Origin of the sequence: Mycolicibacterium peregrinum, assembly GCF_001665625.1 — a bacterium.
Classification (GTDB): domain Bacteria; phylum Actinomycetota; class Actinomycetes; order Mycobacteriales; family Mycobacteriaceae; genus Mycobacterium; species Mycobacterium peregrinum_B.
In genome coordinates this window covers 1-86,000 of the sequence record NZ_LZSY01000020.1, presented here as the reverse complement: position 1 = coordinate 86,000, position 86,000 = coordinate 1, and the positions used below count along the sequence as shown (strand labels likewise).

Here is an 86,000-nt window from a genome sequence, read left to right as displayed (position 1 = left end):
ATCAGGAGTCAGCCTAGTCGGCGGGCGGGCTAGCGTGGCGCCCGTGCGAGTCCCAGCCTGCGTGCGTGTCGGCACCGCCATGGTCAGCAGCGTCATCATCGCTGCGACCGCATCGGCGGTCGTCGACGCTCCCCACGCCTCCGCAGCCCCCTCGAACATCGCCGGCATGATCGTCTTCCTCGATCCCGGCCACAACGGCGCCAACGACGCGTCGATCAGCCGCCAGGTGCCGACACGCACGCAGGCTGGGACTCGCACGGGCGCCACGCTAGCCCGCCCGCCGACTAGGCTGACAGTCCGAATCGCCGCCGACAGGCGAGAGCAACCAAGTCGAGACCAAGACGCAATCAACACGGCAAGGGGACCCAGTCATGCAACCCGGAGGCACACCCGACATGTCGGCCCTGCTTGCGCAGGCGCAGCAGGTACAGCAGCAGCTCATGGAGGCGCAGGAGGCGCTGGCCAATTCCGAGGTGCACGGCCAGGCCGGCGGCGGCTTGGTGCAGGTCACGGTCAAGGGCAGCGGTGAGGTGGTCGCGGTGGCCATCGACCCCAAGGTGATCGATCCCGCCGACCCCGAGACCCTGCAGGACCTCATCGTCGGCGCCCTCGCCGATGCCTCCAACCAGGTGAACACCCTCGCCCAGAGCCGGTTGGGTCCGCTGGCCGGCGGTCTGGGCGGGTTCGGACTTCCGGGGCTGTAAGTGTTCGAAGGCCCAGTACAGGATCTGATCGACGAGCTGGGCAAACTGCCCGGCATCGGGCCCAAGAGCGCGCAGCGGATCGCGTTTCACCTGCTGAGCGTCGAGCCTCCGGACATCGATCGGCTGACCGCGGTGCTGGGCCGCATCCGGGACGGTGTCACGTTCTGTGCGGTGTGCGGCAACGTCTCCGACGAGGAACGCTGCCGGATCTGCAAAGACCCCCGCCGCGACGCCTCACTGGTGTGTGTCGTCGAGGAGCCCAAGGACGTCCAGGCTGTCGAGCGCACCCGCGAATTCCGCGGCCGCTACCACGTGCTGGGCGGCGCGCTGGATCCGTTGTCGGGCGTCGGGCCCGACCAGTTGCGCATCCGGGAACTGCTCAATCGGATCGGTGAACGCGTCGACGGCGTCGACGTAGCCGAGGTGATCATCGCCACCGACCCCAACACCGAGGGTGAGGCCACTGCGACCTATCTGGTCCGGATGCTGCGCGACATCCCCGGTCTGACCGTCACCCGCATCGCCTCGGGCCTGCCGATGGGCGGTGACCTGGAGTTCGCCGACGAGCTCACGCTGGGCCGCGCGCTGGCGGGCCGTCGCGCGATGGCCTGATCACGGACCACTCCTCCGCCGAAACGGCATTCCAGCAGGGCCTTACTCGCACTTCTCCTGCCGGAATGCCATTTCGGCGGGCTTGTCGGACCCGAGGGCAAGCATCTGCCCATGGGGGAGATATTGATCGGCACCGAGGCGATTGCCAGTGGTGTCGTCACACGACATGAATTGCAGCGCTGGTATCGGCCGATCTTTCGGAACGTGCATGTGCCGAAGGGGCAAGCGTTGTCGCTGCGGGACCACATCACCGCGGCCTGGATGTGGACACAGCGGAACGGCATTGTGACCGGAGTCGCGGCCTCGGCGTTGCACGGCGCGGAGTGGGTGGACGACGATGTCGCCGTTGAACTCATCTGGGACTACATCCGGTCGCCGCGTGGCATCGTCATCCGGCACGAGCGCATCGCGGACGACGAGATCACCTGTGTCGCAGGCATGCCGGTGACAACACCCGCGCGTACGGCATTCGACCTCGGGCGCTTCCTGCCACGCAAGAAGGCACTCGAGCGGTTGGACGCGCTCATGCATGTATGCCCGTTCTCCGCCGAGGATGTCCTCATGCTGACCAAGCGATACCGAGGTGCACGTGGGGTTGCGAAGCTCAAGGCAGTGCTCCCGTTGGTCGACGGCGGCGCGGCGTCACCGCCGGAGACTCGGCTGCGGCTCCTTTACATCGATGCCGGGCTGCCGCGGCCGACAACGCAGATCGCCATCGCCGACCAGTGGGGGCGGGTGATCCGCACCGTGGATATGGGCTGGGAGGACTTCCAGGTTGCCTCGGAATACGACGGTGGCCAGCACCAGACCGACCGTGCTCAGTACGTCAAGGATCTGAAGGCGTTGCCGAAGCTTCGCCGACTTGGTTGGGACGTCATGCAGGTGATCAAAGAGGACCGGGAACACGAGGTCGTCCAGCGTGCCTACTCTGCTTTGAAGGCACGTGGCTGGGACGGCACCCTTCGCTCCACACCCCGCGAAACCGCATTCCAGCAGAAGAAGTGCGGGTAGCAGCCTTCTGGAATGCGGTTTCGGCGGGCGACGGTAGCGTCGGACCCATGCCCGACCTACTCCAGATGGCGGAATCGCTGTACCGGCTGCGGATTCCCGGCGGCCAGGCCCACCTGCTCAACAGCTACCTGTGGACCGAACCTGACGGCGTGACGTTGATCGACACCGGGTGGTCGGACAGTGCCGAACTGATCGCCGACGCGCTCACCGAGCTGGGGCGGCGACGGATCCACGTCAAGCGCATCGTGCTCACCCATTTTCACGAGGACCATTGCGGTGCGGCCGCCGAGGTTGCCGGCTGGTCCGATGTGGAGGTCATCGCAGGCAAAGGTGACGCCGACTTCGTCCGGGGCGACGAACCCGGACCGCTGCCGGCACTGACCGACTCGGAGCGGAAGCTCCGCCCGGATTTCGACGCCGCACCGCACGGCCCGGCGTGCCGGGTGGACCTGGTGGTAGGCGACGGTGATGTATTGGACTTCGCCGGCGGGGCGCGCGTGATCGGCGTGCCCGGCCACACCCCGGGCGGCATCGCGCTCTATCTGCCGGAGGCTGATGCGCTGCTCACCGGAGATGTGGTTGCCGAGTTCAACGGTCAGGTGATCTTGGGTGTCTTCAACACCGACCGTGCTTCCCTCGCCGACTCCGTGGCCAAGCTTGCTGCCACGGGCGCACAGCGTGCCGGGTTCGGCCACGGCGAGCCGATTCTTGAGGACGCCGCGGCCCGAATTGCCTCGGCGGTCGACGTTTTCGCGGCCTGACCCCGCCGAAATCGCATTCCGGCAGAGGAAGTGCGAGTAGAAGCCTGCTGGAATGCCGTTTCGGCGAAAGGGGGCACCCCTACACCCGCCGAGGCGCAGCCAACCGTTCGCGGCGCAGCAGGTCGACCTCCGGCAGCTCCAGGGGCGGCAGCTCACCGACCACCTGTGAGAGCAGATGGTCGGCCAGTTGCGGATTGCGCGCCAGGCACGGCCCGTGCAGATAGGTGGCTACGACGCTGCCTTGCACGGCACCGTCGTAGCCGTCGCCCAGACGGTTGCCCGCACCTTTGGTGACCGCGGCCAGCGGCCTGGCGTCGGGTCCCAGAACCGTTCCGCCACGGTGGTTTTCGAAGCCCGTCAACGGCTGCGACAGCCCATCCAGCAGTGGTCGCGAGGCCACCTCGCCGATGGTGCGGGCTTCCTGCGGCGACGTGGTGACATCGAGCAGCCCGACGCCTTCCACCCGCTCACCCGCCGAGGTTTCATACCAATGACCCAACACCTGGATCGCCGCGCAGATCGCCAGGACCGGTGCCCCGCGCGAAACCGCCTGCTGCAGACCGGGATACCGGATCAGGTGCTTGGTGGCCAGCCGCTGGGCGTAGTCCTCGGCTCCGCCGAGGGTGTACAGATCCAGGGAGTCGGGCACGGGATCATCCAGCGTGATCTCCACGATCTCGGCGTCGATACCACGCAGCCGCAACCGTTGCCGCAGCACCACCGCATTGCCGCTGTCGCCGTAGGTGCCCATCACGTCGGGCAGCACCAGCCCGATCCTCACCGTCATGAGATCCGCCGATTCAGTTGCAGGAACGCGGTGTAGTTGGCGATCACCTCGACATGCCCGGGCGGGCAGGAGTCGATCGCGGCGACGGTGTCGTGCACCAGTGAGTGTTCGACGCCGGCGTACCCGAGCCGCACGGCCAGGTCGGTGCCGCGCTCACCGGCGGCCACCACGACGGTGTCCTCAAAGTGTTCGAACCGGACGTCCCACAGCCACGAGAGGTCCTCCCCGTCGGGCACCTGTCCGTTGACGGAGATGACGACCCCGGCCGCATGCTTGTCCACCATCGACAGCGCCTCCTGCCACCCGGCCGGGTTCTTGGCCAGCAGGATCCGGGCGGTGTGCGAGCCGACCTGCACGGTGCGGTACCGCCCGGCGACCTCGTCGACGCCCGAGACCGCGGCCACCGCGGCTGCCGGGTCCGCACCGAGGGCCACGGCGGCCGCGACGGCCTGGGTGGCGTTACCGCGGTTGACGGCGCCGGGAAGGGCCAGCGTCATCGGGAGGACGAGGCCGTCCGGGCCATAGATGTGGGTGTCGTCGAACCACCACTGCGGGCTGGGGCGTTTGAAGTCGGTTCCCGTCGAGCGCCAGTCCCGCCCGTCACGCACGATGATCTCGCCGGACCGCGGGCAGCTCACCGAGTCACCGGACCAACTGCCGCCGGCGGCCACCCACACCACGTTGGGGCTGTCGTAGGCCGCGGAGGTCATCAGAACGTCGTCGCAGTTGGCGACGATCACCGCGTCGCGGTGCCGCGCCAGGCCGCCGCGCAGGGTGCGTTCGATGTGGTTGATCTCACCGACCCGGTCGAGCTGGTCCCGGGACAGATTCAGCAGAACGATCACCGAGGGGTCCACGGCATCGGACACGTGCGGGACGTGCATCTCGTCGACTTCCAGGGCGGCCAGCTCGGCGTCGCGTGCCGAGGCCAGCGCCGCCACCAGGCCGGCGTCCATGTTGGCGCCCTCGGAGTTACTGGCCACGGGTCCGAGCGTCGCCAGGGCGGCCGCGGTCATCCGGGTGGTGGTCGATTTGCCGTTCGTGCCGGTCACGACGACGCTGCGGCGGCCCTGGCCGAGCTGGCTCAGGATCGAACGGTCCAGTGTCATGGCGACCAGTCCGCCGATCATCGCGCCTGCACCGCGGCCGGTGACCCGCGACGCCCAGCGTGCGGTTGCTCCGGCGGCCAGAGCGGCGCGCCCACGGATGGTCAGCATTCCGGCGATTTTAGGGGCACGACACGCTGCCGCGCCGCCCGACTCTGTCGGGCCTGCGTGCCATCCTGGCGAATATGAGCAGCGCGTGGGGCAGGCCGGCGGAGGAGCCGGGAGCGGGCTGGGCGGTCGTCGACGTGGAGACCACCGGGTTCCGGCCCGGGCAGGCGCGCATCGTCAGCGTCGCCGCACTGGCGGTCGGGGACGACGGAAATGTCGAGCGCAGTGTCGCGTCCCTGCTGAATCCGGGGGTGGATCCCGGGCCCACCCATGTGCACGGGCTGACCTCCGAGATGCTGGAGGGCCAACCCACCTTCGGTGACGTCGTCGACGAACTCAGTGATGTCCTGCGGGGACGCACGCTGGTGGCGCACAACGTGGGCTTCGACTACAGCTTCCTGACGGCCGAGGCCGAGCTGGTCGGGGCTGAGCTACCGGTCGACAGCGTGATGTGCACGGTCGAACTGGCGCGTCGGCTGGCGTTGGGTACCGAGAATCTGCGGTTGGAGACGTTGGCGGCACACTGGGGCGTGAGCCAGATGCGGCCGCATGACGCGCTGGACGACGCGTTGGTGCTGGCACAGATCCTCAAACCGACGCTCGCGCGGGCGCGCGACCGCAAGGTCTGGCTGCCGCTCCGGGAGGTGAGTCGACGCCGCTGGCCCAACGGCCACGTCACCCACGAAGAACTGCGGCCGTTGAAGATGCTGGCCTCGCGGCTGCCGTGCGAGTACGCCAACCCAGGTGTCTTCGTGCCGGGGCGGCCGCTCGTGCAGGGCATGCGGGTGGCGCTGTCGGCGGAAGTGGTGCGCACCCACGAGGAGCTCGTCGAGCGCATCCTGCACGCCGGGCTGTCCTACACCGACCTGGTGGATCAGCAGACCTCACTGGTGATCTGCAACGAGACCGCACCCAGCCAGGGCAAGGGGTACCAGGCTGTCGAGCTGGGGGTGCCGCTACTCGACGACGAGACGTTCATGGGCCTGCTGACCCATGTCGTCGGTGGCGCCGATATCGAGGAATTCTGCGACACCCCCGCAGAGAGCGATCAGTACACGCTGTTCTGACTCAGCTCGGATTTCAGCTCAGTGCCTTGGCCTTCAGTCCGTCGAACTCCGCCTGGGTGATCGTGCCGGAATCCAGCAGAGCCTTAGCGTCGGCGATCTCTTGCGCAGGCGACCGGCCTGCCGCCTGCTTGATGTAGGCGTCGGTCTCCTGCTTGGCCGCCAGCGCGGCCGCCTGGGCGCGTTCCGACATGCCCTTGCCGCGGGCGATCAGGTAGATCAGCGCCGTGAGCCACGGGAACACGATCAGGAAGACCACCCACACGGCCTTCACCCAGCCGGAGGTCTTGTGATCACGCCAGAACAGGTCCGTGAGGATCTGGAACAGGACCAGCAGGTACGCGATCCAGGCGAAGATGATCAGGAAATGCCACAGGAAATCCCACGTTGAGCCCCAGTCCATGGAGCGCTCCTTGCCTTCGACGTCAGGCGTAGTGATCTACGCCGACGTCAGCTAAGCACGCGCGGCGCGGTTGACAGCAGACACAACTGCTCGAAGTGATGCAGTTGTGATCGAAGTCGCGATGCCGACGCCCCAGACGGTCCTGCCGCCGATCGACGCCTCGACATAGGCCGCGGCCTGGGCCTCTTCGCCGGACGACATGGCGTGCTCGGAGTAGTCCAGCACGTTGATGTCGTAGCCGATGGCGCCGAGGGCGTCGACGAACGCCGCCAACGGCCCGTTGCCGGCACCGACGATCTCGCGCTCGACGCCGTCGATCTTGACGATCGCGGTGATGGTGTCGGTACCACCGTCCACCTCGGAGGCCACCACCTTCTGGCGGATGCGCTCCAACGGGGTGATCGGGGCCAGGTACTCCTCGGAGAATGCGTCCCAGATCGCCTTGGGCGAGACCTCGCCACCCTCACCGTCGGTGATCTGCTGGATGGCCTTCGAGAACTCCATCTGCAGCCGCCGGGGCAGGGCCAGGCCGTGGTCGGCCTTCATGATGTAGGCCACGCCGCCCTTGCCGGACTGCGAGTTCACCCGGATCACGGCCTCGTAGGTGCGGCCGACGTCCTTGGGGTCGATCGGCAGGTAGGGGACCTGCCACAGCAGATCATCAACATCGACGTCAGCCTTGTCGGCATCGAACTTCATCTGGTCCAGGCCCTTGTTGATGGCGTCCTGGTGGCTGCCGGAGAAGGCGGTGTAGACCAGGTCACCGCCGTAGGGGTGACGCTCGTGCACGGGCAGCTGGTTGCAGTACTCGACCGTGCGCCGGATCTCGTCGATGTTGGAGAAGTCGATCTGCGGGTCGACCCCGCGGCTGAACATATTCAGCCCCAGCGTCACCAGGCAGACATTGCCGGTGCGCTCACCGTTGCCGAACAGGCAGCCCTCGATCCGGTCGGCACCGGCCTGGTAGCCCAATTCGGCTGCGGCAACACCGGTTCCGCGATCGTTGTGCGGGTGCAGGCTCAGGATGATCGAGTCGCGCGGGGTCAGGTGCCTGCTCATCCACTCGATCGAGTCGGCGTAGACGTTCGGGGTGGCCATCTCGACGGTGGCGGGCAGGTTGACGATCAGCGGCCACTCGGGGGTGGGCTTGACGATGTCTGCGACGGCGTTGCACACCTCGACGGCGTACTCCAGCTCGGTGCCGGTGTAGGACTCGGGGGAGTACTCGAAGCGCCACCGGGTCTGCGGGTACTTCTTGGCTTCCTCGACGCACATCTGCGCGCCGTCGGTGGCGATCTTCTTCACGGCCTCGCGGTCGGCCCGGAACACCACGCGGCGCTGCAGGATGGACGTCGAGTTGTAGAAGTGCACGATCGCCTGGGGAGCTCCCGCGCAGGCCTCGAACGTCCGCTCGATCAGCTCGGGCCGGCACTGGGTCAGCACCTGGATGGTGACGTCGTCCGGGATGGCGCCGTCCTCGATGATCTCGCGGACGAAGTCGTAGTCGGTCTGGCTGGCCGAGGGGAAGCCGACCTCGATCTCCTTGTAGCCCATCCGTACCAGCAGGTCGAACATGCGGCGCTTGCGCGCGGGGCTCATGGGGTCGATCAGGGCCTGGTTACCGTCGCGCAGGTCGACCGCGCACCACTGAGGCGCGGTGTCGATGACGCGGTCCGGCCAGGTGCGGTCGAACGGAACGCCTTGGCCGAACGCCGGGCTGCCGCCCGGCACCTCGTCGGCGAAGCTGCGATAGCGGCTGACCGGCATGGCGGAGCCGCGCTGGGTGTTCCAGACGGGCTGATCGGGGTTGCCGGGGCCGGACGGTGTGGTGATGGTGCGGGCGGACGTGTAGGCGTCTGGGCTGGTCATGATGTTTGCTCCGGGAGATCAGGGGGACTCGACCGGCGCATCGCAAAAAACCCGCGACGGGAAGCCGGTCTGGTCAGACCCCGTCGCGGCGTCCGAGAAGGAGCACCCGCTGCACGTCGTTCACTGTACGCCCGGGGGCCTGGTTGGCCAAAATGTCGCTAGAAGCCGGTCCGTGGCGTCAGCGCGCACCGCCGGAACGGCCGTTGCCGATCTTCACCGTGGGTTTGGCGGTGCCGGCGCCGCGCCGGGACCCGCTCGTCGCGCTCGTGTTGGCGGATCCCTTGCTCGTCACCGATGAGCCCGACCGGGGTGTCGATGAACCGGTGTCGCGGCCATCGTCTCGGCGCGCGGTCTTGTCCGGCGTGGCGGTGGCGGTTTCAGTCGAGCCGCCAGCCGATGCAGCGGTGCCGTCGACCGCGCGAACGGCGACGCTCGGCGAACGCGGCGCGGTGAGCGGCGGGAGGTTCACCGGAGCCACGCCGGCGGCGTAGGCCGCCGCCCAGCCCAGCACGTTGGCGACGTAGGGCATCGAGTGGTTGTAGCGCAGCACCGCGCTTGTCAGCTGCGTCTGGTTGCGCAGGTCCGCACCGTCGCTGCAGAGGTAGCGGGCCGCGGCCAGGGTGGCATCGAAGAGGTTGTGCGGATCGGCCCGGCCGTCGCCGTCGCCGTCGGCCCCGTGCAGCAGCCACGTGCTCGGCAGGAACTGCATGGGCCCCAGCGCGCGGGCGTAGCGCGTGCCGCCGCCAAAGCTGCCGGCGACGATGATCTCGTTGCCCGGCAGTGAGCCGTCGAGGGCGGGGCCATAGATGGGACTGACGGGGTCACCGCGTTCGTCGGCGGCGCCGCCGAACGCATGCGTGGACTCGACGTACCCGATCCCGGCGAGCAGGTTCCAGGTCACACCGCAGTCGGGTTGGCTTTGCGCCATCATGGCGTCTGCGTTCTGGTAGGCCGCCAGTGCGATCGCGGGGATGTGCACCCCGCCCGGTGCCTGAACCTCCTGGGGTGGCGGTGACCCCGTCGTGGCCGGCGCCGCGGGAGTTGGACGCGCAGACGGCAGCGCCGCCCAGGGTTGGCCGGCGAGGTCGGGCAACGGTAGGACCGCGGCCACCGGCCGTACCCGGTTCTCCTGTATCAGGCCGGCCAGGCTGGGCGCGACGGCGATCGCGCTGGTCAACGCCATCCGAACGATCACGGCGAGGCAGGTGGATGCGTCGCGGACCGCTTGACGGGCACGGTGGCGCATGGAACCACAGTGACACCCGCGTGGCTGCCTGCCAACTCCGACACGTCCCCCGATCGGGGGAACGCATCTTCACCAGGTCGATCGCCTGATTGCCGGACAGACCAGGGGCCGTCCGGATCGCATTCTTGTCTCAGAGGCCGAACAGGCCGAAGAAGAAACCGAAACACTCACTGAGACAGAAGGATTCACGATCATGACGAAGTTCACCAAGGCTCTGGCACTGCCCATCCTGTCCGCTGGCGTCTTCGGCGCCGTCGCGCTCGGTCTGGCCGGTACTGCCGCTGCGCAGACGCCGCAGGGCTCGGGCAACCTGTACAGCCCGGACACCTACGCCACCCCGGCCCCCGGCATGAAGCCCGGCTGGCACAACCACCACGGCCCGCAGCGGATCACCAGCATCTACGAGTGAGCGGGGGATGACTCACACCTGCGAATCGGGGAAGGCGATCACCGACAGGAACCGGATCGGCAGTTCGATCAGGTCAACCGGTCCGTGAGCGCCTTCCCCGTCGATCTGCAGGGAGTCGCCCGGCTGCAGCCGGTAGACCGAGCGGCTGTGGCTGTAGTCCATGACGCCTTCGAGCATGTAGATGAACTCGGTGCCGGGATGCTGGAACAGTGGGTAGGTCTGGCTCTTCTCGGTCAGCGTGACGTGCAGGCATTCCAACCGCTTGTGCTCCCCGCGTAGCGAGCTGAGTAGTTGATATTCGTGACCCTGTTTGGTGCCGTTGCGCACGATCTCCGGCCCCGTGCCCGCTTTGACGAAAGCCGCCGGGCGTTCGACGTCGGCCCCGCGGAACAGGCTGGTCACCGGAACGTCGAGGCCCTTGGCCAACAGCGCCAGGGTGGACAGGCTGCAGGAGGTCTGGGCGTTCTCGATCTTGGACAGCATCGCTTTGGAGATACCCACTCGCGCGGCCATGTCGGCGACGGTGAGTCCGTGTTGCTGCCGGAGTTGCCGCACGTTGCGCCCGATCGCCGCCTCGAACTCGAGCTCTTCGACCGGCGCGTGGGGATCGCGTTCGCGGGCCGTGCCGGCGTTACGGAGCAGGTCGCTCACTGCACTCCCGTCTAACGCATCTCCCCGGCACCGACGTACGGATACCGGCTCTTGAGCAAATTGTCCTCTGCGAACCGGGTGAGCCGGAAATCCGACTCGGGTATCCGCGGGTCGCAGCTGTGCCCCTCGGTCACCAGATCGGCGACCAGCTTGCCGACCGCCGGTGCGATCTTGAAGCCGTGCCCGCTGAATCCGGCCGCCACCAGCAGGCCGTCGATTCCGCTCGGGGAGATGACCGGGTTCCAGTCCGGGGTGACGTCGTAGCAGCCGGCGTAGCTACCGCTGATCGCCGCGTCTCCGAAGCCCGGGAACCGGGTGCCGACCTTGTCGACGGTCAGGTCGACGAAATCGTCAGTGGCCCGGTTCAGGTAACCGTCCGGGTCGGCGGGTTCCAGTTCGGCCAGATCGGAGTTTCCAAACAGCAACTCGCCGTTGGGCTCGGGCCGGATGTATTGCAGCGAGACCAGGTCGGAGAAGACGGGCACGGGGCCGGTGTCCACCCCGGGTTTGATCATCACGATCTGTTCGCGGTGCACGCGGATCGGCACGTCGACGCCATAGGGCGCCAGGAACCGCCTGGTCCACACGCCGGTGGCGACGACGACGGTGCCCGCCGTAACCCGGGTTCCGTCGGCCAGTTCGACGCCGGTGATCCTCCCACCGTCGATCACCAGCGCGGTCACGTTGGCGCCCTGCATGATTCGCACCCCGGCGGCCCTGGCTGACACCGCAAACGCCTGCGCGGTCTGGTAGGCGTCGCCGTACCCGCCGCGAGCCTCCCAGCCGAAGGCCGCGAACGGTTCCAGATCGGCCCACGGCCACAGCTTGGCCACCTCGGCGGCGCCGATCTCCTCGGTCTGCACCCCGACCTCACGTTGGGCGGCCAGACTCTTGCGCAGGTTGTCGACGTTGGGTTCACCGACACCGACGACATAGCCGGTCTGCCGGAACCCGATGTCGGTGCCGAAGATCTGCTCGGCGTTCTCGAACACCTCGAGACCGACGGTCGCCATCGCGGCCAGCGAGCTGACCCCGTAGTGGCAGCGCACGATCCCGCTGGATTTACCGGTCATCCCGGAGCCGACGGTATTGCGCTCCAGCACAGTCACATCGGTGACGCCGCGCTGACTCAGGGCCCATGCGGCCGCGGCCCCTTCCAGTCCGCCGCCGACGATGACGACATCGGTGTTCACGAGCCCGGAATCCAGTTCGTGCCGGCCAGCGGCACCCTGGCCATGGCCGCCGCCTCGATGGTGACCGCGACCAGGTCCTCGGGTTCCAGATGACACACGTGGGCCTTGCCGCAGGCCCGGGCGATGGTCTGGGCCTCCATGGTCAGCACGCGCAGGTAGTTGGCCAGCCGGCGGCCGCCCTCGATGGGATCGAACCGGGCCGCCAGCTCCGGGTCCTGAGTCGTGATGCCGGCCGGATCACGTCCGTCCTGAAAGTCGTCGTAGTAACCGGCCGCGCTGCCGAGCTTCTCGTACTCGGCGGCGTAGCGGGGGTGATTGTCGCCGAGTGCGATCAACGCGGCGGTGCCGATTGCGACGGCATCGGCACCCAGCGCGAGGGCTTTGGCCACGTCGGCGCCCGAGCGGATGCCGCCACTCACGATCAGTTGCACTTGCCTGTGGACGCCGAGCTCCTGCAGTGCCTGAACGGCTTGCGGCACTGCGGCCAAAGTCGGGATACCCACGTGCTCGATGAACACCTCCTGGGTGGCGGCCGTGCCGCCCTGCATCCCGTCGACCACCACCACGTCGGCCCCGGCGTGCACCGCGAGCTTCACGTCGTAATAGGTGCGGGTGGCCCCGACCTTGACGTAGATCGGTTTCTCCCAGTCGGTGATCTCCCGCAGCTCGTTGATCTTGATGGTCAGGTCGTCCGGTCCGGTCCAGTCCGGGTGCCGGCAGGCGCTGCGCTGGTCGATACCCTCGGGCAGGGTGCGCATCTGGGCCACCCGCGGGGAGATCTTCTGCCCCAACAGCATTCCGCCGCCGCCGGGCTTGGCGCCCTGGCCGAGCACGACCTCGATGGCATCGGCCTTGCGCAGGTCGTCGGGGTTCATCCCGTAGCGCGAGGGCAGGTACTGGTACACCAGGTGCTTGCTCTGCCCGCGCTCCTCGGGTGTCAGGCCGCCGTCGCCGGTGGTGGTCGAGGTGCCGGCCTCACTGGCCCCGCGGCCCAGGGCCTCCTTGGCCGGGCCAGACAGTGCGCCGAAGCTCATGCCTGCGATGGTGACCGGGATATCCAGGTGCAGTGGGTGTTTGGCGTGCCGGTCACCGAGCACCACGTCCGTGCCGCAGCGTTCCCGGTAGCCCTCTAGCGGGTAGCGCGACATGGATGCGCCCAGGAACAGCAGGTCGTCGAAGTGGGGCAGGCGGCGTTTGGCGCCCCAGCCGCGGATGTCGTAGATCCCGGTTTCGGCGGCTCGCTGGATGTCGGCGATGGTGGATCGATCGAAGGTGGCGGATTCGCGCATCAGTACTCACTCGAATTGTCGACGTGGAAGTGGTAGAGGTTTCGGGCGGAGCCGTAGCGGGTGTAGGTCGCGGTGTCGTCATTGCTGAAGCCACTGGCGGCCAACAACTCTGCGAGCTCGGCGTGGTGCTCGGGCCGCATCGGTTTGGCCACGCAGTCCGCGCCCAGCGAGGCCACTTCGCCGCGGACGTAGATGCGGGCCTCGTAGATGGAGTCGCCCAGCGCCTCCCCGGCGTCGCCGCGTACGACCAGGCGTCCGGCCTGGGCCATGAACGCGCTCATGTGCCCGATGCTGCCGCCCACCACGATGTCGACGCCCTTCATCGAGATGCCGCACCGTGCGGCTGCGTCTCCCTCGATGACCAGCAGGCCGCCGTGTGCCGTGGCACCCGCGGACTGTGAGGCGTTTCCGGTGACCCGCACGGTGCCGCTCATCATGTTCTCGGCGACGCCGGTCCCCGCGTTGCCGTTGATGGTGACCTCGGCGAGTTGGTTCATCCCGGCGGCGTAGTAGCCGACGTGGCCTTCGACGGTCACCCGCACCGGCGCGTTGAGGCCGACGGCGACGTTGTGGGCACCGTCGGGATGCGCGATGACGTGGTCACCTTCGACATCCGGCTGATGCAGTGCGGCATTCACCTCACGCAACGGCGTTGTGCGCAGGTCATATCCAACTAGCGTCTCCATGCGTAGACCACCTCCGGTTCCGGTTCCCAAATACGTGCCTGCTCGACGCCGGGCAGCCCGGCCAGCGCCCGGTACTCACTGGCCATGGCCACCCAGTCGGCTGTCTCGGCGATCACCGCGGGCTTGCAGGCGATGGCGTCGCGCACCACCGCGAACGAGTCGTGATCGGAGACAAGCAGGGTGTAGAAGCCATCAAATGTGGCGCAGAGCTCCTTGAGCGCGGTGGCCACGTCGCGGCCCGCGGCCAGCTGTTCGGCCACGAACCGGGCGCCCACCTCGGTGTCGTTCTCGCTGTCGAACATCACCCCCGCCTGGCGCAGCTCGCGGCGGATGGTGGCGTGATTGGCGAAAGATCCGTTGTGCACCAGGCACTGGCCGGGGCCGACCGTGTAGGGATGGCAGCCCGACGGTGTCACCGCCGACTCGGTGGCCATCCGCGTGTGCCCGACGCCCTGCCAACCTTGGGCCTTGGCCAAGCCCCAGGCATCGGTGAGCGCGCGGGGATGGCCGACCCCTTTGAGGACCGCCAGATCGGCGCCGAACCCCGAGATCAGTGCAGTCGGGTAGGCCGTCCGCACGAGGTCCAGCAGCTCTTCGGAATCCATGTCGGCCGACAGCAGGTACGTCGAATCCACCTGCACCACATCGACATCCGGACCCAGATCGGGCCGCTCCACGACATCGGTCACCGACACGCAGCCCTGCCCGTACGGCGACCACTCCGGGTCCCCGTAGACCGCGATCCCCGCCGAGTCGGCACCGCGGTCCGACATCTCGCCGAGCATGGCGGCGAGCAGCTCACCCAGCCTCGGATACAGCTCCGGTGTGCGTAGGTGTAGCCCCACGATCCCGCACATGTGTTGTCTCCCTTTCTAGAAGGCCGTCAGGTATTGGTCGATCTCCCACGGTGTGACGGTGCCGTGGTAGGCGAAGAACTCCTCGCGTTTGACGTCGGCGAAGTAGGAAGCGACGCCGTCGCCCGCGACGTCGAGCACCCCGGTGACGATCGGATCGGTCTCAAGTGATTCGACCGCGTGCAGCAGCGTGGGCGGCAGTGCGGCCGGTCCCTGGGCGCCCACGGCTCCTGGATCGAGGCTGCGTTTGACGCCGTCGAGCCCGGCGCCCAGTGCCGCGGCGATCGCGAGGTACGGATTGGCCGAGCCGTCGCCACCGCGCAACTCGATGCGCTGACTGTCGGGTACCCGGATGTAGTGGGTGCGGTCGTTGCCGCCGTAGCTGGGTTTGCGCGGGGCCCACGAGGCACCCGACGCGGTCGAGGACGCGCCGGTCCGCTTGTAGGAGTTGACCGTTGGGGCGACGACGGACTGCAGCGCGCAGGCGTGGTCGAGGATGCCGCCGATGAATGCGTACGCCGTCTCGGACAGACCCAGGCCCCGCTCGTCGGCGTCGGCTGGGAAGACCGGGGTACCGCCGCTGGTCAGCGACAGGTGCAGATGCAGGCCGCTGCCGGTGCGGTCGCTGAACGGCTTGGGCATGAAGGTGGCCACCATGTCGCGTTCGGCGGCGATCATCGACAGCAGGTAGCGCAGCGTGATCACCCGGTCGGCGGTGGTCAGCGCGTCGGAGAACTCGAAGTTCTGCTCGAACTGCCCGTTGCCGTCCTCGTGGTCGTTGGCGTAGTTGGACCAGCCGAGGGTGTTCATCGCCGTCGAGATGGAAGTGAGGTGCTCGTACATGCGGGTGACGCCACGCGCGTCGTAACAGGGCTGGGCGGCGGTGTCGGCGGCGTCAGCGGTGGCCAGGACGCCATCGGCATTGCGCCGCAACAGGAAGTACTCGACCTCGGCGCCCACCCAGGGTTCGAACCCGGCGTCGGCGGCACGCTGGATCAGGCCCTTCAGGATCACCCGCGGTGCATACGGCCACGGTGCACCCCCGACGTGAGGGTCGCAGTGCACGAGAGCCAGGCCCTCCTTGATGAACGGGATCGGGGTGAAGGAGGCTGGGTCGGGGATGGCCACGAGGTCCGGGTCCTTGGGTTCCTGGCCCATCGCGCCGACGGCATAGCCGGCGAAGCCGACGCCGTCGGTGGCCAGAAGCTCGACCGATTCGACGGGAACCAGTTTGGCGCAGGGCTTTCCGCGAAGGTCTACGAACAGCGCGAGGATGAACTTGGTGCCGGATTGTTCGGCGAGGGTGGCGAGATCGGAGGGCATAGCACCAACACTTTCGTCTCTTGTTGAGAATCAAAGTATCACGGTAGGAAACTTCTGCAAGTCGAGGAAACCCCGGTCACCGGCTGCCGCGGATGCGGGTCCTCGGCAGCCGGGCCGGGGATCATCTTCTCTGTCAGGCGAATTCGAGCTCGTAGGCCGAATCCCGGTGGAATGTGGTGTCGATACCCTTCTCCTCTTCCTCGGACGAGATGCGGATTCCGATGGTCTTCTTCAGGACGAACGCGATGGCGAAGGCAACCGCGAACGAGTAGGCCATCACCGCACCGGCCGCAACCGCCTGCTTCCAGAGCTGGTCGAATCCGCCGCCGTAGAACAGGCCGTTGGTGGCATTGGGCATGCCCTCGCTGGCGAAGAAGCCGATCAGCAGAGTGCCGACCACGCCGCCGACCAGGTGCACGCCGACCACGTCGAGCGAGTCGTCGTAGCCCAGCTTCTCCTTGAAGCCGACGGCGTAGACGCAGATCGCCCCGGCGATGCCGCCGACGAAGATCGCACCGATCGGGGTGACCGCACCGCAGGCCGGGGTGATGGCCACCAGGCCGGTGATCGCGCCCGAGGCGGCGCCCACGCCGGTGACGTGGCCGTCCTTGAGTTTCTCGACGCCGATCCAGGCCAACACGGCCGCGCAGGTGGCGACGAAAGTGGTCACCATGACGATTGCCGCGGAATTGCCTGCGGCCAGGGCGGATCCGCCGTTGAAGGCATACCAGCCGGCCCACAGCATGCCCGCGCCGAGCAGGGTCAGCGGAACGTTGTGCGGCTTGCGCAGCTGGCCGAACATGGCTGACTTGCCGAGCACGATGGCCACGGCCAGGGCGGCCGCGCCGGCGTTGATGTGGACGGCGGTGCCACCGGCGAAGTCGATGGCGTGCAGCTTGTTGGCGATCCAGCCGCCGACCGAGTTCTCGGTGACGACACCGTCGAAGGCGAAAACCCAGTGTGCGACCGGGAAGTACACCAGCACCGCCCAGGCGGCGGCGAAGATCATCCAGGCGCCGAACTTCATCCGATCGGCGACCGCACCCGAGATCAGCGCCACGGTGATGGCCGCGAACAGGGCCTGGAAGATGGAGAACAAGCTGACCGGGAGCCCCGCGACCGTGGTCATCGGCTCCATGAGGTCCTTCATGCCGGCGAATTCGGTGAAGCTGCCGACGAATCCGCCGTAGGACGTCCCGAAGACCATCGAGAATCCGAACAGCACCCACAGCACGCCCACGAGGGCGACTGCGCCGAACGTCATCATCATCATGTTGGTCGAGCTCTTCACCGAGACCATGCCGCCGTAGAACAGGGCAAGGCCGGGGATCATCAGCGTGAGGCCGATGATGCAACACAGCATGAACGCCGTGGTTCCTGTATCCATCAACATCTCCTGGGGGTGGCGGCCCGGTCGGGCCGATCACTGGGAGTTGACGACGTTTCTGTTACGTGGACCGACTTGTTGTGTTGCGACGACGTAAAGCTGAGTACCGGACGGCCGTGAGGACCTCGTTACGGAACGTTCATCGACAGAAATGCCAGGGAAACCCGTATACCCGACGGTATACAGCCATGGATACAGCGCTCGCCGAACAGCATTCGGCGCTTGGTGAGGAGTACGAGAACCAGCCCGTCCCACTGACCGCCCGCAAGTCACTGTTCGCGGTGTCCGCGGTGTGGGTCGGCTTCCCGATGATCATGACCTCGGCTGTCTTCGCGGGCATCGTCGTCTACAACCTCGGCTTCGTCATGGGCATGGGCGCCATCGTGGTCGGTGACCTGATCCTGATGGGCTATGTCGGCACGCTGAGCTACCTGGCCGGCCGATCCGGCAAGAATTTCGCGCTCACCGCAGCGGACACCTTCGGGGCCAAGGGTTTCCGCATTGTCTCGGCCTTCCTGTCGGCATTGGTGATCGGCTGGTTCGCCTTCCAGACCGGCATGGTCGGATCCACGCTCAACCTCTCGATGGGATGGAGCGCGCCGTGGATCACCCTGTTGGCCGGGGTGCTGTTCGTCGCGTTGACCTTCGTCGGGATCCGGGCGATCTCCTGGATCGGGGTGGTGGCGTCGGTCCTGTTCATCCCGCTCGGAGTGGTGGCCGTGGTGTTGGCGGCGGCCGATCACGGTATCGGCTCCGCGTTGTCCTACGGCGGCGGCGCCGGCGTGAGCGCCTTCGGCTTCGGCGTCGCGGTGACCATGGTGTTCGCCTGCTTCGCCGACTCGGGGACCATGACCGCTGACTTCACCCGGTGGGCCCGCAACGGCAGAGAAGGCGCGTTGGCGGCATTCTCCGCGTTTCCGGTCGCCTATCTCATCGCTCAGCTGGCCGGCGCGCTCGTGGTCGCACTGGGCGCCGCTGCCGCACCCGGTACGGCGGGCGGTGACTTCCTGCATGTCCTGGTCGGCGCCGGGGGAGTCCTGGTGCCGTTGGCGATCGTCTTCGTCTTCGTCAACCTCGGCAGCGTGTGTGCGCACTGCCTCTACAACGGTGCGGTCGGGTTCGGCAACATCACCGGAAAGACCATGCGTCAGTTGACGATCGTGCTGGGTGTGGTGGGAACCGTCGCAGCCGTCGCAGGCATCTGGTCATACTTCGCGACGTGGCTGAACATCCTCGGGGTGCTGGTGCCCCCGATAGGCATCGTGTTGATCCTCGACCAGCTGGTGTTCGCCCGCCGTCGAGCCACGGCAGCGATTGCCTGGAAACCGTTCGCGGCGTGGGGAATCGGAGCCGGAGGCGCGCTGCTGACGCACTTCTACGCCCCGCAACTGTCCGACGCGGTGGTGGCGATGGTGGTCGGTGGACTGGCCTTCACCGCGTTGGCGTACCTGCCGGTCCGCGCTGTGCAACCGGCCCTCGTGGGAGAAAACGCATGATCACGATCGAGGCCAACCCCTACGTCTGGCCGTATGACGGTGACGTCCCCGCCGGCCGCACCGCGTTGATCAACATCGACTGGCAGGTCGACTTCTGCGGTGAGGGCGGCTACGTCGACAGCATGGGCTATGACCTCTCTCTGGTCCGTACCCCGCTCGGTCCTGCGCAGGAGGTGCTCGCCGCGGCCCGGGCGGCCGGATTGTTCATCGTTCACACCCGCGAGGGCCACCGCCCAGACCTGTCGGACCTGCCCGCCAACAAACGGTGGCGGTCGGCGCAGATCGGCGCCGAGATCGGATCGACCGGACCGTGCGGACGGATCCTCACCCGAGGCGAGCCGGGTTGGCGGTTGGTACCCGAGATGGCTGCTCTGCCAGGAGAACCCGTCATCGACAAGCCTGGCAAGGGGAGCTTCTACGCGACCGACCTCGACCTGGTGCTGCACAGCCGTGGCATCACACACATCATCTTCACCGGGATCACCACCGACGTATGCGTGCACACCACCATGCGCGACGCCAACGACCGGGGCTACGAGTGCCTGGTCGTCTCGGATGCCACCGGTGCCACCGACTACGCCAATCACGTTGCGGCGCTGAACATGATCACCATGCAGGGCGGGGTGTTCGGGGCGCATGCCGCCAGCATTGACGTGGTGGCCGCGCTCAAGGAGCTGCATTGACCGGCATCCGGGTCGAGCAGCCGGTATCGCTGCGTGACCGGGTCTATGTGGACCTGGGTAAGAAGCTCATGGTCGGCGAGATCGATCACCGCACCCGGCTCGTCGAGACCCAACTGTGCGAGGCGCTCGACGTCAGCCGGACCCCGCTGAGAGAGGCGCTGGTCCGGCTGCACGCCGACGGCCTGCTTGAGCGGCGCTCGGACGGGTACTACCCGGTGGCCCTCGACATCGCCGGTGTCCGGGACCTCTACGAGCTGCGCGTCACGATCGAACTGCGCGGCATCGCACGAATTCTGGAAACCGACGAACTGCAGTACGACAAAGACCGGCTGGCCGCACTACGTGCCGAATGGGCAGAACTGAAAGCCAGCCCGCCCCCGCCGGAGGCGGACATGGTGCTGCTGGACGAGGGGTTCCACATCGCGTTGTGCACCGCGTCGGGCAACGCGGCGATGGTGGCTGCGCTCGACAACGTCAACCGGCGGATCCGGCTGATCCGGATGTACGACTTCGTCACCGAGGAGCGGGTGACCGCGACCATCACCGAGCACCTGCAGATCGTCGACCTGCTGCTCGACGACGAGCTCGACGCCGGCCGCAGCGCGCTACACGAACACGTGGGTGCGAGTTTCGAGGTCGTCGAACGGCGTGCGCTGCGGGCGTTGAGTGCCCGGGCCCTCGGCCAGTCGGTGACGTCGCTGGAGGCGCTCTGGAAGTAGTGGCCGGCTACTTCTCGCCTGTTCCGGGCAGGGTCCTTTCCCGTACATTCGGGGTGCCCAGCCGCCAGGCCATCCAGGGCAGTGCTGCGTCGAATGCCGCACTGGCCGCCTGGAAATCGTGTCCACCCTTGTAGCCCACCACCGAGCATTCGACGTTGTAACCGCTCAGCAGGGCGCACAGCTTGTTGGCGTTGGAGGCGTGCTCTTCGGAGAACGTGTCCCAGCCGGCTATCGCCTCTTCGGATGGGGGCGTGGTGGTGCCGTCACGGTGGACGGTCGGCGTGCTTTCGCCGACACCGAGCCATGCCGCCATGGCGTCGTACGGGCCGTGCCGGGTGACCACGGTCTTGGGGTCGAATGCCTCCCAGGCCGCTCGGTCGCCACCGAAGAGCCGTGCGATGGTCTGGTCCTTGGTGCCCGCATTCGGGCCGAGTGTGCCGTCCAGCCAGACGAAGGCGCTGAACATCTCGGGATTGCGCACCGCGGTGTTCAGGGCGCACGTCGCGCCCGAAGACCACCCGGCCAGTCCCCAGTTCTGCGCCTTCGGGCTGACGCCGAAACGTGAAATCAGGTAGGGCACGAGATCTTTCGTCAGGTGGGAGGCGGCGTTGCCACGGGTGCCGTCGACGCATTCGGTGTCGTTGCTGAACTTGCCTGCGATGTCGGGGAATACGAAGACCGGAGCATTGCCGTGGTGCAGCGCGGCAAAGTCGTCGAGGGCCTGCAAGGCGCCGGTCGATTGCAGCCAGTCGTTGGGATGGTTGAATTCGCCGCCCATCATGATGACCGCGGGTAGTTGCGGCGGCGGGTTGGTGGCGAACCAGGCCGGCGGGAGGTAGACCACCTCGGTCCGGTGCGCGAAACCCGATGCGTCGGACGGGATGTCCACGCGTACCACCGTGCCGCGCGTAGGTATCTCACCGGACTCTCGAAGCGCGGCGAGCTGGGATTCGTCGATCCACTGTTCGGGCTCTGTGTGCGTCACCCGGAGCCAGGCCGCGCGGACCGTGGGGAAATAGCCGGTGGCGGTGTTGAGTGCGGCCAGACCACACACCACCGTCAACACCACCGACAGCACCGATACGATTCGGCGCCACCACGCACTGCCCCGCCAACCGGTGACGAGAACCGTCGCGGCGAATCCGAACATCGCCGTCCAGAAAATGGTGCCGAACGAGATGGCATCGGCGGACCAGCCCTGGTGCCGCACGAACAGCCGTGCGGCACCAGCCAGGCCGACGCCGACCAACACTGCCGCGAGCAGCCATCGCCTCATCCACTCCCGTGGCCGGCCGCGACCGATCGCGACCACGATCGCGACAAGTGCGAGCAGTTGCAGCGTTATCGGGATCAGGCCATTGGTCAGCGACAGGTTCATGTGGACCGGCCCTCTCCGATGTCCTGCGAAAGCTTGTGCAGCAGCGGTCCCTCCAACTCGTCGGCCAATTGCCGCAGCACGGGGCCGTATTCGGGATGGGCCAGCGCGAACGCGAACTGGGCGACCAGATAGTCGGGGGGATTGCCGGTGTCATACCAGTGGCCCTGTATCACCTGGCCGTAGACAGCGTGGTCCTTGGCGTGGGCGTTGATCGCGTCGGTCAGGTAGATCTCGCCGGGCTGGGTCTGCTGGTACCAGCGGTTGGTCTGCTCACGCAACTCGTCGATGATGCCGGGTGTGACGACGTAGCCGCCGATCGCGGCGTAGTCGGAGCGGGCCTCATGTGGCTGCGGCTTCTCGACGATTCCACTGATCCTCAGAAGCCCGCCGTCCAACTCCTCGTCGATGATCGGCACGCCGTATCGACGCGAATTCTCCGGAGCCATCGGCATCAACGCCAGCACAGGGGCTGAGGTCTGTTCGTAGGCCCGGATCAGTTGTTGGGCGCGCGGCACCTCGGCGACGAATACGTCGTCGGGCCACAACACCAGGACCGGCTCGTCACCGAACGAGCGTGAGGCATTGAGCACCGGCGTGCCGTTGCCATACGGACCGTGCTGATGGAGATAGGTGATGTGGCCCCGCGCGGACAGCTCGCCGACCTCCGCGACGGCGTCGGCGTAGGCGTCCTTGCCGTCCGCACGCAGCTGATCCACCAGCGTCGTATTGGGCCGAAAATGCTCCTCTATCAAGTTCTTTCCACCGGAGACGACGATCGTGATGTCGGTGATCCCGGAGTTGACCAGCTCGCGCACCGTGTGCTCGATGACCGGCTTGTCGCCGACTGGGAGCATCTCCTTGGGAATGGCCTTGGTCAGCGGCAGGAGACGCGAACCTATTCCCGCGGCGGGGATGACGGCTTTGCGGATGGCCTGTCGTGCCATGTGTTCCTCTCCCGGTGCTCCACCAAAACTAGCCGGTGAGGCCTTCAGCCGAGCGGAATTCCCCAGCGACCACCAAATGCGATCTGGTTCAAAGGCAGCCGTTCCCGGGGCCGACCGTCGCGCTCGGCAATTTCCTCACCCATTTCGGAGTAGTCCCCGAGCGTGCCGACGGCCACCGCCGCGATGGGCCGCACCCCGTCCGGAATCTCGAACGCTGCCTGAGCCCCGTCCACGTCGAAGCCGGCCATCGGATGGGCGATCAGCCCGCGGGACACCGCCTCGACGGTGAGCTGTGCGATCGCCGCTCCGGCGTCGACGCAGGCATACCGTGCGGTCCTCTCGTCTTCTCCTTCATCTGCGCACACCAGGATCAGCGCGGAGGCGGCCTGGGCATAGCTGTTGCCGCGTTTGAGCAGGCCGGCCAGTGTGGCGAATGTCTCGTCGCCTCTGATCCCGACCACGAATCGCACCGGTTGACGGTGGCCCCAGCTGGCGGCCCAGCGCGCGGCCTCCAGCAGTGCGGTGAGCTGGTCAGCGGCGATGGCGGCGTCGGGGTCGAAGGCCCGGGGGCTCCAGCGGGCTGCGAGATCGGGGTGGATCGGCACGCTGGTGCTGGCCAGGCGGCCGTTCGGCGTGGCAGGCACGTCAGCCAAGCTACCGGCGGGGAAAACCGCGTGCGCGTCTCCCTTATCCTGTGTGGGACTCAATCCAGCGTTCTGAAGGGTTAGATAGTGGCGCTCGTCGTACAGAAGTACGGCGGATCCTCGGTATCGGATGCCGATCGGATCCGTCGCGTGGCCGAGCGCATCGTCGAGACGAAGAAGGCCGGCAACGACGTCGTCGTCGTGGTCTCCGCGATGGGCGATACCACCGACGACCTCCTTGACCTGGCCCGCCAGGTCTCCCCGGCCCCGCCGGCGCGCGAGATGGACATGCTGCTGACTGCCGGTGAGCGCATCTCCAACGCCTTGGTCGCGATGGCCATCGAGTCACTCGGCGCGCAGGCACGCTCGTTCACCGGGTCGCAGGCCGGCATCGTCACCACCGGCATCCACGGCAACGCGAAGATCATCGACGTCACCCCCGGCCGCCTGCGCGATGCGCTGGACGAGGGCGTCATCGTGCTGGTCGCCGGATTCCAGGGCGTCAGCCAGGACAGCAAGGACGTCACCACCATGGGCCGCGGCGGCTCGGACACCACCGCCGTCGCCTTGGCCGCCGCGCTGAAGGCCGACGTCTGCGAGATCTACACCGACGTCGACGGCATCTTCACCGCCGACCCGCGCATCGTGCCCAACGCCCGCCACCTCGACACCGTCTCCTTCGAGGAGATGCTCGAGATGGCCGCGTGCGGCGCCAAGGTGCTGATGCTGCGCTGCGTCGAGTACGCCCGCCGCTACAACGTGCCGATTCACGTTCGTTCGTCGTACACCGACAAGCCCGGCACCATCGTCAAAGGATCGATCGAGGACATCCCCATGGAAGACGCCCTGCTGACCGGAGTAGCCCACGACCGCGGGGAGGCCAAGGTCACCGTCGTCGGTGTCCCGGACGTTCCCGGCTATGCCGCCCGGGTGTTCCGCGCGGTCGCCGACGCGGACGTGAACATCGACATGGTGCTGCAGAACATCTCCAAGGTCGAAGACGGCAAGACCGACATCACCTTCACCTGCCCGATGGACAACGGGCCCGGCGCGGTGCAGAAGCTGACCTCTCTGCAGGACGAGATCGGCTTCAGCCAGGTGCTGTACGACGACCACATCGGAAAGGTCTCGCTGGTCGGCGCGGGCATGCGCAGCCACCCCGGCGTCACCGCCAAGTTCTGTGAGGCCCTGGCCGAAGTCGGCGTCAACATCGACCTGATCTCCACGTCGGAGATCCGCATCTCGGTGCTGGTGAAGGACACGGATCTCGACACCGCCGTCTCCGCCCTGCATGACGCCTTCGACCTCGGCGGCGAAGACGAGGCCGTGGTCTACGGCGGGACGGGGCGCTGACATGGTCAACATCGGTGTAGTAGGTGCCACCGGCCAGGTCGGCCAGGTCATGCGCACCCTGCTGGAAGAGCGCAACTTCCCGGCCAGCTCGGTCCGGTTCTTCGCCTCGGCCCGTTCCGAGGGCAAGAAGCTGACATTCCGCGGCGAGGAGATCGAGGTCGAGAACAGCGAGACCGCCGACCCGTCCGGTCTGGACATCGCGCTGTTCTCCGCCGGTGCGACGATGTCGCGCGTGCAGGCTCCGCGGTTCGCGGCGGCCGGCGCGGTCGTCGTCGACAACTCCTCCGCCTGGCGTAAGGACCCCGAGGTCCCGCTGGTGGTGTCCGAGGTCAACTTCAAGCGCGACGCCGGGCTACGTCCCAAAGGCATCATCGCCAACCCGAACTGCACCACCATGGCCGCCATGCCGGTGCTCAAGCCGCTGCACGAGGAAGCCGGGTTGACCCGGTTGATCGTGTCGAGCTACCAGGCGGTTTCGGGCAGTGGCCTGGCCGGTGTCGAGGAGCTCGCATCGCAGACCCGCGCGGTCATCGACGGCGCGGAGCAGCTGGTTCATGACGGCTCCGCGCTGACGTATCCGGAGCCCGTGAAATACGTTGCCCCTATTGCGTTCAACGTGATCCCACTGGCGGGTTCACTGGTCGACGACGACTCGGGCGAGACCGACGAAGACCAGAAGCTGCGCAACGAGAGCCGCAAGATCCTCGGTATCCCTGACCTTCTGGTGAGCGGCACGTGCGTGCGCGTTCCCGTGTTCACCGGGCACTCGCTGTCGATCAATGCCGAGTTCGCCCAGCCGCTTTCGGTCGAGAAGGCCAGGTCGCTGCTTGCCGCCGCGTCGGGCGTGAAGTTGGTCGACGTGCCGACCCCGCTGGCCGCCGCAGGCGCCGACGAGTCCCTGGTCGGCCGGATCCGGCAGGACCCGGGTGTGCCCGACGGGCGTGGCCTCGCCCTGTTCGTATCCGGCGACAACCTGCGAAAAGGTGCGGCGCTGAACACGATTCAAATCGCCGAACTGCTGGCCGCCGAGCTCTAAACCGCCTTGCGTCGAAACCGCATTCCAGCAGGCGTTCTCTCGGTTTTTCTCTGCTGGAATGCCATTTCGGCGATGCCGGCGGCCGGTGCGAGTCCCTTCTTCGGCGATCCGGTGGTGCCCCCGCTGGCCCCCGGTCAGGTGCTGCGCATCGGCCCGAGCGCCGGAACCGGTACTCCTACCCGCGATTACGGCATCGGTGCCACCGACCTGTGTGAGTTCATGGAGTTCCCCAGCCGGGTGCTCCAGGTCTGCGGTGACAGCTTCGCGGGGCAGGCCGTCGGCTTCGGCGGCTGGCACTCACCGGTGGCGCTGCATGTGGATGCCGATTCGATCGAGGATGCCGGCGGCGTGCGCTACCGCGGGGTCACCGGGGTGGACAAGCCGTTGCTGGCCGACACCGCGCCGCCCGGTTCGTCGCAGTTGCCCGCCGGCGTGATCTCCATCAACCGCGAGAACTACATGCTGGTGACCACCACCTACAACCTCAAGCCGTACAGTTCTCGGTTGGTGAAAGCGGATGCCGCCCAGCCGAATTGGCCCACGGTACCGGGGTCGGTGCGGGAGGCCAAGTATCAGGGCGGCGCCCAGTCGCAGATCACCGGCTATTACGACCCGGTCCCGGCGCCGGATTCGCCCAGCGGCTGGGTGTACATCCTGGCCAACAATTTCGACCGCAGCAGCCCGGCGTTCCTGTACCGGGCCAACCCGAAGACCTTCACCGACCGGGCCACCTGGCAGGGCTGGTCGAGCACCGGTGGCTGGGGCAAGCCCCCGACTGCGTTGTTCTCCGACCGGGTGGGGGAGATGAGTATTCGGCAGATCGATGGCAAGCCCGTGCTGTCCTACTTCAACGCCACCACCGGGAACATGGAGATGCGGGTCGCCTACGACCCCACCGGTTTGGGTAGCGCACCGGTGACCACGGTCGTGTTCGCCAGTGCCTGGCCGGACCCGGTCGACTCGTTGCCGCCGCCGGAGGTGAACGAGCTGGCCCAGCCCTACGGCGGGTACATCTCGCCCGGTTCCACGCTGGATCAGGTCCGGGTTTTCATCAGCCAGTGGAACACCATGGCCCGCGGTGGCACCCCGTACCGGGTCATCCAGTACGCGGTGAACCCGTTCAAGCCCTGGGAGCAGTAGTTCCGGACCCCTCTTCGCCTTCGGCTTCGGCTTCGGCTTCGCGCCGATTTCTACCGCAGGGCTGTGGTCCGCGTGTGCGAGCAGCCTCTGGGTAGAAAACGGCGGCGCAAAACCCGTAGCGAAGCTCCCTCCCCGCGCCTTCACAGCTGATTCATAGCCAATTCTTGATCTGCACCTCAGCAGTGCTCGCATGCTCGTGTCATGACTGAAACACCCCCCGATCCTGAACCTGCGACCGAGCCGGTGGTCGCACCGGCGGCTCAGCCGGCAGTAGTGGCACCCCCGCCCGCCGAGAACAAGCCGAGCCGGCTCATGCAGGCGCTCGCGTGGGTCGGCATCGCCGCCGGCAGCGTTTTTATCGTTGCCGTGGTCTTCGGCACCGGCTTCTTCCTCGGCGCGCATTCCGGTGGCGGCGGCCATCACCATCGCGGTGGCCATGACCGTGGCGGCATGATGATGTTCCACCACGGCGGACCCGGTGGCGGCCCAGGGCAGATGGGCCCACGGCACGGCATGATGCCGCCGTGGGGTCCCGGTGGTCCTGGTGGCCCCGGCTCGTCCGGCCCCGGCGGCCCTGGTTGGGGACCCGGCCCGGGAAACAACTCAGAGCGTCCTGAGACCCCGCCGACACCGGCACCGCCTGCGCGACCATAATCACAGCCCACTCTTTTGGACTGACTCCAAAGAGCGCGCATACTGGAGCCGTGACCACGGTGCATGAACACGACCCCAAGGCCCTGTTGCGGGCCGCCGGGCTGCGCGTGACCGCACCGCGGGTCGCGGTTCTCCAGGCGCTGGCCGATCACCCGCATTCGACTGCAGACGATGTGGCCGGCCTGGCCCGCGAGAACCTCGGTTCGGTGTCGACCCAAGCGGTCTACGACGTCCTCCGCGCCTGCGTCAATGCGGGCCTCGTCCGTCGGATCGAACCGGCCGGTTCCTCGGCGCGTTACGAGACGCGCGCCGGCGACAACCACCATCACCTGGTCTGCCGGGTGTGCGGTGTGGTCGCCGACGTTGATTGCGCAGTGGGCGAGACCCCCTGCCTGGAACCCTCTGACCTGGCCGGCTTCGCCGTCGACGAGGCCGAGGTCGTGTTCTGGGGAATCTGCGCCGACTGCCAGAAGAGCGCCGTCACCGCATAAGACCACTCTGCAGCCCACGGACGCCCCGGCCACTACCCCTTGGTGGCCGGGGCGCCTGGCTTTTCAGCCAAGCGTTGGGTGGGGTCCGCGGAATCGTGAGATTCTCGCTAACCATGACCCGCAATCGGCTGCTGGTGGCCGCACTGCTCGCAGTGCCGGCGCTGGCTGCCGGATGCAGCGACGGCGCGAATCCTGAGCGCGGCGCGGCCATGGTCTTCGCGATCGGCGATTGCGTGAGCGTCCCGGCCGCCACACCCGCGGCCCCGGAGGTGACCCGCGCCGGCAGGGTGTCCTGCGATACCGACCCCAGCTACACCGTCGGGGCGATCGCCGACGGCACCGGGGCCTGCCCGAGCGCCGAGTACCAGCATCTGCCCGCCGAGCTCGCCGATCCGTCGACCGCACGCCTGTGCCTGGTTCCCAATCTCGTCGCCAACCACTGCTACGAACTCGGCATGCCCGCGGGCATGGTGGAGCTGGCCGATTGCACCGCACGAACCGATCGCGGCCCGGGTGTGATGGTCCAGGTGACGCAGCGCCTCGACGTCCGGGACGGGTCGGCCTGCCCAGCCGAAACAGGGCACTACGCCTGGCCTTATCCGTCACCGGCGCGAACCTATTGCACGCGGACGGTTCACTAACTGGCATGATCGAGGCCATGCGTGCCCTGACTGTCGGTTTCGGGCTGGCCAGTCTCGCGCTGGCATTGGCTGCACCTACTGGTGCGCGCCCCTCGGATCCTGGTGTCGTGTCCTATGCCGTCATGCCCAAAGGTTCGGTGGGCAACATCATCGGTGCCCCGATGACGTGGGAATCCGAGTTCACCGTCCCGTTCCAGGGCTTCTCGGTGGAAAACCCCGTGTGCAACAACTGGGCCGATGTCGGGTTGCCCGAGGTGTTCAACGACCCAGACCTGGCTTCGTTCAACGGCGCCACCACCCAGACGGCGGCCGGCGACGACAGCCATTTCGTCAAGCAGGCCATCGGGGTGTTCGCGACGCCGGAGGCCGCCGACCGTGCCTTCCACCGCGTGGTCGACCGCACCAACGGATGCTCGGGCCAGACCACCGCGATGCACCTGGACAACTTCGTCACCCAGGTGTGGACTTTCACCGGTGGCCCGGCGAGCGCCACGGATGCGGACTGGGTGAAACAGGAGGCCGGAACCGACCGCCGCTGTTTCAACACCACCCGCAAACGGGAAAACGTGCTGCTACAAGCCAAGGTGTGCCAGTCCGGCAACGCAGGTCCCGCGGTCAACGTGCTGGCCGGAGCCATGCAGAACACGCTGGGGCAGTAGAAGATGTCGGTCCTATCTGGATGATGGAACAGAACCGAGCCGATTGATCCGGTGAGGACCGGGAGGGGTGGTTGCGTTGGCAGTACCCGTCACGACCGATGCGGCCCGTCTAGCTCCCATCGAGTTCACCAGCGCCGAAGATGCCGCGGCATTCATCGAAGCCCGCTGTCTGGATGACGGGCCGGTCGGGCAGGTAGGTCTGGAGATCGAGGCCCACTGTTTCGACCTCGACGATCCGCTGCGACGCCCAGGCTGGGATGAAATCTCAGAGGTGATCGCGTCGGTGCCCACGTTGCCCGGCGACAGCCGGATCACCGTCGAACCCGGGGGCGCCGTCGAGCTGTCCGGCCCCCCGACCGACGGACCGTCGGCGGCGACCGCCGCCCTGCTCGCCGATCGGGCCGTACTGCGGGCGGAGTTCGAACGCCGTGGTCTGGGGCTGCTGCTGTTGGGCGCCGACCCGGTGAGGCCCACTCAACGGGTCAACCCGGGTCCGCGCTATCAGGCCATGGAGACGTTCTTCGCGGCCAGCGGGTCGGCGGAGCCAGGGGCGGCGATGATGACGTCGACCGCGTCGGTTCAGGTCAACCTCGATGCCGGACCGCGGGACGGCTGGGCGCAGCGGGTCCGGCTGGCGCATGCCCTCGGCCCGACGATGATCGCGATCACCGCGAACTCGCCGATGCTGGGTGGGCGGTTCACCGGGTGGAAGTCGTCGCGGCAGCGGGTGTGGGGTCAGCTGGATTCCGCGCGCTGCGGTCCAGTTCTGGGCGCCGACGGGGACGACCCGGCCAGTGACTGGGCGCGCTACGCGTTGCGGGCGCCGGTAATGCTGGTCAACACCCCGGATGCCGTCCCGGTCACCAACTGGGTCCCGTTCGCCGACTGGGCCGACGGGCGCGCGGTGCTCGGCGGCCGCCGTCCCACCGAAGCCGACCTCGAATACCACCTGACGACGCTGTTCCCGCCGGTCCGGCCGCGGCGCTGGTTGGAGATCCGCTATCTCGACAGCGTGCCGGATGCGCTCTGGCCCGCGGTGGTGTTCATGCTGACCACGCTTCTCGACGACCCGGAGGCCGCCGCGATCGCCACGGAGGCGACAGCTCCGGTGGCCACCGCATGGGACCGGGCCGCCCGGATCGGGCTCACCGATCGACGGCTGCAGGACGCGGCGGTCGCGTGCGTGTCGGCGGCGGCGGAGCGGGCGCCGACAGACCTCGCGGAATCGATGGAGCGATTGGCGCGTTCGGTCCAGGAGGGACGCTGCCCGGCCGACGATTTCGCCGACCAGGTCGTGGGCCATGGAATTGCTTCTGCGATGAGCCAACTGGTGAAGGGCGAGCTTTGACGACACGCGAGGCGCTGGCGCAGCAGCTCACCCGGGCGCGGGACCGTACCCTGCGCCTGGTCGACTTCGACGACGCTGAACTGCACCGCCAGTACAGCCCGTTGATGAGCCCGCTCGTCTGGGACCTCGCGCACATCGGTCAGCAGGAGGAGTTGTGGCTGCTGCGGGCCGGCAACTCGGACCGTCCGGGCATCCTGGATCCCGAGGTCGACCGGCTGTACGACGCCTTCGTGCACTCGCGGGCCAGTCGCGTCGACCTTCCGTTGCTACCGCCGGCGGATGCGCGAACCTATTGCGCGACGGTGCGATCCAAGGCGCTCGATGCACTCGACTCCCTCGATGCCGACGACTCCGCCTTCACCTTCGGTCTGATCATCAGCCACGAGAACCAGCACGACGAGACCATGTTGCAGGCACTGAACCTGCGGAGCGGGCTACCGTTGCTCGACACCGGCAGCGCGTTGCCCGCCGGACGGCCTGGTGTGGCCGGCACCTCGGTGCTGATCCCGGGCGGGCCGTTCGTGCTTGGCGTCGACGAACTGACCGAACCGTTTTCGTTGGACAACGAGCGTCCGCCGCACTCTGTCGAAGTGGCCTCTTTCCGGATCGGCCGGGTGCCGGTCACCAATGCCGAATGGCGTGAGTTCATCGACGACGGCGGCTATCAGCAGTCCCGTTGGTGGTCGGAACGCGGCTGGGCGCATCGTCAGGAAGCGGGCTTGGTGGCGCCCGCGTTCTGGGGGCCCGACAATACCCGCACCAGGTTCGGCCACATCGAGACCATTCCTACCGACGAACCGGTCCAGCACGTCACGTTCTTCGAAGCCGAGGCCTATGCCGCGTGGGCCGGAGCCCGGCTGCCCACCGAGATCGAGTGGGAAAAGGCCGCCGCCTGGGATCCGGAGGCTGGCGCCCGGCGCCGATTCCCCTGGGGTACCTCCGAACCCACCGCGGCGCTGGCCAACCTCGGCGGTGAGGCGCGCCGCCCCGCGCCCGTGGGGGCCTATCCCGCCGGAGCGTCGGCCTATGGCGTCGAGCAGATGTTGGGCGATGTCTGGGAGTGGACCACCTCCCCGCTGCGGCCATGGCCCGGCTTCACCCCGATGGTCTATGACCGCTACACCGAACCCTTCTTCGACGGTGATTACCGGGTCCTGCGCGGCGGCTCGTGGGCGGTGTCCGCCGACATCCTGCGCCCGAGCTTCCGCAACTGGGACCACCCGATCCGGCGCCAGATCTTCTCCGGTGTACGTCTGGCGTGGGACGCCTGATGTGTCGGCACATCGGGTGGCTCGGCGCACCGCGGTCGGTGGCCTCGCTGGTGCTGGATCCTCCGCAGGGCCTGCTGGTGCAGTCGTATGCGCCGCGTCGCCAGAAGAACGGGTTGATGAACGCCGATGGTTGGGGCGCAGGGTTTTTCGACTCCGGTGTGCCCCGTCGATGGCGCAGCGACAAGCCGCTGTGGGGCGACGCGTCGTTCGCCTCGGTCGCGCCGGCGTTGACCAGTGGATGCGTGGTCGCGGCCGTGCGTTCGGCGACCATCGGCATGCCGATCGAGCCCTCGGCCTCGGCGCCGTTCACCGACGGGCAGTGGCTGCTGTCGCACAACGGTGTGGTGGACCGCTCGGTCCTGCCATTGACCGGCGTCGCCGAATCCACCGTGGACAGCGCGGTGCTGGCCGCACTGATCTTCGAACGCGGGCTCGACACGCTGGGACAGACCATTGTCGAAGTCGGCACGCTGGATCCGAACGCCCGCCTGAACATTCTGGCTGCCAACGGTTCTCGTATGATCGCCACCACCTGGGGTGACACCTTGTCGATGCTGGCACTGCCGGATGGTGTCGTGCTCGCCAGTGAACCCTACGACGACGATCCCGGCTGGTCCGACATCCCGGACCGGCACCTCGTCACCGTGGCCGGCTCTGACGTCGAGCTCACCCCACTGAAAGGTTCGGTATGACGCTCACCTTGTCCAACTATCTGGCGGCCGATTCCGCTGCCACCGCGCTCCGTCGCGATGTGCGCGAGGGGCTGTCCCAGTCGCCGAAGATGCTGCCACCCAAGTGGTTCTACGATTCGGTGGGCAGCGATCTGTTCGACCAGATCACCCGGCTGCCCGAGTACTACCCGACCCGGACCGAGGCGCAGATCCTGCGCGACCGCTCGCCGGAGATCACGGCGGCCGCCGGTGCCGACACTCTCGTCGAGTTGGGCAGCGGCACCTCGGAGAAGACCAGGATGCTGCTCGACGCGATGCGCGACGGTGGCCAGTTGCGCCGATTCATCCCGTTCGACGTCGACGCCAGTGTGCTTCGTTCTGCCGGAGATGCCATCGGCCAGGAGTATCCGGGCATCGAAATCGACGCGGTATGTGGTGATTTCGAGGAACATCTGGGCAAGATCCCGGCCGTCGGACGGCGCCTCGTGGCGTTCCTCGGCTCGACGATCGGAAATCTCACCCCAGGTCCGCGGGCGGATTTCCTGGCCTCATTGGCCGAGACCCTCCAGCCCGGTGACAGCGTGCTGTTGGGCACCGACCTGGTCAAGGACACCGAGCGGCTGGTCAGCGCCTACGACGACAGTGCCGGCGTGACCGCCGCGTTCAACCGCAACGTGCTGTCGGTGGTGAACCGTGAACTCGACGCCGACTTCGACCTCGATGCCTTCGAGCACGTGGCGAAATGGAATCCCGACGAGGAGCGCATCGAGATGTGGCTGCGCGCGGATGCGCCGCAGCAAGTTCGTGTGGCGGCGCTGGATCTCGACGTCGCATTCGGTGCCGGTGAAGAGATGCTGACCGAGGTGTCCTGCAAGTTCCGGGCCGACGGAGTAGCCGGGGAGCTCGCGAAAGCCGGTTTGCAGCAGACCCATTGGTGGACCGATGAAGCCGGTGACTTCGGCTTGTCTCTGGCGGTGAAATGAGTCTCGCGCAGCAGTGGGCTGACGCCCGGCCCAAGGTCGCCGGCCTGCACTTCGACAGTGGCGCCTGTTCGCGCCAGAGCCTCGCTGTCATCGACGCGGTCGCCGCGCATGCGCGTCATGAGGCCGAAGTGGGCGGGTACGTGGCGGCCGAGGCAGCAGCGCCTGTTCTCGCGGCGGGTCGGGCCGCTGTCGCGGCACTGACCGGCCTCAACGCCGACGATGTGGTGTACACGACGGGTTCCAACCAATCGCTCGATCTCCTGCTCGGCAGTTGGACAGGGGAGCGCACGCTGGCGTGCCTGTCCGGTGAGTTCGGGCCGAACCTTGCCGTCATGGCCGCCAACGGTTTTCAGGTGCGTGCGTTGCCTGTCGACGGGGACGGCCGGGTCGTGGTCGACGAGGTTGCCCGCCTGTTCGCTTCTGATCCGCCGGCTTTGGTGCACTTCACCGCGCTGGCCAGCCACCGCGGGGTGGCCCAGCCACTGGCGGAGATGGTCGCAGTGTGCCGCGCTGCGGGCGTACCCATCGTGGTCGACGCCGCGCAGGCATTCGGGCACCTGGACTGCAACGTCGGCCCTGACGCGATCTACTCGTCGTCGCGTAAATGGCTGGCCGGCCCGCGCGGAGTCGGATTCTTGGCGCTGCGGCCCGAATTGGTGGCGCAGTTGCGCCGACGGGTGCCGCCCGCCGACTGGGATGTGCCGGTGACGGTGCTGCAGAGCTTCGAGCAGGGTGAGCACAACGCCGCGACCCGCATCGGATACTCGGTCGCTTTGGGCGAACACCTGGCTGCTGGGCCGGAACTCGTCCGGGGCCGCCTGGCCGAGCTGGGCCGCACCGCGCGACAGGTGCTGGCCGAGGTGCCGGGCTGGCGGGTGGTCGAAGCCGTCGACGAGCCCACCGCCATCACGACTTTGGAGCCCACCGACGGCGCCGAGCCCGCCGCGGTGCGGGCCTGGCTGATCGCCGAGCGTGGAATCGTCACCACCGCATGCGAACTCGCGCGGGCGCCGTTCGAGATGTCCAAGCCGGTGCTGCGGGTCTCCCCGCATGTCGACACCACGGTTGAGGATCTGGAGCAGTTCGCCGGGGTGTTGCGAGAGGTGCCTTAGTCGTCAGCGCAACCGTGGCGCCCGCCGGTTGCGAGTAAACCCTTCGGCAACCGACGCGGTGAGGTCCAGGAAGGCTTGCCGAGTCTTGCGATTCAGTAGATCCATCGAGATCTCGGCGCCTTCGGCGAGGTGATCGTCGAATGGGATGACCACCACGTCGCGCACACGGGCCTTGAAGTGCATGGTCAGCTGGTTGATGTCGACCGGCACCGATCCCGGGAGCGCCGAACTCAGGACCACCGTGGCGTCGGGCACCAGATTGGCGTGGCCGTGATGCTGCAGCCAGTCCAAGGTGGCGAGGGCGCTGCGGGCAGAGTCGATGGCCGGCGAGGCCACCAGCACCAGGGCATCAGAGGTGTTGAGCACGCCATTCATGGCCGAGTGGGTCAGCCCCGTGCCGCAGTCCGTGAGAATAATGTTGTAGAAGCGATCGAGGATGTCGTGCACGGCACGGTAATCGGCCTCGGAGAACGCTTCGGAGACCGCCGGATCCCGTTCAGAGGCCAGGATCTCCAGCCGGCTCGGGGTTTGTGAGGTGTGCCGACGGACGTCGGAATAGCGGAAGATCTCCTGGTCGGCCAATAGGTCGCGAACTGTGGAGCGGGTCTGACTCGGACCACGCTGAGCCAGCGTCCCGAAGTCCGGGTTGGCGTCGACCGCGATCACGCGGTCGCCCCGGTTCGCGGCGAATGTCGAGCCCAGGCACACCGTCGTCGTGGTTTTCCCGACACCGCCCTTCAGTGACAGCACAGCGATGCTGTACGCGCCACGGATGGGTTGGTTCACGCGGTCCAGCGCGTTCCGCGTACGCGGATCAGCTTGCGGTTCAGAAAGATTCACCGTACCGCCGGTCATGCGGTTCATGACCTTGCGCCAGCCGTTCTGGTTTGCCTGCTTGCGGGGGCGCAGCCCGAGCTCCTCCGAAGAGGTCCGGGTGTTGTACACCGTGGTCGGTTCATCCGGTTCCGCAGTGGTGAAGCTGGTCGAAATCGGCCTGAGATCAGGCGGCTGTGCGCGAGGCCCAGGCCGCGGTGGAGGTGGCGGCGGGTATGGCCGCGCAGAAGGCTGCTGGGGTACCTGTGGGCCCGGGGGACCGGGCGCCCGTGTGACCGGAGGGGGCGCTGGTCGTTGACTGGGCGGTGCAGGGGGAGGTGCAGGGGCCGCTGTCCGTGGAGGCGCGGGTGGCGGGGCAGCGCCCTGCGGAGGTCCAGGTGCCGGGGCCGGGTTCTGTGGTGGGGCAGGTGCCGGGGCCGCGTTCTGCGGCGGTGCACCGATCCCGCGGATGGGCGTGGTCGGCTTATCCGCGTTCGACAGGTCCTCCGGCTTCGGCGGCGTCAAGATTGCAGGTTCAATGTTTGCAGGATGTTGCTGATGGCTGCCTTCATATCGATGGCTTCGATCCGCATGAGCGCATCCTCGTCGAGCGACTCCAGTTCGGCGCCGTGGCTTTCGCTGAGTCGGTACTCGCGTTCCTCTTCGGCTGATTCGATGACGTTTCGAATGAATCGACCGTTGCCTGCGAGGTCGATATTGCGCCGTACCTTGCCTTCGGAGTCGGTCGACTGCTGCTCATACAGCCGGGTGCAGACCGACACGAGCTCGTCGTGGGCTTCTGCGCTCAGGTCCGAATCGCGCGATCTGGCGGTGAGCCTGCCGATATCGCCGAGCTCGGGCGGGGTATAGGAGGCGAACCGGATTCGCTTTGTGAACCGAGACGACAAACCCTCGTTGGAGGCCAGGAACCGGTCGATCTCGGCGTCGTAGCCGGCGATGATGACCACAAGTCGGTCGCGGTCGTTCTCCATGCGGGCCAATAGCGTGTCCACGGCTTCGCGGCCGAATGCGTCTCCGCCGGACAGGCCGGTCTGAATCAGGGTGTAGGCCTCATCGATGAACAGCACGCCGTCCATCGCGGTATCGATCAGCGCCGACGTCTTGATCGCGGTGCTGCCCAGGTGCTGACCCACGAAATCCTGACGCTTCGCTTCGATCACCGCCGGGGTCTTCAACAAGCCCAGGCCGCAATAGGTTTGGGCGACAACGCGGGCGATGGTGGTCTTACCGGTGCCCGGGGGGCCGGTGAAGGCGAGGTGCAAGCTGCGCGATGCGGTGGTCAGCCCCTTGTCCTCGCGCACCTTCGCCAGTCGCGCAGCCGACCGGAGTTTGGCCACCTGGAGCTTCACGTCTGCGAGGCCGACTTGGCGATCCAGCTCGTCCTGAGCCGCGCGCAGGTATTCGTTGCCTCGCTCGGTCAGTGACTCGGCGTCGAAATCCGCCGCGCTGCGGGCGGACGCCGGATCCCATTTGTCACTACGGGAGTCGATGATCTCCTTGGAGGTGACGATCAGTCGGTACTTGGGATCGTTGAGGGCGGCGTAGTTGGCTTCGAAGCCGGGTTCCTCGCTGTAGATCCGCTCGAAGATCGCTCTGGCCTCTGGCTCTTTGCCCATCTCCCGCAGCGTCAGGCCCTTGCAGAACTCGGCGGCACGACTTGCCGCCGGGATCGGCCCCTCGATCGCCTGATCCAAACGGCGCAATCCCTCACCGAACATGCCCATCTGGGCACAGGCCGAACCGACCATGAGGTGTGCACCGGCCGCGATGTACTCGTCGGTGAACTGCGCGGAGGAGGCCAACGCGGTCAGCACGTCGGGCCAACGCTGCGTGGTGAAATGCAGGACGCCACGGATGTACGCGCAGATGTCGTCGGAGGCCGAGTCGTCAGGCATGGTCGTCCGCAGCTCTGCGAGTTCGTCGAGAGTTTTCTCGGCCTCGCCGAAATCTTTGCCCTGAATCATGCCCGCGGCATACGCGAGGTAGACCTCGGTCAGTGAGCTCAGCGTGTAGTCGAGGTACAGCCCGGTCTGGAAGCGCCCGCCCAAAGTGCGGGGTGGCAGGCCCAGCCTGCGCTGCTCGCGTGCCAAATTCTTGCTGCTGCGATGCAGGTGATGGATCACCTCGGGGGTCGATTCGCCGGCTGCGGCCCGGCCGAGCCAGGCATCGCACATGTCGGGGTCGTACTCGGTGGCACGCTTGAACGCCAGTGCGGCGTACTGCACGTCGCGCTCGGTCTCCAACCCGTCGATCGCTATACCGAGGGACAGCACGCCCGCATCGAACACACGTTGTGCATCCCTGGTCCCACCACTCATCCGTGGATCCCCATCTTTCGTCCCCCAATCGCTGGTTTTGTGCGGAATCGGCAACGCAGCCCCCAGCGGATTAATTGGTGCAGCTTGGCCTCCGGTGATTGTACTAAGTTGACAACGAGACGGTTGACAGGAAGTTGGCAGCCAAACTGATGGGGGTATGGGGATGGAAATCCGACCGGTGAGGTCCCCTGACGGCGATATTCAGGTGTTGACGACGGAACGCGGCTTGCCCATCCGGCTCAAGTTCAGCCAACGCGCTTTTTCCCGGGCGCCGCAGGATCTGGCGCAGGATCTGTTGGCGCTGTGCCAGCTGTCGTCAAAACGGGCGCAGGTGGCGCACCGGCGTGAACTGGCCGAGCGCGGATTCAGCTCCGAGGTGGTCCGGGGTTTCGATCTGACAACAGAGGAAGAGCTCGCCGCGGCCGAGGCCGCGTTGCGTGGGGATGACGACGAGGATCCGCCCGCCAGCTGGATGAGGTCGGTATGAGCGGCAGCCTCGCGAATTCGGTGATCGCCCGGATCGTCAAACAGCGCGATCTCATGCAGGCGATGAACGAGCACCTCAAGACGATTTCGGCTCGGGTTACCAGCCGGGACCAGTCGGTGAGCGTCGAGGTTGACGGAGTCGGAACACTTACCGGTCTCTGGCTCGGCGAGAACGCCTACCGCCATGGGCCCGAGGGACTGGCGAATTTGATCATCGAAACTGCCCAGGCAGCCGCCAAGACGGCGTTGGATCGGCAGAAATTCCTGGTCAAGGAGTTCAACAGCCGCTTTGCAACTCTTCAGCAAACCCCTTTGACAAGGTGGGACGGGACAACGGTTACACCTGAACCCCGGCCCGACGTCAGTTTGCCGGAGGAGTGATGTGCGTTTGCTCGTCGATGATGGGACTAGCAGGGGCACAAAAACTTGTGTTAGCTGACCCGCAGGGCTCGGGTTATAGTTCCTATAGAAGCTAAAAGCCGCAGTCAGTAGCGGTTACCGGGGAGGGGTTAACGATGTCAGACGCCATGAATGTGGTTCCAGGGTTTCTTGAGGGGATCAACGCGGCCCAAACCGCCGCAGGGACGATGATCCAGGCGGCCGGCAGCGCCGATGTAGCCGGTATGAGCAGCGCGGTGTGCACGGCCGTCGGCCCGATCGGAGTGGCTGCCTATCTGCCCGGGTTCCTGCCCGGCATGGCCACCAACCTGATGCAGACGCTGAGTGTCGGCTTCAACCATGTGATGATCGGTGCCACGACCGAAGTGACCAAGGTCACCACGGCGGCCACGGACGCGTCCTTCGGCTGACCCATGCCGTCTACACCGTCGCCGCCGGGCAATCCGACGCCGGCACCCCCGTCGGCCCCGTTCACTCCGACCAACCCCGGGAGTAGCGCGCCCGCCTCGGCGTTCGATCCTGCACCGTTCATCAATGCGCAGGAACAGAACCTTGCGGACTATCTGAATCAGCCGGTCCAGGACATTCTCGGCAGGTTCGGTATGGAGCCGGTGCCCAACGGTGCGCCGCCTCCGGGCGGGCCTCCTCCAGAAGGGCAGCCGGGTTCGACCAACCCGATGGATCCCAGCGCGATGATCCAACCGGTGCTCGATGCGCTCGGCACCCTCGGGACCGGGGTCTTCGATGCCCTCGACCCGTCGAAGATGTTCGAGGGCATCTCAAAGGCGTTCGAATCCGCTGCCAGTTCGGTTCAAGAGGCGATGGGCTCGATGGAAAGCCTATGGTCGGGTGAGTCGGCGACTTCCGCGGGCACCAAGACTGCTGAAACGCTGGCCAACGGGGCCACGGTGGCATCGCAGTCGGCGGGCCTGGGCGCCAACGTCTCGACGGCTACGGCGGACGTGCAGCAAGCTCAGGCTCGGCTGCTGCAGATCATTGACGAGTACAACGCCAAGATCGCGGCGATCGGCCCCAACATCATCTTTCCGTGGGGCCAGGCGGCCGCCGTCGAGGCAGCCACCCAGGCCACCACGATGACCACCGAGTGCATCACCGAACTGCAGGCCACTCTGGCCGCGCAGGGTGCTGAGGCCACGGCGATCGGCGCGCCGACCGCGCTCGCCCAGGCTCCGACGGCGGCCACCTCGATGATCAGCCCGATGATCAAGGTGGCGACCGGTTTGGGCACCTCGATGATGCAGATGGCGACTGAAGGTTTGTCGTCCGGTATGGAGGCCATCACCGGCGCCGCGCAGAGCGGCATCGAAACTGCCACCAGCCTGGCCTCTAGCCTCGGTGATGCCGCTGGGTCCCCGACGGACAGTCCGACGTCGAACCCAACCAACAACGGCGTCACAGGTATGGCGCCGATCTCCAAGGCCGGCGGCGGTGGTGGTGGCGTGCACGGCGGGGCCGGCGGCCCATCTCCGGTCGCGCCGACCCGCAGCATGACGCCGGTCTCGATGCCTACCACCGAATCGCCCTCTTCTGTCCAGCCTGCTGCCGTCAAAGCGGCGGGTGTCTCCGGCGGCGCGGGCGGCGGTATGGGCGGCGGCGCCGGAATGATGGGCGCCGGCCACGGTGCCGGCAAGGCTGGAGTGGACGGCAGTGGACACAATGCCGCCGCGTTCCTGCACACCTCGGATCAAGGCGACGAAATCGTCGGTGATCTCGGTAATGTCGCTCCACCAGTGATTGGTGAGATCGACCCCAATGACAGTCCAGACATCGAACTGAGAATCTGAGACAGGAGATCTTGACATGGCCAATCCCAATGACTTTGCGATGCAGCCCCTCGAGGTTGCCGACGCGACCAAGCAGCTCGACGAGCTTGCCGACCGCTTCGACAAGCTCATGCAGACCGAGGCGCCGAACCTCACGGTGACGGCGTCCGGTCGCGACGAGGTGTCCCAGCAGGTCGCATCGACCCTCAACGAGGTGCACGCGGCTTTCACCCGCTCGTCCGACCAGGGTGTCAACGAGGTGCGTGAAGTTGCTGCGACGTTGCGTAAGCACACCGACGGTGTTGTGGCGATCGATCAGGATTTTGCTGTCTAGTTAGCTGGCGGGGACCAGTAACTGCGGGTGGTATTCGACCGGAGGGGGGTAGACCATGGGTTTTACCAATGTCGCGTGGGAGTCGCGCAGCACGGAGCAACTTGCCCGTGACCTGACCGACGGTCCAGGGCCCACTTCGGTTGGGCAGTCGGGTGCGGCTTGGGTGCGGGTCGCCAACGAGTTGGCGAACATATCGGCCGACTTCGACAAGATCGTCGAGCGGGTCAAGGGTTCGTTCGCCAGCCAGGGCTCGGAAGCTGCGACGCGCAAGCTCGAGGAATTCGGCAAGTGGCTGCAGGCCATCAGCCTCAGCGCGGCTGCCAACGGGCAGCGCGCTGAAGAAGCGGCCGTGGCGAACACCGTCGCGATCATGGCGATGCCGAGTGTCTCAGAAGCTGTTGAGGCCAAGGCATCTCACGACATGATGGCCTCGCTGGCGGCCTACAACGGAGCCGTCCTGACGGGCCGGTTTGCCGAGTTCGACGAGGCGGCCACCGCCGATCAGGCCAATGCCGCTGCCGTCATGCAGCAGTACGAAGAGGCGTGCACGGAACTTGCCCAGCCATGGGACCAGCCGCTGCCGCCTGATGTTGCCAAGGGCGATGCGCTGAAGGCCGAGCAGGAGGCCAAGGCGGCTGAAGGTTCAGGCGGTGCGGGTGGAGGCGGTGCCGGGGCAGGAGCGGCGCCGCCACCACCATTGGCGCCGTTCCGGCCCACCACGACTGCTTCCAGCGGCGACCCCAAGACACTGCAGAAGGTCGCGGTCGCCGGTGGCGGTGGTAGTGGCATGGGCGGCGGGTACGGCCCGATGGCCGGTGCGCACGGCCGAGGGGGCGACAACGACCGCGAGCACGAATCATCGCTTCCCGCAGCCACATTGGCCGGTGGCGGTGAGCCCGGTGCCGGGTTGTCCGACACCGGTGGTTCGTGGCTGCCCGCGGCGCAGCAGAGCGATGCGCCGTTCACGGTGTCCAATGTCAGCTGGGGCCCCAACACCTCGGTATTCGACGAGTTGGTGGTACCCGACGGTCCGGAAACTCCGACTTTTGCCGATGAGCCGGAGCGCGCGTTGGAGCAGGTCTCGGATCGCTGGGTCGCACCGCCGGTGATCGGCGTGGACAAGGGGCTGTCGATATGACCGCGTCCCTGCAGCCCCAATTCGTACTCACCGACGACGAATTACAGGTCGCCGCGACACGGGTGGGCGTGCAGAGCTTCCCGACGGTGCTGGCCGTCCGGCCGCGGCACGCCACGGTTGACACGCTTCATGCCGCGTTCGACCACGCGACCCGGACGCTGACCGCCCGAGAGGTGATTGTCGACGGTGTCGTGGAACCAGGCCTGGTGCCGATCTTGGAGGCACTGCAACGTCCGGACCGGGAGTTCGCGTTACGACTTGTGACACCGGAGGGCATGGCGCGCATCTGTGTGGTGCGTCGGGGCGGTTTGACGATCTTGGCTCGCCGCATCGGCCACGAGATCATGCTGCGCGTGGTCGGATTCGGTGTCGAGCTGCGTGATGCTGTGTCAGCGTTGCTCGCCGAGCTGCCGGCTGCGGTCGCAGCCGAGGTGACTCCGGTCGGTGCTCCGCTGGACGTCGTTGCCGAGAAGCTTTCCGGCACACATGATCCCGCTGTGCTGGCCGATCGGATCCGGTCGTTGGGTACCGAGCCGCGAGCCGCGATGGTGCTCGGATCGGCGTTGGCGTCACGCCAGGCCTTCGGGGAGATCGTGTACTACGCGCTGAGCCGGGAAGACGAGCGGATCGTGCGCGGTCCGGCCGCCGTCGGCATCTTCTACACCAAACGAGGCCGAATTGTGGGGGCGCCCAGTGCATCTCCCGCCGGCCAATTGTGGACCACGCTGAAAGCCGGCTCCGATCACGCCGTCGGTCAGGCGATCGGCCAGCTGGTGGAGCTTTCCGACGAGGGATGGGGGGACCTTTAGGGGGAACATGGATTTGGCCCGAAGGCAAACGACGATGAACAACACCAGAAACAATGAAAGTGAGTAGTGACGCATGACAGTTTCACTTACCCAGGCTGAAGCCGAGGCGAAGATCGAGCAGATCACCTCCGCCCGCGACCAGGCCGTTCAGAAGCTCAACCAGATCGAGGATTCTCAGCAGCAGATGCTGCAGGCATCCTGGCAGGGCACCTCGGCCGGTAACTACGGCCGGATTGCTCAGGCGCAGCGCGAAGAGTTCGATCATCTGATCGCCACGCTGAACAATGTCGTCGAAAAGGGCTCCGAGCACATCCGCTCGGTCGCCAACCTGGATCAGGGCTAAGGGAGGTAGGAATTCATGAGTGACCAGATTCTTTACAACTTCGGTGCCAACGCTGGACACCTCGAGGACATCACCGGAATGGCCAACTCCATTCAGGAAGTCCGCGAAGACATCCAGAGCATCTTCCAGGCGCTGTCCAGCGTCTACGAGGGCGATGGTGCAGCTGCGCTGAACCAGGCCCACCAGGAAGTCAACGGCATGCTGGACGAGGCGCTGAACACTGTGGTCAACACCCAGAAGCAGGCGCAGGACCAGCAGGACGCCATGGCTGCGATGGACAAGGCGAACGCTTCTGCGTTCTAAGCAGTAGCCGTGCGGCCCGGGCCTGTCTTTATGCAGGCCCGGGCTTTGCGGGTTGAATCAGGATCTAGCTTCAGGGAGGCAGTTTCGTGGGCAAGGACAAACCCCAACTCGAAACACTGACAGATCAGATGAAGGGTTGGCAGGCATCTGGCGATGCCGACCTCAAAATCTCGCCGGCCGGTCGCGACAAGTACGTCACCGCCATAGGCAATCTTCGAGGTGAACTGGTGCTCGCCAAGGGCCAAATCGCCAAGTTGAAAGAGATCGGCGATGTAGGCAAGTATCCAGCGGCTACCGACACCAAGAGCGGTCTGGTGGAGGATGCAACGACGCTGGAGACGATGTTGAATGACTATATCGCGTACTTGGACGCCTACAAGCAGACCGTTATCGATTCCTGCAACCGAATGATGCAGTCCGGCTAGACGACTTGTAGACATGTTTGAGGTGGTGAAGGGCTAATGTGTTTTTCCGATATCGGTCACGCTATTGAACGCGGCGTCGAATGGACCGATAACTGGTTTGTCGAACACACCGGTAATTCATTTTTCGGATTTCCTGATTTCACCACATATGACGGTGAGCATAAAGACGGCAGCGGGAAGCAGGACTTCAGCGGACTAGCATCTGGCTATCCTCAGCATGCCCTCCCCGTTGCGCCTGGCAGCTATACGACAGTTCAATTTACTGAAGTCGTAGAGATGATGGGCAATGCCGTCGAGAAGGCCACCGACGGACACAATGCGATTTGGGAAGACATCGCTAACAAACTGTCACAAGCTGTCCGCGACTACAAGGTGTTCCTGGACGGAATGGGCAGCGACAGTGACAACAATTGGCAAGGTAAAACTGCGGAATCTGCCAACAAGAACATTGATTCGTCGTTCAAGCAAATCGACGGTGCCTCAAAATCCGCCACCGCAATGGTGACTTTGTCGCCCGCGTTTGGTGAGGCGATCGGAAACGTTGTGAAGGAAGTAGTCAACCGAAAAGATGACTACCAAGACGACTGGGATTCTTGGCCTGAACATCGCGAGGAAATTAAGCGGGAATACGATGCCCTCGCCCAATCTGTGATGAAAGATTTTGCGTTCAACATTGGCCAAATAGCGACAAGAAATCCCGACTTGACGGGCGGCACGACCACTCCGGAGCATCCAGGGCCGACAGCACCTGGGCAAACTTCCCCTAACTACGGCGGCCCGAGTGGCACTGGAGCGGGGACGCCCAGCAAAGGTTCCGGCGCACCGGATTTCTCTGGGCTGAAGAACAACACCACCAAACCAAACTTTGATCCAACCAAGCAGACCACGCCTCAGAACACGAACACTCCCAGCCTTCCGACGGATGGGCTGACGGATGGGTTGTCCGATGCGGCCAACGCGGCGAAGGACGCTGCCAGTCAGGGGTTGGACGCCGCGAAGCAAGCTCTTGATCAGGCGCTCGGCAACGGCCAGAACCCGCCTGCCCTGCCTGAAGGCGTGCTCGGCCTCGGGCCGAAGGGTCTGAGCAATGCGGCCAAGGGCACCGCCGCCGGTAGTGGCCGCGGTAGCAGCGGTCCTGGACCGCGCACCTCGCCACTGGCCCGCAACGCCGGTACAGCAACTCCGGCAGCCACGAAGGGTACCGGCGCGCCAACCACCGCGGCGCGCTCTGGGATCAGTGCCGGCTCGGGTTCACCCGGCGCGGGCGCACCGGCTGCTGGGCATCGCGGCAACGGTGCAGACGGTTCGGTGCACAAGGCGAACAAGGCCCTGCGTCGGAAGAAGAACGGTGAAGACGTGATGGGAGACGCCGAGGCAGTGGTGGCAGTTGTCGGTGACGATGCGCAGGAACCCCGAATGGGCGTTCCGGCAACTGCCGAGAAGTGACAGCGCTGTCTGCGGCAGCCCTCCTCTTGCCACCTGTCACTCCGCTCCCGGATCCGACTTTGGACTTAAGTGGGAGATGGCGCGGAGTTTCCGAGTCTCCGGGACGATCCCCAGCGGACATGGCGGTGCAGGCCGGGCGGGCAGCCATGTCGGCGTCGACTGCGTCACCAGACAGCGTGCGGTGGACCCTGCATGCGGGTTCGGGATACCAAGGGCCCATGGGCTGGCCGGTCCATCATGGGATCCAACATGGGGTGGTCGGTGACGCGGGCAATGCACTCGAGATCAAGCAATACTGTGCGGCTGGGCTCACGACGTGGGTGATGGCCTCCGGGATGCTATCTGCCGACGAAGGCGCAATCGTGTGCACGGGTGCTGACAACTGGTCGTGGGGCGACCGGTTTGCCACGTCTCGCTCCGTCGGCGGGGAGCCGTTTTCCGATGTCGCGCACGCAGCCGTACTCACGGGTGGCGATGGGTTTGCTGACATTCTCGGATACGGGACCGCGAGCTGTCCTGGCCAGGCCGAAGTGTGGCAGACCCGAGTCGGGTTTTGGGAGCCCGCATCGCTTGACGACTATCAGGCTGCGTACCGGCGGGCGCTTCACTGCAATACTGATGAGAACCGACGCGATTCAGTCCGAATGCTCACTCGGGCGGTAGCCCAGGCGCTCAGTGTCGCTCGTCTGCGCCCCGAGGACATCACGCACTTTGTACCGCACAGCACCGCCAGCGGCGAACCATATCGAATCCTGGCCACAAAGTGTGGGCTGCCCTGGTCAGAGGCATTGCACGAACACCAGCTCGGCCACGGTTATCTCGCTGTCAGTACGCAGGTGTTCAGTCTCATGTTTTTTGCCGAGACTGGCCTGCCAACCGATTCCGTCGTGCTGTTGGTTGCTGCGGAATATCAGTTGAGTGCGACAGCCGTGGTGATAAGGATCAAGCGAAGTCCGAATGTGTATTCCGATGGAGATATTAAGGTAATGGCGTGAGCCGGATAGCGATGAACCTCGTCGGCATGATCGATGTCATCGATCTCACCGTGGTCAGCCAGCACTACGGCCGTGATTTCATTCCCTTTCCATTCATGCAGAGGCTGGCGAGTAAGGTCTCCCCCGAAGTCTTTGAAGAACACGCAAGAAATGTGATAACCCGGTTTCGGGAAGGCGATCTGCGCTCGTTGCAACACTGGGCAGGAACCTATGTGCGTTCTGACATTCGCGTTGAAGGCCAGGCTCAGTTCGTATCGTCGGATAAGGTGAGTGTCCGTGTCATGGCCCACCGTTTGGCAGACGGTGGCTATTTTGCCCGGCAGACGTCTGACGACGTGATCGAGATATTTTCGCTGTCGCCTTACGACCTCGGCGCAGCGGTCGCTGAGTCAATGGGCACGCTCAAGCCGGGGAGCAAGCAGGCCATCATCGTCCCTGAATATCAGGTTCCGACGGCGCCTTCGTCGGACGGCGACGGTATATCGATTCGGTCCCGCATTGACATTGACGATGGGGCAGACAAAGTATCGCGCAGCGACATCGAGGCTTTTGCGAGCATTCAGAGTCATTGGCGTCCGGTGCGAAAATGGGGCGTCGATCGCGGAAAGGCTGCCGTCGTTTGGGTTCGCGTCAAGGACGACGGGGACTACGTATACGCGCCGGATTACAAGGTCGCGCAACCGGTGTCAAAAGCTCAGTTGGCAGGCCGAATCGATCGTCTGATCGCCGATGACGTCGCCACCGTTCGGGAGATTCGCCGCGGTATTTGATCCGTCAGGGACCAGCCGTCAACTGGGTGAGCTCGTATTCTGTGTGCTGGATGAGGCCGGTGCCGACCCTCCACAGCCCCAGGCCTTTTCGCTCCTCAGATTCCGCGATTTCCCAGAGTGTTGTGCACGTAGCGGGATCCACTGCTCGCAGAAGATTTGGAGCTGCGCCATCGCTGACGATGATGACTGACCCGTCCGAACCGACGTAGTCGTAGCTGAGTCCCATTTGGCAGACGGAACCCGATTCGCCGGTTTGCAGATCCCACTGTTGCCAGCGGTCCTCGGTGCCACCTTGATCTACGAAAATCTTGCTGCCGATCACCTTGAAGTAGATCGCGGCATTCGGTGCCGGGATGGAGAGTACGGGTTCGCCTGCCGAGGAAAATACCTGCCACGTGGCGGGTTTGGATGGAACTCGTGCCATGGGCATCACCGGGTTCTCGACCGGCGTCAGGTCGTGTTCTTTGTCCTGATAGCGCCCGACCAGGTTTCCCTTCGTGTCGTAGAAAAGGAGGCCGTCGTGCTTGCCTGATTCGCGGAAACTGTACGCGAACCCCTGGTTGTACACCAACGATCGGCGGATGATCGTGCCTTCGGGAGGCGTCGGTGTCAGGTCAGTGCCGTCGACAGCCGAAAACATCCGGTACGGTGCGTCGGGAGTTTCGAGTGCTGCATTCTGAGTGGCGATTGTGGGCGCCGGAACGTCGGTGACCTGGCGATATCCGGAATCAAAGATGCTGCCACCACCAGGGACAAACCAGGTGCGTTGAGCATTGGAGCCGATCCCGTAGACGCCTTCGCCTTCTCGTCTTGCGACGAGCCGGGTTTCGCCGAAGTAGTTGCCGATCGCCGTGACAATGTATTTGTCGGGCCCACTCGTTCCTTGCGGATTGAGGTCGGTGGGACCGGTGAATGTGATTTGGCCGTGTTCCAGATCAATCACCCAAGCCGTCTGTGGCAGGCCACGTTCCGCGTCGCCGGTGGTGAGGCACACTGCGACGGCTGGTCCATTGCCGTAACACTCGCCTAGCGGATACCCCCGGAAGCCAGCCAATGCGATTGGTGGGAACAATAACTTGCCGGAGTGAATGTCGACTCCGTAGAGCCAACCCATCGGTGAAAGGCCTTGCGGATCAGTCTTGTCGGCGACGAAGTACGCGTGATCTGCAGTGCTGGTGAACAGTGCACCGACGGTGACGTCGGGGGGCAAACCGATGTCGGCAGCGGTAAGTCGCCAACCCGGAACTGGTTTCTTGTCCAGCGGAAAGGATATTAGGCTGCTGGCCGGCGTGCCGATCGGCGCGTCGGTGTGTGCACTGTGGCTGCCGAAAGTACGCCACACGAACAGGCCACCGCCGACAACCACGACCGTGAGGACAATTGCCAGAACAGGTAGCCACCAGCGCCGCCTTTGTCTGCGTGATTGCACAGCAGGTCCGACGCCGGGTGATTCAACCCAGCGGAATCCCTGCTTCGGCCAGTTCGGCGTTGGATCTGTCACCTGTTAATTCCTTACTGCGCGTTCAGCTCGTTGGTAACGGCACGGGGGTTCTCGAATAAATGCGTAGTCGGCCGTCGTCGCCAATCCGAAACGTAAACATCGCACCGTCGGTGGTGCCAAACCCGTTCATTGTCCACACAGTCCCGTTGCGGGTAAACCCACTCGTCGCCACGATGTCCCATTGCGGTGGCTTGTCGCCCTGTTCCACCGCGCTGAGTTGGTCGCTCACCCATCCGGATGGCGTATCGGGGCTGGTCAGTTCGTTGAGATTTTCGGCGTTGCCGGCGTTGCGTTCTCGCGCCCACGCCAGCAGGGTCTTCTCGGCGACGTCGTGTGCTTCGATGTCGGTCATGGATTCACTGGCTGCGATGGCGCGCAATGTCGGACCGTGGTCGCGTCCGATGATCGCTACGATCAGCAATCCGATCGCCGCGGTCGCTGCCAGGTAAAGCCACCACGGTGTGCGGCCGCGGGGATCACTCACCGCCGCACACCTTCAACTCGCCGGATTCGTCAACTAGCGAGATAAGTCGGTGAGAAACGCCGGTGCCTGATTGCTGCTGAACTTCGGCGGCTTGCTTCGCCTTGTCCGTTAGCGGGAAGGTGCGGTATAGCACTTTCGCCGATACCTGGGTTCCGCTGTCCTTGAATTCGACGATTGCTTCGATGTAGTCGCGCCCCGCTTGATAATTGCCTTTCATTGCGTCGTACTCAGCAAGCGGCGGTCCAGACAGGTTCGGGCAACTGAGCGCTTGCGCCGCGGCTATGTCGTGGTCGTTCATGGCTTGGTACCACCTGCTGAGCACGTCGAAGGCTTGTTGCTGACGTGGTGGCGGTGCCGCGAGCAGCTCGATATCGGCATCGGGCGGGCCTGACCAGCGCCACCCGAATGCGAAAACCAGACCCGCAGCGGCCAGGCATCCGACGGTGAGTGCGGCCAGCACGGTTGTCAGTCGCCGTCCCCTGGGGCCACGCCCAGGCTTCGGTGTCGGCGTTGGGTTCCAGGGCGTTTGCTGTGCTGGGGATGGGTCCGTTAGGGCGGTTTCGAGGTGGGCGGAGAGGCGGCCGTCGGGGTAACAGTCGATGACCAGGCGTTGTGCCGGTGATGGCGTGTTTGTTGTCTGGGCGTCTAGGCATTCGATGAGCAGGGCAGACGTTTCCGGCGGGACCGGTAGCCATTGCGACGTGGTGCCGGGGATACCGGCGTAGGCGCTGACAATGTTGTTGGGGCCGCATTCAACGTGCAGTTGGGCCCAGTTTTGGGGTAGCGCTTCCAGCAGTTGTCTGACGATGCGTTCGACCAGAGCCTGGCCGCGTTCATCGAGTTGCGCTGGGTGCATCGACATGGGCTCAGACTAGACGGCGGGCAGCGGCGTGTATCGATTCGAGTTGCAGAGCTGTGTTCAGCATGCCGACTAGGGCGTAGCGGACGCGCCGAGGAACACCTTGTATGTGAGTTCGTAGCCTGAAGCAGTGTCGTTGCCGCACAGGGTAATCGAATAATCGTTCTGCGTGATGCTGCCGAATTCGGAGGTGCGGTCGCATTTTTCGCCGGTACGTGTGGGGTCGGGTACAGCGGGGAAACCCGCCGTGGTGAGCAGGTTTTCGGCTTCGTCATACGCCGAGGCTTCGATGCCGGTGACGCTCAGATTGCGGCTGACTCCGGTGGAGAGCCCTTTGGTGTAGGAGCCCTTCACTACCGGAATCTTTTTGGGAAAGTCGGCCGGTATCTCGTCTGAACTGCCCGTGGCCGTCGGCACCTCATAGGTCGCGGAGTCCGCCGGCTTTCCCGGTGCGTCGCTGCCTTTGTCTTCGGTGGTAGCGCTGCATGCGACGAGCGTGATGGCGCTGCCGAGCACTGCTGCGGTGAACAACGCGGCATTTCCCAACCGTGTAACCATAGGCGGAGTCAAACACGGCCCGGTCTCGCAGGCAAGCGTGGTGGTATGGGCGGGTGTTTGCTGGCCTCACGTCAGATTGCTGTTGGCTGGGGTGTGGGGGTTCTGTCAGAATTGGTGGAATTGTTGCGCCGTCGGGTGGGGGTGCGATTTCGGGGGAGGGTTGAAGCACGTGAGCAACGATGCGGCTCGGCATGAGCTGGCGGAGGTGTTGGCGCTTGCCCAGCAGCAGATGGCGGATTTGGCAGCAATGCAGAAGAAGCGTGCTGCGTTGACCGCGAGTGCGGCTGTGGCCGACGGCACCGTCGAGGTGACCGTCAATGCGCAGGGGATTCTCACCCGAACTGTGATCGACGAGTCGTACCTGGACGAGTTCGACTTCTCTGACCTGGGTGAATACATCACAAGCGCGGTGCAGGCTGCGGCTCGGGAGGTTGGAAAACGCTCCGCGGAGCTGTTGGTGCCGCTATCTGAGCGTCGCAAGCAACTTCCGGTGTTGTCCGACATTGTTGACGGTGCGCCGGACTTTCGCGAGTTCATGCCTGATCTGACGATCAAACCGGCGACGCCTGGTGCGCCCGATCCGGTAGCGGATCGCAGTGATGACGACTTTGACGATGACGACGGTTCTTACCGGACGAATGTGAGGGGTTAGGAAATGAGTCAACCGCTTGGTGTGACACCGGAGGGTTTGCGTTCCACGTCGGATCATTTGAATGACGTGAGTTCGCGGATGAAGGGTGTGTTGTCGTCGTTGCAGTCCAAGCTCAGCGGTGAGGGCGCTGCCTGGGGAGATGACAAGATCGGTGATCAGTTCGCCAACGGTGACAGTGGGTACCTGGGTCAGTTGGATTGGGTGGATGGCTCGATCGATGCCAAGACGGGCCTGCTCGACAACTACTCAGAGGGCTTGCGGACCGCCGCGGACACGCTTGAAGGGCAGGACCAGGCGTAGGCCGGTCTGCGGTTCATTGTTAGTTGACGCTGGGGGTCGCCGGTGACGATCCAGATCCCTGGTTATTTGCAGTGGGTTTCTTATCTGACCGGTTCGGAGTGGCCTCAGGGCGATGAGGACGCGATGCGCCGCATCGGCGACTATTGGCGTGATGCGGCCGATGACCTATCGGATCTGATCCCCGACTTGAACCGAGTGCGTTCGGAAACGCTCTCGGTGTTGATGGGTGAGACGGCCGATGCTGCTGAAGAGCAGTTCGCGATGTTGTTCGATGGGGATTATTCGGTCGACAAGTTGTCGCAGGCGATGTCGGCGTTGGGTGATCTCGCCGACGGTGCGGGTACTGAGATTGAGTACACCAAGCTGCAGATTCTTACGTCATTGGCGATTGCTGCCGCTGAGATTGCGTGGGCGCTTGCTGCTGCACCGGAGACTTTTGGTGGGTCGCTGGGTCTGATTCCGGTGACTGAGGCGGCCACGATGATGGCGGTACGTCAGATCGTGGCGATGTTGCTGCGGCAGTTGGTCAAGAAGCTCGGCGAAGCCATGACCAAGACCTTGGTCCGAAGGTTGCTCAGGGAAGCCGCGCAGGAAATTGCGATCGGCCTCGGCCAAGAGCTGGCGATCCAGGGCTTCCAGGCCGCTCAAGGCAATCGAGATGGAATCGATTGGAAGCAGGCCGGAATCGTTGCAGCCGCTTCCGGAATCGGTGGGGCCGTCGGATCACCTGTTGGCGAGGGCCTTACCAGGGCTATGGGCCGGTCGGACAACCCCGTGACGAACGCTCTAAAGGGCGCGTTGAGCGGCTACGGGGCGGGCATAGCCGGCAACGTCGCCGGGACGCTCGGCACCGGTGGTGAGCTGGACGCCGTGTCCATCTTCGGCGGTGCGGCCAGCAGCGCCGCGACCGGCGGCGTGCACGGCGCCAAGAGCGGCTCCCACAGCAATTCGCCCAACGGTAACGGTCGACCGGATACCGGCTCACCCGGAAGTCCCGACACCAACGGCGCCAACGATTCCCATCCCGGCGGCGAAGCGGGCAACAACGGGCAGCAGTCCCACAATGGCAGTCACAGCCAATCACCTAGCAACACTTCGACTTCTACGCCGGCGACCTCGCCCTCGGATAACGGCAGCCACGCCGGGGTGTCTTCCTCGCAGGACACTTCTGCCGCGACACCCGCCACGAGCACCTCCCAGGATCCGGTGTCGCACACCGCACCGACATCGCAGACGCCAACGAACGGTGAGAGCGGGCCTTCCGCCCCTTCGGAGAACAGCCATGCTCCGGCCGGACGGGACGGAAGCCCAGCCCAGCACGACGGCGGGCCGACGAATGAAACGTCCGGTACTCAAGAGCCCGCGAACCAGAACAGCACCCCCACAAACGATGCCGGTCAACAGCCCAACCACACCGGCGACCCGAAGCACACCGGTGATCCGACCGAGTCGACAAACACTCGGCCGGATACCATAACTGCCGGCCACCCGACCGACACCAGTACAGACGCCAATACCGACACGGCCACTCATACGGCCCCGGCGGAACACACGACCACCGAACCGCAGCAGTCTGCACCCGTCGCACAACCGGCCGCGTCGACACCGGCCGCCCCGAGTACGCCGTCGATGTCCACGCCGACATCCCCGAGCACTACGCCAGCCCCAACGACACCAGCCAACAACCCGTCGACACCGCCGGCGACCCCCGCCAAGGCGAGCCCGACCGACACGCCTGCACCCACCGCGCGACCGTCGCTGTCGGAGCCGTCGACAACGCATACCTCGACCGAACCTGCGGGAACTCCGACCGCGCGCAGCGCAGAAATCCATGCTGCACAAGATCGTTCGGGTCAAGAGGCCACCGACTCACAGGACGGACAGCATCACCAGGATCCCGATGCGAAACCGGAATCGGCGATCCCGCCCATCGCTGTAACCCCGGTGCTGCCGAACGTCGGCGGCGATGGTGTCTCGACACGGGCAGGGGACAGCGGAAGACCAAATGCGACGCGTCCGGGCCAGCGCCCAGTCGACGGCGCCGACAGAATCGGCGCCCGACGCGACCCGGCAGACGGCCAGCCACCACGGAACGGTGAGCCGCCCGATCGCGATGGCGGCCGCGCACGTCCCAGCGAGGACGCCGACCACTCGGACCAGACCCCGACGAACGGCGAAATACGTGATCCGGCACAGATTGTCGACGAACTGGGACAACACCGCACCGATCAAGACAACGGCCAGACGGCCGACGTGCACGATGCGGCGCAGCGGGTCCGCGATCAGTGGAGCGACCTGACCCAGGCCGAGCGCGACGCGGTAATCGCCCAGGAAACCAGGGATGGACACCGCACCGATCTCGGCGACCTCGACGGCCTGCCGGCCTCGGTGCGCGATGTCCTCAACCGGCACAACCTGGTCGAGGACATGGTTGCGGTCCATCCGCAGCACGCCGATGCGATCCGCGGATACGCGGACGCGATGAACGCGCACCTGGCTGACCCTGACACCGTCGCGCGCCCGAAGAGTTCCGTCGAGGATCCTGAGAACGGATTCAAGCTTCCCAATACCGAGCCAGGCCGACTGAAGCGACTTGCCTCACTGTTCACGGACAGCAACGACATCCGCGTGTTGACGCGGAATGCGGACGCCGTGTGGAATGCGGTCTACGGCCATCCCGAAAATGCCGAGCCTCGCCAGCTATACACATACGACCCGACGGCTTTCAACGGCGATGGTCGGATCGCAGTTGCCGTGGGCAATCTCGATACTGCTACTGCAGTGGCCGTACACACGCCGGGTATCACGACGACGATCCGCAGTATCGGACTCAACGTCGACAACGCTGAGAATCACCACATCCGAGCCCGCAGGGAACAGGGTGACGTGGAGACCGCCGTGGTGTCCTGGATCGGCTACGACGCGCCCTCCGGCAACCCGATCAAGCTTGGACGAGAAACCGCGACCCAGCAGTTCGCTGAAGCGGGCGGTCACCGTCTGGCCCATGACGTCGCCGGCATTGTCGGTTCGCGGTCCGACAGTCCGAATATCCACCTGTTCGGCCATTCCTACGGTTCGACCACCACGGCTCACGCGGGCGTCGGAGGCCGGCTTGGCGACTACGTCAGCACTGTGACACTGCTCGGCTCCCCGGGCGCCGGACCACTCGCGCATGCAAGGGAATTCGGAATCGGCGCGGAGAATGTCTATGTGGCGTCGGCGAGCCGCGACGTCGTCACGTGGACCGGCTCGCACATGGACGGAACACCGAACCGGGCCAGTACTTACCTACAGAACCTGAGTACGTCGACCTTCGTGGGCGTGGTCGAGGGCAGATACGGGCCGCTCACCAACTTGGCGATGGGAATCTCGAACCTCGCCGGCGGGCTCAGCGGTCGGTTGTCCGGCCTGGGCCAGGGCTTCGACCCGGCAATGTCCGAGTTCGGCGCGAACCGGCTTGCCGCGCAATACAATTCGCCCGAGCATCTCGGTGGAATCAAGCCACACACGCGCTACTTTGCCTCCGAAGAGTTCGCAGGTAGGGATCCGGTTCTGCTGCGCGACGATCCGAATGTCCGGGTCACCGAGTCGCTGGACAACTTCAGCCACATCCTCACCGGCAACACCGATCAGCTGAGCCTCGAGACGAATCACCGGGATCCGGACGCGATGTTCGGTGATCCGGCGCGCACTCGCGCAGCCGACCCCGCGTTGGGTTATCCGACGAACGACTGTGTGCCCCGAACCATCTACGGCTTTTCCGAACGTCATCCCGACACCACCGTCAAGCCGGTCGATGGCGAGTACGGGGATCGCGGTGTCCCGCGGTCGGATTACGAACGGGCACTGGGCACCCAATTACGCGATGCGACGTTGAACGACATCCTCGCTGCGATTCGCAGAGGCGAGAGCGTCATCGTCGTCGACACTTACCACGCCAACGGTCTGCCCGACGGTCATCCCGGTTCCCACACCTATGCCGTCGAGCCCAATCTCGACGACCCGAGCCGGCCGCTCGTCTACGAAGGTGACGAGCGGACTCCGCGCCCGTGGCCACCACAGGGTCTCGACCACGTCTCGCACACTCAGATCGCGACCTTCCATCCCGACGGAACGCCGACCCACCCAAACACCGATACCACCCACACCCCCAGGTCGGGCGACGACCAGCGTATCGCCGCGGCACACCGTGACTCACCGGAACACCGTGATCCCACCGAACTGCCCGCGCAAGACCGAACCGAGGGCCACGACTACCCGCCCGACCACATCTCAGATCTGCTCGACCTACCGGCCTACCACCCGGGATCGCTCTCGGATTACGAGGTGCGCTCGGTGTACCTCAACGGTGAGCAGCGCATGCACGCGCTTCACGAGAACCTGGTGCAACGCGGCGTCGATCCGGAGACACGGGCGCGGGCAATGTTCGAGGCGCGCAACGAACTTCGCTCCTGGGCCCGTGAACTGATGAGCGACCGCGCGGGTGCCGAGCGGCTCACCCGGGAGAACCCCAACCAGAGCTGGGACGACATCGTCGCCAAATACCGCGAGCGGGGTTTGGACGGCGACGACCTGTACAACACCATTGCCGACCGCTCGATGGCGAGCAGGCCGAGCGTGAACGAGAGCCTGGGCCTCGACCCGAACCGTCCGCCTCCGCTACCGGAGGTACGCGGTGGACCCGATGATCGAATCGGTGCAGCGCATCCCGACTCCGACCCGACGCACACAGGCGAGACGCGGGCGCAGTCTGATGAGTCCGGTTACGAGCCGCACCGGCCGCTGCAGAACACCGATCTGCCGTCGCAACTGCCCACGGACCCGGCACTTCGCGATCAAGTGATCGCCGAGGCGGTCCACCGTGCGCAGGAGCAACACCAGGCCAGAGCGGACGAGGTGAAACGGCTTCGGGCAGAAGCGAAAGACCTGACGAAGCAGGTCAAAGAAGCTCAGGGAGACCGGAAGCAAGAGCTCAAGCAGGAGCTGGCAGCAAAGCGAACGGAACTGAACGATGCCCAGCTCCGGGCCGACGAATCTCGTGAGCTCATTCGCGCCGTGAGCCAGGTTGACCACCTGCAGGGTTTGTTACAGCAGGAGCGGCACACCCCGGCAACCGACGGTACTGCCCTGCGGGCCGCGCAGCAGCGCATCGACGAGGCGCGGCCAGTTGCCGACACCCGACAGGTAGAAGTCCGACGTCTTGCCCGCGAACTGGCAGCGGCGGAAGCTGCCCGGCGATCCGCGGACCAAGCCCACGAAACGGCGCGCGCTGACGAGCTGGCTGCGCGTACGGAAAGACTGGAGTCGCAATTGCAAAGGGCGCGACGGCTACTTCGTACCTCAGATAGGCGCCTGCGCACCGAAGGCAACCGTGAGCAACATGCCGCCTGGAGGCATTCGTCTAACGACTCACGGGAAATGCGTCTTTCACAACAAATCGACGAGACGCAGCGGCGGTTGGCTGCCCGCTACAGCGAATTCGTCGCCTGCGACGATGCCTACGCCGACGTCCGACGCGCGCGCTCGAACGGAGAGGACGTGGGCGCCGCCCTTGACCGCCTGCAAGGCCTTCGAGAGGCGTCGGAGCTGGCACGGCGTGTAGACCTCGATGCCGAGATCCGGTCGGTGATCGACGAGGTGACCCGGCAATATCTGGAGTCTCGGATCCGCACTGACGGAATCGACGACGCCTGGGTGTCACGTGAACTGATGAGCAACGAGGACCGGGCCGCCCATTGGCCGGTGGTGGACTTGCACCACATCAGGCAGGACATTGCGAACCGCGTGGGTGAAGGCGCCGAGTGGCAGTTCGAGCGGCAGATGCGTGGTCTGACCCGCTGCACCGCTGAGGAGGTGGCCGATGCGCTCTCAATCTTCCACGACAGCGAAGTTCGCCCAGCACGCGGCGGAAATGCCCCGGCCCGCACTGCTTTCCAGGCTGCGCTACGACATCAGCTGCGTGCTGAGGCTGATCGTCTCGTTACGGAAGGTCGTTTCGCTGACGCTGACCAGTTCCTCACCGAACAGGTCGCATACGTGGTCTCACAATTGGCTGCCCTGCACGAGCAAGACTGTGCAGGAGGTGGGGCGGACCACATCCCGACGTACGTCGGATTGCCCGTACTCGCTGACGGCAGCATCAACTCGTCGCTCGGGTCACTATGGACCCAAACGATTGCCGGCTCGAACGGCGATCTACAGGTCTATCAAGCAATACGCGCGATCGCGCAAGCCCAGATCGCAGCGGGGCGTGGTGCTGACCCCCTCGATATCTGGTACACCAACTTCAGCTAGCCACGTCGACTGTCAGTCGATGGTGATGTCTGGCACTTCAAGCGATCTCAGTCGCACAAGTTCGGTCGCCGCGTCAGCGATCGTGGCGTTCTCCGCGCGGACACGACCGCCCTCTTGAACGCTCGGCGCAAAGCTGTAGACGGTGCTGTGGGTAGTCGGCCCCAAGCGGTCAGTGATTCGGGTGAACAGGTCTTCCTGCAGATCGTCGCCTTCGCGCGGATAGTCTGCATCGATCACGAATTGGCTGACTGGAAACCCGAGGATGTCGGTGATACCCATATCGATCCACTCCTGATCGGGTACGGCTTCTGGCCGGAAGAGCGCAATACTCGAGAACGCCGGCTCAATCTCGATCTTTTGTCCGAGTCCGGATTTGAAGCAGTAGATCTTGCCGTAGGCGGTGCGGAAGATGGGGATTTGTCCGCCCCGATAGTGGTCAGGGAGCTCTACGCCGTCGAGCCAGGTGTCGACGATGGGTTGCCAGGCATGTGGGTCGCATACCCAGAGCAGTCCGTTGCCGAATCCGGCGAATCCGATCTCGCGCCACAGGTCGAGCATCAACTCGGGGAGTTGATCACCGTATTCGTCGAAGTAGCTCTGTGGTACCTCGATGGGGTCGATCGGTTCGCCCCATCGGGATATGAAGTTGAGCAGCTCGAGACGCACAGTCATGTCCCTTCACCTGTGGCGGTCATGCCGGGTTGAACTTCTTCAGCGTAGTCATGGTGTCTGACGGGGCCATACATTGATTTCGTCGGCTGAGAAAGCCGCAGGACACGAGCTGCTGCAATGGGGTGTTGCGGCCTAGGGAGTCATAGGCCGCGTCAGGCCGGCCCGCGGCGGGCATATGCTGAGAAAATGGTGGCTGACGGACCCAGTGAAACAACGCGGTGGCAGGTGATCCGGGTGGACCAGACGGGCTTGGCCGGTACCACCGCGAGGTTGCTCACCTCTGATCCGACCGACGACGCCGGGTGGCCGGCTGACTTGCCGCCTGGGACAACGGAAGTGGTGCTCGCAGATGATACGCCCGGTCCGTTACTGACGTTGCGGGTGCACCCGGTCGGGGATTCGTCGAAGGTGGCGTTCGTCCGGTTCGATCAACTGGCCGTTCGCAGCTGAAGGGAAGACATCGGTGACTGACCCGCAGGAGTTCGATCCCGCACGGTATGCCGCGGAGTCGTTGGCCAAGGCGAATATTGGCGGCGTCTCGGCTGAACCGGCTGCGGATCCCCAGGCTCTGGTCGATCAGGCCGCCGGGATCGTCGCCCAGTCGGCGCCCGCGGGGTGGCGCTCGCTGCACGGTGTCTTCAGCCTCGCCGGTGGTGAGGAGATCGCAAAGGCAGTTGCGGTCTTGGGCGACCGGATCGTGGGTGTTCCGGTGGCTCCTGCGGCGGTCGACTTGGTCCGCCGGCAGCGGGAGTCGACCATCGGTGAACAGGGTCCATGGCTGCGGCTGTTGTTCGATCTCGATAATTCCGGTGAACTGAAGGTCGCATTCGACTACGGGGATATCGCGATTCCGGAAGATCAGCTGTTGTCGGCTGAGGCATACCTGCGGGATTTCGAGGCCTATCCACGATCCGATGCGCCGGTGTGGCTGTTGGCGCACATGGGGAACGAGGGCCAACAGACGCGAACACCGGCCCAGGCCTGGGCAGAGGCCGACGCGGAGGGTGCAGAGGTGCGGCAATCCGATGATGAGCTGCCGGCGTTTCCAGCGCTGTGGGCCCGTACGGCGGTACTTGCCGCTGTATGCCGTGGCTCAGAGGCACCCGTCGGACCACGCACGGATCCGGCGTTTGCCGTGTATCGCGGTGAGAATGGCGGGTGCACGATCGCTCGCCTGCCCGGAAACCGCGCGGTCGTTTCCGGCGGACGCGACGACTCCCCGCTGTTCTCGGCTGCGTACAAAGGCCTCATCGACTGGCCTGACCTTTATCGCGGCGCACCACTCTGGCTGCACAACCTGTACCTGGATCCGCGCGCTGGTCGGGGACTGCTCTCCTTCTGCTACTGGTGGGACGGCAAGAACTGGTATCGATCAGACCTGCCCCAGGCCGCAATGCTGGGGCCCGTCGATGAGCGTTGGCAGCCGACCGACGAAATCACTGCTGGAATGCCGGGGCTGTGGACGGCACAGACCACCGCCGACCTCGTTGCCGGCGTGCTCAAGCGCATCGGTGTCGAGCTGACTGACCGCAATGCATACGCCGCGCTGAACCTGGTGCGTGCCGCAGAGGCGGGCGTTGCGTCTGAGCGATACCTCAACCGGCTGTTCATCGAGGGCGTACCTGCGGATTTCGATGTGGCAGAGGCGGTTTCCCAACTCGACGCGGCCGGTGTCTTGCTGCCGGCATATCCGCCGATCGATGAGGCGACCGCAAAGGACCACGTCGTGGACTACTGTCTCACGAACCGTATCGACCCAGCTTCCTATCCGCTGGACCAACTGGCGGCCGGGCGGATGGACGCCGGGTGGCAGGTGTTTGCTCCCGTAGAGCCGGGAGAGGTCGCCATCGGACGTGCGTACTTTCTGGTCGCTGACGATGGTGTCGTCGAGAAAGCATCGACATCGACACTGCCCGATGAGGTCGCGTTGACGTTCGCGAGTCGCTTTGCGGCCCGCGTCCGTGGCTCGAACGGCGGCTAGTCGTGGATTGGCCGTGGGCAGATCGATCGTTTGTCGACTGGTTGTGGGTGCAGGTGCGGACAGGGTTTCGTCGGCAGCATGTGTATCCGATTCCGGATGTCGACCAACCGGGCTGCGAGGCAGGCGTGGTGTCGACTCGGCATTGGTTGGATTGGCGGCAGGCCAACTCTGTCACGGTGTTTGGTATCGAGTTCATGCGCCGGGTGGCCGCAGTGCTGGCCGAGCGCGGTATCACCCCTGTCGACGAGTGGGTAGAGCAGTCGTGGCATACGAGAGCGGGAAGCCCGACGCGGCACCAGTCGTTCATGGATCCCTATGGGGAAGCGAACGTTGCGGCACTGGTCAACAAGATCGCCTACCCGGTGGACAGTGTGACGTTTCACCAGATCATCATGGATGTTGTGCCCCAGGTACTCGAGTCGTTTCCGATGGAGTTGAGTAAGACCGTCGGTAAGCCGGGGCAGCACATGATCGCCCCGTACTTGTGGACGATCGACCTCAAAACACCCCGCATTCCAAGCACGTTCAAAACTCGAAACCATCTCCGCGAGATCGTCTTCACCAGCCCGCACTACTACTGCGGGTACACCGTGGCGCAAGGGCACATCCCCGTCTATCGGACGTCCGCGCAGTGGCCGTTGGACGCAGAGTTCGATCTTGTGCCGTTGACCTACGACCAGAATCCGAAGAAGCCGGTCCGCAGATCGGATATTCCGCAGGTCGCGAGCGAGGTTCTTTCCACAGTCAGCCGCATCAGCGAACGCCTTGGTTTCACGGTGGGGCCTGCGTCGGCTGGGCGATGGGTAAAAGATGGTGGCAATGCGAATCCTTACGTCGTGTCGGCGCACGTGGAGAACGACTTGCTGATCGACGAGTTGGTGCGGCGGGCTAGGCCGTTTGGCCACCTAGCCACAGTGGTGGCAGGGCAACCGGGGATACCGCAGCGGCGGAACGGCCGTCACGACATTGTGCGGTTCGCCGCTCGTCCAGGGTTCGCCGCCGCGGTATCAGAATCTCCCGACGATGGCCGCCTTGTTCTGACTGTCGAAAGCACATAACTGCTGAAACAGGCCATGCTCGCATCAATCTGCAGTGACTCCAAGCGAACTCGTCCTCAGGCCTGACCGCATCTTCAAACGATGTCTATCTGAGGACGTTCGAGAGAACGCAGGCGTTGTCGGTTCACCGGCGGCGTCGGTGACTACGACTGAAAATTTTCGGGAGCCTGATCAGCGATCCCTACAGTTAGAAGACGCGCGTGCGGGGCGCTTTCAGGGATCGCAGTCGTGTGAGTTCTACGGTGGCGTCTGCAGTCTTGGCGTATTCGAGGCGGATGTCGCCGCCCTCTTGAACACTGGGCTCAAAGGTGTAGATCGTGTCGCTTGTGGTGCGGCCTAGCCGCTCAACAATGCGAGGAAACAGATCCTCCTGGTAATCCTCTCCGTCATCCGATGGATCGGCGTGAAGAAGAAATTGTCTAGCAGGAAATCTGAGGAAGCTGCTGATGTCCATGTCGATCCACTTCTGGCCCGCAACCGGTCCGGGCCGGAAGAGGGCGATCTTGGACAAAGCGGGTTTGATGGTCAGCTTTTGCCCAAGCCCTTGCTTGAAGCAATTGATCTCTCCGTAGGCGGTGCGGAAGATGGGGATTTGTCCGCCCCGATAGTGGTCAGGGAGCTCTACGCCGTCGAGCCAGGTGTCGACGATGGGTTGCCAGGCATGTGGGTCGCATACCCAGAGCAGTCCGTTGCCGAATCCGGCGAATCCGATCTCGCGCCACAGGTCGAGCATCAACTCGGGGAGTTGATCACCGTATTCGTCGAAGTAGCTCTGTGGTACCTCGATGGGGTCGATCGGTTCGCCCCATCGGGATATGAAGTTGAGCAGTTCCAGACGCACAGTCATGTCCCTTCACCGGTAGCGGTCATGCAGAGGGCTGTGCTTTTAGCGTAGCCAAGGTGCCCGGCATGGTCGGCCTAGGCGGTCATAGGCCGCATGAGGGCGCGGTGCTGAACCGCCCGGGCTTGATGCACACCTTCTTTCGGGGGAAGGGTTGTTCGCATCATGCCGAAGAAGTCCGACGGTCGGGGGCCGGCGGCCCGCTAATGTGAAGTGCGTAGTAGCTGGCTGCATTGAAACATCCGGGGGTAAGCCAGGTGAAGAAAAATGGGTCGAGCTGGTCGGCGCGCTGATCGGGCTTTGCTTGATCGGCTGGGGCATCATGACGTTGTCGACGGCGGGTGAATCGTGTGGATCGCACAAGATGAGCGGCGGCGACCGATGCACCACCATCACCGGCAATCACAGCAGCTCAACTCGTAGCCAAGGCGAGCAGGCTGTCAACGGCAACTGAAAACTGACCAGCTGTCGGCAATCCAAAATTGACCAGCTTGGGGTTCATTGGTCGTCGGTCGTGACGGTGGGGACGCGGCCGAGGTCTCGGTCTTTGATGCGGTAGCTGTCTCCTTTGAGTGCGATGACTTCGGCGTGGTGCACGAGGCGGTCGATCATGGCTGCGGCGACGACGTCGTCTCCGAAGACCTCTCCCCAGCGGCCGAAAGGCTTGTTGGAGGTGACGATGAGGCTGGCGCGTTCGTAGCGGGAGGACACCAATTGGAAGAACAGGTTGGCGGCTTCGGGCTCGAACGGTTTGGCCCAGATCCGTTCATGATCGGCGACCAAGACGCCGGCGCACCAGACTCGGACCCGCCCCAGATCTGCGGTGACTTCGATGCGCCGCCCGACCGCGCCGGGATGCACCGAGTAGTCGTTGCCATCGAGTCGGATGTAGTGATCGCGCGGCAGCCGGGTCGAATTGCGCCAACCCACACTCGGCCCGACCGGCGGCAACGCCAGCATCACCGCCTTGTCAGCCTCGATCCGGTCGGCCGGGCGGCACTGCAACACTCGGTGTTGGCGGTGATTGGCCCGCACCAACCACTGGGCCAACTGGGTGTTGAAAGTCCGCCGGTGAGCTGAATACCCGACCCGGCAGGAACGCGCGTTCGAGGTAGTCGTGGAAACGCTCGACAAGGCCCGGCCGGTTTGCAGATCAGCACCTTGGCCGCCAGCGTGCCACGAAATCCCTGGCATGCCGTGGTCAGTTCAGGTTGTCGTGCCCGCCAGCGCCCGACCGCGCCTTCACCGTCCCACACCAACAACCGCGGCACCGCACCCAAAATCGAAAGATGCTGCCACCAACCGGCATACAGATCTTCTGCGCTGCGGGTAGGGATGAGCAGCGCTGATGCCCACCGCGAATACCCACACACCATCGTCAACACCGGCAGTGCAGTAGCGGTGCGGACCTGACCGTATCCGACCGGCACCTCGATATCGGGAAATCAGAAGTCGCATTGGGCGATCTCGCCGGCAACGTAGATCGTGCGTGAGGCTGGATCCGGCGGCAGATACACCGGACGCAACTCCCGCACCCGCTCACTAAGCGTTCGGATCGAGTATGACCATCCGATCCGCTCAGCGATCACCGTCGCCGGCATTCGCGGATAGGCCGCCAGCAGTTCACGAATCCTCGGTTCGACCTCGTCAACCACCGACCCCGCCGGCGCACGCTCGTACTTCGGCGGCCCCTGCGAGGCCAGTGCCGCCTTCACCGTGTTCCGAGAAATCCCCAACACTCGTGCGACCTCCGAGATCGGCAACCGCTCCGACCGGCGCAACCGCCGGATCTCTGCCCAGTCCTCCACGCTCAACACTCGCTTCCTCCCTTGGCCGATAGCCAAGGGTCTCCAGGAAGCTGGTCAATTTTCAGTTGCCGCGCACTGGTCAGTATTCAATTGCCGTCGACACAGGCGTCAAAAGATCAGCGAACCGGGCTATTCCAGCTCGGTTTCGGCATGTTGATCACGGGTGCATGTGTGTGGTCAATGCTTCCCGACAGGAATCTTCATCGCCCACAGGTGCTCAGGCGTCGCATCCACCGCAGCAATGGCCGCGTGCAAATCCGCCCGGCCACTGAACTCGGGATCCGAGCCTCGTCCAGGGCGGTGTACCGTCACGCTGCGAGCGTCCAGAGCACCAGCACAGGCAGCGTGATCAGGTAGGCGATTGCGCAGGATTGAAATACCTTGTGGGATATGACGCCGCCGCCGCGACCGGTGAGTACTTCCAGTGGACTGGTGGAATCGTTGTCGCCGCCGTCTTCTAAGGTCAACGCGCACACCAATAAAAGAGTGTCGGCGGCGATGAGCAGCGGCCACACGGTCGGTGGCGCAGCGAATCCGGCGAAGATCAACGGTCCGAGCGTGATCGCTGGGAGCAGGCCGACAGAGAGAACGCTGGCCAATAGGGTGATCATTGCCAACCAGCCGAACGCTGTCAACCGCAAGAGCAGCGCGAGGACGACGACGCCAATCTGGATGTAACCCATCGACATGGCGGTCACCGCGGTGTGGGGTGGTCGCCGATAGCCAGTTGGTCGAACGCGGCCACTGCTGCCCTCGATTCGTCCCGCGTGCAGACCCTCACGGCTGCGTTCGGGCTTGGTGTGTCGTCGACGAAGACGAGTTCGGCGGCTCCCTGCGGGAGATCGGCCGGCCAGCCGGCATCGTCACCGACGTTCGGTGAAGTGTGGACTCGTCTGTACAGACCGCGGAAAACATCGCGTACCGGCACGCTGACCACATCACCGTCCGTCGTACGACGCCCGTAGCCTGGCGAACTTCTCCGACACCGCGCCGGCCAATTCGATGTAGGCCTGCATGGTGGCAGGTTTGAGCAAGCCGAAGTCGATGTCGGCACCTTCGGCGAGATGCTCGTCGAAGGGGATCAAATGTATTGACCGGCAACGTGCTTCGAAGTGCTCGTACACTTTGTCCAGTTTCAGCGCTGCCGAGCCCGGCCGTGAGGCACTCAGTACGACGTGAGCTTCCCGTACCAGTCCGGCGTGGCCGTGCTGCATCAGCCAGTCGAGGGTGGCCGACGCGCTGCGGGCAGCGTCGATGGCCGGCGAGCTCACCAGCACGATGGCGTGCGCGAGATCGAGCACGCCCGCCATCGCGGAGTGCATGATGCCAGTGCCGCAATCGGTCAAGATGATGTTGTAGTAGTGGCGCAGGATATCCATGGTGTGGCGATAGTCGGTCTCACCGAACACCTCGGCCACCGCCGGATCCTGTTCGCTCGCCAGGACTTCGAGGCGACTCGAGGCCATCCGTGTATGAGCCCGAACATCCGCATAGCGACGGATGTTCGGATCGCGTAGCAGGTCGCGCACCGTGGATCTCGTGGAGAAGTCCCGGACGCGCTCAGCGAGGGTGCCGCGGTCGGGGTTGGCATCGAGTGCGATAACCCGGTCGGTCCGCACCATCGCCAGCGCCGACCCGAGCCCCAAAGTGGTTGTGGTCTTACCGACTCCACCTTTGATCGAAAGCACCGCAATGCGGAAGTCGCCGACGATGGGTTGGCGGATCTGCGCGAGAAGTTCCTCCATCTCGCGGTTCTTCCGGGAGTCGCCAGGATTGACCCGGCCACCGGTGGCTTTGTGCACCGTGCGTCGCCAACCCGACTGCGGAGCGTGCCGACCCCGGTTGAACACCTCGGCTTCGTCGAGTGAGGGTGGCACCCGGAAGGCTTGCGGCTGTTGGTAATTCGGCGGCGGAGGAGACGCCGACGGCGGCGGAACCCAGCCCTCCGGCTGCGCATGGCGCGGCTGTTCGGCCTGCGGTGGTGGCGGCGCGGCGTGGCGAGCCTGCTCCGCATGACGCGGAGGTGGCGGTGGTGGTGGCGGTGGTGGCGCCGAGGGCACCTCCTGCCCCGGCTGACCCTGCGGGCGCGGCAATGGCGGTGGTGGCAACCAACCTGGCGGCGGCAGTGGCGGCATGTTTGCCCATGGCGGCGGATTTCCCCAGCCAGGTGGTGGCGGCGGAGGTGGCAGTGGGCCCCATCCGGGTGGAGGGCCCTGAAAGCCAGGAGGTGGTTGCGGCGGTTGGCTCTGGGCGGCGGGGGGTTCGACCTCGTTCGGCGGTGCCGGTGGCGATGGCGGTGGGCCAGCCGGTTCGGTGGCCTTCGGGTCGACCGGTCGGACCACCTGGCGCCCAGTGGCGTCGAGGGTGGGATCGAACTCCCGGCTCATCGCCGGGCTAGGAACCTGCCACGGGGGCAGTGCCATCCGCTTGTCAGACCGCTGCCGTGCAGGTAGCTCAGCTGGGCCGGCAGGGCGGTACTGATCGGGCTCTACGGGTCCGTCGTAATCGCCGGGCTCCAGCTCCGGCTCCGACGGTGCTGGTGGTGCCACGTCCTCGGGGGTTGCGGGCGAGGTCTCACTGTCGGAAACCTCAACTGGCGCTAGCTCTTCATCGGGGAGATCTGTGGGTTGCGGGGCATCAATGGCCGCGGCCTGCTCGATGTCCGAATCGTCCTCGACAATGCTCCTGTCGGAGGTCTCGACATCGACATCGACATCGACATCGGCATCGGTGCCATCGCGCTGATCCGCAGCATCGAATGGACCGACCGGGGCAACCTCCGGAGCCGTGTCCCCTACTGGTTCGCGGACTGGTTCGATCTCTTCGGGCTCAGCCGTCGGCTCAGGCTCCGCGGGTGCGGATTGGCTGCGACGCGCTTCCATCTGCGCCAGCAGTCGCGCCGCGCGGGCTTCGATGGTGTCGAGTTCTCGTGCCGTTTCGGGTGTTTTGGAGGCGGGTTCCGGTGTTGGTTCTGGTTCCGGGGTGGTGCTGGGTGCGATGTCTTCGGTGAGGGGTGCGTCGTCGAAGGTTTCGGGGCTGTCCGGTTCTTCGGTTATTTCGAAGTCGACGGGTTCGGGGGTGGTGTCGGGAAGTGGTTCGTCGCGTGCCGGTGGTGCTTGGAGCTCGTCGGCAGTTTCTTCGGCGATCGGATCTTCGGTGGGCTCGGCTGGTGGCTGTCGGCGCGCCAGCAGCCGGTCGGCGCGGACTTCGATGTCGTCGAGTTCTGGTGGTGTTGAGGGTGTTTCGAACGTTGGTTCGGGCTCGGGTGCGGCGAAGGTGGTGTCGCCGACGCTGGCGTTGGTGTCCTCGGTGAGGGGTGCGTCGTCAAAGGTTTCGGGTGTGGCCGGTTCGTCGGTTACTTCGAAGGCGACGGGTTCGGGCATTGCATCGGGCAGTGGTTCGTCGTGGACCGGCAGATCTTCGATCTCCTCGGCGGGGGGTTCTTCCGTGCGCTCGAACTCGAAGCCAACGGCGTCGATCGGAGGGCCGCTGCTTTCCACCTCAGCGTCGGAGCCGTGAGCGGCCCGTCCAGTGCTGGTGTCTCCTACCCTGACAATTTCGTCGGGATAAGGGGCGTCGCGGTACTTGCGGGCGATCTCGTCGAACCAGGGTGACCCGATATCGGATCCGCTGTCCGCGTTCGAGGGCTTCTGGTCGATGTGGTGAGGTTCGTCGTCGATACGGGTGTGACGAGCCCGCGACGGTGCTGGGGTGCCGGAATCGTCGACATCATCGGAAGGCGCGGGAGCCTGTTCGGCCCTCAGCCGGGAATTCCGCAACTCCATACTCGGCGGAGGGCTGGATACGCGGACCCTCGAGATGACGCCATCGGGGAGCGCCTCGGCTGGTTGCTCCAGCGGCCGCTGAGGCGGTGGAGGTTCTGCGGGCGCTGGGGAATCGTCGACTTTGGACTGTTTGCTGCGCCGGGAACGGCGCCGTCCTTCGCGAGGTTCCTGCTGAGCGGAGGTCCCGGCAAGCCATGGCGGTAGCGCGGGTCCGCTCCGTTCCGCCGGTGGCGGTTCGTGATCGGCCAAGACCCCTCGCTCCCCTGAAACATTGGACTCGTAAATTCTACGGGTGTTCGGTGAACTGGGTGGCACCGGATTGTGCCTAGGACAATCGTGTGATGGGGGAGAGATGACACAACCTTACGATTTCAGTCGACCGGTCGAACTACGCTGCGCGCTTGACGCGGGCAAGACCGTCACGAGGCTCATCCCGGTACTGATCGTGCAGGCCTTCGCGATCTGGTTGCTGGTGGCGTTGGTGCTGGGTGTGATGTTCCCGCATGTCGCAGCGATATCGCTGGTCGGTGGCATTGTTGTGGCGGCGGGCTACTGCATTCCCCGCTACTTCCGCAAGCGTGTCGAGCTGCGAAGGACCTATGGCGAGCAACAGCGGCTGATCCTGCATCCGAACGGGTTGCAAAAGTTTGACGAAGCGGTGGTCATCGACATGCCCTGGGCGCAGATCAGCCGATTCGAGTACCGCAACTCGTCGCTGCCGCCGGCGCGACGCCCCAGCCTGGTCGGAAATCCGCTGAGACCTGCGGCATCGGCAGCGTTGCAACACTCACACACCGTGATGGGTTGGGGAATCGTCGGGTTCGGCACCCTCACACCCCTACCGGGCGCATCGGCCCAGAGGCTCGACCTGCTCGATCAACTCGGCCAGTCGAATCTCCGCAATGGCGAACCGCACCAATCGCCGAACTGCCTCATCTTCCCCGCCGAGTTCGAGCCGAGCTGGACGTCAGGTGTCGTCGGTGCCTGGCTTCGGCACTACCGTCCCGACCTGGAGCTACCGGCACTCTGACGGGCGGTGCGGCGCTGTGCGGGCCGTTTGATGACGGCCAGGGCAATCGCCGCCGCTGCGATGCATAAACCCACCACGCCCAGCACGATATTGCGCGCGAAGACACTGGCTGGGTCTGGATGCGTCGGACCCTCGATCGGATGTCCGGTTTCCGGATTCGGCAGCGTATCGGCTGCCGGGAGTTGATAGCTGAGGGCCGCGACGGGATCGATGACGCCGTATCCGGTGGCCAGGTTGGGCCCGGCCTCCGGTGTGCGGGCAGTGCGCTTGATGCGGTCCATCACCTCGCCGGCCGACATCCACGGAAACCGGGAGCGAACCAGTGCGACGACACCAGAGACGAACGGCGTGGCGAAGCTGGTCCCGTTGATCGGGGCCAGGCCCTTGTCGCCTTGGAAGGCGTTGATCAGTCCAGGTCCGTTCGGGCTGAGCGACGTGATCTTCTCGCCCGGCGCTGCCACGTCGACCCAGGGACCGCGAAGGCTGAAGTCGGCCGGCTCGGCTTCTGGGGTGACCGCCCCGACCGTCAGCACGTAATCCTGAAACCAGGCCGGGCTGGCGATCGTCTTCACGGTCTTCCACGCGTCTGCCAGCGGCAGGTTTGGATCCCGGATCTCGTTCTGGGTGCTGCACAAACCCTGTTTGTCGAAGTTGCCCGCAGCCGCCACCACCACGACGTTGCGTTCGAATGCGTAGCGCACCGCCCGTCCCAACTCCGCGTCGTCCATACCCGCTCCGACGGGCGCACAGGCCACCTCCGACAGATTGATCACCGTCGCCCCCATGTCCACAGCCCGCACGATCGCACGGGCGAGTGTTTGGGTGGTGCCGTAGCCGGCAGAAACGGCGTTCGGATCGTTCTGTGAATTCGAGCCCTTCACTTCGTAGACGGTGCTGTTCTGCCGGATCGAGAGAATGGCCGCTTCGGGCGCGACGCCGGCGAAGGAATCGTCGGGACTGGGCGCCGCGGCGATCAGCCCGGCAACCAACGTGCCGTGCGCATCGCAGTCCACCAAACCGTCCGAGGAGGACACCAAGTCGCCGCCACCTTCCAACTGCGGCAGACGCGGATGAGGTGACACCCCGGTGTCGATCACGGCGACCTTCTGCCCGGCGCCGCGGGAGAATTTCCAGGCGGCAGAGAAGTTCAGCATTGCGTCGGGACTCGGTTGCAGGCTGAAGTCGGAGTCGGGAAACACTGCGCCGACACCGCACAGCGCCTTCTGTTCGGTGGTATCCGGTGCGCCTCCGCCGCCGCCGGGTGGCGGGCCCGGGGGCACCACGGGAGGGTCGATGGCGTAGGCGCTCGGCGCCGCCCCCAACGCCGTGACGAGCAGGGCCGTGGTCACAGCCGCCGCCCAGCGTCTCATCAAAAGCCCAGCCTGCTGTAGATCCCGGTGACCCAGAGCACGAGCGGGATCAGCGCTGCCGTCGCCAGATACTCGAGATATGCCAGCGAAGTAGTGCGTCGAGGCGATCGCCGGCCGGGGGTTCTCCGGATGGCAACGACCGCGAATACCAGGCTGCCCAGTAGCAGCAGGCCGAATGCCACCAGCGGAATGGGCTGGGTGCCCTTCTGCGCTACGAAACCCGTGAACGTGGCGAGTGCCAGAGCGGCCAGGGCCAACGGGGCGCGCTCGGCCGGTGTGGCGGGGCGCCGGGTGTACAAGGCGATGGTCACGACGCACGTCACGTCGAACGTCAGTCCAGACCAGTGCACGGGGTTCTGGTCGCGCACCACTACTGCGGCGCCGACGGCCGCCGCGGCGGCAAAGCCTGTGTACAACGCGGATCGGGTCAACATCGCGGACCGCACGCGGTCCCATACGCCCTCTGCGGTCGGGGTCGAATCGCTGGGCTGCTCGGTGTCGGCGTCGGCTGCCGCGCGCGGCAGCGGCTCGAACGGATTCTCGAACATCGTTTCTTGGCGGTCAGGTTCGTCCGGCGCCTGCGGTGGTTTGAAACGATCCAGCGGCGCCGTGAGACGCGGGACGGTCAGACACGCCAGGATGGCGACCACGGCCAGCCCGCTGCCGACGAAATCCGTGCGTACGTCCAGTTGACGAATCACCAGTGCCAGGCCGGCGAGCAAGAAGAACACCCCGGCGGCCAGGTAGCCCCAGTGCCCCGTTCCGACGGTCCGGTAAAACCCGAACAGGAGGGCGATGACGGCGGCGCACCCCGCGGCCAGCCCGTAGCCACCCCACCCAGACGACACGGCATAGGCGACGCCTGAGGTGATCGGGATGGCCGCCCAACCGAGGGCCGCCCCGGCGGTCGGCTCCTGGTACGAACGGTGCGCCATGGCAGCCACGCCCACGAGCGCCAGCGCGGCGACGATCGACACGCCCGCCAGCGCGAACCGATGTTCTCTGAAGGAGGGGCTGACCAGGAAATACAGCAGGGCCAGCCCGACCAGTTGCACCCCGACGAACGCCATCCATTTGGCGGCGGCCGCATCCCAACCTGCGTAGGCGGCCCGGTTGAGACGCGCAGCCGCGTCGACAACATCGTCGTACAGCGTCGGCGTGGACAGGGCACGCTCAGAGGCGAGCTGCAGCAATGCGCCGTTGCTCACGCCGGCCTCGCGCAGTGTCGTGTCGGGCGTCAGCGGCTCGCCGGATTCGTTGCGGCTCAGTACCCAGAAATTGCGCTTGGCTTCCTTGGTCGAGCTGTCCTCCGACTGATCCTCGACGTCGCGCGATTGCACGAGCTTGACCAGTTCGGGCATCAGACTGGCGATCGGCGCATCGAGGGGCAGGGATACGTCGAGCTGCGTACGCCCACCGAGGACCGAGAGCCGTACCTGTTCAGGCGCGGCCGGCACGATCCGGACCTGGACGAGTTCGCGTACGCCGGTCACAGGTCAGGCATTCTGCAGAGCTGGATGACGTCGGACTTGATGGTCCGGGAGATCAGCATGCCGCGGCCCGGCGGCATCGGCTGCGGCTTATATCCGAACAGCGCGCCCTCGTCTTTGGTTCCGTTCATCACCAGCCCGTTGCAGGAGAGGTCTCTGAGCCTGCCGATGATCGGGTCCATGATCGCGCGTCCGGCGCCGCCGATGCGACGGGCGATGATCACCCGCAAGCCGATGTCGCGGGCCTGAGGCAGGTATTCGACCAGCGGCCCCAACGGGTGGTTCAGCGAACCACCCGGGATGAGGTCGTAATCGTCGATCAGTACGTAAAGATCCGGGCCGCTCCACCACGAGCGGTCTTTGAGCTGCTGCTGAGTGACGTCACTGGGTGGAAGGCGGTCCTTGAGGGATTCTGCGAGCGCCTTCATCAGATCTGCGCAGGATTGGGCGGCGGTCGCGTAGCCGCCCAGATACTCATTGTCGACGACACCGAGCATGGTACGACGGAAGTCGACCAGGATGATCTTGGCTTCGTCGGGTGTGGCTTGCTCCATCAAACTGGTCGCGATGTTGCGCAACAGCCCGGTCTTGCCGCATTCGGTGTCTCCGAACGTGACCATGTGCGGCTGAGTGTCGAAATCGAGCACCACCGGAGCCAATTCGGACTCACTGATGCCGATCGCCACCTTGGACTTGCCCAGCTTCCCGGCCCGACGCGCGGCTTCGACCACCTTGGTGCGGTCGAGCTCGTGGGGCAGCATCCGCAGTCGGGCTGCATGCCGGTCACCGTAGAACTGGCGGACCGCCTCACACGAATTCGCGACTCCGGTCGGCAGGTCTTCGACGTCGGAGCTCGAGTCCAGCCGTGGCAGCCCGATCAGGATGTGCAGCCGGTCCGGGCTCATGCCGCGGCCCGGCCGGCCCATCGGAACCAGCTCGGCGAACTTACGCCCCACGTCACTGTCGATCGGGTCACCCATCCGCAGCTCGATGCGCGTGCCCAGCATGTCCTTGACCGCCGGTCGGATCTCCATCCAGCGGGTCGCGCTGACTGCCAGGTGGATGCCGTAGGACAGACCCTGGATCGCGATGGCCTGCAACGCTCCCTCGAGGATGTCGAAATCGGCCTTGATGGTCGCCCAACCGTCGACCACCAGCACGACGTCACCGAACCGGTCCTGGCTCAACGGATCGCGTGCCCTGGCCTCGGGAGGTAACGCTGCCAATGCCGCCTTGCGCTGCCGGAAATCGCGCATCGACTCGATGCCCAGATCGCGGAATCTCAGCTCGCGCTCGCGCAGCAACCCGGTCACCTCGGCGACCGTGCGGCGGATCCGATCAGAATCCATTCGGCCGGCCACACTGCTGACGTGCGGCAGATTCGACAGGCTGCCCAGCGTGCCGCCGCCGAAATCCAGGCAGAAGAACTGCAGCTGTTCGGGAGTGTGGGTGGCCGCGGCCGCCATCATGATCGTGCGCAGGGCGGTCGATTTACCCGACTGGGGACCGCCGACGACGGCCACGTTGCCCCGCGCGCCGGATAGGTCGATGGTCAGCACGTCGCGGCGCTGATCGTAGGGCCGGTCGACCACTCCGATCGGCAACCACAGCCGGCCGTTGACGTTCTGCGGGTCGTTCCAGGTGGAGTCCGGTAGCAGATCGTTGACCGCGGGGCTTTCCTCCAGCGGCGGCAGCCAGACTTCATGGGCGGGACGACCGTGGCCGCGCAACCGGCTGACCACCATGTCCAGCAGGGTGATCTTGGTGGGCGAGGTGGATACGGGTTCTTGCACGCTGTCGGATTCGAGCGGGGCGACCGGCGCCACCGGCACCGGATCCTTCTTCACCGGGGTTGCGGTGAACAGTTTGGGTGCCAGCACTCCCAGCTGGGAAGTCCGGCCGGTGCGCGCCAAAACCCGGGGCTTGACGTACTCGCCGGACACGTAACAGGTGTTGAACCGGATGGGTTCGTCGGCGTCGCATTTCAAGAATGCCGAACCGGGCACGCTGGGCAGGTGGTACGCGTCGGGAACACCCAGCACGCTGCGGGACTCACCGGCGGAGAAGGTCTTCAGACCGATCCGGTAGGACAGGTGCGAGTCGAGCCCGCGCAGCTTGCCTTCCTCCAACCGCTGGCTGGCCAGCAGGAGGTGGATGTGCAGCGAGCGGCCCAGGCGGCCGATCATCACGAACAGTTCCGCGAAATCGGGCTTCTGCGACAGCAATTCGGAGAACTCGTCGACCACGATGAACAGAGCGGGCAGCGGGTCCAGGTCGGCGCCGTTGGCGCGGGCCCGTTCGTACTCGGTGACGTTGGGGAAATTGCCCGATGCGCGCAGTAGTTCCTGGCGGCGGTTCATCTCGCCGGCCAGTGCGTCGCGCATACGGTCGACCATCGTCAGCTCGTCTTCGAGGTTGGTGATGATCGCCGCGATGTGGGGCGCACCGTCAAGGCCGAGGAATGTCGCACCACCCTTGAAGTCGACCAGCACCAGGTTGAGCGCCTCGGGGGAGTGCGAGGTGATCATGGCCAGCACCAGGGTGCGCAGAAACTCGGACTTACCCGAACCGGTGGCACCGATGCACAGACCGTGCGGGCCCATGCCGTTCTCGGCGGCTTCCTTGATGTCGATTTCGAGCGGCTGGCCAGACGGGGTGAAACCGATGGGCACCCGCAGGCGTTCCCGTGGAGAGCGTTGCCGCCACACCACCTCGGGGACGATATCGGCGGCATCGGGGATCTTCAGCAGCGACATCAGGCCCGGATCGGTGGCTCTCGTCTCAGACTCCAGGCTCACGATGTGGGCTGCGTTGCCGGGACGGAAGCGGCCGAACCGGCGGGCGGTGACCTGGGCTTCGGCCAGAGTGAGACGGTCCGGGGTGGCGAATCGCTCGGTACCCGCCGCGGTCTTCGCGCCGATGTCGTCGTGCTCGATGACCAGGTGCAGGCCGCGCCGGGCGGCCATGCCGTCGGCCGGGCCGTTCAGATCGAGAACCGTGACGCTGTCCAGACCTGCGTCGGTGATCAGCCGCTCATCGCCGGTGACGTACCCGTCGTCGATCACGATCACCAACTGCTTGAGGCCCTGTGGCAACTGGGAATTGCGGTTGAACCGGCCGCGCTCGGCGAGATCGTTGGCCAGAGAACTCTCCAAGAGCTCCAGCGACGGATACAGCATGCGCATGGTTCCGCAGCCATCGCGTGCGGTCGGATGCTGCGCCTGCGGCAGCCACTTGACCCAGTTCCAATTCTCGTTGTCCGGGTTGGCAGTCACGATGGCCAGCTGAAGATGGTCGGGCCCGTGGAACGCGCACAACTCCAGGATCATCGACCGGACCAACTGTTGGGCGAGCTTGCGGTCGCCGTCGAAGGTGATCGTGGGGAAGGCTCGCAGCGAGACTGCCGTCGGCAGCGCGTGCACCACCGAATGGGTCTTGACGAAGCGGCGCAATGCAACAGTCGATACCGGCTCGAGATCCTCGGGAGGACCGGTCTCGGGGGCCAGCAGCCGAGTGGCCAGCCGGTGGGTACCGACGCCCACCCGCACATGGCAGAAATCCTGGTCGTTGGGCCTGCGCTCCCACATTCTGCGGGTTCCGGCGACCTCGCTGAGGGTGCGTGGGTCCGGGTGACTCCACTCGAGCGCTTTGCGCTGGGACTCGCCGGTGTCGTCGGAATCATCACGCAGGTTGGCGAGGTAGCTGAAGTAGTCCTTGCGTTCCTCGTTGAGTTCCGCGGCGGCTTTGCCCGATTTGCCGCCGCCGCCCATGAACATGCCGGCCATCGACATGATCATCATCATCGGGAAGATGAGGAACATCGGGTTGCGGGTGAGATCACGTCCGCCGACGGTGACCATCAGCGCGATCATTCCGACGACGGCAACGATCATCACGAACGGCATCAGCTTCGTCAGCAGATTGCCCGGAACGACCCGTGGCACCTCGGGCGGCGCTTGGAGGTTGACCTCCCCACCTGGCATCCGTGGCGGTGATACGCGCAGACGACGAACGAACCCCTGCGTGGCCAAGCTACCTCCCACCCCGATACTCGCCCGCTCAGGGTACGAGCGAACCTGGGTATTGTCACACCATCAGGTTCGCGAGCTGGGAGGCACTATCCGATGACGCTGCCGCCGTCGCTGTCGGAGTTGGATTCTGAATCCGAATCCGAGCAGGAGTTGAGCCGGATCGCGGTACTCGTGGGCGGAATGCTGCTGGATGTCGGATTGCCGACACACACCAGCATCGCTGCGGTGATCAACGACGTCATCGACCTGGCGAACGATCAAGTGCCGATACACAGCGGAACCGACGACGTCGAGTTCGACAACAGCGAAGGCAAATGGACCTTCGCGCGGCTCGGCGGTACGGCAATCGACCCGAATCGATCGCTGGCAGAGGCCGGCATCTACGACGGCGAGATGCTGGTGGTGCGGGAGGTGGGTGTTCCCGCCGCGCCGCTCTTGTTCGACGACGTCGAAATGGTCTCCCGCGAGGTTGACAATCGTCGTCAGTGGTTCACCGACAATGCTTGGATCGCAACGTGGTTCGGCCTGAGCGTCGGGCTGGGCGCCGTGGTGGCAGCGCTGCTGCCCAGGCAAACAGCGGTCTCGCTGCTGCCCGCGGTACCGGTCGCGGCGATCGCGACGCTGCTGGCCGGCATAGTGTGCGCCACCGTTGCCTGCGCGCTGCCGTACCGGACCGGTGACGGCAACAAGTCGGCCTGGCTCGGCGGCGTCGCACTGCCGCTGGTGTTCGGCGGTGCGCTGTACGTGATCCCGGGCGGTCACGGCGTCGCGGCACTGCCGATGGCGTTGGGTCTCACCGCGATCGTCGCCCTGTTGGTTCTGCTCATCTCCGGCCGCGGCCGGGCGTTGTACACCGCGGTCATCGCCGTGTCGGTGTTGTGCGCGCCCGCGGCCGTGGCCGCGATGTTGTTGCACCCCAATCCGAGATCGGTCGGAGCGATTCTGGCCACGGTCGCGGTGATCGTGGTCTATCTGGCGCCGCGGGCCACCATCATGTTGTCCAAGTTGCCGGTGCCACGGGTCCCCACCGCCGGGGAGCCTCTCGACGACATCGAGACCCAGGGCGGCACCACGGTGGAGGGCGTCAATGCCATCGGCAAGCAGGTCATCCCCACCGAGGAGGGAATGACCGAACGGGTCCGCCGCGCCAACGAGTACCTGAGCGGAATCATTGCCGCCGCAGCGATCGCGGCAACGATCGGCTGCTATCTGGCAGTCGACTTGAGCAACGAATTCTATTGGCAGGGAACGGCTTTCTCCATCGCCGTGGCCACGGTTCTGTGTCTTCGTGGACGCAGCCACCACGACCTGGTCCAGTCGGCCATGTTGATCGGCGGCGGGCTGGTCGTCGCATTGGCGATGATCGTCAAAACCGCTACCCACCTGGACGGGTGGCAGGTCAACGGGGCCGTGGCCGCTGTCGGGTTGCTGGTCCTGGTGGTACTGACGGGGCTGGTCGCGCCGCGGCTGGAGTTCTCGCCGGTGATGCGGCGGCGGGTGGAGCTCCTCGAGTACCTCGCCATCGGTCTGGTGTTTCCGTTGGCCTGCTGGATCATCGGGTTGTACGCGTTCTTCCGGGAATTGCGGATCTAGCCCGCTTATCGCCCGATCACCAGACGACGTCTTCCAATGCGTAGCCGTCAAGTAGGCCGTCGAACCATGCCGGGCGCCATTGCGATGAGCGTGAACCGAATTCGTTGATCAAGCGTTCCCGGTTCAGGACGAGACCCGCAGGTTCATCGGGAAACCAGGCCGGCCAGTGATCATAGGCACGCTCGATATGGAGACGACCGTCGCTCATCATGAGTCTGATGAACATCCACGAGCCATGGTGAGGATCGCGCTCGGACTCCCACAGCTTCATCAGCCGGGAGTAGATGGGTTCGAGCCGACCCCATTCCTTCTGCAATTCGTAGACGTCGTCGGCCGTCAGCGCCTCGGCGATCGTCGGGAACTCAGTGAAGACGTTCGATGACAGTTGAACGGAAGCACCGTCTGCCGCAGCTGTGACGTCGAACTCCGCGCCGTCCGGCACCATCGGCAGTATCGCCCCGACGACACTGCCGAGCACGCTCGACACCGGTAAAGGTGGCCGGGGCCTCTCTCGCGACGTCATCAACCAGTCCTTCACCTGGTCGAGGTGTTGCGTCTCAGTGAGTTTGCGCCGATTTCGTATCCCGGTGAAGGGGTCGGGATCCGGTTCACACGGCGGGACCGAACCCGCCATGACACCGCACGCGGCAAGCCACCGGGTTGCCGCATCGATATTGCTGCGCCCCTTGATTGCTGCTAAGGCCAGGAGTTGTGCTGGGGTGACGGAGTAGGCGTCGGCGCCCTCGAGCAGCTCTCGGAGCGGTGCATATTCGTCATAGAACGGTGCTGCGGCCGGTTCCGCAGAGAAATCCGCCCAACCGAGTTCCGGACCGGGATCCGAGACCGCGATGCCGTCCTTGGCCTGGATGGTCTCCGAGTACAAGGCGATCTCGTCTGACATCTCGGTGTCGAACTCGATAAACCCCTCTGTCACAAGTGAATCAAAGACACCGTCGATGCCGAGAAACGCGCCGAAGAGCCCTGCGTCAGGGGTATCCGCCACCACCGGCGCCCGATGGTGGTGGCCACCGTCCTGCCAGTGGACAAAGCTGACTTCGTCACGAATTACCTTCGGGGACAATACCTCGATGGGTAGCCACGCCGGCGCGTAGGCGAGCAGGTCGATGGGGGCGGGAACGTTCGACAGGATCGATGAGCATCCCTCAGAGTCACCGAACATCACCGCACGGTCACCGGAATAGCGCACGATCTCGAACCAGTCTTCGCTCCCGAACCCCACCAGCATGCGGCCACCGGTGAGCACACCGGCAGGACTGTGCGGATCCGAAATGTCACCGGAGTCGTCGTCCCACAGCGCATAAACGGCCTTCATCGCGGCAACACGTGCCCACAAGGTCAGCGGCGCCGGCAGCGGCGCATCCACAGGGTTATCCGTCAATTCCCCCCCAGAGCAACTGCCGATGTCACTTTGCGACGAACTCACCCCTTCGGCGGGTTCACCTTGAAACCGTCGGGATCGGCCGCCATCCCGTCGTGGGCGATGAGCGCGGCCTGCTGTGATAGCTCGGGCCCTGGTGGCAGCAAACTGATCACCGGCCACGGCGCGGACTGCGGAACCTCGTTGGGGCCATCGGGATCCTTGACACCGACCACGCCCAGTGCGGCGGAAGTCGGCAGGTCTTTGATGTGGTAGCGCACGCCGGTGTCGGCGATGTAGAAGAGCTGCCCCATGGCGCGGCTGTCGGGTTCGCCCCCGGTTGCCTGTACGTACTCGCCGCTGCCAGGTTTGAGATAGGCGTAATCGAGGCCCGGCCCTTTGCCGTCGGCGGTGGCGAGCCGCACCGGGAGCGCATCTTTGGGAAGCGGCAGGCGATGGCCTACCAGGAGCCGGGTGGTGGCCTCGGCCGCGGTGTTTCCGCGCTGCCACGACATGCACACCACTCGGTCCGGTTCGGTGCTGATGAATTCCGGTGCGGCAGTGGGGTAGTGATCGACGTGCAGAGTGTGCACGTTCGGGACGTCGCTGACTACGGCAGGTGAGACGGGTTCGGCTTCGGCAACCGACGGCGACATGTGGTCGCCGTAGCGGATGATGTCGGCCGTCGCCTCCGAAATCGGTTGGAGGCCGTCACGCAGGACTACGTACAGTTGTTCGCCGCGGGAATCGACCGACTTGACGATCGAACCGATCCGGTACTTCGCGGGAAGATAGCCGGTGGATTGGCCGACCCCGTCGATGGTGACCGGCACGATCGGGTCGACGAGCGGGAACGCATTGAGCAGCCCGGTGGACATCTCACGGACCTCGGCACCGTCCAACCGCAGCGCGCTGTGCAGGACGGGGTTCGTCGGGTCGATCGGTGCCCGCACGCCGTTGTAGATCAGGAAGGTGGTGTCGCCCGCCTGGGTCAACAGCATCTGGGACGGCGCGGCGGCACGAATGTCAGCGGTCAGCACGGGGTTGTTGGCCAACACCGTTGTTTCGACGGCGAAGGATCCGACGGTCTCGGTCACTTTCGGGGTCTGGGTGCTGTCACAGACGGTCCACGAGGACATGCCCATGTCGTCGCCCTGGTGGATGGCGGCAGGTGCACCAACCACCCCCACCATGGGACCTAACGGGACGGTGTTGAGGAACTTGTCGTCCACCTGTTTGGGCGGGTCGGCCTTACCTGCGATGAGACGCGCCGAGGCCAGGTTCAACGCTGGGTGCAACCGATCACCGATGCGTACGAACAGCGTGCCGTTCGATTTGCTGAGCATGATCGTGGAGTTGCCGAAGTTGGGCATCGGCTTGAAGAAGGCCAGCACACCGGCCGCCCCGGCGATCAGGATGGAAATCACGACGCCCACCAGAAGTGCCCGCATCTGGCCACGCATAGGGTCATGGATCATGCGCGAGTCTCCGCGAATCAACGCATGTTCCAAGCGTCGGATCAGGAACCGATACCCGTTGACCTGTGCGCGCGTGGTAACTTGCGCTGGCATAGCTGCCCCCCGTCAGCCTCTGTTTAATTGCTCCTACGCAGGTGAGGAGCAGTTAGCCCAAGGGCACGATCAGGGTACAGCACAGGTTGGTGAGCGGCTGACGCCGAAAGCAATCGCTCAGGGAACGAGGGGCCGGGGGCGTTGAAGGGTCGGAGGAGGGCTCAATCGGGCCGAGTGGACACGGCTGAGCCAGGGGAATTCACGGCGACAGCCGGCATTGCGCCGCAGCGGATACTGCCGCTACTCGACCTGCTGTTGGTCCAGTTGTTCATCGCCATCGGGCTGACCGTCGCGCTGCTGCTGCACCAGCCGGGCTGGTATGGGGCTGCCGCCGGTCTGGGCGTGGCGCTGTTGTTCGTCGTTCGGGTGCGCGGGAATACGCTGCCCCGCTGGGTCGCGGCCCGGTGGAGCTACTCCCGCCAACGGCGGCGCCGGGCCTCGCGCAAGGTCCGCTTGGAGCCGTTCGACGCCGAACTCGGCGACGGTACCCAGATCGGGTTCCACTGGGACGGCAAAACTCTGCTGTCGCTGGTGCGGATTCAGGAGAACCGGCAGGCGATGACGGTCATGGAGCCCGGTGTCACGGTGTCGGGCGACATGGTGTCGATCCAGATGGTGGCGGACTGCCTGCAGCAGTTCGATATCACCCTCGACTCCATCGACGTGATCAGCCAGGGCGCCCGTTCGCAGGGGCATGGGCACATCGCAGCCATCTACGACGCGGTGCTGGGTCCCCTTCCTGCGATCGCGCAGCGCAATGTCTGGGTGGCTGTCCGGTTCGACCCGACGTTGTGCCCGGATGCGGTGCGCAATCGGGGTGGTGGTCGGGAAGGCATCATCCGGACTGCGGCCACGGCCACCAGGCGGGTGGCCAACCGGCTCGCCGAAGCAGGCATGCGGCCTCAGATCATGACCGCCAGCGAGATCGCGTTGGCCACCAATCAACTGTCCGACGGCGTCGCGTTGCACGGTGTGGAAGAAACCTGGTTCACCTGCGAGGAGGGCCGCTTCCAGCTGCGGAGCTTCTCGGTGAAGCCATCGATGTTCACCACCGCCGGACTGGGTCTGCTGTGGACCATTCCCAGTTACTCGACCACGGTGTGTATCTCGTTGCGCCGCGACGACCGCAACGGCGGCATCAAGATTCGGGGCCTGGCCCGGTTCGACAGTCACGGGCGCACCCGGGTGCGGTTGCGCGGCGTGAGCCCCCTACGCGGCTACCAGTATTCGGCGCTGGTCTCCAGCCTGCCGCTGCCGCCGCCGCGACGGTTGATCGAAAGGTGGGCATCGGGCCCGGAGCACGTGCTGGCAGATCTGGCCATTCCGGTGTCGGGGTGCGGGCAGGTCATCGGTGCCGACGATCACGGCCGAGCCGTGGCGCTGCCGTTGTTCGGTCCGCAGATCGAGCGGGTCGAGATCTGCGGGACCCTGCACCTGGCCCAGCAAGCGGTGCTCCGGTCGCTGGCGCTGGGGGCGCGGGTACGCGTGCACACCCGCAGGCCCGCGGCCTGGCGAGACATGGTCGAGCAGGTTGGCGACCAGAACCTGTTGTGGGTCAGCGACTTCAACCGAGGTTCCATGCAGGCCGGCTCGGATCGCAATTACTCGGTGGAGATGTTCGACGGGGTCGCCGAACAAGGAGTCCGCGTCGGAGTCACCGCAATCGTGGTGAAACCACCGCATGCGCGGCCGTCACGCGGCGCAAACGTGGCGTTGCAGCTGATCGACGCCGACCGGGACGTGGTGCGCGTCGGGACCCGTTCGGGTGCGGCAGTCGTGACGATGGTGGCCACCGACGACGAGATGCGATACATCAAATCCTCGTTCGATTCCGCCGACTGACCTATTAGGTTGATTGCTGGGAGCGCGTCAAAGTCGATCGAACACACAGGGAGCGACCATGACCTATCCGAAGGGCTACCAGCCGCAATACGGCGGCGGATACGGTGCGCCCAACGACGCATACGGCGAGTATTCGTTCAGTACCGCGGCGGCGATGAACGATAATGCCCAGCGCGCCAATATCTTCTGGATGACCGTCGCAGTGCTCGGTGTGGTGACCTTCGGCGTCAGCTTCGGTGCGCCGACGCTCCCCGGCTGGGTCGTCTGGTTCAGCGTGCTGGCCGCGGCGATCACCGGGGTGGGCTGGATACCCGGGCAGGACCGGCACGGCTGGATTGTGGCCGCATTCGCGGTGACGGGTTTCCTCAGTGGTTTGAGCATGTGGATCAAGGCCGATGGATCCGGTTGGGCGATGGCCGTTGTCGTCGTGGTCAACGCCCTGCAGGCCATCGCGGCGGTGGCCGCCCTGGTGATGGAGGGCCGGGCCAAAGACAGTGCGCCCGACAGCGGGCCCGACTACGCCGCCTACACCCAGTACACCCAGGCCTATCAGGCCTACGCCATGCAATATCAGCAGCAGGCGCCACCGCAGACTGCCGCCGCCGGGCAGGGGATCGCGTACGGGCAGGGGCAGAGTGCGGCAACCGCTGACGCGCGGGGCACGGCCGGTACGCGCGGTCAGGCCGCCGACGCCGCCCAGGAGTCCTATGAGGCGCTGCGGGAGCGGTACGCACAGTACGGCGGCTATCCGCCAGCTCCACAACAGCGGGGATCGGCAGGCGCACCGGCTGCAGCCGCCGCCCCCGATCCCGGCATCCCGAGCTATGGACATGGCGGAGCCCAAAGTGCACCGCAGGCGGGTGCCCCCACCCAGAATTCGGGTGAAGCGTCGTCCAATTAGACGCTTGGGTGTTCGGCGAGAGCCTTCGGGCACCAGGCGACCTTTGACGCAGCGAGGGCTGGTCGGTAGGAGTTCCAGTCTCGGGTCTCTACCTTTCGATGCCGGACTGCCCGTACGTGCTCGATTTCGGGTCGGGGTTGATGCGGTCGATGATGACCGAGATGAGAGCGATGACGAAGATCAACACGATCAGCGCCACGATGAGTCCGACGATGCCCAGCGGGATCCACAGCCACCACTTTCGGCGGGCCGGCGGAGCCGGCGGCGGCGACCAAATCTTGGTGTGCGGATCACCGGCGCCGTAATAGGTTGCCCACCACTGCGAGTAGGCGCTGGCCTGCTCGGCCTGCTGCCGCAATGTCTTGCGGGCATTCGCATTGGCGCGCAGCGAGATCGGGTTCCGCAGCAGAGATCCGACGCTCCGCCAGCCGGTAGCCCAGTTGTGAAGCTGTGCCGCACTGATTGCTGCCGCACACTCCACATAGCTGCCCACCACGGTTCGTCGCTGGTTGAACCACACCAGCAGCAACCCGGTGTGCTTGGCAACGCGCACCTGGAATTGTGGCTCATCGGGAGGCCGAGGTGGCGGCGTGGACTCTGGTGCTCCCGGAGGAAGGCCTGAATATGCCTGGGGCTCAGGCGTATTCGACATCAGCTGAGGCTAACTGACCGGCTCGAGGCAGATCGTGCGTGCTGGCACGGGGAAGGTGTAACGAGTGTGTGCCGGGTCGCAGGGTCCGTCCGGGTCTGGGGTTTGGCTGACCACGCGAAATCGTGGCGCGAGCGACTGGCAATAAGGCGCGTGGTTGAAGTGCCCGTTGGTCTCCCAATAGCACTCTCCGGGAATCATGTTCAGCGCGAAGCACATCAAAATGGTTTTCGGTTTCGGATTGGTAAGCGTCTTCGCGTCGGTGCTGGTCACCGTGGCATACGCGGTGTCTTGATCGGGGGTCTTACCGTCTGGGCAACCCTTCTCGACCAGACCCTTGCCTGCCAGCTCGTAGGTGAGCTGGGTTTTGGGCATGCCACGGAGTAGACGTTGCCAGGCAGATCCTGAGCGACGTTCGCCGAGGGGATGCATTCGCCTACGTTGACACCGGCCAGGGGTTTGTCGCCGGGCGTTGGATACGGGTTTGTTGGGCTCTTTGTGGGGCTCTGACTAGGACCTCCACAGCCAGCCGCCAGCGCTGCGGCTGCGCCAAGACATGCCATTGCTTTCCACCCGACCATGAACAACTCCCCCTCGGACTTGCTGTCAGTTGCCTGGAATGTAGTTTGCCACGACGGGGAGTGGGTTGGGAGTGCGCGAGCGCGTCTAATCGTCCGTGCGCGGTCAGGTCAACGGCGCAAAGCCGCGATGTGGTCGCTGAGACCTGAGTTGGGTCACATTAGTCAGATCTGGGGGGCGACGTGCTGACCTAGGGTTTTATGTTGGTTTAGTGCACCTGTAAGGCACTAAATTGTGTCGGTAGGCTCACTGGATGGTCTGGATTCGACGAGTGCGTACCGCCTCGGGTGCCACCGCGGTGCAGATCGTCGAGTCGGTCGATGGCCGGCGCCGGATTGTTCGCCATATCGGCTCCGCCCGTGATGAAGCCGAGCTGGGCCTGCTGATGGAGCAGGCCCGTCAGCTGTTGGTCGATGACGGCCATCGTGAGCTGGATCTGGGAATCACCCCGAAGGCCGTCAAAACCGAGGTGGTGCCCCCGCCGACCGCGACCCTGTTCACCGATACCGCTGATGGGCAGAGTAGGGCGCGACTGGTCGCGATCCCGCGGGTGCTCAAGTCTTGCAGCGGAATGCTTTACGACGTGTTGGCCGGGGTCTATGCCGACCTGGGTTTTGACGCCGCGGTCGACGATCGTGTGTTCCCGGACTTGGTGATTGCGCGTGTGGTGGAACCGACCAGCCTGCTCGATGTCGACCGGATTCTGGCCGAACTCGGCCGCACCACGATCATCCCGATCGTGAAAGCCTTCCAAGACCGCCACCAGATCACCGACATGGTCGTCGTCGCGGACGCCGGGATGCTCTCAGCGACGAAACTGGGGGCCCTCGATGAGACCGGGTTGCGGTTCATCGTCGGCTCTCGGGTCACCAACGCCCCGGGTGATCTGGAATCGCATTTCCATTGGCACGGTGAGGTTTTCACCGATGGTCAGATCATTTACACCATCACCCCGCGTCATCAACGCGCCGCCGCGACCAAGACCAGCAACCCAAAAATCAAGGCCGAACCGGTCTGGAACCCCGCCGTGCACACCCGGTCGAGGCGGGCGGTGTGGGCGTACTCGACCAAACGAGCCGTCCGCGACAACAAGACCATCAACCTGCAGGAAGCCAAAGCCCGCGCCGTCGTCGACGGCGATAAAGCTGCTCGCACGCCACGATTCGTCACAACCTGTAACGGCGCACAACAACTCGATGCGGCATCACTGGCGCGGGCGGGGTCGCCTGGTCGGATTGAAAGGCTATGTCACCAACATCGACGCCGAGCTCATGCCCGCGGCCGAGGTCATCGCCAGCTATCACGACCTGTGGCATATCGAGCAGACCTTCCGCATGTCCAAGACTGACCTTGCCGCCCGGCCGATGTTCGCCCGCACCCGCGATGCCATCGAAGCGCACCTGACCATCGTGTTCACCGCGCTGGCCCTAAGCCGCGAAGTGCAGACCCGCACCGGCCTGTCGCTACGCCGGTTCCTGCGTACCCTCAAACCTCTACGCTCGGCCACCATCGACGTCAACGGCACCGTCACGACCTTCGCGCCCGCGGTAAACGCCGAGGTCGAAGCGATCCTCAACGCCCTCCGCACCGAAAACTCAAGGCACTAAGCCAAATGACCCAACTCATGTCCTGTGCCGGCGCGCACTGGCCGGCGGTGGCGGTGAGGGGACTGCGCGCCCAGTAAGGGCAGTGCGCGCAACCCT

The 86,000-nt window shown here is 65.3% G+C and carries 76 protein-coding genes and 5 pseudogenes; 46 read left to right on the top strand and 35 right to left on the bottom strand.

Annotated elements, in window-relative coordinates; all coding sequences use genetic code 11:
- Positions 1-79: 79 nt before the first annotated feature.
- The 5 genes and pseudogenes from A5779_RS34935 to A5779_RS03025 form a co-directional block, all read left to right on the top strand.
- Positions 80-235, top strand: a pseudogene (locus tag A5779_RS34935) (Rv3717 family N-acetylmuramoyl-L-alanine amidase); the annotation flags it as partial.
- Positions 236-371: 136 nt separating this feature from the next.
- Positions 372-704 carry a YbaB/EbfC family nucleoid-associated protein gene (locus A5779_RS03040; protein ID WP_055118362.1) on the top strand — a complete coding sequence of 111 codons (333 nt, stop codon included), beginning with the start codon at positions 372-374 and terminating at the stop codon, positions 702-704.
- Positions 705-1,316, top strand: coding sequence for a recombination mediator RecR (gene recR, locus A5779_RS03035; RefSeq protein ID WP_003883644.1), 612 nt, complete (start codon positions 705-707; stop codon positions 1,314-1,316).
- 111 nt (positions 1,317-1,427) lie between these two features.
- Positions 1,428-2,327, top strand: a complete 900-nt coding sequence (locus A5779_RS03030; protein ID WP_064878799.1) for a type IV toxin-antitoxin system AbiEi family antitoxin — start codon at positions 1,428-1,430, stop codon at positions 2,325-2,327.
- Between the two features lie 47 nt (positions 2,328-2,374).
- Complete coding sequence (locus tag A5779_RS03025) at positions 2,375-3,088, top strand: MBL fold metallo-hydrolase (RefSeq protein ID WP_064878797.1); 714 nt, start codon at positions 2,375-2,377, stop codon at positions 3,086-3,088.
- Positions 3,089-3,167: 79 nt separating this feature from the next.
- On the opposite strand, the gene A5779_RS03020 is transcribed toward A5779_RS03025, so the two are convergent.
- Positions 3,168-3,875 carry a type 1 glutamine amidotransferase gene (locus tag A5779_RS03020; RefSeq protein ID WP_064878795.1) on the bottom strand — a complete coding sequence of 236 codons (708 nt, stop codon included), beginning with the start codon at positions 3,873-3,875 and terminating at the stop codon, positions 3,168-3,170.
- Positions 3,872-5,092 (bottom strand): Mur ligase family protein, encoded by a 1,221-nt coding sequence (locus tag A5779_RS03015; RefSeq protein ID WP_064878793.1) that lies wholly within the window; start codon positions 5,090-5,092, stop codon positions 3,872-3,874. Before A5779_RS03015 ends, A5779_RS03020 begins: the two co-directional genes overlap by 4 nt.
- Positions 5,093-5,166: 74 nt before the next feature.
- On the opposite strand from A5779_RS03015, the gene A5779_RS03010 reads away from it, so the two are divergent.
- Entirely contained in the window at positions 5,167-6,156 is a 990-nt protein-coding gene (locus tag A5779_RS03010; protein WP_064878791.1) for a DEDDh family exonuclease, read from the top strand.
- A gap of 13 nt (positions 6,157-6,169) precedes the next feature.
- Here the strand turns inward: A5779_RS03010 and A5779_RS03005 are convergent, their stop codons facing one another.
- The 3 genes from A5779_RS03005 to A5779_RS02995 form a co-directional block, all read right to left on the bottom strand.
- Positions 6,170-6,556, bottom strand: a complete 387-nt coding sequence (locus tag A5779_RS03005) for an SHOCT domain-containing protein (protein ID WP_064878789.1) — start codon at positions 6,554-6,556, stop codon at positions 6,170-6,172.
- Positions 6,557-6,607: 51 nt separating this feature from the next.
- Positions 6,608-8,425: a 2-isopropylmalate synthase gene (gene leuA, locus A5779_RS03000; RefSeq protein ID WP_064878787.1), complete on the bottom strand. Its 1,818-nt coding sequence runs from the start codon at positions 8,423-8,425 to the stop codon at positions 6,608-6,610.
- A gap of 178 nt (positions 8,426-8,603) precedes the next feature.
- Entirely contained in the window at positions 8,604-9,671 is a 1,068-nt protein-coding gene (locus A5779_RS02995; protein ID WP_064878785.1) for a lytic murein transglycosylase, read from the bottom strand.
- A gap of 193 nt (positions 9,672-9,864) precedes the next feature.
- On the opposite strand from A5779_RS02995, the gene A5779_RS02990 reads away from it, so the two are divergent.
- On the top strand, positions 9,865-10,080 hold the full coding sequence (locus A5779_RS02990) for a hypothetical protein (RefSeq protein WP_064878783.1): 216 nt from the start codon (positions 9,865-9,867) through the stop codon (positions 10,078-10,080).
- A 12-nt stretch (positions 10,081-10,092) separates the two neighbouring features.
- Here A5779_RS02990 and A5779_RS02985 read toward each other — a convergent pair whose 3' ends face one another.
- The 7 genes from A5779_RS02985 to A5779_RS02955 all read right to left on the bottom strand — a co-directional run bounded on the left by A5779_RS02985 (position 10,093) and on the right by A5779_RS02955 (position 17,463).
- Positions 10,093-10,731 (bottom strand): type II toxin-antitoxin system RelB family anti-toxin, encoded by a 639-nt coding sequence (locus tag A5779_RS02985; RefSeq protein WP_064878781.1) that lies wholly within the window; start codon positions 10,729-10,731, stop codon positions 10,093-10,095.
- 11 nt (positions 10,732-10,742) lie between these two features.
- Positions 10,743-11,924 (bottom strand): NAD(P)/FAD-dependent oxidoreductase, encoded by a 1,182-nt coding sequence (locus tag A5779_RS02980; RefSeq protein WP_064878778.1) that lies wholly within the window; start codon positions 11,922-11,924, stop codon positions 10,743-10,745.
- On the bottom strand, positions 11,921-13,213 hold the full coding sequence (locus tag A5779_RS02975) for an FMN-binding glutamate synthase family protein (protein ID WP_064878777.1): 1,293 nt from the start codon (positions 13,211-13,213) through the stop codon (positions 11,921-11,923). The genes A5779_RS02980 and A5779_RS02975 overlap by 4 nt, the downstream gene beginning before the upstream one ends.
- Positions 13,213-13,899, bottom strand: coding sequence for a GltB/FmdC/FwdC-like GXGXG domain-containing protein (locus A5779_RS02970; RefSeq protein WP_064878775.1), 687 nt, complete (start codon positions 13,897-13,899; stop codon positions 13,213-13,215). Before A5779_RS02970 ends, A5779_RS02975 begins: the two co-directional genes overlap by 1 nt.
- The gene (locus tag A5779_RS02965) at positions 13,887-14,756 is read right to left on the bottom strand and encodes a class II glutamine amidotransferase domain-containing protein (protein WP_064878773.1); all 870 of its coding nucleotides are present in this window, start codon (positions 14,754-14,756) and stop codon (positions 13,887-13,889) included. The genes A5779_RS02970 and A5779_RS02965 overlap by 13 nt, the downstream gene beginning before the upstream one ends.
- 15 nt (positions 14,757-14,771) lie before the next feature.
- Positions 14,772-16,076, bottom strand: coding sequence for a type III glutamate--ammonia ligase (glnT, locus tag A5779_RS02960; protein WP_064878771.1), 1,305 nt, complete (start codon positions 16,074-16,076; stop codon positions 14,772-14,774).
- Between the two features lie 133 nt (positions 16,077-16,209).
- Positions 16,210-17,463 (bottom strand): ammonium transporter, encoded by a 1,254-nt coding sequence (locus A5779_RS02955; protein WP_064878815.1) that lies wholly within the window; start codon positions 17,461-17,463, stop codon positions 16,210-16,212.
- Positions 17,464-17,651: 188 nt separating this feature from the next.
- Here A5779_RS02955 and A5779_RS02950 point away from each other — a divergent pair, with 188 nt between their 5' ends.
- Genes A5779_RS02950 through A5779_RS02940 form a run of 3 tightly spaced genes read left to right on the top strand, consistent with a single transcriptional unit; the run spans position 17,652 to position 20,361 of the window.
- Complete coding sequence (locus A5779_RS02950; protein ID WP_064878769.1) at positions 17,652-18,959, top strand: cytosine permease; 1,308 nt, start codon at positions 17,652-17,654, stop codon at positions 18,957-18,959.
- Positions 18,956-19,642, top strand: coding sequence for a biuret amidohydrolase (gene biuH / locus A5779_RS02945; protein WP_110776831.1), 687 nt, complete (start codon positions 18,956-18,958; stop codon positions 19,640-19,642). The genes A5779_RS02950 and biuH overlap by 4 nt, the downstream gene beginning before the upstream one ends.
- Positions 19,639-20,361: a GntR family transcriptional regulator gene (locus A5779_RS02940; protein ID WP_064878767.1), complete on the top strand. Its 723-nt coding sequence runs from the start codon at positions 19,639-19,641 to the stop codon at positions 20,359-20,361. The genes biuH and A5779_RS02940 overlap by 4 nt, the downstream gene beginning before the upstream one ends.
- A 7-nt stretch (positions 20,362-20,368) precedes the next feature.
- On the opposite strand, the gene A5779_RS02935 is transcribed toward A5779_RS02940, so the two are convergent.
- Genes A5779_RS02935 through A5779_RS02925 form a run of 3 tightly spaced genes read right to left on the bottom strand, consistent with a single transcriptional unit; the run spans position 20,369 to position 23,327 of the window.
- Positions 20,369-21,739, bottom strand: coding sequence for an alpha/beta hydrolase (locus A5779_RS02935; RefSeq protein ID WP_064878765.1), 1,371 nt, complete (start codon positions 21,737-21,739; stop codon positions 20,369-20,371).
- Complete coding sequence (locus tag A5779_RS02930; RefSeq protein ID WP_064878763.1) at positions 21,736-22,683, bottom strand: UTP--glucose-1-phosphate uridylyltransferase; 948 nt, start codon at positions 22,681-22,683, stop codon at positions 21,736-21,738. Before A5779_RS02930 ends, A5779_RS02935 begins: the two co-directional genes overlap by 4 nt.
- Positions 22,684-22,727: 44 nt before the next feature.
- Complete coding sequence (locus A5779_RS02925; RefSeq protein WP_064878761.1) at positions 22,728-23,327, bottom strand: nitroreductase family protein; 600 nt, start codon at positions 23,325-23,327, stop codon at positions 22,728-22,730.
- Positions 23,328-23,414: 87 nt separating this feature from the next.
- Here A5779_RS02925 and A5779_RS02920 point away from each other — a divergent pair, with 87 nt between their 5' ends.
- From A5779_RS02920 to egtE, 12 genes are all read left to right on the top strand, one after another.
- A complete protein-coding gene (locus tag A5779_RS02920) occupies positions 23,415-24,680 on the top strand; it encodes an aspartate kinase (RefSeq protein WP_064878759.1) in 1,266 nt (421 codons plus the stop codon).
- A 1-nt stretch (position 24,681) separates the two neighbouring features.
- On the top strand, positions 24,682-25,716 hold the full coding sequence (locus A5779_RS02915; RefSeq protein ID WP_064878757.1) for an aspartate-semialdehyde dehydrogenase: 1,035 nt from the start codon (positions 24,682-24,684) through the stop codon (positions 25,714-25,716).
- 72 nt (positions 25,717-25,788) lie between these two features.
- Positions 25,789-26,856, top strand: a complete 1,068-nt coding sequence (locus A5779_RS02910; RefSeq protein ID WP_064878755.1) for a DUF4185 domain-containing protein — start codon at positions 25,789-25,791, stop codon at positions 26,854-26,856.
- Positions 26,857-27,057: 201 nt separating this feature from the next.
- Entirely contained in the window at positions 27,058-27,510 is a 453-nt protein-coding gene (locus A5779_RS33960) for a hypothetical protein (protein ID WP_165609736.1), read from the top strand.
- Between the two features lie 50 nt (positions 27,511-27,560).
- Positions 27,561-28,001 carry a Fur family transcriptional regulator gene (locus A5779_RS02905; protein ID WP_055118294.1) on the top strand — a complete coding sequence of 147 codons (441 nt, stop codon included), beginning with the start codon at positions 27,561-27,563 and terminating at the stop codon, positions 27,999-28,001.
- 113 nt (positions 28,002-28,114) lie between these two features.
- Complete coding sequence (locus A5779_RS02900) at positions 28,115-28,642, top strand: hypothetical protein (RefSeq protein WP_064878753.1); 528 nt, start codon at positions 28,115-28,117, stop codon at positions 28,640-28,642.
- A 17-nt stretch (positions 28,643-28,659) separates the two neighbouring features.
- Complete coding sequence (locus A5779_RS02895) at positions 28,660-29,301, top strand: sensor domain-containing protein (RefSeq protein ID WP_064878811.1); 642 nt, start codon at positions 28,660-28,662, stop codon at positions 29,299-29,301.
- Positions 29,302-29,377: 76 nt separating this feature from the next.
- Positions 29,378-30,649 (top strand): ergothioneine biosynthesis glutamate--cysteine ligase EgtA, encoded by a 1,272-nt coding sequence (gene egtA / locus A5779_RS02890; RefSeq protein WP_064878809.1) that lies wholly within the window; start codon positions 29,378-29,380, stop codon positions 30,647-30,649.
- Positions 30,646-31,920, top strand: coding sequence for an ergothioneine biosynthesis protein EgtB (gene egtB / locus A5779_RS02885; protein ID WP_064878751.1), 1,275 nt, complete (start codon positions 30,646-30,648; stop codon positions 31,918-31,920). The genes egtA and egtB overlap by 4 nt, the downstream gene beginning before the upstream one ends.
- Entirely contained in the window at positions 31,920-32,612 is a 693-nt protein-coding gene (egtC, locus tag A5779_RS02880; RefSeq protein ID WP_064878807.1) for an ergothioneine biosynthesis protein EgtC, read from the top strand. Before egtB ends, egtC begins: the two co-directional genes overlap by 1 nt.
- Positions 32,609-33,574 carry an L-histidine N(alpha)-methyltransferase gene (gene egtD, locus A5779_RS02875; RefSeq protein ID WP_064878749.1) on the top strand — a complete coding sequence of 322 codons (966 nt, stop codon included), beginning with the start codon at positions 32,609-32,611 and terminating at the stop codon, positions 33,572-33,574. The genes egtC and egtD overlap by 4 nt, the downstream gene beginning before the upstream one ends.
- Positions 33,571-34,686 (top strand): ergothioneine biosynthesis PLP-dependent enzyme EgtE, encoded by a 1,116-nt coding sequence (gene egtE / locus A5779_RS02870; RefSeq protein ID WP_064878747.1) that lies wholly within the window; start codon positions 33,571-33,573, stop codon positions 34,684-34,686. The genes egtD and egtE overlap by 4 nt, the downstream gene beginning before the upstream one ends.
- 3 nt (positions 34,687-34,689) lie before the next feature.
- Here egtE and A5779_RS02865 read toward each other — a convergent pair.
- Together A5779_RS02865 and eccA are read right to left on the bottom strand one after the other, a co-directional pair.
- A pseudogene (locus tag A5779_RS02865) lies at positions 34,690-35,835 on the bottom strand (MinD/ParA family ATP-binding protein); the annotation flags it as partial.
- A gap of 185 nt (positions 35,836-36,020) precedes the next feature.
- A complete protein-coding gene (gene eccA / locus A5779_RS02860) occupies positions 36,021-37,838 on the bottom strand; it encodes a type VII secretion AAA-ATPase EccA (RefSeq protein WP_064878743.1) in 1,818 nt (605 codons plus the stop codon).
- 178 nt (positions 37,839-38,016) lie between these two features.
- Here eccA and A5779_RS02855 point away from each other — a divergent pair, with 178 nt between their 5' ends.
- The 13 genes from A5779_RS02855 (at position 38,017) to A5779_RS02795 (ending at position 47,070) form a co-directional block, all read left to right on the top strand.
- Positions 38,017-38,325: a hypothetical protein gene (locus tag A5779_RS02855; protein ID WP_236734628.1), complete on the top strand. Its 309-nt coding sequence runs from the start codon at positions 38,017-38,019 to the stop codon at positions 38,323-38,325.
- Positions 38,322-38,705 (top strand): YbaB/EbfC family nucleoid-associated protein, encoded by a 384-nt coding sequence (locus A5779_RS02850; protein WP_064878741.1) that lies wholly within the window; start codon positions 38,322-38,324, stop codon positions 38,703-38,705. Before A5779_RS02855 ends, A5779_RS02850 begins: the two co-directional genes overlap by 4 nt.
- 134 nt (positions 38,706-38,839) lie before the next feature.
- Complete coding sequence (locus A5779_RS02845) at positions 38,840-39,133, top strand: hypothetical protein (RefSeq protein ID WP_110776827.1); 294 nt, start codon at positions 38,840-38,842, stop codon at positions 39,131-39,133.
- A gap of 3 nt (positions 39,134-39,136) precedes the next feature.
- The gene (locus tag A5779_RS02840) at positions 39,137-40,528 is read left to right on the top strand and encodes a hypothetical protein (RefSeq protein WP_064878738.1); all 1,392 of its coding nucleotides are present in this window, start codon (positions 39,137-39,139) and stop codon (positions 40,526-40,528) included.
- Positions 40,529-40,544: 16 nt separating this feature from the next.
- The gene (locus A5779_RS02835; protein ID WP_064878736.1) at positions 40,545-40,841 is read left to right on the top strand and encodes a PE domain-containing protein; all 297 of its coding nucleotides are present in this window, start codon (positions 40,545-40,547) and stop codon (positions 40,839-40,841) included.
- Positions 40,842-40,896: 55 nt separating this feature from the next.
- Entirely contained in the window at positions 40,897-41,979 is a 1,083-nt protein-coding gene (locus A5779_RS02830; RefSeq protein ID WP_064878734.1) for a PPE domain-containing protein, read from the top strand.
- Positions 41,976-42,788: an ESX secretion-associated protein EspG gene (locus tag A5779_RS02825; protein ID WP_064878732.1), complete on the top strand. Its 813-nt coding sequence runs from the start codon at positions 41,976-41,978 to the stop codon at positions 42,786-42,788. Before A5779_RS02830 ends, A5779_RS02825 begins: the two co-directional genes overlap by 4 nt.
- Before the next feature lie 73 nt (positions 42,789-42,861).
- Complete coding sequence (locus tag A5779_RS02820; RefSeq protein ID WP_064878731.1) at positions 42,862-43,131, top strand: hypothetical protein; 270 nt, start codon at positions 42,862-42,864, stop codon at positions 43,129-43,131.
- Between the two features lie 15 nt (positions 43,132-43,146).
- On the top strand, positions 43,147-43,434 hold the full coding sequence (locus A5779_RS02815; RefSeq protein ID WP_064878729.1) for a hypothetical protein: 288 nt from the start codon (positions 43,147-43,149) through the stop codon (positions 43,432-43,434).
- A gap of 86 nt (positions 43,435-43,520) precedes the next feature.
- Entirely contained in the window at positions 43,521-43,859 is a 339-nt protein-coding gene (locus tag A5779_RS02810; protein ID WP_064878727.1) for a hypothetical protein, read from the top strand.
- A 36-nt stretch (positions 43,860-43,895) separates the two neighbouring features.
- Complete coding sequence (locus A5779_RS02805; RefSeq protein ID WP_131811560.1) at positions 43,896-45,305, top strand: hypothetical protein; 1,410 nt, start codon at positions 43,896-43,898, stop codon at positions 45,303-45,305.
- A 218-nt stretch (positions 45,306-45,523) separates the two neighbouring features.
- Positions 45,524-46,300, top strand: coding sequence for a hypothetical protein (locus A5779_RS02800; protein WP_131811559.1), 777 nt, complete (start codon positions 45,524-45,526; stop codon positions 46,298-46,300).
- Positions 46,297-47,070, top strand: a complete 774-nt coding sequence (locus tag A5779_RS02795) for a hypothetical protein (protein WP_064878722.1) — start codon at positions 46,297-46,299, stop codon at positions 47,068-47,070. Before A5779_RS02800 ends, A5779_RS02795 begins: the two co-directional genes overlap by 4 nt.
- A 4-nt stretch (positions 47,071-47,074) precedes the next feature.
- Here A5779_RS02795 and A5779_RS02790 read toward each other — a convergent pair whose 3' ends face one another.
- The 4 genes from A5779_RS02790 to A5779_RS02775 form a co-directional block, all read right to left on the bottom strand.
- Complete coding sequence (locus A5779_RS02790) at positions 47,075-48,571, bottom strand: 9-bladed beta-propeller domain-containing protein (protein ID WP_131811558.1); 1,497 nt, start codon at positions 48,569-48,571, stop codon at positions 47,075-47,077.
- Between the two features lie 22 nt (positions 48,572-48,593).
- Entirely contained in the window at positions 48,594-48,923 is a 330-nt protein-coding gene (locus A5779_RS02785) for a hypothetical protein (protein ID WP_131811557.1), read from the bottom strand.
- 124 nt (positions 48,924-49,047) lie between these two features.
- A complete protein-coding gene (locus A5779_RS33765) occupies positions 49,048-49,917 on the bottom strand; it encodes a hypothetical protein (protein WP_131811556.1) in 870 nt (289 codons plus the stop codon).
- A gap of 69 nt (positions 49,918-49,986) precedes the next feature.
- A complete protein-coding gene (locus A5779_RS02775; RefSeq protein ID WP_064878714.1) occupies positions 49,987-50,460 on the bottom strand; it encodes a hypothetical protein in 474 nt (157 codons plus the stop codon).
- Positions 50,461-50,641: 181 nt separating this feature from the next.
- Here A5779_RS02775 and A5779_RS02770 point away from each other — a divergent pair, with 181 nt between their 5' ends.
- From A5779_RS02770 to A5779_RS02760, 3 genes are all read left to right on the top strand, one after another.
- Positions 50,642-51,124, top strand: coding sequence for a YbaB/EbfC family nucleoid-associated protein (locus A5779_RS02770; RefSeq protein ID WP_064878712.1), 483 nt, complete (start codon positions 50,642-50,644; stop codon positions 51,122-51,124).
- Between the two features lie 66 nt (positions 51,125-51,190).
- A complete protein-coding gene (locus tag A5779_RS02765; protein ID WP_236734627.1) occupies positions 51,191-51,424 on the top strand; it encodes a hypothetical protein in 234 nt (77 codons plus the stop codon).
- A gap of 42 nt (positions 51,425-51,466) precedes the next feature.
- On the top strand, positions 51,467-57,718 hold the full coding sequence (locus A5779_RS02760) for an alpha/beta hydrolase (RefSeq protein ID WP_064878708.1): 6,252 nt from the start codon (positions 51,467-51,469) through the stop codon (positions 57,716-57,718).
- Between the two features lie 12 nt (positions 57,719-57,730).
- On the opposite strand, the gene A5779_RS02755 is transcribed toward A5779_RS02760, so the two are convergent.
- A complete protein-coding gene (locus tag A5779_RS02755) occupies positions 57,731-58,390 on the bottom strand; it encodes a GAD-like domain-containing protein (protein ID WP_064878706.1) in 660 nt (219 codons plus the stop codon).
- 186 nt (positions 58,391-58,576) lie between these two features.
- Here A5779_RS02755 and A5779_RS02750 point away from each other — a divergent pair, with 186 nt between their 5' ends.
- From A5779_RS02750 to A5779_RS02740, 3 genes are read left to right on the top strand one after another with little or no spacing between them, the layout of a single operon-like run.
- Entirely contained in the window at positions 58,577-58,840 is a 264-nt protein-coding gene (locus tag A5779_RS02750) for a DUF7161 family protein (protein ID WP_064878704.1), read from the top strand.
- A 13-nt stretch (positions 58,841-58,853) separates the two neighbouring features.
- Complete coding sequence (locus A5779_RS02745) at positions 58,854-60,371, top strand: antitoxin YezG family protein (protein ID WP_064878702.1); 1,518 nt, start codon at positions 58,854-58,856, stop codon at positions 60,369-60,371.
- 2 nt (positions 60,372-60,373) lie between these two features.
- Positions 60,374-61,429, top strand: coding sequence for a hypothetical protein (locus A5779_RS02740; protein ID WP_131811555.1), 1,056 nt, complete (start codon positions 60,374-60,376; stop codon positions 61,427-61,429).
- A 187-nt stretch (positions 61,430-61,616) separates the two neighbouring features.
- On the opposite strand, the gene A5779_RS02735 is transcribed toward A5779_RS02740, so the two are convergent.
- The 6 genes and pseudogenes from A5779_RS02735 to A5779_RS33385 form a co-directional block, all read right to left on the bottom strand.
- Positions 61,617-62,276: a GAD-like domain-containing protein gene (locus A5779_RS02735; protein WP_064878698.1), complete on the bottom strand. Its 660-nt coding sequence runs from the start codon at positions 62,274-62,276 to the stop codon at positions 61,617-61,619.
- 492 nt (positions 62,277-62,768) lie between these two features.
- Positions 62,769-62,969 (bottom strand): annotated as a pseudogene (locus A5779_RS33390) (ATP-binding protein); the annotation flags it as partial.
- A 54-nt stretch (positions 62,970-63,023) separates the two neighbouring features.
- Positions 63,024-64,087 (bottom strand): annotated as a pseudogene (gene istA, locus A5779_RS32745) (IS21 family transposase); the annotation flags it as partial.
- Between the two features lie 299 nt (positions 64,088-64,386).
- Complete coding sequence (locus A5779_RS02720) at positions 64,387-64,767, bottom strand: hypothetical protein (protein ID WP_131811554.1); 381 nt, start codon at positions 64,765-64,767, stop codon at positions 64,387-64,389.
- 5 nt (positions 64,768-64,772) lie between these two features.
- On the bottom strand, positions 64,773-65,006 hold the full coding sequence (locus A5779_RS35030) for a DUF7161 family protein (protein ID WP_461786797.1): 234 nt from the start codon (positions 65,004-65,006) through the stop codon (positions 64,773-64,775).
- A gap of 10 nt (positions 65,007-65,016) precedes the next feature.
- On the bottom strand, positions 65,017-67,863 hold the full coding sequence (locus tag A5779_RS33385; protein ID WP_110776824.1) for a nucleotide-binding protein: 2,847 nt from the start codon (positions 67,861-67,863) through the stop codon (positions 65,017-65,019).
- A 352-nt stretch (positions 67,864-68,215) separates the two neighbouring features.
- On the opposite strand from A5779_RS33385, the gene A5779_RS02705 reads away from it, so the two are divergent.
- Complete coding sequence (locus A5779_RS02705) at positions 68,216-68,893, top strand: hypothetical protein (RefSeq protein ID WP_064878690.1); 678 nt, start codon at positions 68,216-68,218, stop codon at positions 68,891-68,893.
- On the opposite strand, the gene mycP is transcribed toward A5779_RS02705, so the two are convergent.
- The 3 genes from mycP to eccCa are packed head-to-tail and all read right to left on the bottom strand — an operon-like array spanning position 68,860 to position 75,784.
- Positions 68,860-70,263 carry a type VII secretion-associated serine protease mycosin gene (gene mycP, locus A5779_RS02700; protein WP_064878688.1) on the bottom strand — a complete coding sequence of 468 codons (1,404 nt, stop codon included), beginning with the start codon at positions 70,261-70,263 and terminating at the stop codon, positions 68,860-68,862. The genes A5779_RS02705 and mycP overlap by 34 nt on opposite strands.
- Positions 70,263-71,756, bottom strand: a complete 1,494-nt coding sequence (gene eccD / locus A5779_RS02695) for a type VII secretion integral membrane protein EccD (protein WP_082941495.1) — start codon at positions 71,754-71,756, stop codon at positions 70,263-70,265. Before eccD (A5779_RS02695) ends, mycP begins: the two co-directional genes overlap by 1 nt.
- Positions 71,753-75,784: a type VII secretion protein EccCa gene (gene eccCa, locus A5779_RS02690; RefSeq protein WP_064878801.1), complete on the bottom strand. Its 4,032-nt coding sequence runs from the start codon at positions 75,782-75,784 to the stop codon at positions 71,753-71,755. The genes eccD (A5779_RS02695) and eccCa overlap by 4 nt, the downstream gene beginning before the upstream one ends.
- Positions 75,785-75,877: 93 nt before the next feature.
- On the opposite strand from eccCa, the gene eccD (A5779_RS02685) reads away from it, so the two are divergent.
- Positions 75,878-77,377 carry a type VII secretion integral membrane protein EccD gene (gene eccD, locus A5779_RS02685; protein ID WP_064878687.1) on the top strand — a complete coding sequence of 500 codons (1,500 nt, stop codon included), beginning with the start codon at positions 75,878-75,880 and terminating at the stop codon, positions 77,375-77,377.
- Between the two features lie 16 nt (positions 77,378-77,393).
- Here eccD (A5779_RS02685) and A5779_RS02680 read toward each other — a convergent pair whose 3' ends face one another.
- Together A5779_RS02680 and eccB are read right to left on the bottom strand one after the other, a co-directional pair.
- Positions 77,394-78,761, bottom strand: coding sequence for a hypothetical protein (locus A5779_RS02680; protein WP_064878686.1), 1,368 nt, complete (start codon positions 78,759-78,761; stop codon positions 77,394-77,396).
- A gap of 56 nt (positions 78,762-78,817) precedes the next feature.
- Positions 78,818-80,326: a type VII secretion protein EccB gene (gene eccB, locus A5779_RS02675; RefSeq protein WP_064878685.1), complete on the bottom strand. Its 1,509-nt coding sequence runs from the start codon at positions 80,324-80,326 to the stop codon at positions 78,818-78,820.
- Positions 80,327-80,500: 174 nt separating this feature from the next.
- Between eccB and eccE the strand changes: the two genes are divergently transcribed.
- Positions 80,501-82,168, top strand: a complete 1,668-nt coding sequence (gene eccE / locus A5779_RS02670; RefSeq protein ID WP_236734626.1) for a type VII secretion protein EccE — start codon at positions 80,501-80,503, stop codon at positions 82,166-82,168.
- 58 nt (positions 82,169-82,226) lie between these two features.
- Entirely contained in the window at positions 82,227-83,069 is an 843-nt protein-coding gene (locus A5779_RS02665; RefSeq protein ID WP_064878681.1) for a DUF5336 domain-containing protein, read from the top strand.
- Between the two features lie 88 nt (positions 83,070-83,157).
- Here A5779_RS02665 and A5779_RS02660 read toward each other — a convergent pair whose 3' ends face one another.
- Complete coding sequence (locus A5779_RS02660) at positions 83,158-83,622, bottom strand: hypothetical protein (protein ID WP_064878678.1); 465 nt, start codon at positions 83,620-83,622, stop codon at positions 83,158-83,160.
- 108 nt (positions 83,623-83,730) lie between these two features.
- Positions 83,731-84,093 carry a hypothetical protein gene (locus A5779_RS02655; protein WP_064878676.1) on the bottom strand — a complete coding sequence of 121 codons (363 nt, stop codon included), beginning with the start codon at positions 84,091-84,093 and terminating at the stop codon, positions 83,731-83,733.
- A 457-nt stretch (positions 84,094-84,550) separates the two neighbouring features.
- On the opposite strand from A5779_RS02655, the pseudogene A5779_RS02650 reads away from it, so the two are divergent.
- Positions 84,551-85,904, top strand: a pseudogene (locus tag A5779_RS02650) (IS1634 family transposase).
- Positions 85,905-86,000 lie beyond the last annotated feature (96 nt).

Coding starts and splice junctions, on each gene's coding strand:
- A5779_RS03040 (WP_055118362.1), top strand. CDS start 372: ATGCAACCCGGAGGCACACCCGACATGTCGGCCCTGCTTGCGCAGGCG.
- A5779_RS03030 (WP_064878799.1), top strand. CDS start 1,428: ATGGGGGAGATATTGATCGGCACCGAGGCGATTGCCAGTGGTGTCGTC.
- A5779_RS03025 (WP_064878797.1), top strand. CDS start 2,375: ATGCCCGACCTACTCCAGATGGCGGAATCGCTGTACCGGCTGCGGATT.
- A5779_RS03020 (WP_064878795.1), bottom strand. CDS start 3,875: ATGACGGTGAGGATCGGGCTGGTGCTGCCCGACGTGATGGGCACCTAC.
- A5779_RS03015 (WP_064878793.1), bottom strand. CDS start 5,092: ATGCTGACCATCCGTGGGCGCGCCGCTCTGGCCGCCGGAGCAACCGCA.
- A5779_RS03010 (WP_064878791.1), top strand. CDS start 5,167: ATGAGCAGCGCGTGGGGCAGGCCGGCGGAGGAGCCGGGAGCGGGCTGG.
- A5779_RS03005 (WP_064878789.1), bottom strand. CDS start 6,556: ATGGACTGGGGCTCAACGTGGGATTTCCTGTGGCATTTCCTGATCATC.
- leuA (WP_064878787.1), bottom strand. CDS start 8,425: ATGACCAGCCCAGACGCCTACACGTCCGCCCGCACCATCACCACACCG.
- A5779_RS02995 (WP_064878785.1), bottom strand. CDS start 9,671: ATGCGCCACCGTGCCCGTCAAGCGGTCCGCGACGCATCCACCTGCCTC.
- A5779_RS02990 (WP_064878783.1), top strand. CDS start 9,865: ATGACGAAGTTCACCAAGGCTCTGGCACTGCCCATCCTGTCCGCTGGC.
- A5779_RS02975 (WP_064878777.1), bottom strand. CDS start 13,213: ATGCGCGAATCCGCCACCTTCGATCGATCCACCATCGCCGACATCCAG.
- A5779_RS02970 (WP_064878775.1), bottom strand. CDS start 13,899: ATGGAGACGCTAGTTGGATATGACCTGCGCACAACGCCGTTGCGTGAG.
- A5779_RS02965 (WP_064878773.1), bottom strand. CDS start 14,756: ATGTGCGGGATCGTGGGGCTACACCTACGCACACCGGAGCTGTATCCG.
- glnT (WP_064878771.1), bottom strand. CDS start 16,076: ATGCCCTCCGATCTCGCCACCCTCGCCGAACAATCCGGCACCAAGTTC.
- A5779_RS02955 (WP_064878815.1), bottom strand. CDS start 17,463: ATGGATACAGGAACCACGGCGTTCATGCTGTGTTGCATCATCGGCCTC.
- A5779_RS02950 (WP_064878769.1), top strand. CDS start 17,652: ATGGATACAGCGCTCGCCGAACAGCATTCGGCGCTTGGTGAGGAGTAC.
- biuH (WP_110776831.1), top strand. CDS start 18,956: ATGATCACGATCGAGGCCAACCCCTACGTCTGGCCGTATGACGGTGAC.
- A5779_RS02935 (WP_064878765.1), bottom strand. CDS start 21,739: ATGAACCTGTCGCTGACCAATGGCCTGATCCCGATAACGCTGCAACTG.
- A5779_RS02930 (WP_064878763.1), bottom strand. CDS start 22,683: ATGGCACGACAGGCCATCCGCAAAGCCGTCATCCCCGCCGCGGGAATA.
- A5779_RS02915 (WP_064878757.1), top strand. CDS start 24,682: ATGGTCAACATCGGTGTAGTAGGTGCCACCGGCCAGGTCGGCCAGGTC.
- A5779_RS02910 (WP_064878755.1), top strand. CDS start 25,789: ATGCCGGCGGCCGGTGCGAGTCCCTTCTTCGGCGATCCGGTGGTGCCC.
- A5779_RS33960 (WP_165609736.1), top strand. CDS start 27,058: ATGACTGAAACACCCCCCGATCCTGAACCTGCGACCGAGCCGGTGGTC.
- A5779_RS02900 (WP_064878753.1), top strand. CDS start 28,115: ATGACCCGCAATCGGCTGCTGGTGGCCGCACTGCTCGCAGTGCCGGCG.
- A5779_RS02895 (WP_064878811.1), top strand. CDS start 28,660: ATGCGTGCCCTGACTGTCGGTTTCGGGCTGGCCAGTCTCGCGCTGGCA.
- egtC (WP_064878807.1), top strand. CDS start 31,920: ATGTGTCGGCACATCGGGTGGCTCGGCGCACCGCGGTCGGTGGCCTCG.
- egtD (WP_064878749.1), top strand. CDS start 32,609: ATGACGCTCACCTTGTCCAACTATCTGGCGGCCGATTCCGCTGCCACC.
- egtE (WP_064878747.1), top strand. CDS start 33,571: ATGAGTCTCGCGCAGCAGTGGGCTGACGCCCGGCCCAAGGTCGCCGGC.
- eccA (WP_064878743.1), bottom strand. CDS start 37,838: ATGAGTGGTGGGACCAGGGATGCACAACGTGTGTTCGATGCGGGCGTG.
- A5779_RS02850 (WP_064878741.1), top strand. CDS start 38,322: ATGAGCGGCAGCCTCGCGAATTCGGTGATCGCCCGGATCGTCAAACAG.
- A5779_RS02845 (WP_110776827.1), top strand. CDS start 38,840: ATGTCAGACGCCATGAATGTGGTTCCAGGGTTTCTTGAGGGGATCAAC.
- A5779_RS02840 (WP_064878738.1), top strand. CDS start 39,137: ATGCCGTCTACACCGTCGCCGCCGGGCAATCCGACGCCGGCACCCCCG.
- A5779_RS02835 (WP_064878736.1), top strand. CDS start 40,545: ATGGCCAATCCCAATGACTTTGCGATGCAGCCCCTCGAGGTTGCCGAC.
- A5779_RS02830 (WP_064878734.1), top strand. CDS start 40,897: ATGGGTTTTACCAATGTCGCGTGGGAGTCGCGCAGCACGGAGCAACTT.
- A5779_RS02825 (WP_064878732.1), top strand. CDS start 41,976: ATGACCGCGTCCCTGCAGCCCCAATTCGTACTCACCGACGACGAATTA.
- A5779_RS02820 (WP_064878731.1), top strand. CDS start 42,862: ATGACAGTTTCACTTACCCAGGCTGAAGCCGAGGCGAAGATCGAGCAG.
- A5779_RS02815 (WP_064878729.1), top strand. CDS start 43,147: ATGAGTGACCAGATTCTTTACAACTTCGGTGCCAACGCTGGACACCTC.
- A5779_RS02805 (WP_131811560.1), top strand. CDS start 43,896: ATGTGTTTTTCCGATATCGGTCACGCTATTGAACGCGGCGTCGAATGG.
- A5779_RS02800 (WP_131811559.1), top strand. CDS start 45,524: ATGGGCTGGCCGGTCCATCATGGGATCCAACATGGGGTGGTCGGTGAC.
- A5779_RS02785 (WP_131811557.1), bottom strand. CDS start 48,923: ATGACCGACATCGAAGCACACGACGTCGCCGAGAAGACCCTGCTGGCG.
- A5779_RS33765 (WP_131811556.1), bottom strand. CDS start 49,917: ATGTCGATGCACCCAGCGCAACTCGATGAACGCGGCCAGGCTCTGGTC.
- A5779_RS02755 (WP_064878706.1), bottom strand. CDS start 58,390: ATGACTGTGCGTCTCGAGCTGCTCAACTTCATATCCCGATGGGGCGAA.
- A5779_RS02750 (WP_064878704.1), top strand. CDS start 58,577: ATGGTGGCTGACGGACCCAGTGAAACAACGCGGTGGCAGGTGATCCGG.
- A5779_RS02735 (WP_064878698.1), bottom strand. CDS start 62,276: ATGACTGTGCGTCTGGAACTGCTCAACTTCATATCCCGATGGGGCGAA.
- A5779_RS02720 (WP_131811554.1), bottom strand. CDS start 64,767: ATGTCGATGGGTTACATCCAGATTGGCGTCGTCGTCCTCGCGCTGCTC.
- A5779_RS33385 (WP_110776824.1), bottom strand. CDS start 67,863: ATGGAGTTGCGGAATTCCCGGCTGAGGGCCGAACAGGCTCCCGCGCCT.
- A5779_RS02705 (WP_064878690.1), top strand. CDS start 68,216: ATGACACAACCTTACGATTTCAGTCGACCGGTCGAACTACGCTGCGCG.
- mycP (WP_064878688.1), bottom strand. CDS start 70,263: ATGAGACGCTGGGCGGCGGCTGTGACCACGGCCCTGCTCGTCACGGCG.
- eccD (WP_064878687.1), top strand. CDS start 75,878: ATGACGCTGCCGCCGTCGCTGTCGGAGTTGGATTCTGAATCCGAATCC.
- eccB (WP_064878685.1), bottom strand. CDS start 80,326: ATGCCAGCGCAAGTTACCACGCGCGCACAGGTCAACGGGTATCGGTTC.
- A5779_RS02665 (WP_064878681.1), top strand. CDS start 82,227: ATGACCTATCCGAAGGGCTACCAGCCGCAATACGGCGGCGGATACGGT.
- A5779_RS02655 (WP_064878676.1), bottom strand. CDS start 84,093: ATGCCCAAAACCCAGCTCACCTACGAGCTGGCAGGCAAGGGTCTGGTC.